This window comes from Alteromonas sp. G4i13, assembly GCF_054960505.1.
This window is the reverse complement of the sequence record NZ_JBHNYX010000018.1, coordinates 1-87,189: the sequence shown is the minus strand read 5'-3', so window position 1 is coordinate 87,189 and position 87,189 is coordinate 1. Positions and strand designations below refer to the sequence as shown.

General features: G+C 45.2%; 79 protein-coding genes, 2 tRNA genes and 1 pseudogene. 42 read left to right on the top strand and 40 right to left on the bottom strand.

Features of this window, described 5'->3' with window-relative positions:
* Positions 1–39: 39 nt before the first annotated feature.
* The 8 genes from ACFI6J_RS10930 to rpe form a co-directional block, all read right to left on the bottom strand.
* Positions 40–846: a DUF1338 domain-containing protein gene (locus ACFI6J_RS10930; RefSeq protein WP_370244578.1), complete on the bottom strand. Its 807-nt coding sequence runs from the start codon at positions 844–846 to the stop codon at positions 40–42.
* 117 nt (positions 847–963) lie between these two features.
* Positions 964–2,433 carry a succinylglutamate-semialdehyde dehydrogenase gene (astD, locus tag ACFI6J_RS10925; protein ID WP_462586122.1) on the bottom strand — a complete coding sequence of 490 codons (1,470 nt, stop codon included), beginning with the start codon at positions 2,431–2,433 and terminating at the stop codon, positions 964–966.
* A 13-nt stretch (positions 2,434–2,446) separates the two neighbouring features.
* Positions 2,447–3,484, bottom strand: coding sequence for an arginine N-succinyltransferase (gene astA / locus ACFI6J_RS10920; protein WP_462586120.1), 1,038 nt, complete (start codon positions 3,482–3,484; stop codon positions 2,447–2,449).
* A gap of 20 nt (positions 3,485–3,504) precedes the next feature.
* A complete protein-coding gene (locus tag ACFI6J_RS10915) occupies positions 3,505–4,713 on the bottom strand; it encodes an aspartate aminotransferase family protein (protein WP_014978113.1) in 1,209 nt (402 codons plus the stop codon).
* Positions 4,714–5,175: 462 nt separating this feature from the next.
* On the bottom strand, positions 5,176–6,342 hold the full coding sequence (locus ACFI6J_RS10910) for an HDOD domain-containing protein (RefSeq protein ID WP_014975475.1): 1,167 nt from the start codon (positions 6,340–6,342) through the stop codon (positions 5,176–5,178).
* A 297-nt stretch (positions 6,343–6,639) separates the two neighbouring features.
* Positions 6,640–7,224 carry an anthranilate synthase component II gene (locus ACFI6J_RS10905; protein WP_014975476.1) on the bottom strand — a complete coding sequence of 195 codons (585 nt, stop codon included), beginning with the start codon at positions 7,222–7,224 and terminating at the stop codon, positions 6,640–6,642.
* 100 nt (positions 7,225–7,324) lie between these two features.
* On the bottom strand, positions 7,325–8,332 hold the full coding sequence (trpS, locus tag ACFI6J_RS10900) for a tryptophan--tRNA ligase (RefSeq protein ID WP_039225099.1): 1,008 nt from the start codon (positions 8,330–8,332) through the stop codon (positions 7,325–7,327).
* A gap of 65 nt (positions 8,333–8,397) precedes the next feature.
* On the bottom strand, positions 8,398–9,075 hold the full coding sequence (gene rpe / locus ACFI6J_RS10895; protein WP_462586118.1) for a ribulose-phosphate 3-epimerase: 678 nt from the start codon (positions 9,073–9,075) through the stop codon (positions 8,398–8,400).
* A 305-nt stretch (positions 9,076–9,380) separates the two neighbouring features.
* Here rpe and ACFI6J_RS10890 point away from each other — a divergent pair, with 305 nt between their 5' ends.
* The 3 genes from ACFI6J_RS10890 (at position 9,381) to ACFI6J_RS10880 (ending at position 10,906) form a co-directional block, all read left to right on the top strand.
* A complete protein-coding gene (locus ACFI6J_RS10890; protein ID WP_081099323.1) occupies positions 9,381–10,211 on the top strand; it encodes a TorF family putative porin in 831 nt (276 codons plus the stop codon).
* Between the two features lie 176 nt (positions 10,212–10,387).
* Complete coding sequence (locus tag ACFI6J_RS10885; RefSeq protein ID WP_014948027.1) at positions 10,388–10,696, top strand: hypothetical protein; 309 nt, start codon at positions 10,388–10,390, stop codon at positions 10,694–10,696.
* Between the two features lie 9 nt (positions 10,697–10,705).
* Positions 10,706–10,906, top strand: coding sequence for a DUF2970 domain-containing protein (locus tag ACFI6J_RS10880; protein ID WP_014948028.1), 201 nt, complete (start codon positions 10,706–10,708; stop codon positions 10,904–10,906).
* An 83-nt stretch (positions 10,907–10,989) separates the two neighbouring features.
* On the opposite strand, the gene ACFI6J_RS10875 is transcribed toward ACFI6J_RS10880, so the two are convergent.
* The 9 genes from ACFI6J_RS10875 to pilM form a co-directional block, all read right to left on the bottom strand.
* On the bottom strand, positions 10,990–11,871 hold the full coding sequence (locus ACFI6J_RS10875) for a Dam family site-specific DNA-(adenine-N6)-methyltransferase (protein ID WP_039231082.1): 882 nt from the start codon (positions 11,869–11,871) through the stop codon (positions 10,990–10,992).
* Between the two features lie 226 nt (positions 11,872–12,097).
* Positions 12,098–13,570 (bottom strand): SPOR domain-containing protein, encoded by a 1,473-nt coding sequence (locus tag ACFI6J_RS10870; RefSeq protein WP_462586115.1) that lies wholly within the window; start codon positions 13,568–13,570, stop codon positions 12,098–12,100.
* A 121-nt stretch (positions 13,571–13,691) separates the two neighbouring features.
* Positions 13,692–14,759: a 3-dehydroquinate synthase gene (gene aroB, locus ACFI6J_RS10865; RefSeq protein ID WP_156077807.1), complete on the bottom strand. Its 1,068-nt coding sequence runs from the start codon at positions 14,757–14,759 to the stop codon at positions 13,692–13,694.
* A 30-nt stretch (positions 14,760–14,789) separates the two neighbouring features.
* Complete coding sequence (gene aroK / locus ACFI6J_RS10860; RefSeq protein WP_014948032.1) at positions 14,790–15,305, bottom strand: shikimate kinase AroK; 516 nt, start codon at positions 15,303–15,305, stop codon at positions 14,790–14,792.
* Between the two features lie 269 nt (positions 15,306–15,574).
* Positions 15,575–17,347: a type IV pilus secretin PilQ gene (locus ACFI6J_RS10855; protein ID WP_014948033.1), complete on the bottom strand. Its 1,773-nt coding sequence runs from the start codon at positions 17,345–17,347 to the stop codon at positions 15,575–15,577.
* Between the two features lie 2 nt (positions 17,348–17,349).
* A complete protein-coding gene (locus tag ACFI6J_RS10850; RefSeq protein WP_014948034.1) occupies positions 17,350–17,877 on the bottom strand; it encodes a pilus assembly protein PilP in 528 nt (175 codons plus the stop codon).
* Positions 17,874–18,485: a type IV pilus inner membrane component PilO gene (locus tag ACFI6J_RS10845; protein ID WP_014948035.1), complete on the bottom strand. Its 612-nt coding sequence runs from the start codon at positions 18,483–18,485 to the stop codon at positions 17,874–17,876. Before ACFI6J_RS10845 ends, ACFI6J_RS10850 begins: the two co-directional genes overlap by 4 nt.
* Before the next feature lie 2 nt (positions 18,486–18,487).
* Positions 18,488–19,066, bottom strand: a complete 579-nt coding sequence (locus ACFI6J_RS10840) for a PilN domain-containing protein (RefSeq protein ID WP_014948036.1) — start codon at positions 19,064–19,066, stop codon at positions 18,488–18,490.
* Entirely contained in the window at positions 19,054–20,121 is a 1,068-nt protein-coding gene (gene pilM, locus ACFI6J_RS10835) for a type IV pilus assembly protein PilM (protein ID WP_462586113.1), read from the bottom strand. Before pilM ends, ACFI6J_RS10840 begins: the two co-directional genes overlap by 13 nt.
* A 136-nt stretch (positions 20,122–20,257) precedes the next feature.
* Between pilM and ACFI6J_RS10830 the strand changes: the two genes are divergently transcribed.
* From ACFI6J_RS10830 to yghU, 4 genes are all read left to right on the top strand, one after another.
* Positions 20,258–22,921, top strand: a complete 2,664-nt coding sequence (locus ACFI6J_RS10830; RefSeq protein ID WP_462586111.1) for a penicillin-binding protein 1A — start codon at positions 20,258–20,260, stop codon at positions 22,919–22,921.
* Between the two features lie 77 nt (positions 22,922–22,998).
* Positions 22,999–24,690, top strand: a complete 1,692-nt coding sequence (locus ACFI6J_RS10825) for an NAD-dependent malic enzyme (protein WP_014978126.1) — start codon at positions 22,999–23,001, stop codon at positions 24,688–24,690.
* Positions 24,691–25,000: 310 nt separating this feature from the next.
* Complete coding sequence (locus tag ACFI6J_RS10820) at positions 25,001–25,258, top strand: hypothetical protein (RefSeq protein WP_069943618.1); 258 nt, start codon at positions 25,001–25,003, stop codon at positions 25,256–25,258.
* 282 nt (positions 25,259–25,540) lie between these two features.
* Positions 25,541–26,398, top strand: a complete 858-nt coding sequence (gene yghU / locus ACFI6J_RS10815) for a glutathione-dependent disulfide-bond oxidoreductase (RefSeq protein WP_462586108.1) — start codon at positions 25,541–25,543, stop codon at positions 26,396–26,398.
* Positions 26,399–26,555: 157 nt separating this feature from the next.
* Here yghU and ACFI6J_RS10810 read toward each other — a convergent pair whose 3' ends face one another.
* On the bottom strand, positions 26,556–27,083 hold the full coding sequence (locus tag ACFI6J_RS10810) for a hypothetical protein (protein WP_156085837.1): 528 nt from the start codon (positions 27,081–27,083) through the stop codon (positions 26,556–26,558).
* Positions 27,084–27,520: 437 nt separating this feature from the next.
* Between ACFI6J_RS10810 and ACFI6J_RS10805 the strand changes: the two genes are divergently transcribed.
* Positions 27,521–28,996: a catalase gene (locus ACFI6J_RS10805; protein WP_462586106.1), complete on the top strand. Its 1,476-nt coding sequence runs from the start codon at positions 27,521–27,523 to the stop codon at positions 28,994–28,996.
* 48 nt (positions 28,997–29,044) lie between these two features.
* Here the strand turns inward: ACFI6J_RS10805 and ACFI6J_RS10800 are convergent, their stop codons facing one another.
* Positions 29,045–29,623 carry a TetR/AcrR family transcriptional regulator gene (locus ACFI6J_RS10800; RefSeq protein ID WP_462586104.1) on the bottom strand — a complete coding sequence of 193 codons (579 nt, stop codon included), beginning with the start codon at positions 29,621–29,623 and terminating at the stop codon, positions 29,045–29,047.
* Between the two features lie 124 nt (positions 29,624–29,747).
* Between ACFI6J_RS10800 and ACFI6J_RS10795 the strand changes: the two genes are divergently transcribed.
* Positions 29,748–31,163 carry an NAD(P)-binding protein gene (locus tag ACFI6J_RS10795; RefSeq protein WP_462586101.1) on the top strand — a complete coding sequence of 472 codons (1,416 nt, stop codon included), beginning with the start codon at positions 29,748–29,750 and terminating at the stop codon, positions 31,161–31,163.
* A 16-nt stretch (positions 31,164–31,179) separates the two neighbouring features.
* Positions 31,180–32,292 (top strand): DUF2855 family protein, encoded by a 1,113-nt coding sequence (locus tag ACFI6J_RS10790; protein WP_462586099.1) that lies wholly within the window; start codon positions 31,180–31,182, stop codon positions 32,290–32,292.
* A gap of 66 nt (positions 32,293–32,358) precedes the next feature.
* On the opposite strand, the gene ACFI6J_RS10785 is transcribed toward ACFI6J_RS10790, so the two are convergent.
* The 8 genes from ACFI6J_RS10785 to argC all read right to left on the bottom strand — a co-directional run bounded on the left by ACFI6J_RS10785 (position 32,359) and on the right by argC (position 42,591).
* A complete protein-coding gene (locus ACFI6J_RS10785) occupies positions 32,359–33,213 on the bottom strand; it encodes an alpha/beta hydrolase family protein (RefSeq protein WP_014948047.1) in 855 nt (284 codons plus the stop codon).
* Between the two features lie 144 nt (positions 33,214–33,357).
* The gene (locus ACFI6J_RS10780; RefSeq protein WP_039225080.1) at positions 33,358–35,595 is read right to left on the bottom strand and encodes a bifunctional diguanylate cyclase/phosphodiesterase; all 2,238 of its coding nucleotides are present in this window, start codon (positions 35,593–35,595) and stop codon (positions 33,358–33,360) included.
* 218 nt (positions 35,596–35,813) lie between these two features.
* Entirely contained in the window at positions 35,814–37,124 is a 1,311-nt protein-coding gene (gene argA / locus ACFI6J_RS10775) for an amino-acid N-acetyltransferase (RefSeq protein WP_075177760.1), read from the bottom strand.
* A gap of 18 nt (positions 37,125–37,142) precedes the next feature.
* Positions 37,143–38,525, bottom strand: coding sequence for an argininosuccinate lyase (argH, locus tag ACFI6J_RS10770; RefSeq protein ID WP_462586096.1), 1,383 nt, complete (start codon positions 38,523–38,525; stop codon positions 37,143–37,145).
* 53 nt (positions 38,526–38,578) lie between these two features.
* Positions 38,579–39,790 carry an argininosuccinate synthase gene (locus ACFI6J_RS10765; RefSeq protein ID WP_110289422.1) on the bottom strand — a complete coding sequence of 404 codons (1,212 nt, stop codon included), beginning with the start codon at positions 39,788–39,790 and terminating at the stop codon, positions 38,579–38,581.
* Between the two features lie 37 nt (positions 39,791–39,827).
* Positions 39,828–40,739, bottom strand: a complete 912-nt coding sequence (locus ACFI6J_RS10760; RefSeq protein WP_239300316.1) for an ornithine carbamoyltransferase — start codon at positions 40,737–40,739, stop codon at positions 39,828–39,830.
* On the bottom strand, positions 40,736–41,581 hold the full coding sequence (argB, locus tag ACFI6J_RS10755; protein WP_462586093.1) for an acetylglutamate kinase: 846 nt from the start codon (positions 41,579–41,581) through the stop codon (positions 40,736–40,738). Before argB ends, ACFI6J_RS10760 begins: the two co-directional genes overlap by 4 nt.
* The gene (gene argC, locus ACFI6J_RS10750; RefSeq protein ID WP_462586091.1) at positions 41,578–42,591 is read right to left on the bottom strand and encodes an N-acetyl-gamma-glutamyl-phosphate reductase; all 1,014 of its coding nucleotides are present in this window, start codon (positions 42,589–42,591) and stop codon (positions 41,578–41,580) included. Before argC ends, argB begins: the two co-directional genes overlap by 4 nt.
* 613 nt (positions 42,592–43,204) lie before the next feature.
* Here argC and ACFI6J_RS10745 point away from each other — a divergent pair.
* Positions 43,205–43,615, top strand: coding sequence for a methylglyoxal synthase (locus ACFI6J_RS10745; protein ID WP_014948054.1), 411 nt, complete (start codon positions 43,205–43,207; stop codon positions 43,613–43,615).
* 53 nt (positions 43,616–43,668) lie between these two features.
* Here ACFI6J_RS10745 and ACFI6J_RS10740 read toward each other — a convergent pair whose 3' ends face one another.
* Positions 43,669–44,625, bottom strand: coding sequence for a hypothetical protein (locus tag ACFI6J_RS10740; protein ID WP_462586089.1), 957 nt, complete (start codon positions 44,623–44,625; stop codon positions 43,669–43,671).
* A 161-nt stretch (positions 44,626–44,786) separates the two neighbouring features.
* On the opposite strand from ACFI6J_RS10740, the gene ACFI6J_RS10735 reads away from it, so the two are divergent.
* Together ACFI6J_RS10735 and ACFI6J_RS10730 are read left to right on the top strand one after the other, a co-directional pair.
* The gene (locus ACFI6J_RS10735) at positions 44,787–45,536 is read left to right on the top strand and encodes a flagellar basal body L-ring protein FlgH (protein WP_014948056.1); all 750 of its coding nucleotides are present in this window, start codon (positions 44,787–44,789) and stop codon (positions 45,534–45,536) included.
* 5 nt (positions 45,537–45,541) lie between these two features.
* Entirely contained in the window at positions 45,542–46,795 is a 1,254-nt protein-coding gene (locus ACFI6J_RS10730; RefSeq protein WP_462586087.1) for a flagellar assembly protein T N-terminal domain-containing protein, read from the top strand.
* A gap of 54 nt (positions 46,796–46,849) precedes the next feature.
* Here ACFI6J_RS10730 and ACFI6J_RS10725 read toward each other — a convergent pair whose 3' ends face one another.
* A complete protein-coding gene (locus ACFI6J_RS10725) occupies positions 46,850–47,731 on the bottom strand; it encodes a Spy/CpxP family protein refolding chaperone (protein ID WP_039225068.1) in 882 nt (293 codons plus the stop codon).
* 256 nt (positions 47,732–47,987) lie between these two features.
* Between ACFI6J_RS10725 and ACFI6J_RS10720 the strand changes: the two genes are divergently transcribed.
* From ACFI6J_RS10720 to ACFI6J_RS10685, 8 genes are all read left to right on the top strand, one after another.
* Positions 47,988–48,701, top strand: a complete 714-nt coding sequence (locus ACFI6J_RS10720) for a response regulator transcription factor (RefSeq protein ID WP_039225152.1) — start codon at positions 47,988–47,990, stop codon at positions 48,699–48,701.
* Positions 48,701–50,062 (top strand): ATP-binding protein, encoded by a 1,362-nt coding sequence (locus tag ACFI6J_RS10715; RefSeq protein ID WP_014948060.1) that lies wholly within the window; start codon positions 48,701–48,703, stop codon positions 50,060–50,062. Before ACFI6J_RS10720 ends, ACFI6J_RS10715 begins: the two co-directional genes overlap by 1 nt.
* Before the next feature lie 64 nt (positions 50,063–50,126).
* A complete protein-coding gene (locus ACFI6J_RS10710; RefSeq protein WP_039231048.1) occupies positions 50,127–51,104 on the top strand; it encodes an alpha/beta fold hydrolase in 978 nt (325 codons plus the stop codon).
* 152 nt (positions 51,105–51,256) lie between these two features.
* Positions 51,257–51,721: a tRNA (uridine(34)/cytosine(34)/5-carboxymethylaminomethyluridine(34)-2'-O)-methyltransferase TrmL gene (gene trmL, locus ACFI6J_RS10705; RefSeq protein WP_069943632.1), complete on the top strand. Its 465-nt coding sequence runs from the start codon at positions 51,257–51,259 to the stop codon at positions 51,719–51,721.
* Between the two features lie 172 nt (positions 51,722–51,893).
* On the top strand, positions 51,894–53,072 hold the full coding sequence (locus ACFI6J_RS10700) for an efflux RND transporter periplasmic adaptor subunit (RefSeq protein ID WP_207198711.1): 1,179 nt from the start codon (positions 51,894–51,896) through the stop codon (positions 53,070–53,072).
* 1 nt (position 53,073) lies between these two features.
* Positions 53,074–55,044 (top strand): MacB family efflux pump subunit, encoded by a 1,971-nt coding sequence (locus ACFI6J_RS10695; protein WP_462586083.1) that lies wholly within the window; start codon positions 53,074–53,076, stop codon positions 55,042–55,044.
* A gap of 4 nt (positions 55,045–55,048) precedes the next feature.
* On the top strand, positions 55,049–56,458 hold the full coding sequence (locus ACFI6J_RS10690) for a TolC family protein (RefSeq protein ID WP_462586081.1): 1,410 nt from the start codon (positions 55,049–55,051) through the stop codon (positions 56,456–56,458).
* A gap of 159 nt (positions 56,459–56,617) precedes the next feature.
* Positions 56,618–57,010: a hypothetical protein gene (locus ACFI6J_RS10685; protein WP_039231040.1), complete on the top strand. Its 393-nt coding sequence runs from the start codon at positions 56,618–56,620 to the stop codon at positions 57,008–57,010.
* A 90-nt stretch (positions 57,011–57,100) separates the two neighbouring features.
* On the opposite strand, the gene gpsA is transcribed toward ACFI6J_RS10685, so the two are convergent.
* The 4 genes from gpsA to ACFI6J_RS10665 all read right to left on the bottom strand — a co-directional run bounded on the left by gpsA (position 57,101) and on the right by ACFI6J_RS10665 (position 59,413).
* Entirely contained in the window at positions 57,101–58,132 is a 1,032-nt protein-coding gene (gene gpsA / locus ACFI6J_RS10680; protein ID WP_462586079.1) for an NAD(P)H-dependent glycerol-3-phosphate dehydrogenase, read from the bottom strand.
* Between the two features lie 10 nt (positions 58,133–58,142).
* Positions 58,143–58,652: a protein-export chaperone SecB gene (secB, locus tag ACFI6J_RS10675; protein WP_014948068.1), complete on the bottom strand. Its 510-nt coding sequence runs from the start codon at positions 58,650–58,652 to the stop codon at positions 58,143–58,145.
* Positions 58,653–58,714: 62 nt separating this feature from the next.
* A complete protein-coding gene (gene grxC / locus ACFI6J_RS10670) occupies positions 58,715–58,975 on the bottom strand; it encodes a glutaredoxin 3 (protein ID WP_014948069.1) in 261 nt (86 codons plus the stop codon).
* A gap of 12 nt (positions 58,976–58,987) precedes the next feature.
* A complete protein-coding gene (locus ACFI6J_RS10665; protein WP_014948070.1) occupies positions 58,988–59,413 on the bottom strand; it encodes a rhodanese-like domain-containing protein in 426 nt (141 codons plus the stop codon).
* A 253-nt stretch (positions 59,414–59,666) separates the two neighbouring features.
* Here ACFI6J_RS10665 and ACFI6J_RS10660 point away from each other — a divergent pair, with 253 nt between their 5' ends.
* The 3 genes from ACFI6J_RS10660 to ACFI6J_RS10650 all read left to right on the top strand — a co-directional run bounded on the left by ACFI6J_RS10660 (position 59,667) and on the right by ACFI6J_RS10650 (position 62,447).
* Positions 59,667–60,830, top strand: coding sequence for a murein hydrolase activator EnvC family protein (locus ACFI6J_RS10660; protein ID WP_239300298.1), 1,164 nt, complete (start codon positions 59,667–59,669; stop codon positions 60,828–60,830).
* Positions 60,831–60,953: 123 nt separating this feature from the next.
* Complete coding sequence (locus ACFI6J_RS10655) at positions 60,954–61,862, top strand: divergent polysaccharide deacetylase family protein (RefSeq protein ID WP_462586076.1); 909 nt, start codon at positions 60,954–60,956, stop codon at positions 61,860–61,862.
* 156 nt (positions 61,863–62,018) lie between these two features.
* Positions 62,019–62,447, top strand: a complete 429-nt coding sequence (locus tag ACFI6J_RS10650; protein WP_014948073.1) for a MerC domain-containing protein — start codon at positions 62,019–62,021, stop codon at positions 62,445–62,447.
* A 123-nt stretch (positions 62,448–62,570) separates the two neighbouring features.
* Here the strand turns inward: ACFI6J_RS10650 and ACFI6J_RS10645 are convergent, their stop codons facing one another.
* The 4 genes from ACFI6J_RS10645 to rsgA all read right to left on the bottom strand — a co-directional run bounded on the left by ACFI6J_RS10645 (position 62,571) and on the right by rsgA (position 66,414).
* Positions 62,571–63,263 carry a glycerophosphodiester phosphodiesterase gene (locus ACFI6J_RS10645; protein ID WP_462586125.1) on the bottom strand — a complete coding sequence of 231 codons (693 nt, stop codon included), beginning with the start codon at positions 63,261–63,263 and terminating at the stop codon, positions 62,571–62,573.
* A gap of 32 nt (positions 63,264–63,295) precedes the next feature.
* A complete protein-coding gene (locus tag ACFI6J_RS10640; protein ID WP_281716506.1) occupies positions 63,296–64,171 on the bottom strand; it encodes a DMT family transporter in 876 nt (291 codons plus the stop codon).
* A 3-nt stretch (positions 64,172–64,174) separates the two neighbouring features.
* Positions 64,175–65,122 (bottom strand): archaetidylserine decarboxylase, encoded by a 948-nt coding sequence (gene asd / locus ACFI6J_RS10635; RefSeq protein ID WP_462586074.1) that lies wholly within the window; start codon positions 65,120–65,122, stop codon positions 64,175–64,177.
* 248 nt (positions 65,123–65,370) lie between these two features.
* Complete coding sequence (gene rsgA / locus ACFI6J_RS10630) at positions 65,371–66,414, bottom strand: small ribosomal subunit biogenesis GTPase RsgA (RefSeq protein ID WP_039225052.1); 1,044 nt, start codon at positions 66,412–66,414, stop codon at positions 65,371–65,373.
* An 86-nt stretch (positions 66,415–66,500) separates the two neighbouring features.
* On the opposite strand from rsgA, the gene orn reads away from it, so the two are divergent.
* The 8 genes from orn (at position 66,501) to ilvN (ending at position 74,971) form a co-directional block, all read left to right on the top strand.
* Positions 66,501–67,046 (top strand): oligoribonuclease, encoded by a 546-nt coding sequence (gene orn / locus ACFI6J_RS10625; protein WP_014948078.1) that lies wholly within the window; start codon positions 66,501–66,503, stop codon positions 67,044–67,046.
* 101 nt (positions 67,047–67,147) lie between these two features.
* Positions 67,148–67,223, top strand: a tRNA-Gly gene (locus tag ACFI6J_RS10620).
* A 51-nt stretch (positions 67,224–67,274) separates the two neighbouring features.
* Positions 67,275–67,350, top strand: a tRNA-Gly gene (locus ACFI6J_RS10615).
* A gap of 791 nt (positions 67,351–68,141) precedes the next feature.
* On the top strand, positions 68,142–71,228 hold the full coding sequence (locus ACFI6J_RS10610) for a TonB-dependent receptor domain-containing protein (RefSeq protein WP_020745270.1): 3,087 nt from the start codon (positions 68,142–68,144) through the stop codon (positions 71,226–71,228).
* A 181-nt stretch (positions 71,229–71,409) separates the two neighbouring features.
* Positions 71,410–71,871 (top strand): hotdog fold domain-containing protein, encoded by a 462-nt coding sequence (locus ACFI6J_RS10605; RefSeq protein ID WP_014975511.1) that lies wholly within the window; start codon positions 71,410–71,412, stop codon positions 71,869–71,871.
* 233 nt (positions 71,872–72,104) lie between these two features.
* On the top strand, positions 72,105–72,482 hold the full coding sequence (locus ACFI6J_RS10600; protein ID WP_069943639.1) for a MaoP family protein: 378 nt from the start codon (positions 72,105–72,107) through the stop codon (positions 72,480–72,482).
* A gap of 273 nt (positions 72,483–72,755) precedes the next feature.
* Complete coding sequence (locus ACFI6J_RS10595; protein WP_014975512.1) at positions 72,756–74,474, top strand: acetolactate synthase 3 large subunit; 1,719 nt, start codon at positions 72,756–72,758, stop codon at positions 74,472–74,474.
* A complete protein-coding gene (ilvN, locus tag ACFI6J_RS10590) occupies positions 74,474–74,971 on the top strand; it encodes an acetolactate synthase small subunit (protein WP_014975513.1) in 498 nt (165 codons plus the stop codon). The genes ACFI6J_RS10595 and ilvN overlap by 1 nt, the downstream gene beginning before the upstream one ends.
* Positions 74,972–75,041: 70 nt before the next feature.
* On the opposite strand, the gene ACFI6J_RS10585 is transcribed toward ilvN, so the two are convergent.
* Positions 75,042–76,103, bottom strand: a complete 1,062-nt coding sequence (locus tag ACFI6J_RS10585; protein WP_039225050.1) for a hypothetical protein — start codon at positions 76,101–76,103, stop codon at positions 75,042–75,044.
* Positions 76,104–76,280: 177 nt separating this feature from the next.
* On the opposite strand from ACFI6J_RS10585, the gene tatA reads away from it, so the two are divergent.
* From tatA to hemB, 7 genes are read left to right on the top strand one after another with little or no spacing between them, the layout of a single operon-like run.
* Positions 76,281–76,526, top strand: a complete 246-nt coding sequence (gene tatA, locus ACFI6J_RS10580) for a Sec-independent protein translocase subunit TatA (RefSeq protein ID WP_230633705.1) — start codon at positions 76,281–76,283, stop codon at positions 76,524–76,526.
* Positions 76,526–76,825, top strand: coding sequence for a Sec-independent protein translocase protein TatB (gene tatB / locus ACFI6J_RS10575; protein WP_014948087.1), 300 nt, complete (start codon positions 76,526–76,528; stop codon positions 76,823–76,825). Before tatA ends, tatB begins: the two co-directional genes overlap by 1 nt.
* The gene (gene tatC, locus ACFI6J_RS10570) at positions 76,826–77,581 is read left to right on the top strand and encodes a twin-arginine translocase subunit TatC (RefSeq protein WP_014948088.1); all 756 of its coding nucleotides are present in this window, start codon (positions 76,826–76,828) and stop codon (positions 77,579–77,581) included.
* Positions 77,582–77,606: 25 nt separating this feature from the next.
* Complete coding sequence (locus ACFI6J_RS10565) at positions 77,607–78,149, top strand: hypothetical protein (protein ID WP_014948089.1); 543 nt, start codon at positions 77,607–77,609, stop codon at positions 78,147–78,149.
* On the top strand, positions 78,150–78,926 hold the full coding sequence (locus ACFI6J_RS10560; RefSeq protein ID WP_156085866.1) for a TatD family hydrolase: 777 nt from the start codon (positions 78,150–78,152) through the stop codon (positions 78,924–78,926).
* Between the two features lie 12 nt (positions 78,927–78,938).
* On the top strand, positions 78,939–80,837 hold the full coding sequence (locus tag ACFI6J_RS10555) for a sensor domain-containing diguanylate cyclase (protein WP_156085867.1): 1,899 nt from the start codon (positions 78,939–78,941) through the stop codon (positions 80,835–80,837).
* A complete protein-coding gene (gene hemB / locus ACFI6J_RS10550) occupies positions 80,834–81,844 on the top strand; it encodes a porphobilinogen synthase (RefSeq protein WP_039225046.1) in 1,011 nt (336 codons plus the stop codon). The genes ACFI6J_RS10555 and hemB overlap by 4 nt, the downstream gene beginning before the upstream one ends.
* 115 nt (positions 81,845–81,959) lie before the next feature.
* Here hemB and ACFI6J_RS10545 read toward each other — a convergent pair whose 3' ends face one another.
* Positions 81,960–83,471 carry a Ppx/GppA phosphatase family protein gene (locus ACFI6J_RS10545; RefSeq protein WP_101563389.1) on the bottom strand — a complete coding sequence of 504 codons (1,512 nt, stop codon included), beginning with the start codon at positions 83,469–83,471 and terminating at the stop codon, positions 81,960–81,962.
* A 33-nt stretch (positions 83,472–83,504) separates the two neighbouring features.
* The gene (gene rhlB / locus ACFI6J_RS10540; protein ID WP_014975523.1) at positions 83,505–84,797 is read right to left on the bottom strand and encodes an ATP-dependent RNA helicase RhlB; all 1,293 of its coding nucleotides are present in this window, start codon (positions 84,795–84,797) and stop codon (positions 83,505–83,507) included.
* A 100-nt stretch (positions 84,798–84,897) separates the two neighbouring features.
* On the opposite strand from rhlB, the gene trxA reads away from it, so the two are divergent.
* The 3 genes and pseudogenes from trxA to ACFI6J_RS10525 all read left to right on the top strand — a co-directional run.
* On the top strand, positions 84,898–85,224 hold the full coding sequence (trxA, locus tag ACFI6J_RS10535; protein WP_012517074.1) for a thioredoxin TrxA: 327 nt from the start codon (positions 84,898–84,900) through the stop codon (positions 85,222–85,224).
* Positions 85,225–85,495: 271 nt separating this feature from the next.
* On the top strand, positions 85,496–86,761 hold the full coding sequence (rho, locus tag ACFI6J_RS10530; RefSeq protein ID WP_014948094.1) for a transcription termination factor Rho: 1,266 nt from the start codon (positions 85,496–85,498) through the stop codon (positions 86,759–86,761).
* Between the two features lie 229 nt (positions 86,762–86,990).
* Positions 86,991–87,189 (top strand): annotated as a pseudogene (locus ACFI6J_RS10525) (amidohydrolase); the annotation flags it as partial.

Sequence of the window (87,189 nt, the reverse complement as noted above, 5' to 3'; positions counted from 1 at the left end):
AAAGCCCTTACGGGCTTTTTTTAAAACTAAACGCCAGAACTATTTAGCATTGGTGCTTTCAAAGATTTTATCTGCCGATGCGGCAACAAAGCCTTTGTAAAGCTTGCCATCAGGCATCTCATAGCGTTGTGCGAACTCATAGAAGCAGCTTGGAATGGCCACAGTTTCGTCGCTGAACGCCACGTCAGCACGGTCAGCCATGGTTGACGATTGCGCTAAAAATACGTCTGGGCCGCCTTTAATTTCGCCGCCAGAAGTATTAAGCACGAAACCTGCTTCTTTAAGCAGCGTATTTACGTCAGTAAGTTCGTTAGTACGAGTTAAGTGGTTCACACTTACAGTAAAGTGATTTGCGCGGAATCCCCACGCGGCCATCCACGCAGCGTATTCTGATTCGTTAAGCAGTGTGTCGTACTCTGCTTTCGACACGTCCCAGTGTTTACCCGAATACAAAAAGTTGTCTGCATCCACAACAGATTCAGGCATTTGATCTACAAGCTTTTTAATAATTGTTTGAGCTGTCTCAGAAAGCTCGTTTACACGAAGCTCACTAATGAATACTTTTGGTTTAGTATCGTCAGGGTGCTCAAAGTGCTTCGCAGTAAGCTTTTTCGCTTCGAAGTCATAGTCGCCCTTAGCTTCATAACCCAATGCTAGGAAGTGTGCTGCAAGCTTATCTAAGCGAGTTTTGTCTAGAGCAAAAGTTCGAAAAGCTACATGATCGTTAACGATGTCGTTCGTGTTTTCTTCACCCGCTAACAGAGCATGAATTTTATGCGCAGAGGGGGTGATGGTCACGTAATCGTCCCACATGTTGCTAAACAACGTATCAATGTTGCTATGCATGGTAGTAGGGTCCTTTCTGTCGTTGACTATTTTAAAACGAATAGTTCGTATAGGGTTGGTACTAAACTGGCCGACACAAAAGTTGCATCGGCCTTTTTATAACGTGAAAAACTTAAGTTACATCGACAAACCAGGGCTTAATTTGCCTGGCATAGTGACTTTATCAAGTTCAACTGATGCAACTGGGTATGCACAGTAGTCGGCTGCGTAAAACGCGCTTGCTCTGTGGTTACCACTGTCGCCCACACCACCAAACGGCGCAGCACTACTAGCACCCGTGATAGGTCTATTCCAGTTTACGATGCCCGCGCGAATGCGTGCGAAGAAATAGCGATAATCTTCTTCGTTGTCGCCAAGAAGACCTGCTGACAAGCCAAAGCTAGTGTTATTAGCTTCTTCAATCGCAGCGTCGAAATCGCTGTAACGGATCACTTTAAGCAGTGGACCGAAGTGTTCTTCGTCCGGCAGTGAGGCAAGCATGTCAGTAACATCAATAATGCCAGGAGTAGCAAAACCTTTGTTTTCGTCTTTTTGTTCAAGGCGAACTAATACTTTACCGCCAAGGTTTTCAAGTTCTCGCTGTGCTTTCACCATAAGAGCAGCGGCATTGCTTGAGATCATTGCGCCCATAAATGGCTGATCTTCAGCGTCATAATCACCCACTTTAATATTTTTGGTCACTTCGATTAAGCGAGCAAGAATTGCATCACCTTGTGCATCGGCTGGTAAAAATAGGCGACGTGCACACGTACAGCGCTGACCGGACGTAATGAAAGCAGATTGAACGATGTCATGTACGGCAGCATCAACATCAGCCACATCCTTAACGATGAGAGGGTTGTTACCACCCATTTCAAGAGCCAAAATTTTACCTGGGTGACCTGCGAACTGCTCGTGCAAGATTTTTCCTGTGCGTGAGCTACCCGTAAAGAAAAGACCATCGATATCGTTATGCGACGCCAAAGCCTTACCTGTTTCAACTTCACCCTGTACTAAGTTGAGTACACCCGCTGGGAGGCCAGCAGCATCCCATAACTTCACCATTTCTTGTGCAACCATAGGCGTCAAATCGCTTGGTTTAAACACAATTGTGTTACCTGCAATAAGGGCTGGAACAATGTGTCCGTTTGGCAGGTGGCCAGGGAAGTTGTATGGGCCAAATACAGCAACAACGCCGTGAGGCTTGTGTCGAATGAAGGCTTTACCTACAGGCATTGGGTTTTCAACGTTACCCGTGCGTTCGAAATAGGCTTTTTCAGAAATACCAATTTTGCCCATCATGGCACCAACTTCAGTGGCAGTTTCCCACTCTGGCTTGCCCGTTTCTTTAGCCATAACTTTGGCAAGGTGCGCTTTAGCTTCTTCTAGCTTAGTGCCATAAACCTTAATAATTTCAAGACGCTCTTCAACGGTTTTCATGCTCCATGCTGGAAGTGCAGCACGAGCAGCGTTAATTGCGTCATCAATTTGAGAGGCTGTCGCAGACTTACCTTCCCAAATCACTTCGTTTTTTGCAGGGTCAATTGACGCTAAGTCATGACCTTGTCCGGCAACCCATTCACCGTTGATAAAATGTGTATGTAGCATAGTGGGTGTCCTTTTAATCTCTGAATGTAACGGGGGCGAAGCGTACGTGCTCTCCCTCTTTGACATTCAATGCAGCAGCGGCTTGGCGAGATAGCACGGCAACTTGCTTTTCTTCGCTTACCGTCATCTCGGTGGCAACTGCACGAAAATCAGATACTGATGTATTAATGATGTAGTGCGTTTGCCCTTGGGCAGCAGCGCTATCGTCAATTACTACAGGCAGTTTTAAACTCGACTGAGCCGTGCGGATGTGGCTTAAGTTTGCTTCTACCGTCGGGCCTGCGTCGAAAATGTCTACGTAGCCGCGGCAAGAAAAGCCTTCTTCTTCAAGAAGCTGAAGAGCAGGGCGTGTTTTGTCATGGACTTCGCCAATGACTTCCTGCGCTTCTTTGCTAAGCAGATTTACGTATATCGGGTACTTCGGCATAAGTTCAGCAATAAACACTTTATTACCAATGCCAGTTAAGTAGTCGGCAGTAGGAAAATCCATAGAGAAGAAATGGGTTTCCAACCACTCCCAAAACGGTGAGCGTCCTTCTTCGTCACTCACACCGCGCATTTCAGCAATAACTGTCTCTGAGAAGCGTTCACGGTGCTCCATCATGAACAAGAATCGAACCTTTGAAAGGAAGCGGCCGTTTATGCCGCCGCGGGCTTGTTCGCGAAGAAACAGCGTACATATTTCAGTAACACCGGTGTAGTCATTACAAAACGTTAGAATGTCTACCGTGTTGTGAATGTTAAGCTCGCGCGAGGCGTGCACTACTTTGCTTAGGTGGTAATGATAGAACGCATCGTCTATACCAACAGCCGCTTCAATACCTGTTGTTCCCACTACCTGTCCGGTAGTGGTATCTTCCATTACAAACAAGTATGACTCATCGCCAGGTTCGGTTACGTTTAGTTTGTTAAACGCAGTTTCTGCACGATCAATTTTACGCTGCAGCAACTCGTCGTTGACAGGTAAAGACGTAAAGCCAATACCTGATTCAACGGCGATTTCTTTAAGCGCGTTATAGTCGGCCTTCGTGATAGGGCGAATGATATTCATGTTCGCTACTCGTGTTGTAATTATTCGGCGTTTACAACGGCAGCAACGGCGCGTTCAAAACGTGCAAGACCTTCTTTGATGTCTTCATCAGGAATAACCAGTGAAGGTGCAAAACGAATAACGTTCATGCCAGCAACAAGACACATAAGGTTCTCTTTCGTTGCAGCCATCATGAAGTCACGTGCACGGCCCTGATATTTCTCATTTAACGCACAACCTAACAGCATGCCTTGACCACGTACTTCTTCAAATACGTTGTACTTTTCATTGATAGCACCTAGTAGTTCACGGAATAGGGCTTCTTTCTTAAGTACACCTTCAAGCACTTCTGGCTGGTTCACGATATCTAACGCTTTTTCCGCAACAGCACAGGCTAGTGGGTTACCACCGTAAGTACTACCGTGGGTACCTGGCTTAAGGTGTGCAGCGATGTCTGCTGTGGTAAGCATGGCACCAATTGGAAAGCCGCCACCAAGAGATTTTGCGGTAGTTAGGATATCAGGTGTTACGCCAAGACCCATGTAGGCATAAAGGTGACCAGTACGACCAACACCCGACTGAACTTCGTCAAAAATAAGTAATGCGTTGTGCTTGTCACAAAGCTCGCGAACGCCTTTTACGAAATCTACATCAGGTGGAATAATACCGCCTTCACCCTGAAGCGGTTCCATCATTACCGCGCAGGTTTTGTCAGAAATTAGCGCTTCAAAGGCAGCTAAATCGTTGTAGTCACAGTGGTCAACAGCGCCTGGCTTAGGACCAAAACCGTCAGAGTAAGCAGCTTGACCACCTACTGTTACGGTAAAGAAGGTACGGCCGTGGAAACCTTTGTTGAAAGCGATGATTTGGTTTTTGTCTTCACCGTGCTTGTCCAGCGCCCAGCGACGAGCTAGCTTCAATGCTGCTTCGTTCGCTTCTGCGCCTGAGTTTGCGAAGTAAACTCTATCTGAAAACGTTGCGTCATTTAGCTTTTTAGCTAAACGAAGGGCTGGCTCGTTAGTGAAAACGTTGCTTAAGTGCCAAAGCTTGCTGCCTTGTTCATTAAGAGCTTTCACAAGCTCTGGGTGACAGTGACCTAAAACGTTAACTGCAATACCGCCTGCAAAGTCGATGTACTCAGCTCCATCTTGATCCCATACGCGTGAACCTTCACCTCGAACAGGTACCATACCTGCTGGGTTATAGTTAGGAACCATTACATCATCAAATGTAGCGCGAGTTACGTTCATCTTTGTTACCTCTGCGTTGGGCGCCAATCACACTGTGTGATTTGGCTTATCGAATCTATGAGCACATTTTAGTACTACTTTGGTCGATAAGCGTTAATTGGGCGCGTAAAAACTAATCGGATTTGTTCAACAGTATGCCATTTTTTTTAACATTTGTCTTCTATGCAAAGGGCTGCAGCCCTTTATTTATAAGGACTGTGGCTTAATTTGCAGGAAAAGTGAATAACTATTAACTACTGGGCTATATCAATTAGTAATAATCAATTTTTGCGCTGAGAAAAGGGCTGCATACGGGTTTTAATGCACTGTGAGGCAATAAAAAAGGGGGGATAGGACTGGAAGCCTTACCTGTTTAATGTCGCTAAAAACGGGCAAGGCATTGAGCAACCGTCAATAATTTGGGGCATCATGCACATGAAATGAAAAAGGTGCATAACGAGTGCATGAATATCCACTAAAAAATTAATGATTCTCTTCGTTTTTCACCAAAGGAAGGGTGAAAATATCAATGGTTTTGAGTTTTTCGAGTGCACCTGCAGGGTAGCGTTGCTCCATGAAAAGCGGCTTTACTTCTTTCATTTCAACAAGCTTTAACTGATGTAACATCCGAATTTGTGTGTAGGTTCGGGCTTGATGAAGTACCTTACTGAGTGTTTTAGGCTGTGCGGGTACTTTATCGGCACACGCTCGCATAGGTTCTGCAATAGGCAAGCGCATTAAATGCATCCACTCCAGAATATCCGCGCTGATTGCATCTGCGAATTCTTGCTGTAGTGCAATAAGGTGGTTGGCTGAAGGAGCCACTTTGAGTAGCGCTTCATGTCGCTTTTGCTCTTTGTCTTTCTGGCATTCTTGCAACAGATGTAGCTGAATTTTATCGAACAGTTTGAAGTAAAGTCTTGTTACGACACAACGCCCCAAATTACTAAGCATCGCAAGGGTATAAGCCTGGTTTTTGTTTAGATCCGTAAGCGCTGCAAGGCGTTTCGCCGTTATGGCAACGCCAGTCGTATAAGGCGTAAGCTTTTGTTTAATTAGCGGGTAAGGGTCGGTAATCTGAGGCATAGCACGCTTTAAGATGAGCGACGGTATCAATGTGCGTAGGTTTTCAATACCCAAAAAGCTCAATGCTGTGCGCAGTGTCTCTACAACAATGATACGCCCACGGGAGTCTTTGCGTCTAAATTGTGGAGTATTCACCACAACGATCAGTTCATCATAAAGCCATGGCATGGTTGCGGCAATTGGCTCTAGTTTCGAAACCGAGCATGCTTTCACGGAAAGTGCATCAAGAAGCTCGCCGATATTTTCGGGCAAGTTAAGTACGTTTTGAACGAGCTCGTCGGTATAGCTTAGCTGCTCTGTTAATTCACCTAGAAGGATCTCGTGAAGATGGTGACTCACTGATTCAAGGTATGACGCTTCGGTTTTCTCTTGAAGGCGCTTGTTTTCAATCGCCACTTTTTCAACGTGCAGTAGCAGCCTGCGCGCATCACCTTGCTCCGATTGCTCGAAGCTTACTTCTCCCACCTTGCGCCTTCCTAGCATTTCCAGCACTCGCTCTGGCGATATGATCATATTTTCAAAACGATCATCTATCGTGGGCGGTGTGGTTGCCCCCATTGTCATATTAAAAGCACTCCTGCTCATAACTTTTTGGTGAACGGCAATATTATCGTACATCAGGGGCCTTTATTACTTTCGCTACGGTAATGATAAAAATGGTAGCTACTGCTTGAAAGCAAGCCTTATTTACCCTGCAACTGTTGATATTGCGTGTGCGATGCTTCGTATAATCTTTATTCAGCGCATTGGCTAAAACGAATTATGAAAAGTTAAACGAAAAATCAGTGAATTGCGAGTAATTCTGGCCTTCAAGCGTAACCTTTTACGCTATAAAAGCGTATCGGCATCAAACTCGTATACTTAAATTGATTTAAACTGAAGAAATGCATCCAGTACGCTATGACCGTGTTCGGTAAGCAGTGACTCGGGGTGGTACTGCACGCCCCAAATAGGATGATGGTTATGGGAAATTGCCATGATTTCCTTTGTGCCCTTTGCGGTTTCACACCATGCATCAACACTCAGTGAGGCAGGTAGCGATGCGGGATCTAAAACCAATGAGTGGTAGCGCGTCACGTTAAACGGGTTAGGTAAGCCTTTGAACAGGCCACTGTTGCGGTGTGTTAGGGGTGAAATTTTTCCATGCTTAATCTCTTGTGCACCTACTACCTTGGCACCAAACACTTGACCTATAGCTTGATGACCCAGGCATACACCTAAAATAGGAATCTTGCCTGCAAAATGTTCAATCGCAGATAAGCTGATGCCCGCTTCGTTAGGCGTGCATGGTCCCGGTGAAATAACTAACTGTGAAGGCGCTAAGCGAGATATGTCGTCTAAGGTCAGTGCGTTATTTCGCACCACTTCAACGTCGACGCTGAGCTCAGTGAAATACCGAGCGAGGTTATGAGTGAACGAATCGAAGTTATCAATTAACAGCAACACAGCAGTGCTAGTCCTTGGTATTTCTAAGTTGCGAAGGTTTTAGCCATGAAGGATTAAATGAACCCTTCATGGCGTGTAGCAAGATGTTGGAATTCGGCTGTTATGGCTTTGGAATAAAGCCGACTGCTTTGTATACCTTAGCCAAAGTTTCAGCCGCTCGCGCTGACGCTTTCTCAGCACCCTGACGCATTACGTCGTCAAGATATGCTCTGTCTGCGCGAATTTCAGCATAGCGGGCCTGAATGGGTTCAAGTAGAGCAACCACAGCGTCTGCAACATCACCTTTAAGGTGGCCATACATTTTGTCAGTATATTCAGGCTCAAGCTCTTTAATTGATTTACCCGTCGCAAGTGAAAGTAGGGTCAGTAAGTTAGACACGCCTGGTTTTTCAGTTGGGTTAAAGTAGATATTAGCTTGCTCGTCAGAGTCGGTCACGGCACGTTTGATTTTCTTGGCCAACTTCTTAGGATCTTCTAATAAGCCGATGAAGTTATTCGGGTTGTTGTCAGACTTAGACATCTTCTTTTCAGGCTCTTGAAGGCTCATGATGCGAGCGCCAAAGTCTGGGATATACGGGTCAGGTAGACGAAATACATCGCCGTATAGATTGTTAACACGTGTAGCAATGTCACGAGTCAATTCAAGGTGCTGCTTCTGATCTTCACCTACCGGTACTTTATCTGCTTGGTATAGCAAAATATCTGCTGCTTGGAGTACAGGGTAGCTGTATAAGCCTACATTAATGTTATTTTCGTTCTTCGCAGACTTATCTTTGAATTGAGTCATGCGATTAAGCTCACCCATTTGGGCGTAACAATTCAATACCCAAGATAGCTGTGCATGTTCAGGCACATGGGATTGCAAAAACAGAGTACTTTTTTGTGGATCAATACCGCAAGCAAGGTAAAGAGAAAGGCCGTCTAGACAAGCTTCAGCAAGCTGCTTAGGGTCTTGTCGTACAGTAATAGCATGCAAATCCACTATCATATATAAGCAGTCGTGGTCGTCTTGCATGGAAACCCACTGTTTAAGTGCACCCATGTAATTGCCAAGGGTAAGTTGTCCTGAAGGCTGACAGCCACTTAATACAACGGGTTTATTACTCATTTCTTTTTACCTGTAATACGTTAAATACTGTGAAAATAAAGCTTGAGAAAATAAAGCTTCAAAAATTATGCTTTAGACAGTGACGCTAGTTCATTGCGCATTTGCTCAATGACATCGCTGTAGTTGGGTTGAGAAAAAATAGCCGAACCAGCCACAAACATATCCGCGCCCGCTTCCGCTATTTCGCGAATGTTATCGACTTTTACGCCACCGTCAATTTCAATTCGAATATCGTAGCCGCTTTCTAATACACGCTGTTTCACCGCGCGCACTTTATCTAAGGTGCTAGGAATAAACTTTTGACCACCAAACCCTGGGTTAACCGACATAATAAGAATGTGGTGCAGTTTGTCCATGACGTGGTCAAGGTAATGTAGTGGCGTTGCTGGGTTAAATACGAGCCCCGGCTTGCAACCTGCATCGATAATAAGCTGTAGAGAGCGGTCTATGTGCTCAGACGCTTCTGGGTGAAAACTAATATAGCTGGCCCCTGCATTCGCGAATTTTCCAATTAAGTCATCGACGGGCTTCACCATTAGGTGCACATCAATGGGAGCTGTAATGCCGTAGTTTCTTAACGCCTCGCAAATCATTGGCCCAAACGTAAGATTGGGTACATAGTGGTTATCCATTACATCGAAATGCACCACATCAGCGCCAGCCTCTAATACCTTTTCTACGTCTTCGCCAAGTCGAGCGAAATCGGCCGATAGTATTGATGGAGCAATTAGGAATGGTTTCATTGCATGTCCTTTCATTCTAAAAACAACAAGGTGCGTTGCCACTTACGTTTCACCTTTGCGAAAGTTTACCCAAATCCGTGCTTCTTTACTATGCAAAGGGTTAATCAGCGTTAATTTCACGGAAATTTAAGATAAACGGACTTTGTCAGAGCGTTGCCCAATTTTGGTGAGCGCGCGTTATGTTGGTGCATTTTTATGCAGCGTTTTTTTGTTTCGGTGACAGCGGGTGATTTTTTTAATTGAAATTATATTTTAAATTTCAATTGGTTAATTTATTTTTTGCGAGTTTTTTTGGTGAACCATAAATGGGCATCAACTTTGCGTTATCCAGTCCAAAAAAGAAAACACAGACAGAAAAAACGAATTACAACAAGTTTGAATTTGACTGGAGAACACACATGAAAACATCTACAAAAAGAACAATACTTGCCGCTGCTATTTCTTCAGCGTGTCTGTTAACAGCCATGCCTAGCTATGCAGAAGGTTCATTCACTGCTAACGCTAGTGCAACCAGTAACTATATTTGGCGTGGTTTAACACAAACCGTTAACGAAGCCGCAGTACAGGGTGGTATCGATTACGCGCATGAAAGTGGTTTTTATGCGGGTACATGGGCGTCGAACGTAAGCTATGCATCAGATGATATTTATTCTTACGAGCATGACGTATATTTCGGATACTCAGGCGAGTCTGACGGCATTGCATATGACTTCGGCTACCTATACTACAACTATGACGCAGAAGCTGAATTCGATTTCGCAGAGATCTACGGTTCAGTAGGCATGGGTGGAGTAAGCGTAACAGTTTATCTACTTGCGCACACCGAAGCTGACGAAGCAGAAGGCCAAGATTTCGGCTTTGGCCAGGCTTACTACGCATCTTTTGATTACACCACAGAAATTTTGAATGGCACTGAGTTGACTCTACATGCTGGTTATCACAGCGGTGACTTTGTTGAAGCTTTCAACTTTGGCGACGGTGAGACTGACAGCTATGCAGACTACGGCGTAAGCATTGCGAAAGATGGTTTCAGCTTTGCTGTAACTGGAACGAACTTAGATGATGTTGGTGCTGACGCACTAGATAACGACGAGTTGAAATTCACTGTAGCTTACTCAGTAGATTTCGAACTTTAAAAGTTAAGTTAAGAGGCCTAAGGATAGGCCTCTTAAATTAAACGTTGAGTACTAAAAGCCTAATGTGTTTTCGTTAGGCTTTTCATTTCTTACAAGCAACGCATTTTTAACTTGTTCGTAACCTGCTTTTGATTATAATGAGATTAATTTTTAAACGAGTGTAAGGAGTATTCAGGATGAAGGTTCTTCCATTTTTTGCGATTTGTGGAGCGGTAGCGCTTGTTAGCGTTGCGGTCACAAGTACGCCAAATTCACACTCGTCAGTATGCGAATTCCAACCCGTTACGGAGTTCAACCCCAAGTTGCCCGCAAGCCATATTCAAAACCAATGTGCCCGTCATCAAGAGGGTGTTGAGGAAGTCAGTTGGCTGTCATGGATAGCGGGGAAATCATCATCTTTCCAATTCCACTTTTTAGACCTACTTGAGTTGATGCACAGCGACGAAGGTAATCGAGATTTCACCTCACCTGCTAACGACACTTAGGGGAAAATTATGCAGTCTGGTACTGGTTTTTGGTCAGTTCTAGGTAGTGTAGTTGCTAGTCTATTTGGTGTTCAGAGCCATAAAAACTACGAACGTGACTTTACTAAAGGCACTTTTATCAGTTTCGCCGTCATTGGCGTAATCTTGGTCGTGCTGTTTGTTGTTACGCTTTTTATGTTCGTTAAATGGTATACGGGCTATAGCGCATAGCAATTGCGTGAATACACATTAAAATCGTATGCGGGTAAGGCGGTCGATGCGCTACCTATAAGACGTTTTTTAGGCACCACACACTAAACTGAAGGGCGGTGAAACGTCTTCTTTTTTCGAGTGTTTCGCTTTGGTGCGACGTTAGCTGGAGGGAAATAAGCCAAAATTTCATCCACAGGCTGTCGCTTTGCACCGTTTTGACTTATCGAACGCTTAACTGACAGCATACTGAAATCTGCCCCGTGATAAAGCGACCGAGTTAGCGGTAAATCGTGATTTGAGATGAGGACGGGTATGCCTCGCTTTTTTGACGCGCGGGTGGCGAGCTCAGCCAGCTTCTCTTGAGATTCTTGTCCGAAGCTTCGCGCCGCATAGCTGGTAAACGCTGCAGTCTTGCTGATAGGAGCATACGGTGGGTCACAATAAATAACATTGCCACGCCTAGCTCTAGAAAAAACCTTTTCAAAAGGAAGACAAGTAAACGTCGCTTTTTGCGATTTTTCCGAAAACACAAACATCTCGTCTTCTGGAAAGTACGGCTTTTTATAGCGGCCAAAAGGTACGTTAAAACGCCCTTGAAGGCTGTAGCGGCATAAACCGTTGTACCCATGTCGGTTTAAATAAAGAAAAAGAATCGCTCGGTAGTATTCATCTTGCGTTGCGTTGAACTCTTCGCGCAAGTCATAGTACATCTTTTCTTCATTGCGACTTCCATCAAAAAACGCGCGTGCATCGTTAATCAGTGCATCGGGCTGCGCTTTAAGGAAATTGTATAAGTTGATGAGATCAGGATTGATGTCATTAAGCAGGTAGCGTTTGTATTGCGTATTCAGAAATACAGATCCGGCACCAACAAACGGTTCAATGAGTTTATTGGCTTGCGGTAATCTGGCCTGAATATGCTCAACCAAGCTGTATTTGCCACCGGCCCATTTTAAAAAAGCCCGGTTTTTTTTCTGCATCATGCTTAAACGTTACTACCTAGACGGAATGAAGACGGTGGTTTTTCCGTGCGCCGCCGTTCCAAGGGAAAGGGTCGTCTTTATACTTTTATGCTGATCAGTATCAGATATCACCACACTAAAGGTAGATTGTAACTTTCATCAGTAAAACGGACAACCAACAAGTGTCGCAAGAACGGAATTTTGCTCATTTACTGGAAATATTATAGCCACACGGTTGTGAAATGACTTAATTTTGCGCTTTGCTCATCTCTGAGAGGATTTGGTTTCCTCGCTTTATAAAAGCATTTTGTTTACCTGGATATTCGGGTAAATTTGTTCGTGCTTGTTGCGCTTGAGATAACGACGTGTAGATTTGCTTGTTAACTACTACAAACCAGTCGCCACCATAGCGCGTCGTTTTATAAATTCGCGTTTGCTCAGTTAGATTGTTTTCTCGTAGGAACTCACTGAGAACAGACTCACTTTTCATCGCTAACAACTGTATAGCGTAGTCATTTTCCCCAATCCAGCCTTCTTGACTCGATTCACTGGCCACTGTGGTTGGCGCTACATTATCGTTGACGCCGTCCGAGTTTGATTTGGCACCTTGAGCAGGTTGTTGATCACGTAGCGCACCGTTGCTAACCACCTCTGAACCATTGGAATCAGTGGTATTATCTCCAATCGGGGCATTCTCAAACTGGTTACTGTCTGCCTGTTCTGAAGATGGCGCAACTTCAGGTAAGGATGAAACCGCATTTTCCCAATTGGTAATCAACGGACCGTTATCTGACGATTCATCAATTAACGAGCCACCAACGTCTACACTATCATCATTGGGCGCGGAAACAAGCTCTACGTTGCCTATTTGGTTGGTTGCTTGAGTTGCTGAGTTTGATGCTGTTGTTTCGCTTTCATCGGTTTCACCATTGCCTATAAGCTTGTTATAAGCAGATCCGGGCTCAACCTGCGTTCTTTCAGGTTCTGGCGAAGGTTGACTAATAGGCGCAAAAATCGATGCTAATTTATCACCGTATTGCCAGTAAATAAGGCCAGAAAACGTAGCAAGGAACACGCATATAACAGCGATATAAAACCACTTAGACTTTAACGGGTTGATAAAAGTTTGCGTATTTTCACGCTGTCTATTTTCTAAATGAGCCTGAAAAGCCTCGCGACGTGAAGCAATCATTTTGTCGAGCTCTGACTCGAAGCTAGGCTGTTCGCTAATGACTGACTGGCTGCTAATTATTAGTGGGGTTTCTGTATTTTTTGCAGGAAGCCACTGCTTGGCGCGCTCAGCCCATTCGTTATTCGCGAACAAAAGCACATTTAAATGCTGTTTGTTACCAGCGAACCGACTTTGCAACACCAAGTCCCATAGTTCTTGCAATAGTGCATCAGGAAGATTGTGGGCTTGGGTGATGGCTATAAGAATTGGACCTTCGTGACTATTTAGGTCGGAAAGTAGTTCGTTTAGAGGCCTAACGAAGCTACCCACCACTTGACCAAGAAGCTGCCGACAAAGTTGTCGACGGTAGTCAGAGGGCTCCATATTTTCTTGTGCAGTTAAATACGCAATCTCGGTATCATCGTGTTGCTGGAAGACAAAGGCTTCAAGGGTCTTTTGTTGTTGAGCAATAGACTCACCACTGACAAAAATCAGCTGAGAAGAGTAATTGACCAAATATTCCAAACGTTCATGCAGTTCACTTTGCATGGGAGTTTGCCCTTATTCACCGTTGCTTTAAAAACTGTCCTGCAACGCATTTCTTTATGATTCCAACTAACGTAGGGAAGTCAAGATAGACGCGTTGCCTGGTTGTCGCGAGGGCTAATGACTAAGAAAGGATGTCAGTAAGAATGGCGTCCGTGACGTCCTTGGTAACAACCGCTTTGCCTATGCCTTGAGGAAGTACAAATCGAATACTGCCAGCTTCCACTTTTTTATCGCGTTTCATATGCTTAACGTAGTCATCCTTTGTCATACTATTTGGGCCTGCAACCGGTAAAGCAAATGCTTCAAATAGCGACGATACGCGTCGTGTTTCTGACGCTTCAAACCACGTTAATGCTTCAGCAGCTTTACAAGCAATTATAGTACCAGCGGCTACCGCTTCGCCATGCAGCCAGTTACCGTAGCCTTGCTCGGCTTCAATAGCGTGACCGAACGTGTGGCCTAAGTTAAGAATGGCGCGTAAACCACCTTCACGTTCATCTTTTGCTACCACGTCTGCTTTGATTTCGCAGCAGCGAGAAATAGCTTGGGTAAGAATTTCAGTATCAAGCGACGTAAGCGCATCTACATTACTTTCAAGCCATTCAAAAAACGGAGCGTCGTAAATGATACCGTATTTGATGACCTCTGCCATGCCAGCAGCAAACTCTCTCGCGGGTAATGTAGCGAGGGTATCAGTATCAATGGCCACATAAACCGGTTGGTAAAAAGCGCCAATCATGTTTTTGCCGAGAGGATGATTTACCGCGGTTTTTCCACCTACTGATGAGTCGACTTGAGAAAGCAAAGTTGTAGGAACTTGAATGAAGGGCACACCGCGTTGGTAAGTTGCCGCAACAAAGCCAGTAAGATCACCAATTACACCACCGCCAAGTGCGATAAGTGTCGTATCTCTTGCAGCGTTTAGCTCAAGAAGGCGTGTCATAACCACTTCGAATTGGGCAAGATTTTTGTGTTGCTCGCCGTCCGGCAAAATAATGGTTTCAACCTGAACATTACCACACGCCGCTTTAGCGGTTTCTAAATACAGTGGGGCAACAGTTTCGTTGGTAACAATGACGGCAAGTGGGCCTTTTATATAGGCACTAAAAAGGCCAGGTTGCGAAAGCAGCCCAGCCTCTATCTGTATAGGATAGCTACGTTCTCCAAGTTCCACAGTTAAGGTTGACATTGGCGTAGCACCTCCTATTACATATTTAATTTATAAACCAATTTTACTGATAATCTGATTCGCTACAGCACGCGCACTTTGGTCGTCTGTATCAACAATGTAATCAGCAACTTCTTCGTAAAGCGGGTTGCGCATTTCTGCAAGATCGCGAAGTACTTGTTCTGGATCTTCGTTTTGTAGCAAAGGACGACGTTTGTCACGTTGTGTACGGGCAACTTGCTTATCGATTGTCGTTTGTAGGTAAACAACGATGCCGCGGGCAGATAAACGATTACGCACAGCTTTAGTTACAATAGAACCGCCGCCAGTAGCAAGTACAATACCTTGCTTATCTGTCAAATCGTTAATGACGTTTTCTTCGCGTTTACGGAAACCGTCTTCGCCTTCAAGGTCGAAGATCCAGGCAATGTCTGCACCCGTGCGGCGCTCAATTTCCTGATCCGAATCAAAAAAGTCTAGGTGAAGTTCGTCTGCCAGATGTCTACCGATGGTACTTTTGCCAGCACCCATTGGGCCAACTAAAAAGATATTACGTTTTTCAGCCATATTTGCTTATATCACAACTTAATCATGTTAGGGGCAGTGCACTGTTGCCTTACCAGCCTACCCATTGACTCGTGCCTATTTAGTGTCCAATAAGCACCACTCCTTAAACCTCGCTTAAATTTCGAGGCGGGGATTATCTCAGTTTCATGCAAGGCGTTGCAAGTTTTGTTACTAACAAATAGCGTATACCTGTAAATTTAGTTACAAAAAAAGGATGAAAACCAAAAAAGCGCACAAAAATGCGCTTTTTTGAAGGCTAAAAATGAGGATTATGGTCTTTCAGTGACTATCTTGGGTGTCACAAAGATAAGTAGTTCTCGTTTTTGCTGAAGTTGTGACGAGTTTCTGAAAAGGGCACCAACGACAGGCAAATCACCAAACAAAGGCACTTTCGACACGCCATCAGAACTGGTTTGTTGGAATATGCCACCTAATACGATGGTTTCGCCGTTTTCTACCAATACCTGCGTTTTAATTTCTTGGGTATCGATGGCTACGGCCTCACCAGTAGACGTAGAAACGGTTTCGCCACGGGTATCTTGCGTAACAACTAAATCCAAAATAATGCGATTATCAGGCGTAATATGTGGCGTAACTTTCAGTGACAAAACGGCTTTTTTGAACTCTACTGAAGTCGCACCGCTAGACGTTGCTTGTACGTAAGGTATTTCCGTACCTTGTTCAATGTAAGCTTCATGCTGGTTAGCAACCGTAATACGAGGACTCGCAATAATTTCGCCTTTGTTTTCAGATTCTAGTGCGGAAAGCTCAAGGTCTAATATGGTGCCATCAACCAAGCTCGCAATTTGAAAGCCAATGCTACCCGCGGCGCTGGTCACAGGCAGGTTCACATTAAGGCGATTATCAATGCTAGGCACTATGCCGCCGGCAATGGTGTCTGCGCCCTCAAGGCTTCCCGACACACCATTATCGTCTTGACGGTCGCTGAAACCCCAACGAACACCAAGCTGCTCGTCTACATCGTCAAGCACAGTAACCATACGGCTTTCAATCAGCACTTGCTTCACTGGAATATCTAACGCATTGATGGTTTTTCTTGCTTCATCAATAGAGGCTAACGTGTCGCGAATAAGTAAAGTGTTGGTTCGTTCGTCTACTGTAACACCCCCTCGCTCAGATAAGATCCCGCCCTCTGTCGACTTTAAGATCGTGGCCAGGGCAGCAGCTTTTGCATAGTTAACAGGAATATTAACCGTATGAAGAGGCGCTAAGTCTGAAACTTGCTTTTTAGATTGAAGGGCTTGGGTTTCACGAGCCGATAGTTCTTCAGCCGGTGCAATTAACAAAATGTTGCCCTCTAAGCGTTTATCCAGACCTTTAACGCGCAAAATCATGTCGAGTGCTTGATCCCACGGAACACCCGACAAACTTATCGTCACGTTTCCTGTTACGGTGTCGGTGGTCACTAAGTTAAACCCATTAACCTGCGCAATAATTTGTAAAACTTGTCTCACAGGAACATCTTGAAAATCGAGTGAAATGGGGTCGCCTGTGTATTTCTTTTCCGCTTCCAAGGCGTCTTGCTGCGCGCTGTCCATTGGCGTTATCGCCATACGAATTACGCCGTCTTTTACCGTATTTTTAACCGTAACTGGGCCCGAATAATTAACTTCAATTCGCGCGCCATCTTTATCTTCGAATGTCTCGATGGTAGAAACCAAGGTACCGAAATCAGTCACATTAAGTTCTACTAATTGGTCTTCGCCTAACTTGGTGTTTGGTAATGTAAGGGATACCTTTCCTTGTGACTCAATAAGCTGAAGTTTTGGCGCTTGGCCCTCAAAACTCACCAGTGTTACAGCGGTATTGTTAGCTGCTTGAGTAAAGTCGATGTTTGTGACCGTGGTGGTAACGGTTGATGCATTTCGTTTAGTATCAGGGTCGACTAACAAAGGCTCTTGGGCTTTTACTGGCGAAACAAATACGGTTAATGAAAATATTGCAGCCACAGCGAAAGCCAGCCAATACCATCTAGGCACTCTACGATTCAGAGATTTGTTAAATATGTATCGTTCGGCCATGCTTACTCTCCCGCCTTCGATGCTGTAGTCATTGTTGTTGTTTTCCTTTGCCAGCAGCCCGCACCATCAGGTAATAACTGTTCAATAGTAATTGAGTCGGTGCTAATTTGCGTAATTTTGCCATAAAACAAGCCGATACGACTCCCTACTTTAGCTTTATGTAATACGCCATCGTTACTTTTCAATAATGCCCACTGCACTCCTTTAACGGCAAAGTTGCCAGTCAGTGCGAGGGCGTCCACGCCATAGGCTTCCAATGCTTCTTTAGGGCGCTGGAAGTTTGGCTGTAAACAGTTTTCTACCCGCGCTTTTGCTACTGGAGCTGCGTTGTTCTTAGGGCGATCGAACGGGCTTCTTAAAGCGCTTGCCGAATAGCTAAAAGGTGGGTGAGTCTTGAATTCTGGATACGGTTCAATTTGTGGCTGAGCACGCTCTTTAACGCTCTGTGTATAGGCATGCAGATCGTCGAGTTTAGGTGAACAGCCTGTTACTAACAATATGATTAAAAGAGATAAAAACGAACGAATCATTGTTCATCTCCTTCAATGTCTGTCGAGTTTTCCGAACGATAAGTTTTCGCCTGCAGCTTCAGCGACAGACCATTTGCTTCACGCTTTATGTCAAAATCGTGAAGCGTAACGATACGAGGTAAATCCGCTACTTTGGAAACGAATTCGCCAAAGTTGTGATAGCCACCGCTTACTTCCATTTCGATAGGTAGTTCGGTATAAAACTCTTTTGGTACTTCTTGTTGCCAGTTAAGCAACTCAAACGTGAGGCCCGATGCGGTACCAACGTAAGTGATATCGTCAAGCAAACCCGGTGTTTCGTTGCTGGTTGGAAGACTTTTCAGCATAGACGAGAAGTCTTCTTTAATTTGCGCGAGTTGGGCTTGGTAAGCTTCTAAATTAGCCGCAATGCGGTACTTTGCTTCGAACTGTAACTTTAGTTCTTGTTCTTTTAATTCAGCCGCATCTTTAATCGGTAATTTGGGGCTTATTAGCATGTAGTAGCTCAACGCACCTACCAATATTGCGACAAACGCCGCCACAACAATGCGAACTTCGTTTGGCCAAATAGCGATTTGTTCAAAGTCGAGTTCGTTGAGTTCTTTTAGTTTTGAAACATCAAACTTCATGGTTATTGCGCCTCACTACTTTCTATTTCTAGGGGAGCAACATTGGGGTTTATCGAAAACGTAAGCGTAAAGTTGCTAATCGCTCTCGCTGCACTGCTGTCAGATTTAATGGTAGAAAGCTCTGCGGCAACGAACACTTTCGAGTTGTCCAGCGCGCGCATAAAGTCGGAAAGACGATTGTTCGAATCACTAGTCCCTTCAATCTCAATACGGTTATTGCTTCTGGTCATAGACTCAAAGGCCACACCGGGAGGAACGAGTTTAGCAAGTTCATCAAATACTATAGGAGCCACATTGCGACTTGCTTGCAGTTGCTCAATTAATGCCATGCGCTGCTCAATGGCATTTTTACTATCTTTAACCTTTTTTATCTCTGCAATTTGCGCATCTAAAACCGCGATTTCCCGTTCAAGGTATTGATTACGCGAGTTTTGATTACTGATTTGCTGGTCGATAGCTTGACCAATGAACCAAAAAATCAATCCTACAATGGCGGCAACGGCAAGTAGCCCTGCCAAGTATTGTTGTTTTTGATGTTGGCGCTGCTTCTCTCGCCAAGGTAGTAAATTTACATGTGCCATGGCGTAAAGCTCCGGCTCGCTAGACCTGCTGCAATCGCAAGCTGTGGTGCAATTTTGCTAAGTCTCGTGGCATCAAGTTTAGGGTTTATCGACATGCTGCTAAACGGATTGAAGCAATCAACCTCTAGGCCTAAGTCTTGTTTTAAAATGTCGACTAACGGTTCAATAGTAGCGGCACCGCCGCTAAACAGTATTTTGGTGGGGCGCTCTGCATGTAGCGTGCTCATATACATTTGTAATGCACGGTTGATATTTTGCTGTAGGTTAGCGGCAAATATAGGAAGCGTATCTTCCACCCAATTTCCAGACAGCGTGCCATCAAGTAGCTGACGCTCTGCGGTTTCACGCTCAACCATATGAATGGCGCTAATATCGTTAATTAGCTGATTTAAGCCAAAGGCGTGCTCTTTGGTGTAGATGACGTCGCCGTTTTTTATTACGCATATTTGAAGTAGCGAGGCGCCCACATTAATACAGCAAAGTGGCATGTCTTCGGTATGAGGCGTATGGAAAAAGTCCATGGCATTGCCGATGGCATAATTTTCCATATCAACAATTTTGGGTTCAAAGTTAGCTTCTCTTGCAAGCAGCAAGCGACTGTCTACCAAATCTTTATGCGCAGCGGTAAGTAATACATTTACTTTTCCAGTGTGCGTTGTGCTTGGCCCCATTTCTTCAAAATCCAAATATACTTCTTCAAGCGGATAGGGAATGAGACTGTCGGCTTCGATCTCAATTTGATTTTCTAAATCGTAATCGCTTTGCTCTGGGTCCATATAGACGATTTTACTGATCACTGACGTACCAGCCACAGCAACATTTGCCAGCTTTAATTTTGTTTTTAGCGACTTTCGAATTTTCTTGAGAGCAATGCTTACTGACTCATAATCTTTAATATCACGCTCAGAGAAAGCGATTTTGTTAATTGGCTCACAGGCATACCCTTGAAGGACGAACCCGTCTTTCGATTGCTCTAACCACACCGCTTTTATTTGACGCGTGCCTATATCTAAGCCCACAATGGGCGGCAGCTTTTTCTTAAACAGCGATTTCATGTGCAAGTGTCCAGTTTCAAAGGTAGTTGCTCTAAAGTACAATGTTACTCTAATAGTCTTATGCGTATGGTTCTAGAGATAACACATACGTATAAAATATACGTCATTTCAACAAAATGTCTTGGTATCCGTTACAGTGAAGTACATCAAACCACTTATTTTATTTAGTTTTCTATCAGGCCTTCTTGGTTTTGCAGCACTGGTAGGTATTTACTTTTATATCAAACCTGACCTACCAAGTGTTACTGTACTTAAGGATGTACGCCTGCAAACACCCATGCAGATATACACCAAAGACGGAAAACTTATTTCACAGTATGGAGTTAAACGGCGGATCCCCGTAAAACTTGAGGAAGTCCCGCAAGAATTAATTAACGCCATACTCGCTACCGAAGACAGTCGCTTCTACGAACACCACGGTATTGACCCCATTGGTATAATGCGTGCTGCAGTAAGTTTAGTCCTTACTGGCGAAAAGCGTCAGGGAGCAAGTACGTTAACCATGCAGCTAGCACGAGGGTTTTTCCTTAGTCGGGAGAAAACCTATATCAGAAAGATCAAAGAGATCTTTATAGCACTGCACATGGAGCAAGAGCTTTCTAAGCAGGAAATTCTTGAGCTGTACCTCAACAAAATCGAATTGGGCCATAGAGCGTTTGGTTTTGGGGCGGCCGCCCAAGTGTACTATGGCAAACCGCTTAACGAACTCTCTTTAGCTCAAATTGCTACTATTGCAGGTCTTCCAAAAGCGCCATCAGTGCTTAACCCTATCAGCGGGCCGCAACGTTCTATCGAACGCAGACGAGTGGTCTTACTTCGTATGCTTGACGAAGAGTACATCACTAAAGCGCAGTTCGATGAAGCTGCCAATGCGCCAGTTTCAGCGAAGAAGCACGGTGCTGAAATTGAAGTGGATGCGCCTTATTTGGCCGACACCATTTATAACGAAATGGTAGAGATTTATGGAAAAGAAGAAGCAGAAACCGGCGGATATCAAGTTTTTGCGACTGCAACGTCAGATCTTCAATTAGCTGCTCAGCGAGCGGTGGTTCGAAATCTTCATGACTATGATGAGCGTCATGGCTATAAAGGCGCCCTTGGCTACTTATGGAATATTCCTAAGCCAGAAGGAAAGGATGACGCGATTCCACAACTTTCATTGAGCTATGACATAAGTGATAAGACAACACGAGAAGAGTGGGATAACGAATCAATCATGCGCGTGCTTGAAGAGATTCCTCACATTAAACCTCTTTTGCCATCGGTTGTTACGAAAGTAAATGAGCAGTCGATAGAAGTGTTGTCTGTAGATGGCAAAACAATAACAGTAGAGTGGGATGGACTAGATTGGGCCCGACGCTACATTACAGACTTTAGGCAGGGTAGTGATCCCAAAACCGCTTCAGATGTGACTCAAGAAGGGGCGGTCATTTATATCAGACAGCAAGAAGGGCAGTGGCGCATTTCGCAAATCCCTGAGGTGAGCGGAGCGTTTATCGCACTTAATCCGAAAAACGGTGCGGTTGAAGCGGTTGTTGGTGGCTACAGCTTTTATCAAAGCCAGTTTAACCGAGCAACACAGGCCAAGCGCCAAGTGGGCTCGAACATCAAGCCTTTCGTTTATTCTGCTGCATTAGACAGTGGCTATACCCTTGCATCCATCATCAATGACGCTCCCATTAACCAATGGAATGCGGCGACGGGTGTAGCTTGGCGACCGCAAAACTCGCCAGCTGAGTACGACGGCCCAATTAGAATGCGTAAAGCCCTTGGTAAATCGAAAAACGTGGTATCGGTTCGACTATTGCGTGGTGTTGGTCTTAGAGAAACGGCCGATTACTTAACACGCTTTGGTTTTAATAAAGACGATATCCCACTTGATGAAACCGTATCCCTTGGGTCGAGTTCACATACGCCGCTTGAAGTAGTAAGAGGTATGTCGGTCATTGCGAACGGTGGCTACTTAGTAAACCCTCATTTTATCAGCAAAGTGCTTGATGAAAACGGCGATGAGCTTTGGAAAGCAAACCCAGTTTGGGCGTGCAATCGTTGTGAAAATCAAAGCGATCCAGAAATACTACCTGAAGACGAAGAAGCCGATATTGAAGCCTTACTTGCCGCTGAACTAAATCAAGATATTTTACTTGGCGACGTCGATGATGACGAAGCTGCAGAAAAAGTGATTGCGCCTCAGGTTATTACTGCTCAAAACGCTTTCTTAGTGGCAGAAATGATGCGAACGGCTGTGAGAGCAAACGGAAATTGGAGCAAGAAAACCTATTGGTTAGGCACCGGCTGGCGTGCTCGTAATATTCTTCAGCGTACTGACATAGCTGGGAAAACGGGAACCACGAATGACTCGCGAGACACGTGGTTCAGTGGTTTCCACAAAGATTTGGTGGCCACCACATGGGTAGGCTTCGACAACATGGGGCGCCAGTTAGGGCGAGCTACGCGAAACCAAAACCTCATTAACAAGAATGCTGAGAAATTCAACTGGATAGGCAACGCCATGATCGGCATTGAAGATGGAGCTAAAGCTGCTGAACCAGCGTGGATCAGATTTATGCAACATGCTCTAGAAAATAAACCACATACGCCTATGCCCGTACCAGAGAATATAGTGCGTGTTCGCATTGATCGTACCAGTGGAAAGTTGACCAGACGAACAGACCATACGACACTATTCGAATATTTCCTGCAGGGAACCGAGCCAACGACTTATGTTCGCGATGACGAAGTGTTGGATCCGGCCACGCAGGATACGACTACTGCGCCTGAGCCAGAAGAAATATTCTAATTACTAAGAGGCACGTTGCACGCGTGTCGCTTCAGGCTTAGGTGATGTATTTGCCTGAACACATTATCGGAAAACCAATGTCAGAAGATTCACAACGATATCTTTATATTCCTCATGCCGGCCCTTCATTGCTGGAAACCCCCCTACTGAATAAAGGTAGTGCCTTCACTGCACGGGAACGTGCGGCGTTTAACCTGACGGGTCTAGTGCCACCAAGGTATGAAACCATCGAAGAGCAGGTTGAACGTGCTTACATGCAATACAGCAGTTTTGACGAAGCACTAAACAAGCATATTTATCTGCGCGCAATTCAAGACAATAACGAAACCTTGTTTTACCGCCTAATTCAAAAGCACATCGATGAGATGATGCCCATCATCTACACCCCTACTGTAGGTGATGCATGTGAGCAGTTTTCAGATATCTATCGCAGTTCGCGTGGCTTGTTTGTGTCGTATGAAGAACGTCACCAGCTTGATGACATTGTTCGCAATGCTACGAAGCGCAAAGTGAAAGTGATTGTTGTGACTGACGGTGAACGCATCTTAGGCTTGGGAGACCAAGGTATTGGCGGAATGGGCATTCCTATCGGTAAACTATCGCTTTACACAGCGTGTGGTGGAATTAGCCCAGCATACACATTGCCCGTAATGTTAGATGTAGGTACTAACAACGAAAAGCTGCTAAACGACCCAATGTATATGGGGGCGCGCCATCCGCGTATTGGACAGGAAGAATACGACGAATTCGTTGATATGTTCATTAATGCTGTGAAGCGACGCTGGCCTGATGTAATGATTCAGTTTGAAGATTTTGCGCAGCCAAATGCTATGCCGTTATTAAACCGCTATCGCAACGACGTGTGTTGTTTTAACGACGATATACAAGGCACTGCTGCCGTTACCCTTGGTACTATTTTGGCGGCATGTAAAACCAAGCAGCAAAAGCTACGCGACATGAAGGTGGTGTTCGTGGGTGCGGGTTCGGCAGGCTGTGGTATTGCTGAAATGCTCATTCAACAAATGGTATTTGAAGGCCTGACTGACGAGCAAGCACGTAAGCAAGTGTTCATGATTGACCGTTTTGGTTTGGTAACCGAAGGCATGGAAGGTCTACGCGACTTCCAACAAAAGCTTCAGCAGAAAAACGCTGACTTGGCTGATTGGACGTTCAGTGGAGATTATGCGTCACTACTTGATGTTATGCACTGCGCGCAGCCAGACGTACTTATTGGTGTTTCAGGTCAGCCAGGCTTGTTCACTGAACAAGTTATCCGTGCCATGAAGCAAGGCTGTGAGCTGCCAATCATCTTCCCGTTAAGTAACCCCTCACGACAAGTTGAAGCGCGTCCTGAGCAAGTGATTGAATGGACAGAAGGTGAAGTGATTATTGCTACAGGTAGTCCGTTCAAGCCTGTAGAGTACGATGGCAAAATATTCCCTATCGCTCAATGCAACAACTCTTACATCTTCCCAGGCATTGGCCTTGGTGTTGTTGCATCTAAAGCGAAGCTTATTAGTGACGAAATGCTGATGGCTGCAAGTAACGCACTTGCTTCAGCGTCGCCATTAGTCAACACGGGTCAGGGTTCACTATTGCCACCCCTTGCTGCCATTGCGGAAATTAGCAGAGAGATTGCTTTTGAGGTGGGTAGAGTAGCGATGGAACAGGGACTTGCTCTTGAAATGTCTGACGACGCATTGCGCGCCAGCATTGAGCGTAACTTCTGGAAAGCAGAGTACCGCCCTTACAAGCGGGTAAGCATCTAGTATCCGTTAACGTTATAAAAAAGCAGGCTTAGCCTGCTTTTTTTGTACTTGTGAGCAACGCTTTCACCATGACTTACAACCCAAAAGCTGAAGTAAGCCACCGTCTCACTGCTGGAACTTCATCCATTTCGCGGCCGAACTCCAACCAAATGTAATATGGTGTTGCCTATGCGCAACATTTCCTATGTGTTGCTCATATGCATTCTCGTTAATAAGCTCCTAACCTACTGTTATTAATGGTTTATTTTTTGTTGGCACAATGATTGATATACCTCTTTATAGTTACAACAAGGAGCAAGGGGTGTTATTGATGACCACGTTAAAAAACAAGGTAAGTCCTTTCTACGCGCGAATTATTAAGCGCTCATTCTCTACGTCATTAGTTATGGCCGCTCTTGCAACACTCTCAGCTTGCGACGCACCTAATGTTGATGTTGCAGCACAAGATGAAAAGGCTGCTAAAACGGCTGCTAGTACAGTTTCAGAAAGCCTAGTAGATGAGCAAAGTGAAATGTTTGCTTATCTGGATGAGTCCGACTTAATTGATGCCTACTACGAGGTTAAGTAATTCGCGGCTAATCCTTTTTACACGCTATCGATTCTGCCTCGGTTATCGCTGGCATAAAGCTTTATAGCAACTATCGATAGTTCCAGTTTGCGGGCAACGGACTGCTCGCCTTTTATTCATAAAGCCGCGCTCTGGATAAAGCTAAAGCGCGGCTTTTTTATGTCAATAAACGTATATCGCCGTTTATTAGTCGACACCGTTGAGCTATAAGTCTTTAAAAGCTGTTCTTAGTAGCTATGTATTGCACTAACCTTAACGATAAAGTCATTTAAAGGAATTGCTATGTCGACAGAAAGTAACTACACACCACCAGAAGTTTGGACTCAGGCTGAGGATGATGGCAACAAGTGGGCCAGCATTAATCGTCCTGTGTCAGGCGCTACCCATGAGAAGGCTCGTCCTAATGGTGAACATGGTTTGCAGCTATACTCGTTAGCTACGCCTAATGGTCAGAAAGTTACCATCATGCTTGAAGAGTTGTTGGCAGCTGGCGTGAGCGAAGCAGAATACGACGCTTGGCTGATTAACATTGGTGAGGGCGATCAGTTTTCTTCTGGGTTTGTTGACGTTAATCCGAATAGTAAAATTCCTGCTATGGTCGACACGACAACGTCACCAGAAACCAAGCTATTCGAGTCTGGGTCAATCTTAGTTTACTTGGCGGAAAAATTCGGTAAGTTCATTCCGCAAGACGCCCATGCAAAGGCGGAATGTTTCAACTGGCTGTTCTGGCAGGTGGGGTCAGCGCCTTACTTAGGCGGTGGTTTCGGGCACTTCTACAGCTATGCGCCATATCCAATGGAATATCCTATCAACCGCTTTACCATGGAAACTAAGCGTCAGTTAGATGTGCTAGACAAGCACTTAGCAAACAATGAGTTCATGGCAGGTAGCGAGTACAGTATCGCTGACATGACTATATGGCCGTGGTACGGTAATTTAGTGCTCGGAAATCTGTACGATGCAGCCACTTTCCTTCAAGTGCACGAGTACACCAATTTAGTCCGCTGGGCTAAGCAACTAGAGCAGCGAGAAGGCGTTAAACGTGGCCGTATTGTCAATAAGACCTGGGGTGACGATGGTCAGTTAGAAAACCGCCACAGCGCAAAAGATATCGACGACGCACTCACCAAAGCCTAAATAATGGGGTCAGAGTACATTTAATTTGGGGTCAGAGTACATTACTTTGGTTAATCGCCTTTTTAGCATCAGAATGGCTAACGAAAGGCATCAACATAAAACGGGGTCAGAACCTACTCTGGCCCGGTAGCTTAAAAAAGTACTCTGACCCCAATTTTCAGATGAGCTCTGCAACACTCTTTAGATAGGCTTTTTGAAGTGGTGTGAAATCCCACTCATTCAAAGCTTCATTAAATTCAAAATTGCCCACACGACCTCGCCAGCGTTCAGTGGGTACTGCCGGCCAATTTTTTATGTACACCAGCTTTCCATGAAGGCAGTGCAACACTTCAATTTGTGGTGATTTGGTATCGGCGTAAGTTACTTTCTCATAGACAATAGCGCCTTCTTCACAATCTTGGCCGAAAAACACAAAGCCGCGATAGCTGCCGCTTTCTGTAATAGTAATGAGCGAAGCATATTCTTTGCTCTTAGATACTTTTCTCAGCGCAGGCAAATAGCCATCGACTCGTTTTATTTGAAGCCCCTGTGATTTGTTGTGCCACTGCCATCCTGAGCTGCCCATAAAAGAAAGCTCGTTATTTTTATCGTTGAAATGGCTTAATGCTTCAAAGGTTTTCCAAGACGCAAAAGTGATAATGCACAGCATTAAAAAACCAGTAATGAAGATGAGTGGCTTTGCCATGTCTCAAGCCCTTAGCATTAGACAAACGTTTGTCTCTTTAGTTACGGACAAAGGTCAAAGCTAGACTTTCATTGCAAAAAAGTAATACGCAGAGAGACAAATGTACTGTGGCCTTAAAGCGTTCTGGTGCTGGCTTAATAACAGGAGAGACGCCGCTTAACGCTTACCTGACATTAAATACAGCGACATAAAAAGCCTCGCGTATTCGTTGTCTCGATAACACCACATCAATGCATTCTAAGCATGAAACCAATTTTGGACAATGATTCAGTAATTACGATTATAACTATCTATTTTGTTCGTTTTAATTGTTTTATTAAATCAGCGACTATCTGTTTAAACGAAAAGCGTGATTAACACCATTTCTTTAATCACACACTGACACCCAATTTTAGTAAGACTAAAAATCGGTGAGAAATAAACAGAAGGAATTCGCAATGAGTAAGTGTCCATTTTCAGGTGCAGCTATAAAACCTACTACGCTAACGTCTAGCAATGGTGCGCCCGTTGCCAATGATAATCAGAGTCGAACAGCGGGGCCACGCGGGCCGGTTACGTTCGACAACCATTATTTGTTTGAGAAGCTTGCGCACTTCAACCGCGAGCGAATTCCAGAGCGTGTAGTTCACGCAAGGGGCAGTGCTGCATATGGCACCTTTACGCTAACTAAGAGCTTATCTGACTACACTATTGCAGACTTTCTGCAAAAAGAGGGGCAAAAAACCGGCGTGTTTTTGCGCTTTTCTACCGTAGGTGGTGGTCAGGATTCAAGTGACTATGCCCGTGATCCTCGTGGTTTCTCAGTGAAGTTTTATACCGAACAGGGAAACTGGGACATGGTAGGAAATAATACTCCGGTATTCTTCTTACGAGATGGCATCAAGTTTCCTGACTTCATTCACAGTCAAAAGAAAAACCCGCGTACGAATTTGCCGGATCCGCAGGCCGTGTATGAGTTTTGGGCGAACAACCCTCAGTCATTACACCAATCGACAATCTTGATGTCTGATCGCGGTATTCCACTTTCATATCGCCATGTGAATGGCTATAGCTCTCATACGTTGAGTTTCTGGAATAACGCAGGCGAACGCTATTGGGTGAAATGGCACTTTAAAACTAACCAAGGTATTAAAACGCTAACTAGCGAAGAAGCGGCAAAGATGCCTGCTTATGGCGCTCAGCAAGACTTGGTCGAAAGCATTGATAACGGCGAATTTCCATCGTGGACCGTAAATGTGCAGATTATGAATGAAGAGGAAGCGCGTAATTACCACATTAATCCGTTTGACCTAACGAAGGTGTGGCCGCACAGCGACTTTCCATTAATTGAAGTAGGGCAGTTGGAGTTAAACCGTAATGTTGATAACTACTTTGCAGAAACTGAGCAAGCCGCGTTCGCGCCGAGCAATTTGGTACCGGGTATTGGTGCGTCGCCAGACAGAATGCTTCAAGCGCGACTAATTGGATATCAAGATGCGCACAGATACCGTATTGGTGCAAACTACAACCAAATACCGGTAAACGCGCCGCGTTGTCCAGTGCACAATTATCAAAGAGATGGAGCCTTTGCGGGAATTAACCCAGCACTTGCAGGAAGTGGAGCCAACTTCTATCCAAATAATCGCGCGCGAGTTGGTGAGCCGGCTGAAGCACCAGAGGTTCAAGAGCCGCCTATGCCGCTAGAGCAAGACGCATGGTTAGATATTTACGATAACCGTGACGAAGATAACTACTCACAGGCCGGTGATCTTTACCGCATTATGAGTGAAGATCAAAAACAACAGCTGGTAAACAACATTGCTGACGGCCTAAGCCAAGCTACTAAGGACGTTCAAGAGGCAATGTTCGTTCAATACGATTTAGCCGACAGCGATTATGGTGCTCGTGTGAGAAAAGCAGTAGCCAGCAAATAGAGTAAATGGGGTCAGAGTACTTTATTAAAATGTACTCTGACCCCTTTTTTACTGGGTAGCGACTAGGGCGTAAACGTGCAAGCGAATGGCCTGAAGTGCGCGTTCTTTCCAATTGTTCCAAGTAATACGGTTGCTAATTTCGTGCTGATTCAACGTAATATAACCATGATTTAGTGCCCATACTTGCATAGCTACATCTTGCTTTTCTTCAACAGACAGATCTTTTTTAATTAACGCAGCGGTAAGCTTAGTTAGCGTGATAAAGGCTTTTTCACCTGCCTCGATAGCTTCATCTGATGGCGTATAGTCTTTCAAATTAGAAGCAAAAATTAGTCGATAATGGGCCGCATGAGTTTCTGAAAACGTTAAAATACGCTCGCATCCATTAATCACTTTTTCTGCCGCAGTATTGCCATCGGATGCCAACATTTCACGCTCAACTAATTCGAAACCTTCGATGTAGAGCGCATCTAAAATACCCTGCTTACCTTTGAAATGGCTATAGATGCCAATCGTTGACATACCCGCACCGTCAGCAATGGCACGCACGCTAAGTGCATTCGTTCCGCCTTTCAAAAACAGTGCTGAGGCAGCGTCTAAGATCTTTTGTCGCGTATCTTTTTTCATTTACACATCATTTACATGTTGCGCAATATAACACCGTTATGTAAAGTGGTTTTATAACGCCGTTATATCTCTTGGTTTAACACTTAACCTGCCTGCCCGCAGGTTGTTCATAAGGACACTATATATGAAAACTGAGCAATTAACCTGCGATTATTTAATTGTTGGTGCTGGCGCGGTAGGGATGGCTTTTGCTGACGTACTACTTCACGAAACTAACGCTAACATTTTGATTATAGATAAAAATGCGAAGCCCGGAGGGCATTGGAACTATGCTTATCCCTTTGTCACTCTTCACCAGCCTTCTGCTTTTTACGGCGTGTGTTCAAAAGAGTTAAATCGTGGCGTTATTGATAAAACAGGATTGAATGAAGGCCTAATGGGATTAGCTTCAGGGCAAGAAGTGAGTGCGTATTTCGATGCCGTAATGAACGAAACATTTTTATCTTCAAACCGTGTGCAGTATTACCCGCTTTGCGAATACAAGGGCAATAAACAGTTTCTTTCTACGTTAAATGGCAAGCACTATAACGTTATGGTTAACAAGAAAATCGTTGATGCCACTTATCTAAACACTAATATTCCGCTTACTCATACACCTAGCTTTACCCGCGATGACGACGTTGCATTTACGCCGGTTAATACAGTAGTTGAAAATATCGAAGGCTTTAACAACTATGTTGTTGTTGGTGGGGGTAAAACGGGTATTGATACCTGCCTATGGCTACTTGAAAATCACGTCGCCCCGCATAATATCCACTGGGTAGTATCGCGAGATGCATGGTTACTGAACCGGAAAAATACCCAGCCTTTAGATGAATTCTTCTTTGACTCTATTGGGGCACAAGCAAACCAAATGGAAGCTATCGCTGCGTCAAGTTCCATCGAGGATATGTTCGACAAACTAGAAGAGCGGGGCGTTTTACTGCGTATTGATAAGAAAGTAAGACCCAGTATGTTTCACGGCGCAACGGTGAGCGAATTAGAGCTTAAAGCCTTACAAACTCTACCATCTGTCGTTAGACAAGGTCGGGTTAAACATATCAGCCGCGATAAGCTCAGATTTGAAGATACAACGTGGAGTATGCCAGATAACGCGTTGGTTATTGACTGCTCAGCTTCTGCACTTACTAATTTAGAGATGAAAGCGGTGTTTGATGGCGACACCATCACCCCTCAAACAGTGCGTGCCTATCAACCTGTTTTTAGTGCGGCGCTTATTGCTCACGTTGAGGCGGCCTACAGCGATGAACAACAAAAGCAGATGCTGACACAAGTGGTCCCGCTGCCTAATCGCGACATCGATTGGTTACCAATGACTGCAGCAATGTTACGAAACATGCAAATTTGGGGTGAAGACCCAGCGCTTAAAGCGTGGATTTACCATTGTCGACTAGATGGCTTTTCAAAAATAGTACACGGCGTGGCAAAAGACGATATGCAAAAAATGCAGGTGTTAGGGCGATTGAAGCAAGCAGCGGCACCGGCCATGCAAAAGCTGATGACTTACATACACAGCTTAAAAGCGAGCGGACAGCTTTAAAAGGTTATAAATATCGATGAAACAGTTTCAAATAGACAAAACGAACCCAAATCGCTTTCGGATAATGCAAACAGTTGATAGCCCTGATAACGCGCAGACAGAGGGTGCTGGAAAGGCAAAAAACGTAGTAATCAAAATTGAAAGGTTCGCGTTTACTGCCAATAACTTGACCTATTATATGGTGGGTGACAAGCTTGGTTATTGGCAGTTTTTTCCACCCATTAATACAAGTAGTAACGAAAACTGGGGTGTTATTCCGGTATGGGGCGTGGGTCAAGTAATTAGCTCTAACAACGATGCGGTAGAAGTAGGAAGTCGTTTCCTTGGTTATTTCCCGCCCGCTGAATATTTGGTTATGGCTAACACTACGGTGACAAACAACAATTTAATAGACTGTAGCCCTCATCGTTTGAAGTTGCCCCAAGGGTATAATGTCTACCGACCACTTCCTTCACTAACGGCCCACGCTAACGCTGAAATAAGCACTAAGCAGCACGAGCAAGAAAACTTTCAGATGTTGCTGTGGCCGCTTTACGCAACGTCCTTTTGTTTATCAGAAGTGGTCGATGCTATACCTGGGGCACAAAGAGAGCAGTTATTAGTATTAAGTGCTTCAAGCAAAACCAGTTTAGGGCTTGTTTTTGCGTTTAAAGAAGCCGGTATTAACGCAATAGGTGTAACCTCTGAAAAGCGTGTTGCATCACTAGAAGCATTGGGTGTATACGGCGCCGTTATTGGTTATGAACAGCTGGACATGTTGCAACTGAAAAGCACTGTTGTGGTCGACATGTCAGGTAATGCTCAGGTCAAAGCATCCATCAAACATAAACTTGGTGAACACCTAACAAGATACATCAGCGTAGGGCTTACTCACTGGCAGGACATTAAGCCGTCAAGCGATGAGGAGTTCTTCTTTGCTCCTGCTCATATACAGCAGCGTATGTCTGAGATTGGGGTTGCTGAGTACCAGAAGTTAAGTAGCGGGTTTGTATCAAAAGCCATTGTGTGGAGCGCCGGTTGGTTAAACGTTAAAGAGCGTGAAGGTTTGAGCGCTCTACAAGATGACTTTAGCGAACATCAGCAAGGCCTCATTCCTTCAAATGAAGGAAGAATATACACACTTGCTTAGCGCGTAACCAGAGCGCCCATATTGAGTTCGAGCGCTTTGATAAAAAGCGCTCGCTCGAGGGTAATATCACACATACTGATTAAAATAATTGGTGACCTTAGGCCATAAATGCTGACATTTACGGGAGAAAAACTTCATGTGACCTATTTCTTTTACGTTGTAGGCCTGTGGATCTAGCTCCTCAACTTCTGCTTCCATATTGGGGAAAACGCTAATCATATCGTGAACGTTATGAATATTAGCAATATCGTCGTCATTGGCGAGCAGCCATTTAGAAGGTATCTGAATGGTGTCGTAGTGATGCTCGTTAACATCACTGCCAAAGCCTGTTTTTACGTAGCCTTTACCGTTACACCATTTTTGCCACTGACGGGCCACTTTTTTAGGTAGTGGCTCTCCCATGCCGACCCACTGAGATTTAGTATGGCCGAACAGTAAATTACTCACGGGAATGTAGAAATTCATGAAGAAATGGGCTTTTAGCAAATAGCTTTTACGCATGTTTCTCAGACTGCCCGAAGAGCTACCAAAATTACAAAAGGCAGTAAGGTCGTGCACATTATGCATCAAACCCAGCAGCTGACCACCTGCACTATGACCAACAAGAAAGTAGGGGACGTTAGGGAAATGAATTTTCAATGTCTCTAGCACCGCTGGCATATCTTGCTCGCCCCATGTTACCAACGACGCATCGCTTTCTTTAACGCTGCTTTTTACCGAACCGCCAATACCTCTGTTATCGAAGGTGATAACACCAAAGCCTTGTTCACATAAATAGGCGGCAAAAGCGCTGTAGAATTGCCGTTTTATACCCGTTGCAGGGCCAATCATAACTGCAGCTTTAGCGGGGGAATGTGGAGTGAAAAGTGAAGCTGCTAGATGAGTACCATCTTCACAGGTTACTTGAATGTCCTTTGTCATCGTCTTGCTCACAAGGCATACCTTAGTTTTCGTTACGCTTCTGGTCATACCAGTAAAGCGCCGATTGTTAAGATTTGCAATAGTACGACTATTTCAATTTCTGATAATTACACATGTTGAACGCAAGTCGCGATTTTCATGTTTTTATGCGCGTGCTTTTGCCGTCTTAACCCAATGCTCAATAGGAGCCGGTTTTCCAAATAAATATCCTTGGAAAATATTGAAACCCATGTCTTTAAGTACACGCAGCTGTGCCTGTGTTTCTACCCCTTCGGCAATGGTCTGCATGTCTAAACTCTTAGCGAGGTCTAGAGTCATCTTAACAATCTTGCGATGTCGTTCAGACGTTTCCACCCTTTCTACAAACTCTCTATCTACCTTTATAACGCTAGCAGACATATCAATAAGCTGGGAAAGTGATGCGTGACCAGTGCCGAAGTCGTCAATAATAATGGTTGCTCCTACATTGGCTAACGACGTTAGGCGTCGCTTAGTCTCGTAATGGCTGGCTAATACAGACGTCTCTGTTAGCTCTAATTTAAGGCGTGCTCCAAGCTCAGGGCTCTCTGAGAAGCGACGTAATAGCTTTTCATAAAAGAGGTCGCTAAGTAATTCTGGCCCCGATAAGTTAATCGCTAGGGGGACCTTGGGTAGGTTGCTAGGCCACTTGTCTAAAAGTGCCAAGGTGCCATCGATAATTTTTTGCGTGAACAGTACTTCCCATTTGTTTTCCTCAACCAAAGGCAAAAACTGAAATGGTTGAAGAACGGTACCAGACTTTGGCTCTTTCAATCTTGCCAGCACTTCGTAGCCCACCGTAACGCCATGGAGCGACACCTGAGGCTGCAAATACAAAGCAAGACACCCATTATCAAGAAGGGCCTTTACCTTATCTTTTTGTTGCGTATTTTCTCGAATAGTTTTCACCGTATTGATACTAAATGAGATGTACGGCGCAAATTCATCGCTTTGGCTTAGCGCTATTGCGCAGCACTCGGCGGCCGCATCTAAACTAATTTCACGACTGGCATGATAATGCCCCGCTCGCCATTTCAGCATATGTTCTACAGTGCCTCGCGCTGAGTTGATAACCATGCTGGTGGGCAATCGACGCTCAAGATAATGTTCTATACTTTGTGTTGAAAGATGTTTGCCGTTTACGGTAAATAAGAATTTAGCGCCAGGGAATTGGTATACCGAGACATCATTTGTAAATTCGCTTTGTAAAAGTGACGCTACGCTTAAAAGCAGCTGGTCACCTTGACTGTAACCGTATTGCAGGTTTACTTCTCTGAGGTTAGCCAGTTTCAGCAGGACAATATGTCGATTTAAAATACTCTCGCTCGACTCCGCTATTTTCCAAAAGTGATGGTTTTTCAGTCCCGTTAGTTCATTAAAATAGTGCTTCTCATACTGCTGCTTCTTGAATGCATCAAACTCCATCAAGCTTTTCTTATTGGCGGATATATCATGGCAGTGGATAAGTTGTTTTTTGTGATGCTCAAGGCTAGCAGGTTGAAGCTTAAATTCTCGTTCGGGTGCGTTAAAAATGGAAGCGTGTTGATTTACGCCCTTTGTAATGGGGTGAGATAAAGAGAAGAGATCTTGAATATATTCACTTTCTGGGCGGTACTTTTTGACTAGCGCTCTTGCAGCCTTGTTAGCCTGAATTATGCGTCCTTGTTCGTCACAAAAGAAAGACGGTGTACCACCATTGTTAAAAATTTCCTGATAACGGCTAACAAGTTTATTAAGCTTTTTGCTTTGTAATAAATTGTGCTCAGACTGTTTTTCTAATGACGACATGACCCGCAGTACAGCCATTGGAATGCAGAAATTGAAAAACAGGAAAATTAACGATGCTAAATACGTGTGGGTATCCGGCAATGTAATATCAATGCCGAACAAAGGAGATACTTGCGTATTGTTCAGCAGTAAATAATACGGAATGAGATTGAACAGCATGGTCGCAATGGATGCTTTCACCCCATACAAAACTCGAATAATAATAGGCAGCGTAAACAGCAAAAGTAAGCCATAACGCGCTGATTCTAAGTCTATTGTGAAGAAGAGTATGCACAGAGAGGCTCCAACTACCGCTAAGACTAAGCAAGCAGAAGCGATCTTTATATGCTTCAAGCCTATCGAAAGTGTGGCGAAGAGAAAGGCAGTGAAGCCCAGCGTTAAGTACATAACATAATAAAGTTCCTGTACATACGCAGTATATGAAGAGTGCGCCACGATGGCCGAGGTAAGGACAACGCCAATGAGCAGAATAGTGCGCAGCACACTGAGGCGCCACACGTCAGCATCGGTGGTTCTTAGGTTATCTTCATCAACTAAAAGATAGTGTTTTAAAATTCTTATTGTTCGAGAAATCACTAGTAAACCGCTGACGTTTAAATAAGTTCAATACTAGAGTGTTGCAAATAATTCACGGGAGTGAATGGTTTAATATAACCCTTTGCTAATGTTAGTGGTAGCAATAAACATAGTCATAACACTAATATATTCAATATGATAAAAAAAGGAGAGGGAAGTTTCCTTACTAATTAACAATAAGGAAACGTCTTAATTGATTGAGCTTAGTGCGTAGGGCCTTATACCGATAAAGTGAATACTTTAGAGTTACGCTGGAAGTTATACAGCTCTTTCTTCACGGCAGGTAGCGCACTTATGTCAGCAGGTTCAAACCCTTGCTCTAAAAACCAGTGTGCGGTAACTGTGGTCAGTACAAAAATGCTGTTAATACCGGCTTCTTTAGCACGGGCGCGCACTTCATCTAAAATCCGTTCGCCACGGTTTTTGCCTCGATAGTCTTGATGGGTTGCCACGCAGGCTAACTCGGCACAGCCGTCTTCAGGGTATAAATACAAGGCTGCACAGGCGATGATCATGCCGTCGCGCACTATCACTATAAACTGGTTAATTTCGTTCTCTAGACGCTCACGAGAACGCTTTACCAATACGCCGCTTTCTTCTAGTGGTTTTATCAGCTTTAAGATACCGCCCACATCTTCGATGGTCGCTGCACGCAGTTGTTCATAATGATGTTCCATTACTAGCGAGCCCGTACCGTCGCGAGTGAACAGCTCTTGAAGCAAGGCACCGTCCTTTTCAAAGCTGATGCAGTGGGCACGAGGCACACCTGCAGCAACGCTGGTGGTAAGGGCACTTAACACCGTATCTTCGGTGGTAATGTCGCCTGCCATGATCAACTGCTCTAGTTGAGGGCGTTCAATGGTGCGAAGTAAACGACCTTCGCGGTTGTATACACCATCAAAATTCGAAAATACGATCAGCTTGTCAGCTTTAAGGGCTATAGCCGCCTGCGTAGCTACATCTTCGTGAGATAAGTTGAAAACTTCTCCTGTTGATGAATAGCCCATAGGCGATAGCAGCACAATTGAGCCATCGTTTAAATGATCGTTAATGCCGGTCGTATCAATACGGCGCACTAAACCAGTGTTTTCAAAATCAACGCCGCCTCGCACGCCCATTGGTTTGGCAACGACCAAGTTGCCCGAGCACACGCGTATTTGCGAGCCGTGCATAGGTGAGTTTGGTAGCCCCATAGTCAATAAGGCTTCTACCTGAGAGCGTACCGAGCCGGCGGCATCTTTAACGCACTCAAGGGTTTGTTTGTCGGTAATGCGTACACCGCTTTCAAAGCGACCTTCGATGTTGCGAAGGGCTACGCGCTGATCAATCTGAGGGCGGGCACCGTGCACTACGACCACGCGCACGCCCAAGCTGTTAAGCAGGGCAATGTCGTGAATAATATTAGGGAAATTAGGATGTTCGATGGCTTCGCCACCGAACATCAAAACGAAGGTCTTTCCCTGGTGAGCATTAATATAGGGCAGTGAACTGCGAAACAGTTTTATGCCGTCATGATGCGCTAATACCATCTAAGCAGTTCCTTGTCGCTACCCTTGCTTATCCAAGTTTTCCAGCTCTTGATACAGTGCTTTCGTCACGGTTTCTTTGCTGGTGCCGCCCAAGATATTGCGTTGATTCACGCCGTACTCTAGCTGTAGTACCGGGTATACGTCGTCTTCAATTTTGTCGCAAATCGCCTGCATGTCGCTTAGTGGTAAATCTTCAATGGCACAGCCTTTGTCGATGGCCTGAAGCACAACGCGTCCTGCAATATCGTGGCCTGTTCTAAACGGTACACCTTTACCTACCAGATAATCGGCAAGTTCAGTGGCGTTAGAGAACCCTTGGGTTGCCGCAACACGACAGCGCTCTTCGTTTAACTGCAGTGAATCAAGCACTTCGCTGGCAATACATAAACAAATATGCCACTGATTAACCGTATCGATAGCGCCTTCTTTGTCTTCTTGCATGTCTTTATTATACGCAAGAGGAAGGCCTTTCATGGTAACTAGCAGGGCCTGCAATGAGCCAAACACACGGCCACATTTGCCGCGCATTAATTCAAGCGCATCAGGGTTTTTCTTCTGCGGCATAAGCGATGAACCAGAGGTTACACTATCGCCAAGCTGTAAGAATCCTGCTTCGCCAGAGTTATAGAAAATCATGTCTTCGGCAAGACGTGACAAGTGCATCATGCTAGTGCTGGCTACAAATAAAAGCTCTAGCACAAAGTCTCTGTCCGACACAGCGTCTAGGCTGTTAAGGCATGGAGAATCAAAACCCAGTTCTTCAGCAATGGCGTGACGGTCTACAGGGAAAGTAGTACCTGCCAATGCGCCTGAACCTAAAGGGCACTGATTCATGCGTACTTTCAAGTCGTCTAAACGGCTTAAGTCACGCTTTAGCATTTCAACGTAAGCCAAGCACCAGTGTGCAAAGTGAATAGGCTGTGCACGCTGTAAGTGGGTGTAACCTGGGATGATCGCTTCTTGATGACGGCTAGCGGCATTAAGAAGCGATTTGATCACACCTAAAACATCAGCGCGAAGTGAGGCAATATGTTCACGTACCCACAAGCGAAAGTCGGTGGCAACCTGATCGTTTCGGCTACGCCCAGTATGAAGCTTACGACCAATATCGCCAAGTTTCTCTATAAGCGCAGCTTCAACAAAGCTGTGAATGTCTTCTTCGCTAGATGCGTTAAAGTCTAATTCACCTGCATCAGCTTTCGCTTTTAACTCGCTCAATGCAGACTCAAGCTGGGCTTGTTCATCAACGGTCAATACGCCTGCTTTTTGCAGCGCACGCGACCAACTGATAGAGCCTTGAATATCTTGGCTTGCCATAACTTGGTCAAACGGCAGCGAGTCGTTAACCTGTTTAAACATACTACTTGCACCGGATTCAAACCGGCCACCCCACAACGCCATGTGATGCTCCTTAAATGCTGTTCTGACTTAAGCTTTACTATTGTAGGTAAAGCTTATTGTTCACCTTGTTTTTTCAGTGCTTCGATACGACTTGAAAGGCTGAACAGGCGGATAAAGCCTTCAGCGTGCTTCTGGTCGTAAACATCGTCAGCACCAAAGGTGGCAAAGTCTTCAGAGTAAAGGCTGTTCGGCGATTTACGCTGGGTAACCGTAGCTTGGCCTTTATAAAGCTTAACCACGATATCGCCTGTCACTTTCTTAGCAAAAGACGCAGCGCCAGCAAGCAGTGCATCGTTAAGGGCAGTGAACCAACGGCCGTCGTACATCACGTGTGAGAACTCAAGACCAATCTGCTCACGGTATTTAAGCGCAGCTTTATCTAGCACCATAGTTTCTAGGGCTTTATACGCTTTAAGCAGTACGGTGCCTCCTGGGGTTTCATAACAGCCACGTGACTTCATACCAACAAGGCGGTTTTCAACAATGTCGATACGTCCAACGCCATGCGCCGCAGCAACAGTATTAAGTTTAACTAGCGCTTGATACGGCGAGAGTGCCTCACCATCAACATGAGTCAGTTTACCTTCGTCAAAAGACAGGGTTACGCGCTCTGGAGTATCAGGTGCATCTTCAGGATCAACGGTCATGGTCCACACTTGCTTGGTAGGCTCTTGCCATGGATCTTCAAGCTCGCCGCCTTCGTGTGAAATGTGCCATGCGTTTGCATCGCGGCTGTAAATTTTTGTTGCTGACGCCGTGGTTGGAATATTGCGCTCAGCTAGATAAGCCAATAGATCTTCACGGCTTACCATGTCCCATTCACGCCATGGCGCGATTACCGTAAGGTCTGGGGCTAGGGCAGCAAAGGTACTTTCAAAGCGTACCTGGTCGTTACCTTTACCCGTACAGCCGTGGCATAGTGCGTCGGCACCTACTTTACGCGCAATCTCAACTTGCGCTTTGGCGATAACCGGACGTGCCATTGACGTACCCAGTAGATATTCACCTTCGTAAACCGCACCGGTAGTGATAGTTGGGAAGATATATTCGCTTACGAACTCTTCTTTCAAATCAACAATGTGGCATTCGCTTGCGCCAGATGCGATAGCTTTTTCATGAAGACCTTCTAGTTCTTCATCACCTTGACCCACATCTGCTGCAAACGCGACAACTTCACAGCCATAGTTTTCTTTAAGCCATGGAATGATGGCTGATGTATCAAGCCCGCCTGAATAGGCCAGCACGATTTTTTTAACGTTTTGCATCTAAATAATCCTTCTAAGCGTCTTTGTAGGCGTCTTTTTAAGCGTTAAGTAATTGAGTAAGAATGGCGTTTTGGCCATGCATTCTATTTTCGGCTTGCTGCATTAATAGCGATTTATCGCTATCAATCAACGAGCCCGTAATTTCTAAATCGCGATGGGCAGGTTGGCAGTGCATAACGTAGCTAGCACCGGTTGCTTCCATCAACGCTTCGTTTACCTGATAAGGCATGAACTTTTCTTTGATCACTTCAAGTGGCGTCTCGTCACCCATTGAAAGCCATGTATCTGCATAGATAACGTCTGCACCGTTAGCAGCACTAAGCTCTGTGCTTTCAACAATCGATACACCCGTTTTCTCGGCAATCGCTTTGGCTTGCGCCACAATTTCAGGTGCCGCTTCGTGCCCCTCTGGCGTGACTACAACTTGGTTGCAACCTAGCAGCGCCCCAACAATTAACAGAGAATGGGTTACATTGTTGCCGTCGCCTACATAGGCCATGGTAAGACCTTCGGTTTTGCCGAAGCGTTCAAACATTGTGAGGTAGTCGGCAAGGCCTTGGCATGGATGATATTTATCACACAATGCGTTGATAACGGGCACATTTGCTGCCTTAGAAAAGGTTTCCAGCGTCTCGTGAGAAAATACACGAGCGACTATGGCGTCAGCCCAACATGCAAGGTTAGCGGCGGTGTCTACTGCGTCTTCACGGCCTGCTAATTTGCCCGACTGCACATCTAAATACACCATGTGGCCGCCAAGCTTGTTGATACCAATATCGAAGCTAACGCGGGTTCGCAAAGACGGCTTTTCAAACAGGGCAACAATTGACTTCCCCGCTAGCACGTTGCTGTAACTTGCTGGGGCTTGTTTAATTTCTACAGCCAATTGCAGCAAGTTTTTCATTGCGTCGGGTGTCCAGCCTGCAAAGGTTAGTAGGTCCTGTTTCATTGTACTTCTCCGGCATTGCCTTTTGTAAAGTCGGTGTGGGGTAAATCAGCGTTTTTTGACGGTGTATTTGTCAGTGCTGAGGGCAGTATTTGCGTGCCCGTTTTTTTATTTAAAATGTCGTTGATGTCGGCGGCCCAACTCGCGATATACACTGCGCGGCCTAAATTCTCCGCTGAGGCGAGTGCCGCATCCACTTTTACTTTCATCCCGTCGGTAATAACGCCTTCATCTGCGTACTTCGATATGCTTGCAGCGCTAAGTTCGCTAATTAGCAATTTGTCACCATCAAGCACACCGTCAACATTGGAAAGGAGTAAAAGTTCAGCGTTAAGAAGCTCGGCAATAACCGTTGCGGCTTGGTCGGCGTTTACATTTAGTAATCTGCCTTGTGGGCTTGAACCAATAGAACTGATAATCGGTAGTGTTGACTGGGCTAATACGCTTTTTAGAAATGATACATCTGCTGTTGACGGTACGCCCACTGCGCCGTATTGGTCAGCTAGTGGCTCACACACCACCATATTGCCGTCTAACAACGACAAACCAACAGGGGTTAAGCCTGAAGCCAAAGCCGCTGCGCATAGCTGCTTATTGGCAGAGCCTGCGAGTGCTCCACAGATATAAGGCATATGTTCATCGGGCGTAACCCGAAGGCCATCTATTTTTGTGCTTTGAAGACCAAGACTCGCCATAAGCGTTTCCACTAATGGTCCGCCTCCGTGAACCACTACGACGGGGCGTGTGGCCTGCACGTCTTTTACGCTTAGAAATAAACGTGTCATTGCGGCGGTGTCGTCGAGTAATGCACCGCCAACTTTAATTACAATTGGTGAAACACTCATAGTACTAACCCTGTCTCTACTGGTTGTTTCGTCATTATGTTAAGGCACTGTATTGCCTGAGAGGCAGCACCTTTCATTACGTTGTCGATTGCAGCGGTAATCACTGCGTATCCAGATGCTTCATCTAATTTCCAGTGCAGATCAACAAATGGGGTATGAGCAACGTCATCAATTTTTGGAAAACTCTTGCGCAAACGCACAATGGGTTTATCAGCATAGGCGTCAGTGTACGCTTGTTCAAGTTGTGCGCTGGTGGTACCAGCTTTAACCTTAACGGTTACGGTCGCCAAAATTCCTCTTTTAAAATTACCTAAGTGCGGCGTAAAGATAACTGGGGTACCCAAGTAAGCTTCAATTTCAGGGGTATGGCGGTGACCTAGCACACCGTATGCTTGCAGGCTAACCTCAAAAAAGCTGGTGTTTAGGCTGGCTTTCCTGCCTGCACCCGATACGCCGGAAACAGCGTTAATTACTGGGCGTACGCTTTCATCTAGTAAATTATTGTGAGCAAGAGGTTTAAGTGCACTAAGGCTCGCAGTGGGATAGCAACCCGGCACAGCGATAACGTCGGCAGAGGCAATTTGCGCTTCGTGCCACTCGGCAAGGCCGTAAACAGCTTGAGCCAAGCTTTGCTCTTGCGTATGTGGAAAGCCGTAGAACTGTTCGAAGACATTGGTGTCTTTTAGCCTGAATGCACCCGACAAATCGAGCACTTTGGCTTTGCCCGAAGATAGGACAGGCATCCAGTCGTGGCTCGCCTCGTGAGGAGTGGCAAGAAAGATAAAATCGACACCGTCAGCCATTTCTTTTAATGCCGCATCCGAAATAGGCGTCAGTGTGGCATTAACGTGAGCCAAGTTGCCGTGAAGCTCTGCAATATTTTTACTCGCATCGCTACTATTCTCAGACACATAAGTGCCCGCCAATACTAGTTTTGGGTGCTGAATAACTAACTGAACAAGTTGTGCCCCTGTGTAACCACTGGCACCAATAATCGAAACGCTGTACATAATCAAAAATTCAATAAAAGGAGAAAAAAAACACTTTTTACCTTTGTAAACTGGTTGGGCGTAAATCCTTGCCTAACCGCTACCACATTACAAAGGTAAAAAGTGTGCTACCGCAAAAGCATAGAAAGGCGCACGCATCGTCGTACGCTATGCATCGTGTAGCCAGCCAGGGGAGAGGTAAACTCTTTATCGTTGCCAGTGGTTGAACCAACAACGCGAGTTGGTTGTGTCATCATCAATTCCTATCAAGTCGCAACTCAAAATTATGAGTTGGATGCTTTAACCGTCGACTAGTGTATCTAATCTGAATGTTTATGCAATAAAAATGTATAAATATTTTATTGGGTGGTTGCGGCGACTACGCCACAAAAAATATAACTAATAATATATTTATAGTTGTGACAGTAAGTTGACAAGTTACGCAATAGAACTGAATATTTATACTCACTGTACGATATGGTTGAGTGGAAATGTTTACCAGTAATGCACGTCGTTCATCATTAATGCTTGATATGACTAGTTACAGTGTCTAACCATGCAAAGCTGGTAAATTGTTACCGTATGTCGACAGTGGCCGTGAGTATTGGTTGTTAGGATTAACTCGGAAAATAAAATGGGCAAACTTACCTTGGCGCTTGTTGCGCACGATCATAAAAAGCCTGAGCTACTTGCTTGGGTTAAGCAGCACATTGATGTGCTCAAACAGTGTAATTTAGTGGGAACAGGCACAACAGGCGGTTTAATTGCCAATGAAACGGGGCTAGAAGTTACGCGCTACAAAAGTGGCCCGCTTGGTGGCGACCAGCAGATAGGAGCACTCATCGCTGAGAACAAGCTAGATGCACTTTTCTTTTTCTGGGATCCGCTAAACCCAGCGCCTCACGACCCTGATGTTAAAGCGCTGCTACGACTGTGTTCGGTATGGAATGTGCCAGTTGCCTGCACACCCGCCACAGCTGACTTAGTAATAACGTCGCCGCTTTTTCTGTCACCCGACTACAAGCCAGTTAAACCGAATTTTTAAGATTGGTTAAATCAACGGCCTTGTAGTTTGGTGGGCAGAAGGTGGTCTTTAGGTTAATTGAAACCTCGTTGAACGAACTGGTAGGCAGCATCTGCTGCCTTGTTGGTTATTTCGGCGGTTATATCATCAGTCTGAATAGATGCGGTGGCATCACTCGCCTGCGTTTGTGGCGCACCTGAAATATTAGCACTTACCTTACTGTCGATGCTTGGATTGCTAAAAACTGACGCGAGTAAAGACTGCCCCATCGACCACATATTGTTTGAGATGCTTTGTCCTGTCACATTCTCTACGGTCAAATCGATAGCGTTATACATTAATCCGCCTATTCCGCCATATAAAAAACTTCCCGCCAAGCTTGCTGCCGCGGCCGTGTGATTTGACGTGGTTGCTTCATAAATATCCGAAACTATGGGTAGGTGATTTGCAATGTTTAACGCATCAAATCCGTCTTTAAGATCAAGCCCATCGTCTCCGAAAGCGCCGGAATACAAATTATCGAAGAGTGTTGGAGTAGTATCACTTTGATTATTGGCAGCCGTGTTGCTATCACCATTTCCCAGAACGCTAGTAGTAGCATTTACGGACGTATCATTGTTGGTAACTAGCGATTGAAATACATCGTTTTGCAATGCATTTAACAGCGTGCCTTGCATGGTGGCAATTGCATCATCTGATAAAACCCCATTGACGCTACTCGTACCAGAAAGCAAAGATAATGCGCCTTGAACATCGCTGGCTGTGCCGGTAAGTATATTAGATTGTGTTGAGAGATTAGCTTCGCCTGATATTTTGCTGTCGATTGCATCAGCTTCATTCGGTTGATTCTCTATTGCGAGTAACGATGCGAACAAAGACGGCAAAGACTGGCCGCTGGTTGCCGCTTCATTGGCTACTTCTGTTGAATTTGCCGATTTATTTTCAATGTCAGCAGTATGTAAACCAAATTTTGAAAGTAGTGCGCTGACGCCATTTTCAGCAGTGTTAGTTGTTGTGTTTTCTAAGGCCATAACATCCCCTTACCCGCAGGCATATATTTGATTTGTAAAGGTTTTGCAAATAAGTCAAGTGAACGAGATTTCTTTTAATTTGTTCGTTTACACTTGCTCCCGTTAGGTCATGGATGGCACTTAATTTACACACTGCATAAAAACTAATACTGAGCAATGTCATGAAAGTTCGATGCCATATACACACACTAATCGCAATCTTTACACTTGGTGGTTGTGCCCAAACACTCACTGACGAAGAACAGGTTGTTCAAAGTAGCCCTACCAACCCAAATGTGTCGCAACGAGCTGTAAAGCCTGTTGAGGAAGAGCCGTCGCCTGGCGATCCCCGTTACTCCCCCCCTAGGATGGAGCCAACGTCGACCTTGCATGTACCCACGGGGTCGCTATTTAATCCTGAGCACTCTGTAGGGCTTTATGAACGCCACGCAAGCTTCAAAGTGGGCGACATGATTCTAGTTAAGCTTGAAGAACAGACGCAGTCGGAGAAGTCGCTCGATTTTAATACAGATAAAAACACATCCTTTGATTTGTCTCCCGTCACACTAAAAGTGGGGGGAATTCGAATTGACGAAGATGACGTTGAGGTGGAGCACGAACAGGACAGTGAGTTCGCCAGCTCTGCTAAAACTAAGCAGTCAAATTCGATGAGTGGCAGCATTACCGTGTATGTTACGGGAATAACGCCGGCAGGGAATTTACTGGTAACGGGTGAAAAGTGGATAACGATGAACAGAGGAAAAGAATACATTCGCTTTTCAGGAGAGGTCAGAAAAAAAGATGTGGATGAAAGTAATACCGTATTGTCTTCAAAAGTCGGCAACGCATTAATTGAGTATAGCGGTACGGGTGAGCTGCAAGATAATCAGCAGCGAACAGTGATTGGCAAGCTGTTTTCAATATTTGGATAAGCGCTATGAAAGGCACTATTTTGCCAAGCTTACGCATCAGTCTTACTGCTGTGCTGGTACTACTTCCTTCTTTGGTTACTCAGCACGCATGGGCTCAATGGGTACAGGGTGAAGCTACGATGGCACTCGCTGGCGCAGAACTTAGCGACGTGAGAACCAGCGCCATACAAAATGCTATTGCTGATGCGGCTTTTCGCAGTGGCAGTACCATTTCCGCGCAGGATATCACGGTAGACGGGCTACTCCTTTCCAGCAAAGCCGAAATTCGTTCTCAGGGCAGAGTTCAAAGAGTAGAGATCATAAGCGAAACACTCAAAGATGACGCGCTTACAGTGGTGGTGAATGTAAACATTACGCCTCTGTTCAATTGCACTAACAACGGACTTGCCCATCGCATTTTAGTGACCGAATTTCCTTTAACATCGCCTCAACAGGCCGCGACTGGCATGCTCTATTCATTTGGCAGCCACGTGTCTCAACGATTTGCTCAGCAACTCAACGGTCTTTATCAAAGTGGAGATGTAAGCCAGATTCCTGTTTCTCTTATTAACGCTAACACCTGGTTAACCTCCAGTCTGTCAGACATTGATTTAACGACTATGTCGACTTTTCTGCGAAGTGAATATGGGCAGCAGTTCGTGGTATTCGGGTTTGTAAAGGACATTTCTCTTTTCGAACAGGTGTCGCAGGCTACCTCGGTATTTGAAACTGATGGTGTCGCGCTTCGCCGGAATTTTACCGTTCAGGTTTACGTGCTCGACACTTTCAAAGCCAAGGTGATTTTTAATGATAGCTATCACAGCGAGGCCGATTGGCCCTTTTCTCAACATTATTCGGTGGATATGAGCAACAGCTTGTTGTGGCGCAGTGATTTTGGGCGCATGGTCCTCAATACGGTACACGCTGCTATTACTGACATTCACGCGGCACTTCAGTGCGAAACGACTTATGCGCAGGTCATTGATATCTCGCCTGACTACATTGCTATAGATCTGGGTAAAAATAGTGGGTTAGCCGTGGGCGATGAGTTTTCATTGGTTAAGCAACGGGCGCTGCCTGCGTTGGGCTTATCAAGAAAGCCGGGACTGTTTTCAACGAAGACTTTGACTTTGCAGGTGTACGAAGTTTCTGATGACGTCAGCTTGCTTAAAGCGGAGTCAGGTAGTGATAGCGTACATATTGGTGACTTTGTCACGCCGTTAACTCTCTCGGCGAAACGTAGTTTAAAAGAAAGTCAGCAGGTTGGAAGCCAGCCATAAAAAAGGCTGGCCAAGGCCAGCACTTTTTACGGTGGGTTAGGGTGTTACTGAATACTAAGAACGCAGTAAGTCACGTAGCTTTCGACCTTCTTCGCGCTGCGCTTTTAACTCAGCTTGCTGTTCAGGCGTTAGTACTGCAAACATGGCCTGGCGCTGTTTGGCCTTTTCAACACCAGCACTGACAAGGTCGTCTTTGTACTGGGCAACAAGAGCGTTCCAAGAGTCTTGTGAGAAAGACGAGCTTCTAATCAGATCGCGCTGGGCTTCCTTGAAGCTTCGCAACGTTTCTCTATTGGCTTTGGATGTATCCTTGAATGATTCACGAAGTTCAGCAAGATTTGCCAGCTGATCATCGGTCAGGTCAATGCCTTTAAACGGCGTGCCATCCCGCTGGTGATCTCTGTCGCCTCTTTCACCTTTACCGTGACCACGGAATTTTTTGCCTTTGCCTTCATCATCCATACGTTTTGCAAATTGTGACTTTTGCTCGTCAGACGCGTTGCGTCGCTTATCGCCTCTCGCCGCTCTTTTTTGATCTCTACTTTCTTCGCGTGCCAAGACTTTCGCTTGCTGCTCTTCACTTAGCACGTTAAAAATATTGTGGCGTAGTTGCGCAAGCGCAAAGTGTTTCGACTCACGCTCTTCAAGTTGAGTTTGTATAAAGGTGCTGATTTGTGCCTCAGAAGCAGTTTCAAAATCGAAACTTGGCTTCTCACTATCGTGATTTTCAGGTCGAGGGTTAGCGTCTTTAAATGCGCTTATGAGTGTTTTTATCTCTTCGCGTTGTGCGTCGCTTAAGCTTAAACCGCGAAGGTGTTTAACAATTTCTTTAACCGGTTCGTGGTGACGCATACCAGGGCCTGCTGGCTGAGCCAACGCAAGTCCCCCTAAGCTAATCGCCGCTACAGTTGCACTAGCAATTAATAACTTTTTCATTGTCGTCTCCTTTTTGTTCGGACACGTTAATCCTAGCGCGATAAATACAAAAAGCAGTCAACACACTGTAAAGCTTCTGTAAAGGTGATGCCGTTTTGTAATTGTAAAGGTCTGAAAAGATATAGTATGCGTTTGTCAGTGTTTTTCGTTTAATTTAGACAAGACTCACCACAAGCGCAGGTTGAAGTTTATAAAAATTACAGGCACTTTCATGAATCAAAGGTCAGCAGTTCCAACCGTTAAAGAGTTTAATACCATGAGTTCAGATTTTCATTTGCAGTCTATCCTTGTTATTGATGATGACCTTGAGCTAACTGAAATGCTCTCCACGTACCTGTCGAGTATGGGTTATCAAGTGCAAGTGCGTAACGACGGCGAAGAAGGGTTATCTGAAGCTGTATCTGGACGACATTACGATCTTATTTTATTGGATGTGATGATGCCAAAGATGGATGGCTTCGATGTGTTGAAAAAACTTCGTGTCAGCCATAGCACGCCTGTACTTATGTTGACAGCAAGAGGCGATGATTACGACCGCATTTTAGGTCTGGAAATGGGCGCCGATGATTATTTACCGAAACCGTTTAACCATCGTGAGCTGGTGGCGCGAATAAAAGCGATTGTGCGTCGTCATAATCTTTCCTCAACGGGAGGAGCGGTGGAACAAGATTTATTTGTGAATGGCATCTTTTTAAGCCCAAGTAGCCAGCTCGCTAAAGTAGACGATGTGGAATTAACGCTAACCACAACTGAGTTTTTAATTTTGCGCTTACTAATGCTAAATGCCGCTCAGCGGGTAACGAAAGAAGAAATAAGCTTAAAGATACTCGGTAAGCCACTGCAAGCTTTTGACAGAAGCATTGATATGCATGTTAGCAATCTGCGAAAGAAAATCAGTGCAGTAGCCGTAGATGAAAAAATAAAAACCATCCGCGGAGTAGGGTACATGTTAATTGTTGGAAGCCATTAATGGTAAAACTGTTACGCAGCATCAGCCCAACGCGGGCCATCATGGGCCGTTTGTTTCTGTGGTTTTGGGCAACGTTCATTGTTACATCGCTTTTGGCCATTTGGGGAAGTCGCCTCTTTTTTGAAGACCTTCAAGTTGTGCAAATAAAGCCTCGCGAAGTAGAAGATTTAAATCAAGCCATTGAGCGGATGCAGCGTGGGCGCTTTCAGGACCTACCGTTACATGAGACGCTAGATCGCAATTCACGTGGCGTGAGAGGTCGACTGGTTGCGGTAGATATTCGCGACAACCGCCTTATTTCAGGTGGAGGCCCTCCGCTTCGTGACAACGATAAAGAAGATTTACTGCGTTTGGTAAATCAAACCTCCCCGATTGCAGTAAAGCGCGGCGCATTCAAAATTCTCGGCCCGGTTTTCTTCGAGCGAGACAATTCACGCTTTGCGCTTTTTGCGGTAAAGCTAGATATGCCCGAAAAGCAAACTCCTCCGGTTCTGCTGTTTTTGGCGATTGCACTTATTACTACCACGCTTTTGAGCTGGCTATTCGCCAAAACGCTGACCAACCCTATTTTGCACATTCAGGGTTCAGCAAAACGTTTAGCAAGCGGCGACTGGCAAACGCGGGTGGGCAAGGCTGCCAAGCGTCAGGATGAGTTAGGTCAGTTGGCGCGCGATTTCAATAAAATGGCTGAACAGCTCGAATCAATGTGGGGCGCACAAAAGCGATTATTGGCCGATGTGTCTCACGAACTTCGTTCACCCCTAGCGCGACTGCAAATGGCGCTAGGTCTTGCCCATCAGCAAAATGTAGACCCTGCCACGTTATCTCGTGTTGAGCGGGAGGCTGATCGTATGGAAGCGCTGGTAAGCCAATTACTTACTCTTAGTCGTGCTGAAGCTGGCGAAGCCAACATGCAAAAACACGCTTTGTCTTTAGTACTCAACGATGTGCTTACCGACGCTAACTTTGAAGTGGCAAACAAAAACAAGCAGCTAAAAATTGACGATATACCCAAAAAGACGGTAGTCATTGACAGCATGATGTTTTGTCGCGCTGTCGAGAATGTTCTTCGCAATGCCATACGCCATAGCAAACTCGTCACGCATATTGCGTTTAGCGAAGATGCGCAGCATTGGTGTATTCACATTACAGATGACGGCGACGGGTTAACCATTGAGGAATGTGAGCGTATATTTTCACCGTTTTACAGGGCAACTCTTGCCAGAGAGCGTGAGTCTGGTGGTGTAGGCTTGGGGTTATCCATTGCAAAAGCGGCAGTTGAGTTGCATCATGGTCGCATAATCGCTGAACCTGCTGAGCGCGGTGGGCTACGAGTTACTATGTCATTTCCGAAGTTATGATTGGGAACGTTGATAGCACTCCGTAGCCTAACAAAGAGCGCAATTTGACTGTAATAGGGTATTTATGAACTGGACGTTCACGTCTGAAAATAACTTAGCCAGCACTTTTGCCACGTATATCAATCCCTTCTGGCAAAACAGTGTTACTCAGGGCCACTTCTCTGGGAAAGACAATATCAAGGTACGCTTTGCGCACTGTATCCCAGAATCGCCGCGAGCTACCATTGTAATATGCTCTGGTCGAATCGAATCTTATTTAAAGTACAAAGAGTTCATTTACGATCTCTATCAAAATGGTTTCGCCGTATTCATCTTAGATCACAGAGGCCAAGGCTTGTCAGACAGGATGACCCGTGACCCTCAGCATGGTTATGTTGCCGATTTTGACGACTACGTTGATGACTTCGTTATGTTCGTAGAAACTATTGTAAAGCCACTGCAGCAAGGCCCGTTACAGCTGGTATGCCATTCGATGGGGGGCGCCATTGGTGCACTCACGCTGCTGCGTCTTCCGAATTTGTTTTCAAAAGCCGTTTTAGCTTCACCCATGTTTGGCATTAAACCCGCTCTGCCCAATTGGTTGGCGAATGGCTTAATTCGCACAGGCCTTGCGGTAAACAGGATGAAAAAGAAAGATGCGGGGTACTTTTTTGGTCAAACCCCTTATATCGCGTTTCCTTTTTCACTTAATAAGCTCACCCACAGCAAAACCCGCTATGCCCTATTTCGTGAACTGTATGACGAAGAGCAGGATATTCAGCTTGGTGGCGTGACTACAGAGTGGTTGGCAGCGGCACATCAGGCTATGAACAAAATTGAAAGTAGCGCACGCGCTATTACAACGCCCTCGCTTGTATTAAGTGCAGACGATGACGCGATTATTGATAATAACCGTCAACGCCGCGTGGCGCAGCTTATGCCAAATGCAAAACTTGAAATAGTGCCCCGCGCTTACCATGAGCTATTCACCGAGTCTGACGACATTCGCGAGCGCTCTGTGGCGCGTATTCTCGACTTTTTGACAGAAGACTCGTCTACATAAGTGCAGCCGCAGCTAACATTTAGTTTGGTGATCGTACTTAAGAGCAGCGCTTTCTATTTCACTGGTAATAAAAGTGTGTGCAAGGGTGATGAAGAATGGCGTTTCGGTATAAAATAAACGAGTTGTTAACTGTGAAGGTAATTTAAAAAAGCATGCTCGATATCGTACTCTATCAGCCAGAGATCCCGCCAAATACGGGAAACATCATCCGCTTATGCGCAAACAGTGGCTTTATGTTGCACTTAATCGAGCCCTTGGGCTTTGAATGGGACGATAAACGCGTTCGACGCGCAGGTTTAGATTATCACGAGTTTGCTCACGTAAAGCGCCACGCCAATTTAGACGCTTACCTAAATGATGCTAAGCCAAAACGGGTATTCGCTTGCACAACGAAAGGCAAAGCATTTCACAGCGATGTGTCTTATCAAAAAGGCGATGCGTTAATTTTCGGACCGGAAACCCGAGGTTTACCAGACGACTATATTCAATCGCTTCCCCCAGAGCAGCGTGTTCGCATCCCTATGTTGCCAGACAGTCGTAGTATGAACTTGTCTAATGCAGTATCGGTATTTGTGTATGAAAGCTGGCGTCAGTTTGGTTACGAGGGTGCTCGTTAGTACTTTCTTCAACGCTTACTGTTTTGCTAAAAACTCTTTTAATCATTCAAATCAAAAGCTTATTCAGCCTTTAAAAATGTCTGTAAAGATAGCGTAAATGTAAAGATTGTCTCTCGTGGCGAATCTTTACATTCGCTATATTGCATTCAGTTTTTTTTATGGATCGAATGCTTTGAAACTCCCTCTACCCATTAAAGTACTGCTCATTGCAATTATTGTGTTTGTGCCCGCTTATGCTGTTTATGCATGGCTATACTCACCTCAGACAAATACCGAATATCTCTTTCAAGGTGCAAAGATACGAGACATCGAATTAAATTTGGTGTCTACAGGTCAGCTTGAGCCCAAGCGCTACGTAGAGGTAGGCGCGCAGGTTTCAGGTCAGGTAGACAATATTCACGTAGAAGAGGGGGATATTGTTAAAGAAGGCGATTTGCTGGTAGAGATCGATGCCCGTGTATTTGAAACACAAGTACAGAACTCTCAAGCGGCGCTGGACAGCAAAAAAGCACAGCTGGCTCAGCTGCGGGCAGAGAGAGAACTCGCCGAAGTGAGAGCGCAACGCAATCAAAATTTGTTTAAGCAAAATGCAGTCAGCCAAGATGTAGTCGTAAGCAGCGATACAAACCTTAAAGTTATCGATACCAAGATCACGGCGAGCATCGCACAGATTAAAGCCGACGAAGCCTCGCTGGAAGGGGATATTACTAAGCTCGGGTTTGCAAAGATATTCGCGCCAATATCCGGAACTGTAGCCACCTTACCGGTGCGTGAGGGGCAAACCCTGAATGCTAATCAAAACGCCCCCGTGTTGCTTCAAATTTCCGATTTATCAGTAATGACCCTACGCGCAGAAGTGTCTGAAGCCGATGTGCAGAAAATAAAGCGCGGCATGCCAGTCTATTTCTCTACCTTGGGCGATAACAAAACCTTCTACCACTCTACCGTTCGTCAAGTGCTACCTACACCCACTGTACTTAATGACGTAGTGCTATACCAAGTGCTAATCGATGTTGAGAATCCTGATCGCACTTTAATGGACGCTATGACTACCCAAGTGTTCTTTGTGCAAGAGCAGGTGAAAGGCGCGCTTTCTGTGCCGTTAGCGGCAGTAAAAGGACGAGCTCGCAATCAATTCGTGATGCTTAAACAGGGCGATGAGGTGGTTCGCACGCCAGTAAAAGTAGGCATAAAAAATAGAACCCATATTCAAATTATAGAAGGCCTATCAGAAGGTGATGAAGTGGTTGTGGGTCTAGCAGACGGCACCGCAATGCCGGCCGCGGGCATGCGCAGAGTTCCGGGTGGGCAGCCGCCATCAGGCCCACCGCGCCGCCGTGACGGATTCTAATATGTCGTTAATACAGCTTAATGGCGTATCACGTCGCTACAAAACAGAAGGCTTTGAAGTCACCGCATTGGATAACGTTTCGTTATCAATCGATAAGGGTGAATTTGTCGCCATTATGGGGCAGTCGGGGTCGGGTAAGTCGACCTTGATGAATATCCTAGGGTGTTTAGACACCCCTTCAGAAGGGGTGTACCGTATCCACGGACAGTCAGTATCCTCGCTAAATCCCGATCAACTTTCTGCCCTTCGCTTGAAAACGTTCGGGTTTGTTTTCCAACGCTATCAGCTACTGTCGTCGCTAAATGCGACTGAAAATGTGGCACTGCCAGCAATATACAGCGGTACGTCTAGCGAAGATCGCACTCAAAAAGCGCAACAGCTGCTCGATAAACTTGGCCTTTCAAGCAGAAAAGAGCACAAACCCGGAGAGCTTTCAGGTGGCCAACAACAGCGTGTCTCGGTAGCGCGAGCCTTAATTAATGGTGCAGAAGTAATACTAGCCGACGAGCCCACGGGGGCGCTTGACTCGGCCAGCGGAGAGCAGTTACTGGCATTGCTTCGCGAGCTACACGCAGAAGGGGTGACTATTATTCTTATCACCCACGATAGTGCAGTTGCTGAACATGCCGACAGGCAAATACACTTACTTGATGGGAAAATTGTAACAGATACCAAAACCGCTGCGCCTAGCACAAGTGAATCAGTTGAAAAGAATACGGCTTCAGTGCAGCACGTACATTCTCAAGAGCCCACGCCGGTACCGGCAATCAAACCTTTTCCAAGTATCTCACTTTTTTCAGCCCTATCTATGGCGTTCACTGCCCTTAGAATGAATTGGTTTAGAACCTTGCTCACTCTCTTGGGAATTATTATTGGAGTAGCGGCAGTGGTGACCATGATGGCCATCGGTGAGGGAGGTAAACAGCAGGTACTTGAGCGCATTGAAACCATTGGCACGAACCTGATTTCGATTAGGCCGGGTGGACGAAACATGCGCTCATCCGGAGATATTGCATCGCTGACACTAGCCGATGCCTCTGCATTGAAAAGTGTTCCGGGTGTGGCTTATGTCGCGCCGGAAAGAAGTGCAAGGGCAACCATCCGCTACAGCGAAAACGATTTTTCAGGACGTATTACAGGCACCACACCTGATTACTTTCATGCTAAAGACTGGGAAATGGCGCAGGGCGTGTTTTTCAGCGATGAAGACGTAACAAATTATGCACCGGTGGTGGTAATTGGAGATACGGTAGCTGAGACCCTGTTTGAAGATAAATATCGGGCAGTAGGCGAGTACATCTTGATGCAAAATGCCTTTTATCAGGTCGTAGGTGTACTTCATTCTAAAGGCGCCAGTGCGGGTGGAAACGATATGGATGACGAAGTGCTCATTCCGGTTACAACTGGCCGTTTGAAGGTATTTGGTCGGGATTACTTAAGCAGCATTACCATAAAGGCAGAAAGTACCGAAGTAGCCACTCAGGTAAAAGACGATGTGTTGGCACTGTTGGTAGAACGTCACGGACAAGAAGACGTGATGGTGCGTACCACAGAGTCACTGGTAGAGGCGGTCACGGAAACGCAAGACACGTTAACTTGGCTCTTGGCGTCTGTTGCTGCCATATCTTTGTTTGTTGGCGGTATCGGTGTAATGAATATCATGCTGGTCAACGTATCTGAGCGTAAGAGGGAGATTGGACTACGCATCGCCACAGGCGCAAAACCTCGCGATATATTGCGCCAGTTCAATATCGAGGCATGGGTAGTGTGTATCTTGGGTGGTATCTTCGGCATTCTTCTGGGCTATTTTGTTGTCCTTATCGTTGCTTCATTCAGTGTGCCTGTCGCCTACACGCTAATGCCGCCCGTTTTGGCTTTTGTCACATCTCTCGCTGTAGGGCTCATTTTTGGTTATGCCCCTGCTCAAAAAGCATCAAAGCTTAATCCCATTGACGCGTTGGCAGAGGAGTAACGCCATGCATTCTTTTCGTTTTTCTGTGCCTCTTGCCGCTCGTTCATTACTGTGCGCGTTCTCTTGTATCGTGCTGACCGCAAGCTGCGCTTATTCACCTTCTACAACGTTGCCCGAAACTGACACGCAGGCGCTACAAAAAGCGAAGTCTGTGGACGCGACTAGTCAAATAACAACATCATGGTGGAAGGTGTTCGAGGTGGCTGAACTTGCGCCCGTTATGAAGACGCTTGAAAGCCAAAATTTAACCCTTAATCAAGCCGAGCAGAGGGTAAAACGAGCGCAATTTCTATTAGCACAAGTTAATGCAGGTGACGTTCCGACTATAACGGCGAGGACATCTGGACGCAGTGGAAGAGACCTAGATAGTGGCCGTTCAAGCCACTCTACCTCAGGTGGACTGGGGTTGAGTTATGACGCGGACATATGGGGTACACGAGAAGCTCAGCAGCGCAGTCGTAAGTTAGGTATCGATACTGCACAGTATCAGTTTACCGATGCGCTGTTAGACACCCAGGCGTTGTTTATAAATACCCTTCTTGAGCAGATTTCACTGCAGTCGCGGCTGTCTATTGCGATGCAAAACGTTGAGATTAGCGAAGCGCTGCTAAACCTAGTTCAAATTCGCTTTGAAGAGGGGGATACCTCAGGTATTGAGGTTTCCCAACAGCGCAATACCTTGATCAGTGCTCAGTCGGAGGTGCTGCGACTGAGCAATAGTTTAACGCTTAATGAGCGGGCATTAGCGGTATTGTTAGGTAATGAATCTATGCAATTTAATACGCCTGAACAAAAAGCGCTGCTTTCCCTTTCGCTAACCGATTTCTCACTGCCCGAAGTGGCACCTATATTAAGCGCTGAGGTATTGAAGCAGCGTCCAGATGTTCAGTTAGCTATAGCGCAATTTAAGCAGGCTGATTTAGCGTTTTACGAAGCGTCAGTGGCAGGTCTTCCAGGCATGAGCTTAAGTGCAGATATTGGTGTGAGTGATCTTTTAGATTTAGCGCAAGGGTGGACCTTAGGCGCAGCAGTAAGCTCAGCAGCAACCCTGTTCGACGGGGGACGGTTAGAAGCTGCAGAGAAGGCTGCAAAAACGGATGTTGACTTGGCGATTTTACAGTATCAGCAGACGGTGCTTAGCGCGATAGAAGCGTTGTTAAATAGCCAAACTAACTTGGTATTCAATCAACAAAACTACCGCTACGCGTTAGCCTCGCTCGAGAACAATCAGCAGCTTTATCGTCTTGCGGATATTCGCTACAAAGCCGGTGACACTGACTTTCTGAATTTGCTTAATGCTCAACGTAGCTTTTTCTCGGCTAGGCAATCTGTGATCAGTAATTATCAAGCCGTACTCTCTTCTGTCATTGCCACCTACAGAGAAAGCGCAGGCGCCGACATCACTTCGCCATAGCATTTAGATTTTCTCAAGCAGCAATACGAAAGCCCTGTGAACAGGGCTTTTTTGTGCGTTTTGTAAGGATTGGTATAAATCCTGTCTGAGTCAGGTTTCGTTCAGCTTCACTCATTAATATAGCCTGTGAACATGTACGAATGAGTTTGGAGAAGCATTATGAAACGTATTACCCTGAGTATTATCACCGGCGTTTGCTTAATGATTGCAGGGCAAGCAAGCGCCCATTCAGGTCATCATTCTCACTCGAATAGAGGGGCGAATGAAAGGGTCACTATTATTACGCAACCTGCTCGTCCGATTATTGACGTAGCCATAAGCGTTCCTGAAATTGGCCTGTACGTTAACGTCTTGCCAGGTGCGCATAGGGTAGAGGTTATCGACAATCATCGTTATTACGTTGCTAATAATCATTACTATCGCAAGCATGGGAATCGCTATGTGGTTGTCGATTCACCCTACAAAAAGGTGAAAAAAGTGAAGCACCACAAGCGCAGTCACGCTAGATATCACGACAACACTAAAGTGATCGTGGTAAGAGAAGGCCGCTAAATTCAGGTTAACAAGCTGGAAAAGATAGGAATAGTGGGGCGTTAAGAGGCTGATGGTTTTTGCTACTAAGCAAAAACCATCAAGTATTCACTAGGCTTCTTTTTTGAGGTCTCGACCAAGCAGAGCTAAGGCCGCCTCTTTAGGGGATTTTCCGTGATAAAGCACAGCATAAATTTGTTCACAAATAGGCATTTCTACGCCTACTTTCTTTGATAAAATGTGCACTTCTTCAGTGTTGCGATATCCCTCAACCACTTGTCCGATTTCGTCAATAGCAACATCGACACTCTTGCCTTGACCCAAAGCCAGCCCAAAGCGACGATTGCGCGATTGATTGTCGGTGCAAGTCAAAACTAAATCGCCAAGGCCTGCCATGCCCATGAAGGTCTCTGGGTTGGCTCCTAACTTCACGCCCAAACGGGTAAGCTCTGCTAAACCTCGGGTGATCAGCGCCGTTCGCGCGTTTGCACCAAAGCCAAGGCCATCGGCTAAGCCCGCGCCTATAGCGATAACGTTTTTAACCGCACCACCAAGCTGAACGCCAGTAAAGTCTGAGTTTTTGTATACTCTGAACGACTTTGCGCAATGCAGCTTTGCTGCAAATTCGTCACTCAGCGTATCGTCAGTGGAAGACAGCGAAATTGCAGTAGGTAAGCCTGCTACCATTTCTTTAGCAAAAGTAGGGCCTGATAACACGGCTAGGGGATAGTCGGTACCCAGTATTTCCTCTGCCACATCGCGAAGCAGACGGCCCGTTTTTGGCTCAAGTCCTTTGGTCGCCCAAATAATGCGTTGATGCGGTTTAAGCAATGGTTTTAAGCTTTGAAGCATAGCCGCAAATGCATGGCTAGGTACAACCACTAAAATATCTTTGCTGGCGGCTACCACTTCTTCTAAGTTGGCATTTACCACTAGGGCATCTGGAAATGTTGCGCCTGGAAGATAACGAGCATTCTCACGGTTCGCTTTCATTTCGGCAATGTGCTTTTCATCACGGCCCCAAAGCAGTGTGGGGTTGCCATTTCTGGCAAGACAAAAAGCAAGGGCGGTGCCGTAAGACCCCGCCCCTAATACTGAAACAGACTCTGAAACCGAATGCGACTTCATGTCCACGCCTTTCATGTTCACCTAATTAGGCGTCCATTTTTGGCGCTTCGCCCTGCGCTTGCTGTGCACGTTTTTGCACGTAAGCTGCAAAGATAGCGTCGAAGTTTACAGGCGCTAGGTTAAGTGGAGGGAATGTTCCACGGTTAACCAAGTTAGAAATGGTTTCACGCGCATATGGGAAAAGCATGTTCGGGCAGAACGAGCCCAGCGTGTGCGCTTTGTTTTGGTCTGGCATTTCGCCAATAGCGAAGATACCTGCTTGTTGCACTTCACAAAGGAATGCTGTTTCTTCACCAAGTGTTGCCGTAACGGTAACTGAAAGTACAACTTCAAATACATTTTCTTCTAGCTTGTTAGTGCTAGTGTCGATGTCTAGTTTAATTTCAGGCTTCCACTCTTTAGTGAAAATAGCTGGCGCGTTTGGAGACTCAAAAGAAATGTCTTTTGTGTAGATACGCTGAATATTGAACTGAGCACTCTGTTGCGCTTGTGCGCCCGCTGCTTCGCCGTTATTTGTCTGATTTTCGTCAGCCATGGTATTTCCTATTTAATTGTCGTTTTAATTTAATGTAGTGCGTTGCTGTATGCGCTGACGCTTTACGCCAAACCCAACATTGGATTTAGTTTGCTTTGTGCTTCCAAAGCCATCATATCGTCACAGCCACCAACGTGCTGATCGTCAATGAAAATTTGCGGAACAGTCCAGCCGCCGTTTGCGCGTTCAATCATCTCGTCGCGCAGTTCAGGCTTAACATCTATTGGGTATTCAATAAATTCTACACCTTTTTGCGTTAGCAATGCTTTTGCACGGTGGCAGTAAGGGCAGTGGCCCTTGGTGTAAAGTTCTACTTTGCTCATAAAGGTTACCTGTTATTTAGAAACGGGAAGGCTGGCACTTTGCCACGCGTTCATTCCGCCTTTTAATACACTCACATTCGCGAAGCCGTCTTTAAGCATCGCATTTGCTGTACCACGAGCCTGATTACCCATAGCGCATACTACGATAATGGGTTTGTCTTTACTGTTTTCAAGTTTCTTGAAGTTTTTCTCACGCAACTCTTCAGGTTTAATTTGTCTGGCACCCAAAATATGGCCAGCTTTAAACTCTTTCGCAGGGCGTGTATCTAGCACTATCGCATCGTCTTTATTCATCAAAACCGTTGCTTCGTGCGTGCTCAATTCTTTTACTGAAGATGTCCATGCACTGATATAGCTAAATATCAACATGGCAATCAGCGCAACCCAAATACCAGCAAGAATAAAGTTGTTGCTAGCAAATTCAATTAGTTGATCCATTACCTCTAACCCTGTCTACAGACCATGAAAAGAGTGCAAAGTATATAGAAAAATGGGCGAGAAACCAGCTTACCTTTCAGTATGATGAATGTCAGTCATAGCGGGTTTGCGCTAAATACTTTAGATGATTGATATTACGAACAAATTGCACTGGGCATATGGAGGAGCGTCAGATACACTGGAAAACGTTGTTAACAGCAACGATGAAACACATTAAGTCATCAATGAAAAAGTTAAGGTTCTAGGCGCACGTATGTCAGTACGATTATTTCTTTCAATCATTGGGTGCATAGTTGCCCTTGCAATTATGCCGATTGGAAGTAGTGCTATTGCACAAGAAGACGGTGCGAATAGTCAAAAAGAAAAATTAGCTGAGTTACAGGCCGAACTGCGCGCTCGACAGCAAGTATTAGAGAACAATAGAGCCAGTGCACAGGAATTAGAAAATGTGCTGAAGGCCTCTGAACTCGAAATCGCTAAAGTGGCGAAAGCACTATCCAGCACCCGACAGTCACTTAAAAACATTGAGCAAGAACAAGCGAAGCTAGAAGAAGAACAAGAAGGGCTTAAAACCGCTATCCGTAAACAGCAGTCACTTTTATCGAGCCAGCTTAAAAGTGCATTTATGGCGGGGCATTACGACTACGCGAAAATGCTGTTTTACCAAGATGACGCGCGAACGTTCGAGCGTGTCATCACCTATTATCAATACGTGGCAAAAGCGCGCCAAAAAGAGATTGAGAGCTTTAGGGGCAATGTTGCTAGGCTTGAAGAAGTTAACGCAGAGCTTAGCGAAAAAGCCTTGTCACTTGCCGCTTTGAAAGATGAGCAAGAAGGTCAGCGAGCAGTACTTATAACCCGCCAGGACGATAGAAAAGCAACGCTTAAGAAAATAAACAAAACCATAGCCTCTGAAAACCAGCGTATTGCGTCACTACAAGCTGATGAAAAAGCGCTGAAAGACGCTATTGAAGCTGCGCGGATTGCCGCAGAACGGGCTGCCCGTGAAGCCGAAGTGAGTATGGATGGACTTGCCAAATTAAAAGGTAAGCTGGCAGCGCCTGTAAAAGGCAGAATACGAAACTTATTTGGTAGTCGCCGCCAAGGTCAAGTGTCTTGGAAAGGCATTGTGATAGATGGTGCCGAGGGCGACCCTGTAAACAGCATTGCGCCTGGAAAAGTGTTGTACGCCGATTGGTTGCGCGGATTTGGTCTGGTCGCTATTGTCGATCATGGCGAAGGGTATATGAGTGTTTACGGTCACAACCAAGCGTTACTCAAGCAAGCTGGCGATGATGTCAGGCAAGGTGAACGCATAGCCCTTGTGGGCCGAAGTGGTGGTCAGGAATATCCTAACCTTTACTTTGAAATTCGTCATAAAGGCAAGGCGCTAAATCCAAGCTCTTGGCTAGACTAGGCAGGTTAATTTTAGATTTTCAGAAACTAAGTTGAAACTGAATCAGTTGTTGGTATTCTATAAAAAACACAGCATTGTGTAGTGTGCGCTCAATAATAATGATGAAAAACGGATGTGACTTAGATGCTTTTGCGTCTGCTAATGCCTTGTATAATCTTTGTTTTATGCGGGCTAACTAGCCTTCAAGTAAAAGCAAAGTCAGACATAATTATAATATTAGATGACCTGGGATACAGGCCGTCCGATGTCGCTGCTTTTTCTCTCCCTAAAGAAATTACCTTTTCTATACTTCCGCAAACGCCGCTGGCTTCTGAAATTGCGCTCCGCGCTGAGCAAGAAGGCAGGGCCGTTATGCTGCATATGCCTATGCAGGCGCAAAGTGGAAAGAACATGGGGCCCCTTGGGTTAACCACTGACATGTTCGCAGGTGCCATTACTTACAATTTGCGAAAGGCAATGAAGAGCGTGCCGAACGCGGTTGGTGTGAATAATCATATGGGAAGTGCGTTCACGGGGCAGCAAAAAGGAATGGAAGCGCTCTTAAAAGAGGTGAAGCGCCAAGGCTTATTTTTTGTGGATAGCCGAACCACGGTACTCACAAAAGGTGAAGAAATTGCGCAGCGGTTAGGTGTGCCTAGCGCAAGCAGACAGGTGTTTCTGGACCATAAGCTTGAGCCTGCATTCTTACTTAAGCAGTTCAACCACATGAAACGTATTGCTAAAAAGAATGGTCACGTTGTGGTGATTGGTCATCCCCACCCAGAAACCGTCGATTTCTTGAAAACTCATATACCCTCACTTGAAAAAGAAGGTTTAACCCTTACCTCAGTAACCGACTATTTTTCACATGCGCCGAAAGTGGCCAAGCAGTTTGGTAAAGAGCGCGATCAAACGGCTTCGCTCAATAACGCCGATGTGAAGGATAGCAAGGTAAGCATGACCGAAGAAAATGCCTTACACAGCAGTGGGCTAATGCACAGCTCCGCAGAAAAAGGCGTTGCTGAGCGCTTAAGTACAGCGCCAAACGAATAGCTTTTTTTCCCCATTTTATACGTAGTTAGTTCATTTTCATCTCGTTAAGATCAAAATTTAATGTGGGAACGTTTCTCATTTCTGTGAGTCTGTTATAATATAACGTCTCTGGCGAATAGTTCGCGAACTCATTTTTTCACGGTGGTAATTAGGGTAATGACTCCAATTGACGAGAATCCAACAAAACTAGACAAACTTGGCATTTGGGTGTCGAGCTTGTGTGCGTTGCATTGCCTCGCGCTACCTGTTTTGGTGCCTCTGCTGCCGCTGATCGGTTCTAGCTTTTTTGCACAAGTGTGGTTTGAAAGAACGATATTAACTTTTTCGTTAATTGTAGGTGCGGTCGCCTTGGTTAGCGGTGCAATTCGCTATCATGGCAAATACTACCCGCTGGCACTGCTGTTTACGGGTGGCGCTATCTATTGGCACAAAGATATCTTTGGGCATCACTACGAACCCTTTACCATCGCGATAGGTGCAGCGCTAATTGTAGCCGGCCACTGGGTGAATATGCGATTGTGTAGACAATGTAAGTGCTGCAAGAATACGGTGTTTTCAGACCACCTTTCAACTGAATTTAAGTAGTCAACTAAGCTGCATTTCATAAAAAGCATTCCAAAAAAAACGAGCCAATGGCTCGTTTTTTTTATAGTGTGAGTCTGTATCAGATACGCGCTCTACAGACTTTTCGCACTGAAAAAGTAGGGTTTAATGCGACAACACATTAAGCGCTACATCGGGCACGTTAGTGAATATGCCCGTCACTCCCCACTCTTTAAGCATAAGCATGTCTCTCGGCTCATCTACGGTATAAACGAATACGTCAAATCCGTCTTTCTGCGCCGTTTGCACAAACTGCTTATCAACGGCGTCTAATGCAATGTTTACGGAATAAGCGTTCAGAGCCCGGGCGCTTGCCGTACAGTCAAGCTCGTAGCTTGCAGATAAGGCGCCGATCTTCACTTCGGGCCACCTAAGCGCAATAGCTTGAAGCCAGTGATGGTTAAATGAAGAGATAAGTAGCTTATCAGCATTAATGCCGCTTTGCTGTAACGCCGCTTTAACGTCTTTAACCCATCTGTCTACGTCGCGTAAGTGTTTTATCTCAATATTGCACCACTTGTCTTTTGGAACACAATTCAGTGTTTCGGTCAGGGTCGGTATGCGCTCTCCATCCCCAATGTCCATTTCTGTAAGGGATTGCCACGGTACGTCAAGTAAATAGCCGGATTCCCGTGCTCTGCGCGTAAGTGTTCTATCGTGAAAAACAATAATGCCGCTTTCGTGCTGATAGGTATCAAACTCAATGCCATCGGCACGTTGTTCGAAAGCCAGTTTAAATGCCTTTACTGTGTTTTCTGGGGCGGCTTTACTGGCACCTCGGTGAGCAAAAATGAGCATAGACATTTCTTCCTTAAAGATCACAACACGGCTTAATCATCTTTTGCATTATGCAACTTATGCGTGTTGAGCGTTTCATAAACTGATGCTGACGTAATAAGAATTCCACCTAACAACGCACTTAAACCAGGTTTTTCGTTAAGCAGAATAATAGCAAGGAAAACGCCATAAAGAGGCTGCATGCAGGCTATGAGCGAAAACGTTTTTGCCCTAAGGTGACGTAGGCTCGCAGCAATAAGTGCATGAGGAAGCGCAGTAAATACGGTACCTAAAAACAATAGCATTAGCCAAGAACTAGTAGACGCTGAGGTTATTGCTGCACTGCCTACCGGCAGCATTAAAATACTGATAACCAAGGTTTGCCACGCCATGGCCTGCGCACCGCTGTAGTGCTTAAAGTGCTTACGATGAATAAGGTTTCTAAACGAATACAAGATGGCGGAGGCAATACCAATAAGAACACCAAGGGTAATGTCATTTTCCAGTGACGTTTCGGGCACTATTAAATAAACGCCAACGACCACCGTAACGGTAGATACGATATCCTGCCAGACCAGCCTTACCCGCTCAAAGAAAGGCTCGATAAGTACCGTGATTACAGGAAAGGTAAAAAGGGCAATCATGCCAACAGACACCCCAGCATATTGCATGGCGGCAAAATAGGTGACCCAGTGCAATGCCATCAGCACGCCTAAACCGAGGGCAACGCCGTAGTCTTTTTTTGAATTCAGCTTTATTTTGTTTTTCGCCAATTTCAAAAAGGCAAACAACGCTATGCAGGCAAATACTGAACGAACAAGAGTGATATCACTGGCGCTAAGTGGTACAAGCCGAGAGAAAAGGGCTGTACCACCAAGTAAAATTACCGTGAAATGAAGTGAGATCAGGCTTTTTTTAACAGCATCCATAAATTAGCTGTCAGCGCCCTCTGACGAAGCCTCGCTCTTTTCGTCACTGGCTGTTTCATCGCTAACGAGCTTATCTTTAGCCCTAGCCTGTGCGGTTGATTTAAGCGCCATAGGCTCACCAAGGCGTGTGACCATACCAGGGGCGAGGTCTTCAAAATCAATCATGTCTTTTTCGAAACACACCACAATGGTCGAACCTAGCTTGAAGCGGCCTAGCTCCGCACCTTTTTCAAGGAAAACTGCTGCTTCACTGTCTTTTTCATATGACCAGTGCTGAACATTTTTACCCGCAGGTGGCGTAACCGTGCCAGCCCAAACTGTCTCAATACTTGCCACAATGGTAGCGCCTACAAGCACCATTGCCATTTTGCCCACAGGCGTGTCGAACAGCGCCACAACACGTTCGTTACGTGCAAACAGACCTGGAATATTTTGTGCTGTAAGAGGATTTACCGAAAAAAGTTCGCCCGGCACGTACAGCATATCAGTAAGCGTGCCCTCAACAGGCATGTGAATTCTGTGATAATCACGAGGGGCAAGGTAAATGGTAGCAAACTTACCATTTTTAAATGGCGCAGCTACATCAGGCTTGCCACCTAATAATGTAGTTAGGCTAAAGTCATGGCCTTTCGCCTGAAAAATACTGTCGCTATGGATATCGCCAAACTGACTTACCGTACCGTCAACAGCATGGATAAGTACGTCATCGTTTTCGTCAATGGTGCGGGCTTCAGGTTTAAGCGGGCGGGTGAAGAACTTATTAAAGCTTCTATAATGCTCTGGTTCCTCATGCAGCGCTTCTGACATATCAACGTTGTATTGCTTAATAAACGCCTTGATGAAAAATGTCGTAACACTACCCATTTCTGCTTCTGCAAGTTTGCCTACAAGGCGTGAAAGCAGGTGCTTTGGTGTAACGTATTGTAAATTAACTTTAAGCCAATCTAACACAAAATATCTCCGTTTCTTTTATGCAAGCAATAACGCATTGCATAGATAGCGTTATTGTATCGTAAGTCGTGGTATTAAGAGCAACTTTAGGGTTATGAGTGCTTACACAAAAGCATAAGCACGTGGTTCACACCAAAAGAATAAATCGCCGATTAAGAGACAGCTATTACACGTAAGCAGTGCGCGTACTTCTTCGGTCGCTCCAACGAGTTTAGCGCTCCAGTGAGGTTGAAAACTAGTGGCAGTTGTTATGCCCCGGGAGGCTGGCTGTGACTAGGGCGCTGCTCTTCCATGGTGGTTAATATTCTATGGTAGCTGTCGAAGCGTTCTGCGCTAATTTTTCCTTCTTCTACAGCTTCTCTTAGTAAGCACCCCGGATCATTTAAGTGCTTGCAGTCTCTGAATTTGCAGCCGCCCAAATAATCTCTGAACTCAATAAAGCCCCATGTAATACGTTCGGTAGGAATGTGCCACAAGCCAAATTCACGTACTCCTGGGGAATCAATCAAATCACCGCCGGCTGGCAAGTGAAGCAATTTGGCCGCCGTCGTTGTATGTTGACCTAGTCCCGAGTTATCTGAAATATCGCCGGTTAATTCATCGGCGTCTGGCAGAACTTGGTTTATAAGGCTCGATTTACCTACGCCGGACTGCCCTACGAAAACGCTGATGTTATCGTTAAGGTATTCATTGAGTTTGCTAATGCCTTCACCGGTTTTGCAACTGGTGAAAAGCACTTCGTAGCCTAAGTTTTCGTACGTCTTAAGCTGCTCTGTGACGGTTGCGCGTTCCTCTTCACTGAGCAATTCTACTTTATTAAGGACAATCAGCGGCGTGATGCCTATGTCTTCACAGGCAACGAGATAACGGTCGATAATATTCAGTGAAAGGGTGGGTAAAATAGCGCTAACCACTATAATACGGTCGATATTCGCGGCAATGGGTTTAATACCGTCGTAATAATCTGGGCGAGTCAGGACGGAGTGCCTGTCTTTTACAATTTCAATAACCCCACTTACACCTGACTCAGCGTCATCCCCTTTACTGAAAAACACCTTGTCACCACACACTACAGAGTCTACCGTGCGGCGAATGTGGCAGCGAGATACTGCGCCGTTTGCGTCTTCAACGTCGGCGTGTTTACCAAAGCGACCAATTACCGTACCGCTTTCTAGCGTGCTTTCATCAAGGTTCGCCGCGCCCTTTGACGCGTGCTTTTCACGCAAGCGCTTGCTTCTATTTGCTGCAACTTGTCGTTTCTGTCGTTGTGTAAGTTTTGGTTTTTTCGCCACGATTCTTTTCTAGTTTCACGTATACTATGTCAATAATACCGTTTGTAGGGCATGGTTGCCATGTCTGTAGCGCAAAGAGGAAAGTAATGAGTAAACACGACAGTAACCTTGTTTGGATAGACATGGAAATGACAGGGTTAGATCCTGAAACCTGTGTAGTAATGGAAATCGCAACCATTGTTACCGACGCACAGCTGAATATTTTGGCTGAAGGGCCTGTAATAGCGGTACATCAAAGTGATGACGTGTTAAATAATATGGACGAGTGGTGTACACGAGTTCACGGTGAAAGTGGATTAACTGCACGTTGCCGAGAAAGTAAAATAAGCGTTGAAGAAGCATCAGCGCAAACTATTGCCTTTTTAGAGCAATGGGTAGATGCAGGCAAGTCACCGCTATGTGGAAACACCATAGGGCAGGACAGACGCTTCATGGTTAAGTACATGCCCGAGCTTGAAGCTTACTTCCACTATAGAAATATTGATGTAAGTACAATAAAAGAACTAACGCGCCGCTGGAAGCCTGAAATTTTAGACGGTTTCGAAAAGAAAGGCGTACACCTAGCGCTTGATGATATTCGCGAGTCTATTGAAGAAATGCGCTATTATCGTGAGAAAGTGTTTACGATTTAGGCATTCAAACATTGAGGTGCAAAAAAAGTAGAATTAAAGGTTGCGTTACCCCAAAATTTTTGTAAAATGCGCACCACTTCAAACGAAGTACCTCTTTTGTTGCGGGAATAGCTCAGTTGGTAGAGCACGACCTTGCCAAGGTCGGGGTCGCGAGTTCGAATCTCGTTTCCCGCTCCAAATTCACTTGCCATAGGTAAGTACCTATAAGATGCACAGCATCGACTCTATGCGGGAATAGCTCAGTTGGTAGAGCACGACCTTGCCAAGGTCGGGGTCGCGAGTTCGAATCTCGTTTCCCGCTCCAAATTTTCAAACATCACGAAAATCGAAACATCAGCAGATGTATTGATGCGACCCCTCAAAGGGCCCGCGACCGAATGTCGGCCAGTTGGCAAATCTCGTTTCCCGCTCCAAATTTTCAAACATCACGAAAATCTAAACATTAGCAGATGTATTGATGCGCCCCCTTTATGCGCCCGCGACCGAGTGTCGGCCATCGCTTCACAAAGCATTCAAATTAGTTTTTGCTACAAACCATAACCTCTTATTTCACTGAAAAGCACCGTGCATACTTGCTCAAGAATCGGCAAGTCGTCAGCTCTGAAAAACGGTTTAAGACCTACTTATTTAAATATACAAGGTGACCTAATTAACTGCGTAATCTTAAATTTATACGAAAGTATAAATTTGCTTGCGCTTATTGCTTCAGCGCCGATTCTGTCTGTCTTTACGCACCGTTGTGAATCCTTATTCATGACTCTTTGCACCTTCCTAGTGCGGTGCCGCCTTGATTTCAACCTAGTTCTCAATAAATCTACATTTTACGAGCTCTTTTGCACATTAAATGTGCATTCGAAAGCCGTTAGTTAAGTCTTTTTGAATATTAAATAGATTTTAGTGGGTAAATATGCATAATGCGCCGTTTTTTAGCGGTAGTTTCACTGTTTACTTGCTTTTTGATAGGCACACCATTTGCAAAATGCATTATGTAAAACGCAAATTGAAAACATATAAAAATAACCATCGCTTTTAGACTCCTCGAAAGTGCCGTAAAGAGCACTCTGGAACGAAAAAGTAATACTTGGAGAAACACACATGGCTTTTGGTTCATCAAAGCAAAACAATATTTCTGCACTAGCAATTGCAGTAGCATCTGCACTTACTGTTAGTGCATCTGCGGTTCAGGCTCAGGAAGAAGCCGCTGTTGAAGAGAAGGATGTCGAAAAAGTAGTTGTAACCGGTTCTCGCGTTGCTCAAGACTCCTCCCTGGAAGCAGCGAGCCCTGTTCTTGCTATTAATGCTGGTGATATCAAAACATCTGGTCAAATAGATTTAGGTGCCATGTTGCGTGAATCGCCTCAACTACAGGCGTCACTGCCGGGGTCTTTTTCTGCATTTAATGGAACCCCACTAGGAGCAAGCTTACTGGACTTACGTAATCTAGGTAGTGAGCGAACCTTAGTTATGGAAAACGGTCGAAGACATGTTTCAGGTATTGAGGGTACGGGCTCTGTTGATGTAAATACCATCTCTACTGCTTTACTTAGAAACGTGGAAGTCCTCACTGGTGGTGCCTCAGCTGTTTACGGCGCTGATGCGGTAACCGGTGTTGTCAACTTTAATATGAGAAACGGAGCCTCGTTCGACGGGCTAGAGCTTCGCACTCAAACAGGTGTGACTGACGATGGTGACGCAAATGAATTCTTTTTATCATTGGCCAACGGCTTTTCTACAGATAAAGGTGATTTAGTATTCGCGGTTGAATACCAAGAAACCAGCCCAGTGTATGCTAGAGATAGAGACTTCGCAGGCTCTGGTCTATATACACAAGTAGCCAATACAGAGGCTACTCAGAGTGCATTTGGTATTGATTCACGCTTCAAGAATACTTGGGTGCCAGATTACAGACTTCCAATTTCAAGTGACAGAGGTGTAATTTCATTAACTGGCAGTGCGTTTGGAGATGTCGCTGGATCCGGCGGCGTGTTAGGTTGCGGCACTATCGGAACGTCCATGTTTCCAACGTGTCAGGTAGTGGGTGAAGACGGCACCTTACGTGCCTACAATCCCGGCGATGTTTATGCTGGACCTTTCGATGCGAGTGGTGGTGATGGTGTACCGGGTAGTCCCGACGCTGAACTTATCCTTCCAGAGTCTAAAAGAGTATTAGTACAGGCAGTGTCAAATTACGAACTAAATGAATTCGTAAATTTCTTTGTAGATGCCAAATTCGTATTTAGCTCGACTAAAGAAACTAATCAGGTGAATGGTTTCAATGACGATATTCCAATCTCACTAGACAATCCGTATATTCCTGCAGCTCTACTGTCTCAAATTAATGAATTACAAGCAGAAGGTGAATCACCAAGCTTGGTAATGTCCCGCGATGTTCTTGATATAAATGCTAATTCAAACCCAGAAGCAGAACGTAAAACGTATCGTATTGTTACAGGCTTCGATGGTTATATCCCTAACACCGCTCTAGAGTACGAGGTTTTCTATAACTACGGTCGAACTGATGCCGACATTACTTCGAACTTGCGCATAGAAGATAGATACTTCGCTGCTATTGACGCTGTAACAGATCCAGCAACTGGCAATGTTGTTTGTCGCTCTGACCTAGACAGTTCTGCGCTTCCTCCTACGTCGCCGTTTCCATCTGCGAATGCGAATTTTGGGTTCTTAACTTTCCAGCCTGGTGATGGTTCTTGTGTACCAGTGAATCTGTTTGGAAAGGATTCAATCAGCGCAGAAGCGGCTAACTTTATATTCCAACCTGGCACTGAGCAGAACGATATAACGCAAGAGAATTTCTTAGCAGTAGTATCGGGCGACTCTTCTGATTTATTCGAGCTTCCGGCAGGCCCTGTTATGTTTGCTCTTGGTTACGAATGGAGAAAAGAGTCAAGTACCTATACGCCAGATCCATACTCCGCAGCAGGCTTAACCTTTGGAACATTAGACTCTCGTAACGGCCCAACCAATCCTTCTGACGGTGAGTACGATGTTTCAGAATACTTTGTAGAAGCAACTATACCTTTACTAGAAGGTGTCGATTTCGCTGAGCGATTAGAGCTGCGCACAGCATACAGAAGCTCAGACTACGACCCATATGGTACGCATGACGCTTGGACGATAGGAACAGTATGGTCACCTGTTGATACATTTAGTATTCGAACGACCTTCTCTGAAGCGGTGCGGGTTCCCAACATTAATGAAGCCTTCGCACCTACATTTGCGGCTTCACTTGGTGCAGGAGATGACCCTTGTAACCAAAACTTAATTAGTGCGGGCTCTGAGTTCAGGGAGGCGAACTGTATTGCACTGATTGGCGACGCGGTAGCTGATGGCACTTATGATTCTACTAACTTCCTGTCAGCGTTTGTTTCTGGTTCAACGGGCGGTAACCCAGACCTTGATCCTGAAGAAGCAGAAACCATCACGATTGGTACAGTGTGGAGACCAGATACAGAGCTCGACGGTATGCTGGAAGGTTTAGTAGTGACGCTAGACTACTATAATATTGAAATTGATGGCCTGATTGATAGCCTTACTGGTTTTGACATTGCATCTAACTGCGTAGACGCGCCAACAATCAACAACCAATTTTGTGACGCAATTGACCGTGATGCTACGAATGGATTTATCACAGATTTTCGTTCAGGGTTTATCAATCTTGCAGCGGTTGAAACATCTGGTATTGATTTCCGCATAGATTATGGCTTTGAGTTGGCTAAATTAGTCGACACAGACGGAAGAATTGAATTCACTATCAACGGAACAAACTTCCTCAAAAATGATGAAGTAAGGGATGTGAGTGCACCTGACGAAGTCACTGATGTTCTTGGAACATTTGGGCGACCAGAGTGGATCGTAAACATGAGTGCAGACTATATAATTGGTGAACTCGTTGTTGGGTGGAGAGGACGCTACGAAGGAAGCCAGCTACTTCCTGGGCTAGAAAACCAGGATATCGAGAGTGATCCTGATTTTATCAGTCAAACTCACACTGGCTCTGCGTTGGTGCATGATTTTTCTGTTTCATACACTTTTGAAGATAGCCTAGAAGTATATGGTGGTATCAATAACGCGTTTGAGGAAGATCCTTACCTTGGCACATTGTCGAGACCGGCAGGACCTAGAGGACGCTTCTTCTACCTAGGCGTAAATTACACAATGTAACGTCTACACAGATATCAAAAAGCAGCTTTTTAGCTGCTTTTTTATATCTCTAAATAGGAATTTATTTGCATCACTACTTCGTTGGGATTATGTTAATGTAACTTCCTCTGGTCTAACCAGTGGCGCGGATTTAATAATCACTCGAAAGATAAAAAGCTCCCAACTATCAGCGTGAACAACTATGTCAAAGAATTACGTACTAAATACATATAACAAATTTATGAAGCTGCCCTTTGGCAAGAAGCTATTTAGCTGGTACTCAGCGCGCAGGGCACCTTATTTTTCTACCGTTTCACCACTTATCTCAGACATTAAACCAAACTACTGTGAAGTGCTTATTAGTAAACGTAAAGCGGTAGAAAATCACATTGGAACGGTTCACGTTATTGCTATTTGCAATGGTCTGGAAATGGCCATGGGGTTTATGTGTGAAGCATCCATACCTAAAAACCTCAGGTGGATCCCAAAGGGCATGGAAGTAAAGTATCCGGCGAAAGCAGACTCAGATATTCGTTGTGTAGCAGAAGTGCCAGCTGACGCATGGAAGCCAGGTGATTTACCTATTTCTGTTAAGGCGTATAACGCTGAAGGCACCGTGGTCGTCGACGGAACCATTACGGTTTGGGTAAGCGAAAAACGCTGATATCACGCTTATAATAAAAGGCCGCGCTTGCGGCCTTTTTTATGCTCTTTTAAAACATTCAATATTAAGTTTTTACTACAGCTACTTTTCTGTTTGACAGAAAATAAAAATCCAACTAAGAATAACCTTGAAAGCGATTAAGGCGCTATATCAGTAGTCTATTTCATTCAACAGTTGGTGTTGCAATTTTGTCTGTGTTTACAACGCAGGTATTAGCGGTGGAAGAGGTTAAGATGTCTGTAATCACAAAAGAGCAAGTCGCAAGAAAACCCTTTATAGATAAGAAAAATTACCCGTACGGCTTTGCCCGTTCAGGAGATTTTTCAATTAATGAAAGTAAGCTTCTTCAGGCTCATGGTAGTTTGTTCGCTGCACTAGTGGACGGGAAAATTACGCCAGAGAATGATGAAGAACAAGCCTATTTAGAATCGGCTCTTGGTCATCGTGACCCTGCAACACCGCAAGAGAAAGCGTGGTTGAAATACCAAGCCAGAATAAACCGTCCAAAAACAGCAAGTATTTATGGCTCTAAGCGTGCTGCTGAACAAGATGTTGACGATGACGACGATATAAGCGATAACAGTGATCTTGATATCGACCTCGATGATTAAGCTTATGCCTTTATGCATCTAAAACGTGTAAAGGCGCCTCTCTTAAAGCAACTATGTTTATTGTTTGCGCTGTTAAAATCGTGTAAATAAATATCCTATTTTCTGTCAAAATTACACTTAAGTCGAAATATTTATCCTAATTATTGCGAATATTGGGATATATATCTCACTTTTACGCAATTTGGTGTTTTATCTTCCTATTACCTTAGATATAGTCGGGGCATCGTCAACGTACGCTGACAAACCCCCCAACCCATTACAGGAGAAAGCACTGTGAAAATGATGTCGGGCGCAGCCATGGTGGTTGAAGCGCTAAAAGATGTAGGAGTGACACACGTGTTCGGTTACCCAGGTGGTGCCGTATTAGACATTTATGATGCGTTATTTGCGCAAGATGATGTCAAACACGTCCTCGTACGTCATGAACAGGCAGCCGCCCACATGGCGGATGGTTATGCACGTTCAACTGGCAAAACCGGCACAGTGCTCGTCACATCAGGTCCAGGCGCTACGAATACTATTACAGGTATTGCTACTGCATATATGGACTCTATTCCGATGGTTATTTTATCGGGACAGGTGCCGTCGAAGCATATTGGTGAAGACGCATTCCAAGAAACTGACATGGTGGGGTGCTCACGCCCTATCGTTAAGCACAGCTTTTTGGTAAAGCGCGCGGTTGATATCCCAGAAGCGATTGCTAAAGCTTATTATATTGCCAACACAGGTCGTCCTGGCCCGGTGGTAGTAGATTTGCCAAAAGATATTGTGAACGTAGCAGAAGAACACCCGTACGTGTTCCCAACTGACGTGACCATGCGTTCTTACAACCCAACTGAAAAAGGCCATCCTAAACAGGTCAAAAAGGCAGTTGAGTCGTTACTTAAAGCAGAACGTCCCGTACTGTATGTAGGTGGTGGAGCTGTAGCTTGCGATGCGTCTGCAAAGGTTATTGAGTTAGCCGAGAAGCTTAATGCACCGGTAACTTGTACGCTAATGGGTCTTGGTGCTATGCCGGGTACACACAAGCAATTTATCGGCATGCTAGGTATGCACGGTACGCTTGAAGCGAACAAGACCATGCATAATGCCGATTGCATCATTGCACTAGGTGCACGTTTTGATGACCGTGTTACTAATAACGTTGATAAGTTCTGCCCACATGCGGATATTATTCACGTTGATATTGACCCAGCATCGATTTCTAAAACCGTAAATGCGCATATTCCTGTAGTAGGTTCGGTAGATAAAGTACTTGATCAAATCTTAAGTCAGGTAAATAAGAAAGACTTATCAGGTCAAAGCGAAAAGCTGGCCGATTGGTGGCAACAAATTGAAACCTGGCGCGCTCGTCAGTGCTTAAACTACGCACAGGGCGAAGAGGTAATTAAGCCTCAGCGCGTTATCGAAGCCTTGTACAAACACACAGACGGTAAAGCCTACGTAAGTTCTGACGTAGGTCAGCACCAAATGTTTGCTGCGCTTTATTATCCTTATGATAAACCGCGTCAGTGGATCAACTCAGGTGGTCTTGGCACCATGGGCTTTGGTTTACCGGCTGCAATGGGTGTGCAGTTTGCGCACCCAGGTTCAACCTCTGTGGTAGTAACGGGTGACGGCAGTATTCAAATGAATATTCAAGAGCTATCTACTTGTTTGCAGTACAACCTGCCTATCAAGATTATCTCATTGAATAACCGTGCCCTAGGTATGGTTCGTCAGTGGCAGGATATGATTTATAAAGGACGTCACTCACACTCTTACATGGATTCAATGCCTGACTTTGTGAAGTTGGCAGAAGCTTACGGACACGTGGGCATTAAAGTAGACAAGCTTGACGAGCTAGACGCAGCAATGGAGAAATGTTTCAGTTACACAGATCGCTTAGTGTTTATGGACATAGCAGTAGACCAAAACGAACACGTATATCCAATGCAAATTAAGTTTGGCGCAATGGATGACATGCGCTTAAGCAAGACGGAGCGAACCTGATGAAACGTATTATCTCTGTATTAATGGAAAACGCCCCTGGCGCACTATCTCGTATCGTTGGTGTATTCTCACAACGTGGTTACAACGTCGACTCACTGTGTGTGGCACCAACCGACGACGCGAGCCTTTCGCGTCTAACGATTATCACGCACGGCGACGACAAAGTCATAGAGCAAATTACTAAGCAAGTGAATAAGCTTATTGATGTGCTAAAAGTGGTAGACCTTACTGAAGGTACGCACATTGAACGCGAACTTATGCTGATTAAAGTCGCGACTCGCACAGAGTCGGTACGTGCTGAAGTGAAGCGGAACTCTGATATCTTCCGTGCGCGTATTGTGGATGTGAACGTAAACAACTACACCATTGAAATTACGGGCACCACAGATAAGCTAGATGCATTTGCCACGACTATGGGGCAGTGTGCTGAAATTATCGAATCATCGCGCACCGGTGTGTGTGGGCTTGCTCGAGGTGATAGGGCGCTTCGTCCTTAAATTTATTCCCGCAAAGCGTTTTTTCGAAAGGCTGTCAGTAGACAGCCTTTTTTCATTCTAAGGAATTACCCTAAGTATCGCGCCCATAATAGGCTTCTACGCGCAGGGCTACGCCGTATGAGGTTTTAAAATCCTCTTCACGTAGCCATAAAACGAAAGGCTCTACCTCAAAGAATAGCCAATCGCGCAGCATGTTGTTACGCCACCTAAACCCGCCATAGACTTCTTCTACGCGAAAGTTGGGTTGGCTGAGCCCTTCCACCATAAAGTGAGGAATAACGGCGTTGTGTTGATCTACCGAAAACAAATGGTGAACCTCGTGACGCCATAGCCAGTCGTTGGTATCGTCGCGGTAGTAGTAGCGATTATTTTGTCGAACCAGGTGCTTTTTATTGATTTCATATTGAAAAGCGACGCCCACCTCCGCACCCAAACGGTCACGGGTGTAATAGTAAAGTTCGGCGTCGTATAGCATGGCCCATTGTTTAGAAAAGGCAAAAGCATCTCTGTATCGGGTCATCGCATAGAGTTGGTCGCGGCGACCAGCACCAATTCTAAATGAGTAGTGAGAGTCTTGCTCAGGACGAAAGCGAAGCGCGATGGTCGTTCGATCGCGGTTGTTATTGCCGGTATCCCTCGCGGCTCGTATTGTGTTGTTCTGTGTCTCGTCTTCGTTATCACTTAATAGTAAATCAACGCGTTCTTTTAAAGCCGGTAGGCGAACTCTTACCCTGAAGCGCAAATCCGTATCCGAGAGCATGCCACTTCTTGGCTCCCAGGCAAGTTGAACACGACCTTCGGCTCTGGCTTCCTTCTGTCCTGAAGCACCTATTTCATCTGAACTTTCAAACAAACCATCAAGCTGTTTTACGGTGAAGTCCATGGTGTCGGTGAAGCTACGCTGCCAAATATCAAACCATTGCTCATTAGGTATTGAAGGAGGCAAGGAGTGTGTACTTTCTTTTGTCGAGTTAGCGCGGTTAGAAAGCGTATTTTCTGGCCGAGCAATATCCCGATAGGTTATACCTACACTGGTCGCATTTACGGGGGAGTTCAACGTGTCAGCAGCTGAGTCAGGTGCAACAGGTAAAGCGAGCAATAAATGGCAATAGACCACGGTAAGGCATAGCATTGCTCACTAACTCCTTGTAAAAATTAGCATAGTTGAATGTTTCGACCATTCGCATTGGGGATATACAGAGCATGGATTGTCCCAACCAAAACGTCAATCTTTATTCATTGAAGTAAATATTCAGGTGAAAGCATCAGCAGGCAATGGCATACTGTGCCAATCGATGTAAGGGAGATTATTTTTATGGGTGGTATTAGTGTTTGGCAGTTGCTGATCATACTGGTTATTGTGGTGCTTTTATTTGGTACGAAGCGTCTTAAAGGTATAGGTACTGATTTAGGCGGCGCAATCAAAGGCTTCAAAAAAGCAGTCACCGAAGAAGACAAAGACGCAGACTTTGAACAAAAGAAGCAAGTTGAAGAAAAGTCAGCAGCAGAGCCTGTTTCAACTAAGACGCAGAGCGACGTTAAAGAAAAATCCTAATGTTCGATATCGGCTTTTGGGAGCTATTGGTTATCGGTGTACTGGCGCTGCTTATTTTAGGGCCAGAAAGATTACCGGGTGCCATGCGCTCAACTATAAATACAATTCGTAGCGTGCGTAATGTAGCAACGGGCTTTAAGCAAGAAGTTGAGCATCAGTTGCGCGTGCACGAATTGCATGAAAATTTGAAAAAAGCAGAGCAGCAAGGGCTTAAAGATCTTTCACCTGAACTTGAACAAAGCGTCGATGAGCTAAAAAAAGCTGCAGAGTCGGTTCAAGAACCTTATAAAAAGCAATAGATGTCTGACGCTAATAACCTTATTTCTCATTTAATTGAATTGCGTAGCCGTATTCTCAAAGCCCTTTTGAGCGTACTTATCGTCTTCATTTGTCTTGCGGCGTTTGCGCAAGACCTTTATAAGCTATTGGCGATGCCATTGCTTGAAGCCTTACCTGAAAATGCGAGCATGATTGCAACCGACGTTGCATCACCTTTCTTTGCTCCGTTTAAACTTACACTGGTGTTATCGTTTTTTATTGCGATTCCCTATGTGCTCTATCAAGTATGGGGGTTTGTGGCTCCGGGTTTGTACAGAAATGAAAAGCGCCTGGTAGCGCCTTTACTACTTTCCAGTACGCTGCTGTTTTACGCAGGAATGGCGTTTGCCTACTTTGTGGTATTTCCAATAGCGTTCGCGTTTTTTACAAGCGTAGCACCTGAAGGTGTAACGGTAAGTACAGATATATCCAGTTATTTGAACTTCGTCTTGAAACTGTTCTTTGCATTTGGGGTCTCATTCGAGATACCGATAGCCATTATCTTAATGTGCTGGACTGGGGTAACGGATGCTAAGTCTTTACGAGCCAAGCGCCCGTACGTGGTTGTTGGTGCATTCGTGGTTGGCATGTTGCTAACACCGCCAGATGTTATCTCTCAAACATTATTAGCTATTCCAATGTGGTTGCTGTTTGAAGTAGGGGTTATTGTTGGGGGATTTTACGCGGGTAAAACACCAAAAGACGATACATCTACTGAAACAACAGACAACACATAGATGTTAAAAAAAGAAAGGAATAAAAATGAAAACCCGACTGCTATCTCTTGCCACTATTCTGTGCGCGTTTGGGGCGTTTAATGTACAAGCTGAGACAGTTGCTGATGCATTGGAGAAATGTCGCAACACGGACAATAGTTTAAAGCGACTTATGTGCTATGACAGCGTCGCGAAATCACTCAACAAGTACGAAGGTTCAGACGCTCAGATTGAGCAACTACAGGCCTACAAGAGCAACAATGGTAATCAGATGAAGCCTCGCCCAGCGCCTGTCGCTCAGGGACAAGTTCAAGCCTCTGAACCTAAGAATGACTTTGGACTTGAACATAAGCGAGATTTGTCTGACGAAGCTTCTGAGATTGCGGTCACTATCGCTTCAATCAAGAAGAATGTGCGTGATAAGCATGTTATAACTTTCAGCGATGGTTCTGTATGGCAGCAAACTGATGGAACCTACATGAAGCTTAAGGAAGGTCAGTCGGTAGCCGTAGAAAGGGGCTTATTGGGTGCATTTTTCTTAAGTGTAGAAGGGCTTAACAAGCGTATGAAAGTAAAACGCGTAAAATAAATGCCTTGGTTTGATGCTGGCGTCAACTTGCTTGATAAGCGATTTGACGCCGATGAAGTTATACAACGAGCACAAGATGCAGGTGTAGAAAAACTCTGCATTATCACCACGCACCCCAGTGAATGGGACGCCGCAGTAGCGCTATATAATAAGTATCCAACCCAGTGCTGTTACACTATCGGTGTCCATCCTCACAATGCGAAAGATGTCACACCAAGTGATTACAAGCGGTTACGCGAACTTGCAAAACAGAAAGGGTGTGTTGCAATTGGTGAATGTGGTCTGGATTTTAATCGCAACTTCTCACCACAGCCCGTTCAATTGGCAGTGTTCGAAGCCCAGTTAGACATTGCGGCTGCATTAGACTTACCCGTGTATTTACATGAAAGGGATGCGTTTGACGAACAAGTCGCGTTATTAACCGAGTATATGCCTCGTATAAAAGGTGGTATTGCCCACTGTTTTACTGGGAATGCAGAGCAGGTTCAGCACTACCTTGCGCTGGGGCTTTATATTGGTATTACTGGCTGGGTATGTGATGAGAAGCGAGGCGAAGCACTACGCGAAGCCGTGAAGTCTATACCTTTAAACCGTCTTATTCTTGAAACTGATGCGCCTTATCTGTTTCCCAAAACCCTTCGACCGAGAAAACGTAATAACGAACCTGCTTTTCTACCCCATATCGCTAAACAATTAGGCGAATATCTGCAAGTTGAGACTGATAAATTACGTATTAGCAGTTATGCTAATAGCTGTGAGTTGTTTTCTCTCAGCTAAACATAGGTTTATATGCAGACAAATCTGAAAGCGATGCGCAAGTATGATGCGGGTCTTATTCTTATCACCCTAGTGGCCGTCGTTGCATTTGTGTCTGTGTTGTTTAGTTTGTCTCCTAACACCAGTGCAACACCACGATTCTCGCAGCTTACTTATCTCAATGTAGATAATGGCAATGCGCTCGATTTTACTACCATTACTCAAACGCCGCTTACCGACTGGACACCAATATCTTCACCCATTAACTTGGGTATGAACACAAACGTACATTGGTTTTCAATGGTCATTGCGCCAACGCAAAGCAATGAAAGTCGATTTCTATTGCACGTCGACTATCCCCTTTTAGATAGTTTAGACGTTGCGATTTACAGCCAAATAGGCAGCACGCCTATTGCTACTTATTCAGGTGGCGATGGCCTGCACTTTGACAACCGGCCTGTTTCTCATGTGAAGCCACTATTCCCCCTACCAGTAAGCGCTCAGTCGCAGCGGGTGATTATTCGAGTACAAACCTCTGGCAGCGTACGCCTTCCTATTCGTATATGGGAAGAAACAGAGTTTATTGCCTATACATCAAGCCGTAACCTGGCATTGGGGATATTTTTTGGCATCTTGGTAGCAATGGGCGTGAGTAACGCATTTTTAACGGTAACGACAAGTAACGTGTCGTTCCTTTATTACTCTGGCTATGTAATGAGTTTGGCGCTTATATTGGCGACGTTACACGGCTACGGCTTCTCCTATATGTGGCCGGGAAGCACATGGTTTCAAGGTAAAGCAATTCTTGTGTTTGCTAACGCGACTATTATGTTTGCGGCGATGTTTACGCGAAGCCTACTACCTATTAGAGCCCACAGCGTAAAGCTAGATAAAATCACACAGGCAATCAGTTGGGTGTGCGGGTTAAGTATAATCCTCGGCCTTATCTTGCCTTACTCGTTCATGATAAAGGCGTTCCTGTTACTGCTTAGCCTCATCGTTATTTTTACTCTTGGGTTAGGTATTTGGCTAACGCTCAAAGGGGTGGTCGTAGCACGTTATTTTACCATTGCTTGGGGTTTTCTATTAATTAGTGGACTAAGTGCGAGCCTTGATAACGTTAATATTATTCAATTGCCTATTTCGTCAAATAACCTGCTGATCATTGGTGGCGCGGTTGAAACGCTCATCTTGGCACTTATCTTAGCGATTAATTATAGCCACAGTCGCGATGATCTCATTGAGGCGCAGCAGTTCGCGCTAGAGCAGGAAAAACAGGCAAATACGGCCAAAGAGAATTTACTTGAAGTACAAAAGCGTTATCAAGATGACCTGGAGTATAAAGTACAAGAACGCACGTTAGAGCTAGAAATTACGTTACGCGAATTGTCTGAAGTTAACCAAGAATTGGAAAGGTTAAATGCAATAGATCCGCTCACGGGAGCGCACAACCGTCGACATTTCGATAAGCGTCTGCGTTCTGAAGGGCGACGCAGTAGACGTGAGCAAACACCATTATCTCTCATCATTGTTGACGTGGATCATTTTAAGCAAATTAATGATCAACACGGACATGATGGTGGTGACGCTTGCTTAATTCACGTCACCAATGTCTTTCAGAAGCACATCCATCGCCCTACAGATGACTTGTGTCGCATAGGTGGTGAAGAGTTTGCCATTATATTGCCTAATACCGATCTTGAAGGCGCTTTTCACGTTGCCGAAAATATGCGAGATAGCCTTGCGTCGACCCCACTTGATTACGAAGGGGAAACCATTAAGCTAACTGCAAGCGCGGGCGTTTCTACAACCATTATTATTGATGAAGAGCACGCGCAAAATCTTTTCAAGTTCGCCGACGAATGCCTTTACGAAGCCAAGGCTGCGGGCCGCAATACAGTAATACATAAACATTTACAGGAAAAACTATGACATCTTCACCTTTCCCTCAAAGAAGAATGCGCAGACTACGCGCCAAAGATGCTTTAAGAGGGCTTGTGGCAGAGCACCGTTTAACCACTGACGATCTCATTTACCCTGTTTTTGTACTACCCGGTGAGAACGCACGAGAAGCCGTACCTTCTATGCCTGGTGTGGAAAGACTTTCTATCGATTTGCTAGTGCAAGAAACGGCGAAATGGGTAGAGCTGGGCATTAGAACGATTGCGCTTTTCCCTGTGACACCTATGTCTCTTAAAACCGAGTGTGCAAGCGAAGCGTTCAATCCTGAAGGACTTGCTCAGCAAGCTATGAGAGCGCTTAAAAAGGCGTTTCCTGAAGTAATGCTGATGTCTGATATCGCATTAGATCCATTTACGTCTCATGGTCAAGATGGCCTCTTAGACGAAACTGGTTATGTGATGAACGACGAAACAGTCGAGGTGCTCATTAAGCAAGCGTTATCGCATGCTGAAGCTGGCGCTGATATTGTTGCGCCTTCTGACATGATGGATGGGCGCATTGGCAGTATCCGAAAAGCACTTGAAGAAGCAGGTCACATCAATACGTGTATTATGGCTTATTCTGCTAAATACGCGTCTGCGTACTACGGTCCATTTCGTGATGCCGTCGGCTCAGCTGCAAATATAAAGGGCGGCAACAAGAAAACCTATCAAATGGATCCTGCCAACACCGATGAAGCACTCCACGAAATTGCGCTTGATATAGAAGAGGGCGCTGACATGGTAATGGTGAAGCCAGGTATGCCGTATTTAGATGTTGTGCGTCGTTGTAAAGACGAATTTAAAGTACCGACATTCGCCTATCAAGTAAGTGGCGAGTACGCTATGCATCAAGCTGCTTTTGCTAATGGTTGGCTAAATGAAGACGCGGTAATCCTAGAATCGTTATTAGCGTTTAAGCGCGCTGGCGCAGACGGGATTCTGACTTATTTCGCTCCGCAAGCTGCTGCGCTTTTAGCGAAGCAAAACGACAAGTAATACCAACAACCAAAGGTTCGACAACAAAAAGGCCGTGCAATGCACGGCTTTTTTTTCATGTTTTTTTCCGTTTATCGGTATACATATTTAACGCATTCTATCTGTATGTAAGTGGTTACTTACAAACGAGTTCGCAGCCAGCTTTATGCTGAAGCCAGCATTCATTTGCTAGCTCTGCGTTGATCAAAGGATGCGATTTCAGCCAGCCTTCAGGGAAAGTAAGTGTCCACTTACTTTCTTCGCACTGCAACGTTACCTCTGGTATATGTTTATTCTGACGACGCAGACATAACACCACTGCGATACGTAAAATTCGCAATAAGCCTTTTAGCATTGGACGGTAGTCTTCGTGGTACTTTTCAAATACGTCTGGCTTTATGTTTAACCTATGCTGAGCAACTAAATCGCGGATGGCGGCGCGCTGAAGGCGCGTGAAGCCAGGCAAATCAATGTGACTTAATATGTATTCACCATGCTCATGATGGCGCTTATATTCAATGTGAAGACCTATTTCATGAAGCTGTGCGGCTGCACCTAAAATGGTTTCGGTATCTAAATGACAAATGTTCTGTTGTGCACAAAGTTGATGGCATAAAGTAAGCGCTACGTGACTAACCGAATTCGCGTGACTAGCATCTACATGATAACGATGTTTTGCCTGATTAAGGGTCTGCTGGCGACGATCATTCTCGGTAACGTTATCTAGCATTCCGTAGATCAGTCCTTCTCGAAGCGCACCACCAGAAATATTCATGTGCTTAATATTTAGCGCTTCAAATAAGCTGATGAGGATCGCTAAACCAGACGGGAAAATAGCTTTTCTGTTATCTTCCAATCCGTCGATATCAAGGGTTTTAATGCTGCCGCATTCAATACATTGCTTTTCTAAATGATACAAATAGTCTAAGCGGATAGCATCACTAATACCCTGTGCTACAAGAATCTCAGTAATGGCTTGCGGCGTGCCAGATGCACCTAAACAATTCTCCCAATCAAAACACAAAAACGCGCTAGACACATCGGTAATAAGCGCGTGTGCGGCTTTTTTGGCATTGTCGAAATTGTCTTCGGTGATAGTGCCGCCGGTGAAATAGCGTTCCATAAACGTTACACAGCCCATATCCAAACTCTTAAGATGGATAGGCTGCATGTCGTTGCCGATAATGATTTCTGTGCTGGCACCGCCAATATCTATGACTAAGCTATTGCCTTGGTTGGCGGATGTGTAGGCTACGCCAAGATAAATTTGTCGCGCTTCTTCTTCACCGCTAATCACTTCAAGTTTGTGATTGAGAATCTCTTCTGCCTTGCGAATGAATACATGCGCATTGGTTGCCAGTCGCAATGTAGCGGTCGCTACAATTTTAATATTAGAAGGGGGGATATCCTGCAGGCGTTCCGAGAATACTTGCAGGCATTGCCAGCCGCGTTCCATGCTTACGTCATCAAGTGCTAGCTCATCATCTAAACCTGCTGCTAGGCGCACTTTCTGTTTAATTTTCCCTATTATTTGCACACTGCCGTTAACAACGTGAACAATCACCATGTGAAAGCTGTTAGAGCCTAAATCTACGGCGGCGTAATACTCGCCGTAGGTTTGTGCGTCGTGCTGGAGTTCTGCCTGCATAAAACCTCGATTCTTATTGAGTACCTTTACGCCTCACTGTTGCGCTCTGTTGTTTCGGTTTTGAGGCTTTCCACGGCCTCTTCCGTTTCCACGACGTGAAGAATTGCGGTTGTTAGGCGTACGTCTTCTACGTGGTTTTGGAGGCGTTACATCATCAAGTAGAGCACTGCGGTCGTAATCGGTAACCGGTATTGCCTTTTGAATGTATTGCTCAATAGCAGGTAAGTTTAGTGCGTATTTTTCGCACGCGAAACTAATTGCAACACCACTTTGTCCTGCACGGCCAGTACGACCAATACGGTGTACATAGTCTTCGGCGTCGTCAGGTAAGTCGTAGTTGAATACGTGCGTTACCGCGTCGATATGAAGACCGCGCGCTGCAACGTCGGTTGCGACTAAAATATCAAGATTGCCTTTGGTGAAATCTTCTAAGATCCCAAGGCGTTTCTTCTGTGGTACATCGCCGCTAAGCAAGCCCACGCGATGGCCATCTGCGGTAAGCCAGTCGGTAACTTTCTCACAGCTATTTTTAGTGTTGGCAAAAACAATTGCCTTTTCTGGCCATTCTTCTTCAAGCAGCGTAAGAAGAAGCAGCATCTTGTCGTCATCAGACGGATAAAATAGCTCTTGAGAAACGCGAGTTGCAGTTGTTTGTTCTGGCGCTACCTGTACGTGGGTAGGGTTGTTCATGTGCTCGTAAGCAAGCTCTTGCACGCGGTAGCTAAGTGTAGCTGAAAATAGCATGCTCAAACGTTCGCTTGCCGGTGGCATGCGGCGGAATAAAAAGCGGATATCTTTTATAAAGCCTAAATCGAACATGCGGTCGGCTTCATCAAGTACGGCAACCTGAATATTCTTCAGTGTGAACACATTCTGTTTGTAGTAATCCAGTATGCGTCCTGTCGTACCAATTATAATATCTACCCCTTCTTCCAAAGTTTCACGTTGACTTTGGTAACCTTCGCCCCCATAAATCAAACCAAGCGACAATCCAGTATGCTCACTAAGCAGTTTGGCGTCGTTATAAATTTGAACGGCGAGCTCTCTGGTCGGCGCCATGATAATTGCGCGAGGGCCATTTGATTTGCTGTTATCTGCATTTTCTGCTTTGCTTAGCAAATAGTGAAATGTAGCTACCAAAAAGGCAATGGTTTTACCGGTTCCGGTTTGAGCCTGACCTGCAATGTCGTGACCTTCCAATAAAGGAGGCAGTGCAAGTGCTTGAATTGGTGTACAATGTGAAAAATTAGCTGCCGCCAAGGCGTCAACAACCTTGCCGTTAATCGGCAGGTCAGAAAAGTGAGTATCAGTTAAGTGAGTAGGCATAGCTTATAGCTTATCAGTGCTTGCATTAAAAAACAGTTTCTATATAACACTTATGGTCAGGCTGAGACAAATCAGCGACAGACCAATAATGGAGAAAAGAATGAGCGACAAAATTATCCAGTTATCTGACGATAAATTCGAAGCAGATGTTATCAATGCTGAAGGTCCTGTACTGGTTGACTTCTGGGCTGAATGGTGTGGCCCGTGTAAAATGATCGCACCAATCTTGGAAGAAGTTGCGACCGAGTTTGATGGCAAGTTAACAGTTGGCAAGTTGAATGTCGATGAAAATAACGAAACTCCACCTAAATATGGTATTCGTGGTATTCCTACATTGCTACTTTTCAAAAACGGTAACGTTGCTGCAACTAAAGTAGGCGCGCTATCTAAAGCTCAATTAACAGAGTTTCTTAACGAAAACCTTTAATTGATTTCAAATTGAAAACCGGTGCTAACGAAGCACCGGTTTTTATTTACGCCACAGGGACTAACGTTTCATTCTAGAAGAGCAAGCCACAAATTATTTAACATTTCGGCGGTAAAACGCTGGACGTTGATTAAATATAGTGCTAACTTTTCTTCAGCGCTCATCCGAGCAGCGTTCTGCTTACGCCCACATCAGGGTGATATCAAATCTAAACTAGAACAGAGTGACTTTAAGTCCTGTAAGCGAAGTTCAAGCACAAAGACCCACCAGTATGAATTTAACTGAATTAAAGAACAAACCAATAAGCGAGTTGGTTAACCTGGCCGAGGAGATGGGCCTGGAAAACATGGCGCGCGCCAGAAAACAAGACATCATTTTCTCAATCCTAAAGACACACGCAAAAAGCGGTGAAGACATCTTTGGTGATGGGGTACTAGAAATTTTACAGGACGGTTTCGGCTTCTTACGCTCAGCTGACTCTTCGTATCTTGCAGGACCAGACGATATTTATGTATCGCCAAGCCAAATTCGACGCTTTAACTTGCGTACCGGTGATACGATTGCCGGGAAAATTCGTCCACCGAAAGACAGTGAACGATACTTCGCCCTACTAAAAATCCGCGAAGTTAACTTCGACAAGCCTGAAAATTCACGTAATAAAATCCTTTTTGAAAACCTTACACCACTTCACGCAGCAGATCGCTTGCGCATGGAACGTGGTAATGGCTCAACAGAAGACATTACGGCTCGTGTACTAGATTTGGCGTCGCCAATCGGTAAAGGCCAGCGTGGTCTTATCGTAGCGCCACCTAAGGCCGGTAAAACGCTTCTTCTTCAGAATATTGCTCAGTCAATTGCTGCTAACCACCCAGATTGTGAGTTAATGGTATTACTTATTGATGAGCGTCCGGAAGAAGTAACCGAGATGCATCGCCTTGTTCAAGGTGAAGTCGTTGCTTCAACCTTCGATGAGCCAGCAAGTCGTCACGTACAAGTTGCTGAAATGGTTATCGAGAAAGCCAAGCGTCTTGTTGAACACAAAAAAGACGTGGTTATCCTGCTTGACTCGATTACTCGTCTTGCTCGCGCTTACAACACGGTTATCCCATCATCAGGTAAAGTACTTACCGGTGGTGTTGATGCGAATGCTCTTCACAAGCCTAAGCGCTTCTTTGGTGCTGCCCGTAATGTTGAAGAAGGCGGAAGCTTAACGATTATCGCAACAGCGCTTATCGATACCGGCTCTAAAATGGACGAAGTTATCTACGAAGAGTTTAAAGGTACAGGTAACATGGAATTACACCTTAATCGCAAAATCGCGGAAAAACGTGTATTCCCGGCTATCGACTTCAACCGCTCTGGTACCCGACGTGAAGAACTGCTTACAGCGCAAGATGAACTACAGAAAATGTGGATCCTTCGCAAAATCGTTCACGAAATGTCAGAAATTGACGCAATGGACTTCCTTATCAGTAAGTTGTCGATGACCAAGACAAACGATGAGTTCTTTGACGCAATGCGTAGACAAAAGAGTTAATAGAAACTTAGTAATAAGTTGATATTTAAAGAAAAGGCGCCACTCGGCGCCTTTTTTATTCCCTGCATCGATAAAGCACTTTTCTTATACTTCCGTCTAATACCCTCAGTCTTGTGAATGGGGTATTTTCGTTTGCTTATTGATTTTTAACAGCAATCGTTAGTTCAGTGGTGTGTTCTCCCTTGAGATGATTTACTCTGTCTAAAAAACACCAAAGGAAATAATAGTTATGTACCAGAAATTGCTGTCACTCGCATTTGCAGGGTTGGCCTCTGTGTCAGCTGCTAATGCCGCTCAGATCAATGTTGATGAATTAGCGAATAAAGTCGAGCCTGATGTAATTAAATGGCGTCATCACTTTCATGAATTTCCTGAATTATCGAATCGCGAGTTTAAAACCGCTGAATATGTTGCTGACTACCTTGAAA

Bases quoted from the DNA above. Each gene is read 5' to 3' on its own strand.
- ACFI6J_RS10930 (WP_370244578.1), bottom strand. From the start codon at position 846: ATGCATAGCAACATTGATACGTTGTTTAGCAACATGTGGGACGATTAC.
- astD (WP_462586122.1), bottom strand. From the start codon at position 2,433: ATGCTACATACACATTTTATCAACGGTGAATGGGTTGCCGGACAAGGT.
- astA (WP_462586120.1), bottom strand. From the start codon at position 3,484: ATGAATATCATTCGCCCTATCACGAAGGCCGACTATAACGCGCTTAAA.
- ACFI6J_RS10915 (WP_014978113.1), bottom strand. From the start codon at position 4,713: ATGAACGTAACTCGCGCTACATTTGATGATGTAATGGTTCCTAACTAT.
- ACFI6J_RS10910 (WP_014975475.1), bottom strand. From the start codon at position 6,342: ATGACAATGGGGGCAACCACACCGCCCACGATAGATGATCGTTTTGAA.
- trpS (WP_039225099.1), bottom strand. From the start codon at position 8,332: ATGAGTAATAAACCCGTTGTATTAAGTGGCTGTCAGCCTTCAGGACAA.
- rpe (WP_462586118.1), bottom strand. From the start codon at position 9,075: ATGAAACCATTCCTAATTGCTCCATCAATACTATCGGCCGATTTCGCT.
- ACFI6J_RS10890 (WP_081099323.1), top strand. From the start codon at position 9,381: ATGGGCATCAACTTTGCGTTATCCAGTCCAAAAAAGAAAACACAGACA.
- ACFI6J_RS10885 (WP_014948027.1), top strand. From the start codon at position 10,388: ATGAAGGTTCTTCCATTTTTTGCGATTTGTGGAGCGGTAGCGCTTGTT.
- ACFI6J_RS10880 (WP_014948028.1), top strand. From the start codon at position 10,706: ATGCAGTCTGGTACTGGTTTTTGGTCAGTTCTAGGTAGTGTAGTTGCT.
- ACFI6J_RS10875 (WP_039231082.1), bottom strand. From the start codon at position 11,871: ATGATGCAGAAAAAAAACCGGGCTTTTTTAAAATGGGCCGGTGGCAAA.
- ACFI6J_RS10870 (WP_462586115.1), bottom strand. From the start codon at position 13,570: ATGCAAAGTGAACTGCATGAACGTTTGGAATATTTGGTCAATTACTCT.
- aroB (WP_156077807.1), bottom strand. From the start codon at position 14,759: ATGTCAACCTTAACTGTGGAACTTGGAGAACGTAGCTATCCTATACAG.
- aroK (WP_014948032.1), bottom strand. From the start codon at position 15,305: ATGGCTGAAAAACGTAATATCTTTTTAGTTGGCCCAATGGGTGCTGGC.
- ACFI6J_RS10855 (WP_014948033.1), bottom strand. From the start codon at position 17,347: ATGGCCGAACGATACATATTTAACAAATCTCTGAATCGTAGAGTGCCT.
- ACFI6J_RS10850 (WP_014948034.1), bottom strand. From the start codon at position 17,877: ATGATTCGTTCGTTTTTATCTCTTTTAATCATATTGTTAGTAACAGGC.
- ACFI6J_RS10845 (WP_014948035.1), bottom strand. From the start codon at position 18,485: ATGAAGTTTGATGTTTCAAAACTAAAAGAACTCAACGAACTCGACTTT.
- ACFI6J_RS10840 (WP_014948036.1), bottom strand. From the start codon at position 19,066: ATGGCACATGTAAATTTACTACCTTGGCGAGAGAAGCAGCGCCAACAT.
- pilM (WP_462586113.1), bottom strand. From the start codon at position 20,121: ATGAAATCGCTGTTTAAGAAAAAGCTGCCGCCCATTGTGGGCTTAGAT.
- ACFI6J_RS10825 (WP_014978126.1), top strand. From the start codon at position 22,999: ATGTCAGAAGATTCACAACGATATCTTTATATTCCTCATGCCGGCCCT.
- ACFI6J_RS10820 (WP_069943618.1), top strand. From the start codon at position 25,001: ATGACCACGTTAAAAAACAAGGTAAGTCCTTTCTACGCGCGAATTATT.
- yghU (WP_462586108.1), top strand. From the start codon at position 25,541: ATGTCGACAGAAAGTAACTACACACCACCAGAAGTTTGGACTCAGGCT.
- ACFI6J_RS10810 (WP_156085837.1), bottom strand. From the start codon at position 27,083: ATGGCAAAGCCACTCATCTTCATTACTGGTTTTTTAATGCTGTGCATT.
- ACFI6J_RS10805 (WP_462586106.1), top strand. From the start codon at position 27,521: ATGAGTAAGTGTCCATTTTCAGGTGCAGCTATAAAACCTACTACGCTA.
- ACFI6J_RS10800 (WP_462586104.1), bottom strand. From the start codon at position 29,623: ATGAAAAAAGATACGCGACAAAAGATCTTAGACGCTGCCTCAGCACTG.
- ACFI6J_RS10795 (WP_462586101.1), top strand. From the start codon at position 29,748: ATGAAAACTGAGCAATTAACCTGCGATTATTTAATTGTTGGTGCTGGC.
- ACFI6J_RS10790 (WP_462586099.1), top strand. From the start codon at position 31,180: ATGAAACAGTTTCAAATAGACAAAACGAACCCAAATCGCTTTCGGATA.
- ACFI6J_RS10785 (WP_014948047.1), bottom strand. From the start codon at position 33,213: ATGACAAAGGACATTCAAGTAACCTGTGAAGATGGTACTCATCTAGCA.
- argA (WP_075177760.1), bottom strand. From the start codon at position 37,124: ATGGTATTAGCGCATCATGACGGCATAAAACTGTTTCGCAGTTCACTG.
- argH (WP_462586096.1), bottom strand. From the start codon at position 38,525: ATGGCGTTGTGGGGTGGCCGGTTTGAATCCGGTGCAAGTAGTATGTTT.
- ACFI6J_RS10765 (WP_110289422.1), bottom strand. From the start codon at position 39,790: ATGCAAAACGTTAAAAAAATCGTGCTGGCCTATTCAGGCGGGCTTGAT.
- ACFI6J_RS10760 (WP_239300316.1), bottom strand. From the start codon at position 40,739: ATGAAACAGGACCTACTAACCTTTGCAGGCTGGACACCCGACGCAATG.
- argB (WP_462586093.1), bottom strand. From the start codon at position 41,581: ATGAGTGTTTCACCAATTGTAATTAAAGTTGGCGGTGCATTACTCGAC.
- argC (WP_462586091.1), bottom strand. From the start codon at position 42,591: ATGTACAGCGTTTCGATTATTGGTGCCAGTGGTTACACAGGGGCACAA.
- ACFI6J_RS10745 (WP_014948054.1), top strand. From the start codon at position 43,205: ATGGGCAAACTTACCTTGGCGCTTGTTGCGCACGATCATAAAAAGCCT.
- ACFI6J_RS10740 (WP_462586089.1), bottom strand. From the start codon at position 44,625: ATGGCCTTAGAAAACACAACAACTAACACTGCTGAAAATGGCGTCAGC.
- ACFI6J_RS10735 (WP_014948056.1), top strand. From the start codon at position 44,787: ATGAAAGTTCGATGCCATATACACACACTAATCGCAATCTTTACACTT.
- ACFI6J_RS10730 (WP_462586087.1), top strand. From the start codon at position 45,542: ATGAAAGGCACTATTTTGCCAAGCTTACGCATCAGTCTTACTGCTGTG.
- ACFI6J_RS10725 (WP_039225068.1), bottom strand. From the start codon at position 47,731: ATGAAAAAGTTATTAATTGCTAGTGCAACTGTAGCGGCGATTAGCTTA.
- ACFI6J_RS10720 (WP_039225152.1), top strand. From the start codon at position 47,988: ATGAGTTCAGATTTTCATTTGCAGTCTATCCTTGTTATTGATGATGAC.
- ACFI6J_RS10715 (WP_014948060.1), top strand. From the start codon at position 48,701: ATGGTAAAACTGTTACGCAGCATCAGCCCAACGCGGGCCATCATGGGC.
- ACFI6J_RS10710 (WP_039231048.1), top strand. From the start codon at position 50,127: ATGAACTGGACGTTCACGTCTGAAAATAACTTAGCCAGCACTTTTGCC.
- trmL (WP_069943632.1), top strand. From the start codon at position 51,257: ATGCTCGATATCGTACTCTATCAGCCAGAGATCCCGCCAAATACGGGA.
- ACFI6J_RS10695 (WP_462586083.1), top strand. From the start codon at position 53,074: ATGTCGTTAATACAGCTTAATGGCGTATCACGTCGCTACAAAACAGAA.
- ACFI6J_RS10690 (WP_462586081.1), top strand. From the start codon at position 55,049: ATGCATTCTTTTCGTTTTTCTGTGCCTCTTGCCGCTCGTTCATTACTG.
- ACFI6J_RS10685 (WP_039231040.1), top strand. From the start codon at position 56,618: ATGAAACGTATTACCCTGAGTATTATCACCGGCGTTTGCTTAATGATT.
- gpsA (WP_462586079.1), bottom strand. From the start codon at position 58,132: ATGAAAGGCGTGGACATGAAGTCGCATTCGGTTTCAGAGTCTGTTTCA.
- secB (WP_014948068.1), bottom strand. From the start codon at position 58,652: ATGGCTGACGAAAATCAGACAAATAACGGCGAAGCAGCGGGCGCACAA.
- grxC (WP_014948069.1), bottom strand. From the start codon at position 58,975: ATGAGCAAAGTAGAACTTTACACCAAGGGCCACTGCCCTTACTGCCAC.
- ACFI6J_RS10665 (WP_014948070.1), bottom strand. From the start codon at position 59,413: ATGGATCAACTAATTGAATTTGCTAGCAACAACTTTATTCTTGCTGGT.
- ACFI6J_RS10660 (WP_239300298.1), top strand. From the start codon at position 59,667: ATGTCAGTACGATTATTTCTTTCAATCATTGGGTGCATAGTTGCCCTT.
- ACFI6J_RS10655 (WP_462586076.1), top strand. From the start codon at position 60,954: ATGCTTTTGCGTCTGCTAATGCCTTGTATAATCTTTGTTTTATGCGGG.
- ACFI6J_RS10650 (WP_014948073.1), top strand. From the start codon at position 62,019: ATGACTCCAATTGACGAGAATCCAACAAAACTAGACAAACTTGGCATT.
- ACFI6J_RS10645 (WP_462586125.1), bottom strand. From the start codon at position 63,263: ATGCTCATTTTTGCTCACCGAGGTGCCAGTAAAGCCGCCCCAGAAAAC.
- ACFI6J_RS10640 (WP_281716506.1), bottom strand. From the start codon at position 64,171: ATGGATGCTGTTAAAAAAAGCCTGATCTCACTTCATTTCACGGTAATT.
- orn (WP_014948078.1), top strand. From the start codon at position 66,501: ATGAGTAAACACGACAGTAACCTTGTTTGGATAGACATGGAAATGACA.
- ACFI6J_RS10610 (WP_020745270.1), top strand. From the start codon at position 68,142: ATGGCTTTTGGTTCATCAAAGCAAAACAATATTTCTGCACTAGCAATT.
- ACFI6J_RS10605 (WP_014975511.1), top strand. From the start codon at position 71,410: ATGTCAAAGAATTACGTACTAAATACATATAACAAATTTATGAAGCTG.
- ACFI6J_RS10600 (WP_069943639.1), top strand. From the start codon at position 72,105: ATGTCTGTAATCACAAAAGAGCAAGTCGCAAGAAAACCCTTTATAGAT.
- ilvN (WP_014975513.1), top strand. From the start codon at position 74,474: ATGAAACGTATTATCTCTGTATTAATGGAAAACGCCCCTGGCGCACTA.
- ACFI6J_RS10585 (WP_039225050.1), bottom strand. From the start codon at position 76,103: ATGCTATGCCTTACCGTGGTCTATTGCCATTTATTGCTCGCTTTACCT.
- tatB (WP_014948087.1), top strand. From the start codon at position 76,526: ATGTTCGATATCGGCTTTTGGGAGCTATTGGTTATCGGTGTACTGGCG.
- tatC (WP_014948088.1), top strand. From the start codon at position 76,826: ATGTCTGACGCTAATAACCTTATTTCTCATTTAATTGAATTGCGTAGC.
- ACFI6J_RS10565 (WP_014948089.1), top strand. From the start codon at position 77,607: ATGAAAACCCGACTGCTATCTCTTGCCACTATTCTGTGCGCGTTTGGG.
- ACFI6J_RS10560 (WP_156085866.1), top strand. From the start codon at position 78,150: ATGCCTTGGTTTGATGCTGGCGTCAACTTGCTTGATAAGCGATTTGAC.
- ACFI6J_RS10555 (WP_156085867.1), top strand. From the start codon at position 78,939: ATGCAGACAAATCTGAAAGCGATGCGCAAGTATGATGCGGGTCTTATT.
- hemB (WP_039225046.1), top strand. From the start codon at position 80,834: ATGACATCTTCACCTTTCCCTCAAAGAAGAATGCGCAGACTACGCGCC.
- ACFI6J_RS10545 (WP_101563389.1), bottom strand. From the start codon at position 83,471: ATGCAGGCAGAACTCCAGCACGACGCACAAACCTACGGCGAGTATTAC.
- rhlB (WP_014975523.1), bottom strand. From the start codon at position 84,797: ATGCCTACTCACTTAACTGATACTCACTTTTCTGACCTGCCGATTAAC.
- trxA (WP_012517074.1), top strand. From the start codon at position 84,898: ATGAGCGACAAAATTATCCAGTTATCTGACGATAAATTCGAAGCAGAT.
- rho (WP_014948094.1), top strand. From the start codon at position 85,496: ATGAATTTAACTGAATTAAAGAACAAACCAATAAGCGAGTTGGTTAAC.